Here is a 115,343-nt window from a genome sequence, read left to right as displayed (position 1 = left end):
GTTCCAGGCGCGGGCGCACGTCGTCAGGCAACGTCCCGAGTTTGAGACGGGCAGCGGCCAGCGCCACCTCGTCTTGATCGATGCCGATGAGCGTGCCCCCGCTCCCGATGAGCTTGGCCGCTTCGAAGGAATGCCCTGCACCGCCGAGTGTTGCGTCCACGAATGTATGCTGTGGTTTGAGGTTCGAGTATTCGAGGCACTCGGCGAGCAGAACGGGTGTATGCCGATATTCGCTTGTCATATCGCTCACGCCTTTCGATCAGTCGAACAACAGACCGAGATCGGTCTCGTCGTCCACCGCGTCGTAGCGCTTTGCGTCCCAGATCTCGAAGTAGCCCGTGTTGCCCACGACGACGACCTCCTTGTCGATTCCCACGGCTTCGCGCTGCTCGGCCGAGATCATGATGCGGCCGGCTGCGTCGATGGACACATCGGCTGCACGCGACTTCAGCTTGCGGCGCAGGCGAACATGGAGATCGTTGGTGCGGTCGAACTTCTCGAACTTGTCCTCGAACACGCCGGCCACCCATGCATTGAACGCATCGGGCTCGAACACGTAGAGGCACTCGTCCTTCGGGTTGCGGGTTACCACCAGATCCGTCGAGAGAACCTTGCGAAACGATGCGGGAAGCGACATGCGGCCTTTGGCGTCCACCTTATGGCGGTACGCGCTGTTGAGATCGACAACCTTGTTGCCCTCTTCCGCCATGCCTTCCTTTCCGCCGCCGTCCCACGGCTCTTTCGATGTATGGAATTCTATCCCACTTCGCCCCACTTCGCAACAAAATATGCGACTTGACCCCCTTTTTGCCCATCCTGAAACCCACCGGACTCTTTCCCGTTAACCGCTCCCCTGCCAACCGAAAAACGACACGACCACATGTAGAACGGACGCGCTTGGGCGGGCACAACATGTAGGCCGCCCGCCCCCGCGGTGGGACGAAGTGGGGAGTTATGCGGAATCTGTGGCAGGATGGATCTTCAACCTGAATTTCAGTTCGCCGCCCCCTCCCATCAGGCACAAAACAGCGAACGGATGTTTGAAATTGAGTCAGCAGGGGGCAAAGTGGGAGACGAAGAGCGCCTTCCTACTTCGCCCGGGGGTGGGCGCTCAGATACTCCTCGCGGATATGGGTGCGGTTCACGTGGGTGTAGATCTGGGTGGTGGAGATGTCCGAATGCCCCAGGATCTCTTGGATGACGCGCAGATCGGCGCCGCCGGCGAGCATGTGGGTGGCGAAGGAATGGCGCAGCGTGTGCGGATGAAGGTTCGCCACGCCGATGAAGCGGCCGGCCTCGGCGACGAGGGAGTGCACGCTCTGGCGCGTCAGCCGCCCGCCGCGCGCATTGAGGAACACGGCCGAGGTTGATTTCGCGTACGAGCGGACGAGCTCGGGGCGTCCGCGCTCGAGGTAGTCGCGCAGCGCGCGCAGCGCGGCGCCCGAGATGGGGGCGATGCGTTCCTTATTCCCCTTGCCCAGGATATGAAGATAACCTTCCTCCAAGATGGCGTCGCCCAAATCGAGCCCCGTGCACTCGCTCACGCGCAACCCGCAACCGTACAGGACCTCGAGGATGGCCTGGTTGCGAAGGGCCAGAGGGCCTTCGTCCAGCGGGCGCGACAGCATGGCGTCCACCTGCGCCACCGAAAGCACGTCGGGAAGACGGTCGGGCGCCTTGGGAAGCTGGATAGTGTCGGCCGGGTTGCGGCGCGCGTAGCCTTCTCGCACGAGGAAGCGGTGGAACCCCTTGAGCACGGACACATGGCGGTCCACCGTCGAGGCCGCATACCCGCGGCCGAACAGATCCGACTCGTAAGCTACGATGACCTCGCGATCGACGTCGTCCAGCGACTCGACCCCGCGTTTCTCGAGAAACTGCGCGTAGTCCTTGAGGTCGGCGGCGTACGCGGACACGGTCAACGGAGAGCTTCCTCGCTCGACGCGCAGATACGCCAGGTACTCTCGATACAGCTCGTCCATCCGCCACCTTCGTCGTCGCCGCGCCACCGCAAAACTTCGAACGGATGTTTCACGTGAAACATCCGCGCTCCGCCCGTCGAACCGCCTGCATGATATGGTTCACAGGATAGCACGCCTTCGCGGCGGCGAGGGGCGCTGCGCGTTTGCGGGATGCGCGCCGAGCGATTTCACCCGAAAAGGACCCCGCAAGCAGCGCAGGGGCCAGGCGCCGCGTATCAAAACGCGTGCCCGACCCCTGCGCCGGGGAGGGAGGGTGCGCCAATCCCGCAAAGGATAGCGCTATCGAATGATTCAAATTATCAGGCTAGTTGCTCACAATCCGGCTGCGGCATTCTCGCCGGCCACCTTTCCGTAGAACATAGCCATCGCATGGCTGTGGCCGCTTAGGCGGAAAGGATACTTGATAGCGAAGCGACTGCCCTGGATGTTGCCGGACGCATACAGGCCGGGGATCACCCGACGCTCGAGGTCGAGCACCTGGGCGTTCTGGTTGGATTCCAAACCGCCCATCATGACCAAGCACAGGCCCACGCCCATGCGCTGCGCGTAGAACGGGCCGTCGTCGGTCACGGGCATCAGGTATTTCGCCTGCTTGGCGTAGTCCTCGTCTACGCCCTTCTCGCATAGCTCGTTGTAGCGCTCGACCGTGGCCAATGCCGTTTCGACGTCCATGCCGTCGATGCTCTCGAACAGCTCGCGAAGAGTCTCGCCCTTGAAGATGGTGCCGTCGCCCACCCGCTCGTCCCATTCGGCAAGCGAGGCTGCGAACGTGTTCACGCATTTCGCGGCGTTCTCCTCGAAGTGGCCGTCGGTGATCATGAAGCACTTGTGCTTCGGCTGCAGCTCGATGGGGTACTCGGCGTCGGCGGCGCAGGTGTCCTCGTTCATGAACCGCTCGCCGTTGTAGTTGATGCGCAGAAGCGGCCCGGTGAAGCCCATGGAATCGTTCTGCGAATCGGTGTCGCCCGGGCCGCCCATAACGTGCATCTGCGAGCACTGGTACTGCTGGATGGAAGCACCCGCCCAGTACCCCAGCTTGTAGCCGTCGCCCGTATTGGTGCGATTGCCCTCCACGTCCATGTTCGGCCACGGATTGCCGTTGCCGTTCCAGATGATGTTCGGTGCGAAGTAGCGCACCATGTCCTCGTTGGACCGGCAGCAGCCCGATGCCAGGCACACGCCATTCTTGGCGTTGATCTTCTTGTACTTGCCGGTATCGGCGTTGCGCGCGTACACGCCCACCACGCGGCCATCGCCGTTTTGGATGAGCGCTTCGGCGAAGTGGCCGAAATACGCTTCGGAGCCTGTGCCGGCATCGAGTCCCTTCTGGAAATTGTTGTCGAGCACGGCCTGATGGTCGGTGAAGTTGACGCACTCAGGATAGGCGGCCTGCGGTTCGTTCTCCCAGTCGATCGTCGGATCGCTCATGCAGCTGACGCCATTGGGCACCTCCGCGTTGGGATCCATCGTCATCTCGAAGTGCTCGAGCACCTCGCAACCCGCACCTTCGATCCACCAATCCATCGCCTCGGCATCGCCCAAAACGAACTTACGGACGATGTTGTAATTCGTGATGCTGGCGCATTCTTGGAACTCTTCCTTAATGATGGCCTCGAGATCCAGATGAGGCAGGCCGAAGGTATCGGTGAGCTTGCCGTTCAAATAGCAGTACTGGCTTGATCGCTGCTGCGGCATGGAGCCCTTCTCGATGCCGACGACCTTGGCACCGCCCTCCGAAGCCGCGCGGAACGCCGCAACGCCCGAGACGCCAAGCCCCACGACCGCCACATCGCAGTCAAGCTCCTCCTCCACCATATCGTCAGTGATCTCGGGAGGGTTGGCAGGCCACGGATAGTAGTCTCCCCACGGCGACGGAGCAAGCCCTTCTCCGGAATCGGCCGCGTTCGCAGTCGTCACCGCATTGTCCGTTCCGCTCGCCGAAGACGCCTGCGGCGAGCATCCCGCCAACGCCGCCCCCGCTCCCAGCGCCGCCACGCCTCCCAGCGTGAGGAACCCACGACGCGTGAGGCCGTCGGCCGTTGACGTTTTCTTATCGTTGCTCATCTTCACTCCTTCAAAACGTTTCGAAACCTCAGTTGGCGTCGAGGTACTTTTTCACCGACTTGCCGCATTCCCGACCCAAGGTGATGGCCATGGAAAGCGAGACGCCCGGCGTCGGCGAGCAGTATTCGGCCCCGAAACGTCGACCGCAGTCGTTTCCGGACACGTACAGACCGGGAATAGGCTCGTAATCGTCGTTGAGGGCGTTCTGATCAGCATCGGTGATGACGCCGCCGCACGTGGCCATGACCTCGCCGAGGCCGGGATTGCCCGCAACCGCGTAGAACGGGGCCTTCTTCACCGGGAACAGGACCGCTTTGTTGCGACCGAACTCCTCATCGACCCCAGTCTCGCAATACCCGTTGTACCGTTCGATCTGCTCGATGAAGTTCGTCACGGCATCGCCCGTCAACCCGAGCTGGCCGGCAAGCCCTTCAAGCGTGTCGTCCGCAAGGTAGTCCGGTGCCTTGAAGATCGACGGCATGCCATCGTCCTCCTCGCCTTCGGGCTCGACCCACGTGCCCTTGAATTTCGCATAGGCTTTGTCCATGCTCTCGCGCAGCGATTGCAGGGCCGCGGGCGTAGGCTCCTGACCGCCGTGCTGCGGAACGTAGTACTCGCGATACGTCGTGAAGTCATCGTCGAACACGCAGTTGATGGGCTCGCGGGGCATGTACACGTTGACCACCCCGCGCTGCTCGACAACCGGATAGAACTCGTTCATGAAACGCTTGCCGTCGCCGCGAACCCATACGGCCTGGGGAAGGTTGGACATGCTCGCAGGAGCCTGGATATGACGCGCGTTCATACCCGGAACCACGGTTTCCAGATGAGCACCGCTCCACAAGGCCATCTTGACGCCGTCTCCTTGATAGGGCCACTGGGACGAGTCGCTTTGGAAGCGCGGGTTGCCGTAAGCGTCCTTCCATTCTTCCGTGCTCACCATGTTGTTGGCGATATCGGGCATGAGGTCGACGAGCATCTCCTTGTTGTAAGCGAAACCGCCGGTCGCCATGACCGCCGCGCGGCAGGAGAACTTGTGATGCGCGCCGTCGGAATCGGATGCCACGACGCCGGCGACGGCGCCGCTTTCCAGCACCAGCTGCTCGCCGCGCATCCCGAAATAGAAATCGGCTCCGGCCGCCTTGGCCTTCTCGCGATTGTAGCCTTGGACCTTCGTTTGGTTGCATTCCTCGGCGAAGCAGGAGAACGTTCCCGGATAGAACCTGATCGGCCCGATATTGGGAAGGAGGTGCTCCCACTCGTCGCCCGCATCAGGCCAACCGGTATGGGTCACATGGGCGAAATCCTCGTCGGTGAGCCCGTCGTAGTACCAATCGATGTTGTCCGCTTCGTTCTTGACGAAGCGCATGAGAAGCGCGGGGTTGACTTGGTTTCCCGTGATGGCCATCCAGTTCTCGAAGTACTCGTTCATATCCACATGGGGAATGGGATTGCCCTCGGTGGCGCGATCGAGGACCTTCGAGTTGATGGCCATGCTCTCGGAACCCATCGCCATGTACGTGTCTTCGGGCTGACGCTCCAAAAGCGCCACCCTCACGCCGCTTTCGGCCAGCTCGCGGCAAGCGCACACGCCAGCATAGCCATGCCCCACCACGACGACGTCGTAATCGTGCTCCTCGACGAACTCCTCCACCGGCTCCGGCGGCGTGCGCCAGCTTGAGGATGCGCCGTTTTCGCTCCCGACGGCGGTTGCGTCCGCCTCCTCGGTCGCACTCGAAGCCTGCCCGCTTGGCGAGCACGCCGCCAGGGCGCCTGCCCCTGCGGCACCTACAAGACCGATTCCCGCGCCCCTGAGAAACTGGCGCCTGTCGATGTTCTTCTTTTCGATTCGAGACATTGTTCCTCTCCTTACGTACTTGTCCGAGCCCTTACAAAGCGGCCATTATCTTGCCGGCCACGCGTCCATGGGTCATGGCCATGCCGATGGAATTGCCAGCGGAAGGAGTCGAATAACCCACGCCGTACCGTTGACCCAGGCAGTTGCCGGCCGCATAAAGGCCCTTGATTGTGCCGCTGCGATCAGCGCGCATGACATTCAGGTTCTCGTCGGTAAGCAACCCGGCCAGCGTCACGAGGCCTGCGTTGGCGATGCCGGTGTTCTCGGAAACCGATCCGTAGAAAGGTGCCTTTTCCACAGGGAACATCACGCTGGCATCCTTGCCGAAATCGGTGTCGGCGCCGGCATGGCACAGCTCGTTGTAGCGCTCGATCTCGGCCAGCGCCGTCTCGAGGGCCTCGCCCTCCATGCCCAGATAACCCAAAAGCTCTTCGATGGTGTTGGCGCACCACAGGTTCGGGCCGCCATCGCCCATAGGACCGACTCCCTCCATAGGACCCGTGCCCGCAGCCTCCGTCGCGCCGTCCGAAGGAGCCTCGCCGGTACTCGCGTCGGGATCGGACATGCCCGCCCCGCCTATGGCGGCCGTGCTCGCTCCCCCCGCCTTCTTCACGATGCCGCACTGCGGAATGACGGCACCTTCGGGACCGGGCTTCATGGCGGAAATGGCATCCACCATGGTCTGCACCGTCGAAGGAGAGCCCCAGTTCGGCGCACCGTGATCCAAAGTGGCGGACTGCACGGTCTTCAGATAGTCGGCATCGGCGATAGCATAGATGTTTCCAAGCGGTTGGCGCATGCAGTTGGCGTTCACCACCTGGGACATGGCCTCGTTCATGAAGCGCTTGCCCTTGGCGTTCAAGGTCAGCATCGGGCAGGTTCCCCAAGGCCCCGGCATGCCGCCCATGGTGTTCATCGACGGACGGGGATGCGGCTCGATGGCGCCGCCCGCCCAACACCCGAGCTTGTGCCCCGCTCCGTCGCGGCCCATGCCCGTCAAAGCCGAGCGATCAGCCCCGGCACGAGTGCTCCACTCGGCCACGTCGTCAAGCAGGTTGTACACCATGTCGGCGTTGGAACTGAAATCGCCCGAGGAAAGCAGCACGGCCTTCTTGGCGTTCAGCTTCAGATATTTTCCGTCAGGTCCTTTTGCGTACGCGCCCAGCACCGCATCGCCGTCCAGCTGGAGGGCGACGGCGGAATGCTGCCAATACCACACGGCCCCCAACCGCTGCGCTTCGCGCATGCAGTAGGTTTCAAGCTCGGTGATACGGCTCATCTCCTCGCGGCCTTCGATGAGCTGCGTGTTCGACACCGTGCCTTGAGTCTGGAACGTGGCAGGCCAGGTCTTGTACCCGGAAAGCTCCATCGGATAGGCGTCGTCCGAGGGATCGCCATAGGCAACCTGGATGATGCACTGATCGTCATCGAAGTCGAAGGCGTTGCTCGTATCGGGAGTGAGCGCAACCAGATTGTCCATCATCTCACCGGAGTTCTCTACGAACAGCCTGATGATGGAGGGGCTCACGCGCCCCACGCTTCGGCGGGTGTACTCGGACACGATGTCGCCGACATTGTAAGGGCTGAATCCGTGCTCGAGGAACATTTGAGAGTTGTAGCTGCAGATATCCTCGCCGAAATAAATATAGTTCTTCTCGTCCTGCACCTCGACGACGGCCACGCTCGCGCCGTTCTGCGCGGCGGAAAGCGCCGCTTGGGTCCCGGCGTGACCGCCTCCGAGCACGACGACGTCAACCTCTACCGTGTCGTACACGTCAGCTTCGTCTACAACCGGCATCTCGCCGAGCCAGTCTTCGGCGCATATGGCGCCTCCGACCAGGCCCACGGAAGCACCGCCCTTCGTCGATGCGTTCGCGGAAGCGGATGCGCCGTCGCCACCCGACGCTTGCGGGGAACACCCGGCAAGAGCAAGACCGGCGGCGGACAACGTGCCCGTGGCAAGAGCGCCTTTCAAGAAGTCGCGCCTATCGATGCCCTTCCCCCTCTTCTGCATGGTGCATTCTTTCTTGTTTCCGTTTCCCATACATTCCTTCCTTCGAAACCCGTTCGAGAGCGCCCGTGCGTCCCCGTTTCTCGCATGAAACCCTAAAGGGTGCCAAAGACCGACGGAATAACCGCAGTGCGTGAAGGGCCTCACCGCGTTGTGGTATTTTCCTCAGTGACCAGGCATTCCTCCATCATCGAGCCGGCTTTTCGCAACCATGGGGGCCACGCGCTCCATCGGTTGGGGTACAATGGGGGCGAAACATCGGAGGGGCCGAAGGGGGAAGGCTTCGTATGAAAAACGGCATGGATCTAGGCAGGCTCGCCGCCGAACCCGCCATTCGCTTTCGCCCGTCGTTGCTGCTGCTTGCGGCGTTCCTTTCCTCGGCACCCCTGTATCCCCCCAATTCGTACCTCATGCTGCGCTTCGCTTCGGAAACCTACCCCGCCGGCGAATTCCTTGTATCCATGCTGCTGACCTGCCTCGCCGCAGCCTTGGTCATCCTCCTTTATTCGACGCAGCATCCGCACTGGACAGGGCACGAGACACGCAAGGGGCGCACGGTGGCAGCAGCATCCGCCATCCTGTACGCCCTCGCCCTGACAACCCTGTGGGCCCTGCTCTTTCTCGGTCACCGCAGCACGCTTCTCTTCGCGATGCTGGGCATCGTCGCGGGGGCCTGCATAGTCCCCGTTATCATGCGCTGGGTGCGCTTGTTCCTGATGGACTTCCGTAACGTGATGTTCTACGGCGCCATCGCATGCGCCAGCTCGTCGGCAATCGCTTGGTTCGTATCGCTGTTGCCCGACCACCTGGCAGTCGCGTCCGAAGGCCTCCTCGCCGTCGCCGGCTCGGTGCTTCCGTTGCTCCTCTCGAACAACGAATCCGCCCGCGCTTGCAAGCAGGACGCCTCCCTCCCCCACAGAAGCGACGCGTCCGAACATCCGAACGGCGCAGGGGATCGCAGCGCGCCATCGGGGCTCGCTTCCTCGCTGAGAGCGTTCCTCTCCATCGTATGGGTGCCGCTTTTGGGCTTTCTCGTCTGTTCTTTCATGATGTCGACGTACTCGTTCGACATCAGCTCGGGCACGATCCGAAGCGAGTATTCGGGCGGCATCGTAGCGTCCACGATCGTCGTGGCCCTCTGCGCGATGCGCATGAAAAGCCCTCTTGTCATATTGGTCGATCGCCTGGCCATTCCGACCTGTATCGCGGCTTGCATCGTTTTGAACAGCTTCCCGACGGGCACTCCGCTGTTCATCGTCGGGGCGATGCTCGTGTACGCGCCGCTCACCCTGTTGTCGCTGTTCGCCCTCTCGTCGCTCGTGGCGATGGCGGCAGCAGAGGAACTCCCGTTGCCGTTCGTGTTCTCGGCGGCGTTCGCGCTTTGCTGCACGGCATCGCTTCTAGGCATGACGGTGCAGGTGAACGCATCGCCCGACGTGAACCTGGGATCCTTCCTGTGGATCGTGCTCTCGATATACTTCGGCGCCGTGGTCGCCCACCTAGGATACGTATCGTGGAAACAAGCCTGCTCGTTAGAGGATCCGGGCATCCCGAACGACACAGCCCGGAACGAAGACGAAGCCGATAGACTGCACGCCCTGCAACACGAGCGCGTCGCAGCCGTGGCTGACAAGCACGCTCTCACCAAGCGCGAGCACGAGATCCTGCAGTACCTGAGCTTGGGATACGGCTCGGTCTACATTTCCAAAACGCTGTTCATATCCGACAACACTGCGCGCACCCACATCCGAAACATCTACCGAAAACTGGACGTCAGCTCGCGCGAAGAGCTGCTTTCCCTGGTCAACAGCATGGGAACGCAAGCCTCGCCAGTCGAGGCTGCTCGCGGTCAAGCGATCCCAACACGCGCCACGCGACTCGATTAATTTCACACGCCGGAAACAACCTTCGCCTACGTAAGTAGGATATAATCGTGTCCAATGGCGCCCGCGGAACCGTAGCGGCAGACCGACATGGCATTTTCCAGGAAAGGGGCACTGTCTTCTCATGCGCATCGGATTCGACAACGACAAGTACATCGCGCTTCAAGCAGAGCACATCCGCAACCGCATCAACCAGTTCGGCGGCAAGCTCTATCTGGAATTCGGCGGAAAGCTGTTCGACGACTACCATGCCGCGCGCGTGCTGCCCGGGTTCGAGCCCGACTCCAAGATCCGCATGCTCAAAAGCCTTGCCGACGAGGTGGAGATCATCATCGCCATCAACGCCAACGACATCGAGAAGAGCAAGGTCCGCGGAGACTTGGGCATCACCTACGACGAGGACGTGCTGCGCCTCATGGACATCTTCCGCTCCATGGGCTTCGCCACCAGCGGCGTGGTGATCACCCACTACGCGAACCAACCCTCGGCCGGCGCGTTCCGCCGCCGCCTGGAAAGCCTGGGCATCAAAAGCTACCTGCACTACCCTATCGCCGGCTATCCGTACGACATCGACCGCATCGTCAGCGAAGAGGGCTACGGCAAGAACGAATACGTGGAAACGACGCGCCCCCTCGTGGTGGTGACGGCGCCCGGCCCCGGCTCGGGCAAGATGGCCACGTGCCTGTCGCAGCTGTACCACGAGCATGAGCGCGGCATCGCGGCCGGCTACGCCAAGTACGAGACGTTCCCCGTGTGGAACCTGCCGCTGAAGCACCCGGTGAACATCGCCTACGAGGCGGCCACGGTGGACCTCGACGACGCGAACACCATCGACCCCTTCCATCTGGAAGCCTACGGCACCACCACGGTCAACTACAACCGCGACGTGGAGATATTCCCCGTGCTGAAGGCTATGATGGAGCGCATCTCGGGCACCAGCCCGTATCAGTCGCCCACCGACATGGGCGTGAACATGGCCGGCAACGCCATCGTCGACGACGAGGCCGTGCGCGACGCAGCGAAGATGGAAATCGTGCGCCGCTACTTCCAAACCGCGGTCGAGGTGAAGCGCTCGGGTGTGGGCCAGGAGCGCATGGAACGCCTCGAGCTGCTGATGAACCAAGCGGGCGTGAACGCCAGCTTGTCGCCCGCCCGCTCGGCAGCACTGCTGAAGGAAGAGACGACCGGCGGCCCGGCTGGAGCGATGGTACTGCCCGACGGCTCGGTGGTGACGGGCAAGACGTCGTCGCTGCTGGGCGCGGCATCGTCGCTGCTGATGAACGCGCTCAAGGGCCTGGCCGGCGTGGACGACGACATCGACGTGATCAGCGACGAGGCCATCACGCCCATCTGCCGCCTGAAAACCGAGCAGCTGAACAGCCGCAACCCCCGCCTGCACTCCGATGAGACGCTCATCGCGCTGTCCATCAGCTCGGCCACCGATCCGCTGGCGAAGAAGCTGATCGACCACGTGAACGACCTATACGGCTGCGACGCGTTCTTCAGCGTGATCCTGTCGGCCACCGACGAGAAGCTGTACCGCACCCTCGGCATCAACGTCTGCTGCGAGCCGAAGTACGAGCAGCATAGGTACTATCACAAATAGTAATCACAAGTAAGGCGGTGCAAGATGAACGGTTGTTGTTGCGTCGAAGCGTCAACCCTCGTGCTCATGGCCGATGGCAGCCAGCGCCCCATTCGCGACCTGCGTATCGGCGATTTGGTAAGAACCGAAACAGGAACCGCGCATATACGCGACATCATCAAAGGGCGCGAGTCCGAGCTGATTCGCATCGGGCTCGCGCAAGGCGGCAACCTCGTCGCGACGGCGAACCACCCCCTGTTCACCGACAAGGGCGTCAAGCGATGCAGCGAGGTCGTCGTGGACGATCGGCTTCGCACGGAGGGCGGCTGCGTCGCCATCGAAAGCATCGAGCTCGCTCCGCACGAGCCCGCGACGAGCAATCTGACGCTCGGAAAAGCCATCGGGTGCGTTTCGCACGATTTCGAGGTATACAACCTGGTTCTGGATGGATCGAGCGTATTCTTCGCGAACGGGCTGCTTGTGGGCGACGACAACGAGCAAGGGCGCCTTATGCGCTCATCTGACGAGATTCGCAGCTCAGCCAGCGTTCCTGCCGAGCTGCTCGCCGAAGCGGAGCGCTTGCGCCGCGATTCGATGTAGCCCGAGACGATTGCCCCCGCAGCGGCTCATCTTCGCCCGAAAAACACGCTCCAACGTCTGAGGCGTGTTTTTCGGGCGAAGATGCTCCCGTCGTCGTTACGCGGCGGCGACGATCCAGATCATCGAGCCGTAGGCGAAGCTGTTGCCGTCCGCGTCGATCGCGGCGTTGAGCAGCGTCTTCATACCGTAGTCGGTGAACGTTCCGTGCCACACGAGCATTGTGTTCTCATCGCCTGCAGCTAGCAGCACCGGCCGGTCGAACGTCGCTTCAAGTCCCAGCGGTGTGAAGCGCGCGTCCTGCACGAATGTCGTGGAGCCGCTTTCGGTGGTGAGCGACCACGAGCCCCCCGGCAAGTCCTGGTCGGCGCGCTTGAGACGAACGCCCACGATGGCCACGTTGCGTTCCGAGCGGTTCGCCGCCGCAACGGGGATGAGAGCGGTGTTGTCGCCTTCGGCGTTCAGAACCATGGAAACCGACGAGGGGACGGTGATGTTGACCTGGACTTCCTCTAGGGGTGCGAGCGCAGGTTCGGATTCCGGCTCGGCAGGCGGTTCGGGGGCGGGCGCCTCTTCGGCGGGCGCGGTCGCGAGCTTGTCGGCAAGCTCGTCCGCCGGCTGCTCTGCAGATTCGTCCGCGGAAGCATCGAGGTCCTTCGAATCGTCGGTAACCTCGACGTCCTCGGAGTCTTCGGGCGTTTCAGACTCGACGGGATCCTTGGGCTCCGCGGAATCATCCGGCTCTTCAACCGTCGGCGGCTCCGGCGCATCGGGATTCACAAGCTCGCGCCCGTCGAGATTCCATGCGTACCCCAGCACGTTCTCGTCCGCGCCTCGATACACCGTGGCCAGCAGCGTTTCGGCCGGCTCCCCGAAGCCGAAGCATTCATCCGCGACCGCCTCGTCGGCGAATGCGAATTCGTCGGGAAGCTCGACGAGCTTCGGGCAATCGTAGAACGCGCGCGTCAGATCTTCGACGCTGGCGGGCACGTTCGCGATCTCGCTCAGGTTCGAGCATCCCTCGAACCAATGAGCCAAGCTCGTCGCTTCCACCTTGTCGGCGAAGATCACGCGCTTGATGTCGTCGGCCTCGCCCGCAGCCAGCCAAGGGACGTCCTCGACCTTATCGAACGCGACTGTCTTCCCCGCCCCGTCGACCACGAACGTCCCGTCGGGCCACAGCTCAGCCAACACCGCCGAGGCATCGTCCGCACCGATAGGCCATGCGCGCTCGTATTCGGGAACGATGGGAGCATCGGGGGCAATTGGCTCGGATTCGGGTTGCGACTGCGGCCCGCTCGGAGCAGGAGCATCCGAGGGCGCTTCAACCATGACGTTGCCGACGTCGCCAGCCGGCACCTCCGGAACCGCAGCCTCCGCGGCCGCTTCGGAGGCAGCCGCGTCCTTCTCAGCCGCAAACGAAACCGGCACCGGCCACAACAATCCGAGCACCAGCAGCGCGCAAAGCAAGCAGGCCGCACTAATCCTAGATGCGACCTGCCTCATACCTACGATACGCTCTCGCAGCTTTACCATACGAGAAACCGCGTCCTCTCAAGTAAGAGCTTGGAACTTTAAGCGATCGTCCAAACAACGTCCGCAAGCGATATCGCGTTAAGCGAGGAGAGTTTATTTACCTTTCCTCCAAAATGCACAGCCAGATCAGCACCGGGCTCGATCGTCCAATCAGTCAAAGAGAGGGGATCCGTTGTCGCCGTGGAAAGATCAATTGATCCCGCATCTACAAAACTCGATCCACCTTTGGAAACCTTCAAAACGGCAGCATCTTCAGCGGCACTCGAAATAGCAGCTTCGGCCACAAGCGAACCACCGGTAGTAGTAACCTGCACGCTAGATACCTTAACGGAAACCAGAGTTCCCGTATTGGTGATTTTCGCGTCCGTCGGTGCAACAAAATTCTTATCAGAGCCAACAACCAACTTGATCGTAGAAGGAACAGTGGCGGAAATCTGATCATTTTGACTTTGAATGCTGACCTGCGTCGTTCCCTTTCCACCAGAGAGAGTGCCTCCATTGGCCGCGCTAGCTGCATTCTCTGCGAACGCAGGAACCGCGCACAGTCCCGTTAGCATTGTGGCTGCGCAAACGCCGACGACGCCCTTTTTCAAATTCGTAAGCTTGCTCATAATAACTCCCTTTCTAACGTGCCCTTACGTTGCCAGATGTGCTCTACGCATCTTCTTTGCAGAAGGCCCCTTAGCCTTCGACGTTCAAAACAATTTCAGCGGCCGCCTGGCCGGTCTGCTTGTGCGTCTCGCGATCGTAGCCGGTGAACGTGGCCACGGCGGCGTACTGTCCGGGATCAAGATCCTTCGTCAGCTTGATCGTTTGAATATGCTGGTCGGGCGCTATGGCAGCCGACTCGTACACCGTCTCGCCCGAATCTTTCAGCGTGATGACCACTTTCTGGTCCATCGGGTTCGCCGCGATGTTCTCGATGCGCGCCTCCCCCTCGGATGCGCCGTCGGGGAACGTGATGGAGGCCGCGATGGAGATGTTCATCATGCCCTTCGCCACTTCCTCGTTAAGCGCCGCCTGGATCTCTTCCTTCGACTTGCCCTCGAACTGGCCTTGCGCGGCGTTCGAGTCGTACCAGTCTTCCAGCGCAGGCTGCTGCGTCAGCACGACGCCAACCCCTACGGCAGCGCCCACGGCGACAACGGCCACCAGCGCGGCGAATACATGCTTGGACATGCCGAGGATCTTGCCGGTATTCTTGGCGGCGTCGGCAGCTATGTTGGAAATGGGATGCGAAGCGTTTGAAGCCCCGGCATCGGAAGCGTTGTCGACAGATGCCGGATCAGAAGTCGCGCCGAAACCATTGCCCTGCGCGACATCGCCGGCAGCGTTGTCGCCGCCCGTCTGGCGTTGAGTGGCATTTGGTTTGGCATCATCTACTGGAAGGCTCTGCGTGCTCGTCGTGTCTTGCTCGCTCATACGTACTGTACCCCTTATTCGACAGTCCCCCTGTCGTAAACACGAAAACTTAGTTAGCTAAGATACGCCACGGGCGATGGCAAGTCAATGGCGTTTGAAGGAATATTTGGAGCCACTAAAAAATTATTCAAACGATGACAATTTTGCCTATACGATCAGGCGATATGAATTATTCTGCAATGAGGTGCCGAGAGCGAGAAAGCCCTAAACAAGGCCCTTTCCCCCTATCGCCTGAACGAGCTCGTCCTTTCCCGTTACGCCCGTTTTGCGGTACAGATTGCGGATGTGGGTCTTCACCGTATCGCCCGACACGAACAGCTCTCGCGCGATCTCGGAGCGGGTGCAGCCTTTGAGCAGCAGCGCCAGAACCTCCTCCTCGCGCCGCGTCAGATCGAACGTCCGCGCCGCATGCGCGCACCGCGACTCGATCGAGCCCTCCTCCGTGCGGTAGCGATCGACGAGCCCCCGCAAATCCTCAACGCGCCGCCGCTCCAGCTCATCGGCCTGGGCCCACGTTTTCCGCAGAAGCGCGCCTACCGCTGCCGAGCATCCGCACAGAAGGGCTGCGAAAACGGCGGACGCGACGTTTCCGTACGCGTCGGTGAACGCGAGGCACCCGACCACCGCACCGGCGAACACGACAACGCAGTAGAACGCGAGAAGCAAATCCGCTCGCGCACGCCGATCGAAGTACGCGAAACGTGCGATGGCATAGCACGTGGCGCAAAACGTCGCGCCGACGCAGACAAGGATCACCGTCGTTGCTATCATGTCCGTCATACCGATTTCCTTCTCGAAACCATGCGCGTTCCGCCGCCCCCAACCTGGATCCTACAATAGCATGCGACCCAGATCAAAGCAGGGGTGAATTAAATCACCGTTGCAGCTTCGCCTTGCGCAATGGTAGGTTCGGCTCGAATCGAATCGGGAACCGACCCGATCGCCACCGACCGGAGGAGGCCGTCATGAAGAACACGCGAACCGTCCGCATAGCCGCAGGAACCGTCTGCTTGATCGTCGTAGCCCTCGCGATGGGATGGTTCGTAGGACGCTACATCCCAGGGGATCCCCGCGAGCCCGAGCCCCGCATCGGCGACGGGCTTGCGCCGAGAAGCGGGCTCGCCATCGAGAAGGTGATCGACGCCGATCCCGGCACGACGCTGAAGCTCAGCAACATCACGCAAGGTATCAAGTACATGCACACGGAAAGCGATCGGGAGCCGCTTTCCGCTGCAGCAGTCGAAAACTGGAAGGAATCAGGCAATTGGGAATACGATTGCCCCGACATCAACGTCTCCGTCCTCGAGACGAAAACCACGGGCACCGCAAGCTTTGCCGATTGGTATCCGAACTACAAGGCATCGAATTGGGAAGTGTACAACAACAGCAAGATCGTTGCCGTCACCCTGTCTATCACAAACGCATCGGAGGAAGATCTCGTATATTGGCAGGACATCCCTGAGTTCACCCTTTGGAGCCCGAACATCGCCAACCTCGACGGTTCTCTGGGTTCGGGCGCAATGCTCGACCAAGCCGCCTTCTGGGATACCAACCCGCCCCTTCGGTCATTCGACGAGAGCAGCACCGATCCCGACAGGGGACGCTATATCGATCTAAAACCAGGCGAATCTCAGACGCTCGTTTTCCCATTCAAGATCAACAAGAACAACCTCATCGACCAAAGCGCCTTCGACGAGCTCGATCCCTCCGACTTCTGCATCCAGACGGCTGATTACGATTCCGGCACCGCCTACCGCCTTTGGCTGTAAGCGCCCTCCTCCTTCCCGGGCCGCAACGCATCATCGCCCGAAAAACACGCCTCAGCCGCTGGAGCGTATTTTTCGGGCGATGATGTATCTTGCACGCATCCGTTTCGCGCGCTTCCATCGCTTGTCGGCACATGAGACAATAGAAACTGTAAAGAACGATCACGCGGAAGGGAGGCGCGTATGGGGAAGACTAACGACGCCGAAATGATGCGCCTCTTCTCCGAAGCCGAGCAACGGAAAACCTGCCTCGTTCCCCCAAGCCCACGCGTGCGCGAAACCCTGCGACGCCACGTTAAACAGGGGAAGGCCGTGCATCCCGCGCGAGGCATGTACGCACGCGCCTCCTACTGGCGTTCGCTCTCGAAGCCCCAGCAGGCACTCTGGATCTTGCGCGCAATGCAAACCTTGCATCCGACCTGGACGTTTTGCCATGAATCGGCCGCCCTCGCGTTTGGGCTGTCGGTTTCGCACGAGAAGCTGAACGAAGTCCACGTGGTCACCTCCCCCTCAAGTCGAAACGCATCTTCGGAAAGCGTCCATTGGCATATCGTGCAGAACGACGAACCCGTAATCGTGCAGGGGCTTCGCGTGACCTCGCTTGCCCGAACCGCTTTCGACTGCATGCGCACCGCAGACTTCAAACGGGCGCTTGCCATCGCCGACAGCACGCTGCGCCTCAGCGGAAGATCGGGCAGCTCGTTCGCATCCAGTTTCAAGCGTATGCGCGGCAGCTGCGCCGGAACGGTTCATGCCGCAAGGACAATGTACTATGCCGACGCCCTCAGCGAGAGCGGCGGCGAGTCGATGGCACGGGCCGCCATGATCGAGCTAGGGTTCGCGCTCCCGCAGCTCCAGGTTTCTTTTCCAAGGCCCTTGGATCGCAATCGCTCGTTTCGCGTCGACTTCCTTTGGACGAGGCTCGACGGCAGCAAGGTCATCGGCGAGTTCGATGGAAAGCAGAAGTACGAAGACGAAGCTATGCGCAACGGCCGTACGCCCCTGCGTGTGTTGGCCGACGAACAGCATCGGGAGTCCCAGCTCACTTTGCTCGGCATGCCGATCGTGCGATTTTCGTACGGAGACATCCTCAACGCAAACCGTTTCGCGAGCCTTCTGAAGCTCTACGATATCCCGCACAGCGATGAAATAGCCCGAACCGAGCGTCGCCTGGCACGCTCGAAATTGCTCACAGCGCAGATATTCACCGTCGAATCCCTGGAAACGTGACGAATCAGTCGCCCGGGAGGGTGCATCATCGCCCGAAAAACACGCCTCAGCGGCTGGAGCGTGTTTTTCGGGCGATGATGGGTTTCGACTGCCGCAGGGGCATTGCCAACCTCTTAGAAGAACACCTTGGCGGCGTGCTCGTAGAATCCGTCATGCCGGTAGCGCAGCAGCGTGGTGGGAACGGCTCCGCGGCTGACGTAGACGCGCTTCACCGGCGCGTCGAACGAGAGCAGCTCGCCGTCTGCGAACAGCGCGGCCTCGCGGGGATCGCGGTTGAGCGACAGGTCCATCTCCACCACGTCGTTGGCCGCCGTCACGATAGCGCGCGAATGCAGGGTGTGCGGCGCCAGCGGCACGGCCACCAGGCCGTTGAAGCCGGGAGCCACCAGCGGCCCGCCCGCCGACAGCGCGTAAGCCGTCGACCCGGTGGCCGTTGCCACCACCAGCCCGTCGCCGCGCATGTCGGCGATGTGCGCGCCCGAGATGCCCAGCGAGAAGTCGATGATGCGCCCGTTGGCGCCGCGCGTCACGGCCAGCTCGTTGAGCGCGAAGAACGTGCGCGCCGGATCGTCCACGTCGTGCGCCGCCGCCTCATCGTCGTCGCCCCACGGGTCGGGCTCGCCCTCGCACACCACGTCGATGCGCAGGTTCGTGCGCTGCTCGGCCACCACGTCGCCCGCCAGCGCCGACGCAACCACGGCGATCACGCCCTCATCGCCCGTGTTCGCCAGAAAGCCCAACCGTCCGAAATTGATGCCGAGAATGGGCACGCCCGAGGTCCCGATCTGGCGAGCCGTGCGCAGGATGGTGCCGTCGCCTCCCAGCACAACCGCCATCTCGACGCCCGACGCCAGCGCTCCGTTCAGCTCCTCATGGTCGCAGCGGCACGACAGATCGGACGAATCGACCAGCGTGTAGTCCAGGCCCTGCGTGGCCAAATACGTTGCGAGCAGCAGCGATGCGTCCACGGCTTGCGAGTTGGAATTATTGCGTACGATGAGGATGTGCATGAGGGTCTTCTTTCCGGGTTTGCTATGATGGGGTCATTATATCCGAAGCATGAGGAAGCGTTCGTCCATGTCCGACAAGCTCGCACGAGCTCAACACACGCGCGTTGCCGAACCGGCACTCGAGCAGCCCGCCGAAGCGCCTCGACGCCCCCAGCGCACGCACGTGCGCGCTGCCGACCCCGGTTCGACGTCGGAGATCAGGGTGGGCGGCCGCCACGCCGGGCTCGACCGCACCGTCATCGCGGCGGCCGTGGCCCAGCAGGTCGTTCCCAAGCCGCAGCCTCGCCTCGATCCGACGAGCGCGAAAGCGCGTCTGCGCGCGGCCGCTCCCGGAGAAACCTCGGAGATCCGCATCGGCGGCCGCCACGCCGGCCACGACCGCACTACGCCGCCTCGAGACCCCTTCGAGCCCTCGACCCCCGATCCGCGCGAAGCCGCCCGCTCGGCGCCCAGCTCGCGCGCCGAGCGGGCGGCGTTTCCCGGATCGACCTCGGAGCTTCCCATCATCAGCAAGCACGCGGGCGCCGATCGCACGCTGGCCCGCGCCCCGCAGCCAGAGCACGAGCCGGAAGACACCGCCGCCGCTGTCGGGTCGTCGGCAGCGCTCATCAGCGTGTGCGTGATGATCTCGCGCATCACCGGCTTCGCTCGCACGTGGATCATGGCGTTCGCGCTGGGATCGACGCTGCTGTCCAGCTCGTACCAGGTGGCGAACGGGCTGCCGAACATGCTGTACGAGATGGTGGTGGGCGGCATCCTCGTGACGGCGTTTCTGCCCGTGTACCTGTCGGTGAAGAAGAAGCTGGGGCAGCAGGCCGGCAACCAGTACGCGTCGAACCTGCTCACGCTCGTGGTGCTGTTCCTCGGCATCATCTCCGCGCTGTGCATCGCGTTCCCGTCGGTGGCCATCTACACGCAAAGCTTCTACTCCGATCAAACCGAGATGGCCCAGTCGGTGTTCTTCTTCCAGTTCTTCGCCATTCAGATCGTGTTCTATGGAGCGTGCGCTATCGTGTCGGGCCTGCTCAACGCGAATCGCGACTATCTGTGGTCGTCCATCGCGCCCGTGGCGAACAACGTCATCGTCATCGCCACGTTCATCCTGTACGCCGTCGTGGCGCCGCAGAACCAGGAGATGGCGCTGTACATCATCGCCATCGGCAACCCGCTGGGCGTGTTCGTGCAGCTGGCCATCCAGCTGCCGGCGCTCAAGAAGAACGGCATCCGCATACGTCCCCGCGTTGATTTCCGAGACCCCGCGCTACGCGAGACGCTGGGGCTGGGCATCCCCGCGCTGTTCGTCATGCTGTGCTCCACCATCGTGGTTTCGGTGCAGACGGCGGCGGCTTACGGGTTCTCCGACAATGGCCCGTCCATCCTGCTGTACGCGCGCCAATGGTTCACGCTCCCCTACGCGTTTCTCGCAGTACCCATCACCACCGCCATGTTCACCGAGCTTGCCGACATGCAGGCCGAAGGCGACGCCGAGGGCGTGAAGCGCGGCATCATCGGCGGCACGAACCAGATCCTGTTCTTCATGATCCCCTTCGCGCTGTACCTCATGGTGTTCGCGCTGCCACTGGTCACCCTGTACCATGCGGGCGCGTTCACCATGGACAACGTCAACTCCATCGCCACGTACATGACCGTGCTGGCCTTCGCCCTTCCTGTGTACGGCGTGAACACGTACTTGCAGAAGATCTTCTCCAGCTTGCGGAAGATGGGCGTGTTCGCGGCGTTCAATTTCGTGGCCGGCGCGGCGCAGATCGCGCTCACGATGTTCGGCGCGGCCAACGTCGAGCGCTTCCCCATCGAGATCATCGCGGCGGCCGAGGTGCTGTTCTACGTGGTTGCCGACGTGTGCCTGTTCGCCTACCTGCGCCGCCGCCTCGGGCCGTTCGGCCTGCGGTCGGTGGCGAAAGCGTGCGCGCGCGGCATTCTGTTCGGCGGCCTGGGCGCCGCGGCGGGCGGCGGCGTGCTGTTCGCGCTGCAGATGTTTGTCGCGCCGCTGTCCGGTTCCATCCCGCAGGCCCTCGCCTACGTGCTGGCCGGTGGCATCGTGGCGCTTGTGGTGACGTTCGGCCTGTCCATCAAGCTGCGCGTGCCCGAAGCCGCCTTCGTCGGCTCCATCGTGGGCAAGGTGAAGGGCAAGCTGGGACGCGGATAGCGCCTGCGCGGGCGCAAGCGAGCACAGGGGAGGTGCTGCGTGGAGCTTCATCAGTTGAGATACCTGTCGGCCGTGGCGCATTGCGGAAGCGCGGCGAAGGCCGCCGAGGAGTTGTACATCTCCAAGCAGGCCGTCTCCAAGGCCATCCGCTCGCTCGAGCACGAGACGGGGTTCGAGCTGTTCGACCGCGACGACGGGATGCGCCTCACCGAAAACGGCCGCGAGATTCTCGTTCACGCCGAAGCGGTGCTGCGCGAGCTGGACGAGATCGACCTGTACGTGCAAGCGCAGGGCGCGGGCGCGCGGCAGAAGGAATCGCTGGCCATCGCATTCAAATCGTTCCCGCTCGATTACCTGTTCTTCAACGAGGGCCACGAAGCAGCGGCGCTCATCGACGAGTTCGTCTCCCGCACGCCCGGATGCCGCGCATCCACGTTCAAGATGTCCGACACCGCCATCTTGAACGCCCTGGAGGAAGAGGCCGTCGACCTCGGCTTCGTGCACGGAGCCTACAAGCGCCCCGGCATCAAGCTCGTGCCGCTCTGCCCCGTGGAAACGCGCGTGATCACGCTGAGATCCAACCCTTTCGGCAGGAGGGCGTCCGTCCGCATCGCCGACCTCGAAAGGGTTCCCATCAGAAGTCCTTTCGACTTCGACCTGTTCACCAACGCCTTCATCGCCGCCTGCCACGAGCACGGCTTCGACCCGAGCTTTCGCAAAGTGCCGTTGAACGACGAGGCCATCGACGCGTTCTGCAGCGGCGGCGGGGTGCATCTGCAACCCTACGACCCCTGCATGGAGGAGGCCTACCCGCAGTCGGTCTTCATGCCGTTTTGCCCGAACGACCGGATCGACCTCCCCCTGTGCCTCGCCTACCGCGAGACGCTCGCGAAGCCGTTGGCGCTCAAGCTGGTCAGCTTCATCCGCAACGGCGCGCGGCGCTGAGGCCGGGCGCGCGGCGCGAGGACGCGGGCGCGCCCGGCGCATCGGGCGCTAGGCGTCCAGCAGCGATTTCGCCGCGATCCACCCGGTGATCCAGCTCGTGCCTACGCCGCCGAACACCGTCGAGTTCCAGAAGCAGCCGTAGTTCGCCTCGCCGGACAGCCCGCCGGCCGTGGTCGCGTTCGCGTACAGACCGTCGATGAGCGTGCCGTCTTCGCGCATGACCTGCAGACGTTCGTCGGTGCGCAGGCCGCACATGGTCTTCGCCATCTGGCTGCCCACGATGGCGCCGTAGAACGGCGGATCCTGCACGGGATGCAGCCACGTCGGATCGTACGGCGTGGACATCTCCTCGTCGACGCCCTTCGCGCACAGCTCGTTGTACTCCTTCACGGCGCGCACCAGCACGTCGCGGTCGAGCAACAGCATATCGGCCAGCTCCTCGATGGTGTCGGCTTTCTTCACGGCGCCGCGCTCCACCGCCTCGTCCACCTCGGCCAGCCAATCCGCCGACACGAGGCCCTTCGTGTCGATGAGCGTGCTGGCGTCGGTGATGGGGATGCGGTTACGGTCGGTGCCCTCGTCGGTGAGCACGTTCTTCTCGAACACGGTGGTCGGGAAGTTCGAGTCGCAGATGGAGTACACGTGGTGCCCTACGGCCGACATCCACGCGGCGCAGTTGCTGAGGTCGCCCATCTGCCCGCCCGGGTTCGCAAACAGCTCCTGCGTGGCTGCGAAGTACGGCTGGCGGTTGCCGCGCTTGTCGATGATGAGCCACGGGTTGTGGAACAGCTGGCGCTCGCCGTGCCAGAAGTAGTGCCAGAACTGACCGTCGCCGCCCGCCGTCTCCTCGTCGATGGCTCCTTCCCAGCAGCTCCAGGAGTCGAAGCCGGAGAAATCGGCGCCCATGCCCAGACCCATGCGGAACGCCTCGCCCGTGTGCGACGGCATAGGGCCGCCCTGCACGGTGCCTTCGTAGGCGCTCGGCAGGTAGGCGCGGATGAGGTCGCGGTTCATGCCGAAGCCGCCCGCGCATAGGATGACGCCTTTCGATGCCTTGACGTAGCGCTCTTCGCCGTCCGTCCCCTTCGCGACGACGCCAACCACGCGGTCGCCGTCGGCGACGAGCTTCTCGCACTTCGTCGACAGGCGAATGTCGGCGCCCGTCGCCAGCGCGACGGCCTCCATGGCGTTCGTGGGGTTGTTCATGCCCAGCACGACGCTCTGCTTGCCGCTATGGACGTCGGCATCGTGCCAGATGGGGCCGAAGCACTCCATGTTCATGCCGTCCTGCTCCATGATCCAGTCGCACGCCGCGCCCGACATGAGCAGCTGGTTCATGAGGAACTTCTCGTCGATGGAGTACGCGTTCTGTTCCTCGTACATGCGGGTGAACTCCTTGGCATCGGGCGGGAACGCGGGCACGCCGAACTCAAGCGCGTTCTGGTCCTTCGAGCCGCCGAACACGTTGGCGAAGGTGCAGGCGTGACGGCTCGCACCGCCCACCTGGCCCTCCTTCTCGATACCGATGACCTTGAGCCCCTGCTGCGCGAGAAACGCCGTGGCCACGATTCCGCCTCCGCCCACGCCGACGATGACCACGTCGGCCTCGTCGTCCCAGGACGCCGGCGGCTCGACCGGCAGGATGGGCGCCGCGTCGGGCAGGTTGGCGTCGTGCACGCGCTCGACAAGCCGCGCGGTCACCTCGTCGGCAGACGCGGCAGCGTCGGCCGCCTGCGCCTTCTTGGACGATGCCGGCGCGGCCGCGCATCCCGAGAGCGCCATCCCGCCCAGCGCGGCGACGCTGGCGGCCAGGCCGCCCTTGACGAACGTCCTGCGCGAGAAGCCGCCGTTCGCGTTCGCGTTGTTCGATTCCCCATGATTCGTTGATGTAGACGTATCCACGTGATCCCTCCAGTCACTCGAATGTATGCGATGCCCGAGCCGCACAAGGCCCGGCATCGTCGCTTGATGCCCCTCGAGGTGATGCTTCGTTCAACACGTGTTTCAGCGCTGTCAGCGTACCACGCCCCGCACGCAGCCCCCGTCATGCATGCATTGACGAGGGGGCAACTTCTCGTTGTCGGAGGGAGGTCGTGCTATGATTGCCCCGACCGCATACCTCGTCTCTAGAAACGGTGCTATGAACTTCAAGGCTTTGAGCGGCTCCTCCTCGTGGCTCGCCATCGTCGGCGCAAGCTTCTTCTGGTCGTGGATGGACCGCGCCATGTTCGGCGACTCCCTGTACTTCGCGCTGGCGCCCTCCGACGGAAGCCTTGGCCCTGCGCTCGAACTGGCCCAGACCTCGTTCATCGTCATGCTGGCTGCGAGCGTGGCCGTGTTCGCAGCGTGCGCGGCACGCGCCCGAAGCGGAGGCTCGTCGGTGTGGAGCGTGAAGCTCACCGCGACGGCCGCGGCGCTCGGCTTCGCCGGCAACGTCGCCGTCTTCGTCGCTTCGAGCCTCGGCGCGACGGTGCCCACCGTGGCCGGCGCGTTCGCTTCGGGCTGCGCCATGGCCGTCTTCAACGTGTCGTGGGGACGCGTTTGCGTGGCGCAGGGACCCGCGAAGGCTATGACGCACATCTCGGGCGCCTGGGCGCTCGGACTCGTCGTCAACGTCCTGACGGAGGGGCTCGTCCCCTTCGCCGAGGGAGTCTTCGTCGCCATCCTGCCGCTGCTCTCCTGCGCGCTCTACATGGCCGATGCGCGGCTGCAGAGCCGTGAGCCGTACCGCATCGACGTAGCCGAGGGGAAGCTCGAGCCCGCACGTCCCGCCAAGGTGCAGCTGCTCGGCATCGACGTGCGCTTCCCTCTGTGCATACTCGCCTTCTGCATCGCGTTCGGCCTCATGTGCAGCTTCGAGATATTCTCCCCCGCCGAAGCCGCCCCGAGCTCCGTGTTCGACATCGTGGGGCTGCGGGGCATCGTGGCGCTGCTGTTCTTCGTAGCCAGCCTGACCGCGCTCGCGCGCCACATGGAGCTGCTGTTCAACGCATGCCTCTCGTTCATGGTGTTCGGCCTGCTGGCCATGACCGTCGGGCTGTACACGAACGACGTGCAGGGGCTCGCGCGCCTGTTCATCCCCATCGGCTACGCCGGCTTCGACATCCTCGTGTGGACGCTCATCGCCTTCTACGGCAAAACGACCCCCGCCTCGCTCGTGCGCATCGTGGCGGTGGCCATGGGCGCCGAGCAGGCGGGCATCCTGATAGGGCAGCTCATCGGCATCGGGTTGGGCGGCGCGGCGAACGCGGCGAACAACGTGGTGCTCATGGTACTGAGCTACCTCTTGCTGCTCGCCGTGATGGGCCTCGCGCGCCTATGCACGGTGCTGTGGCGCCGCCAGCGCGCCGACGGTCGCGAAGCGGCGGACAGCGCCGTCCGCGATGGCGAAGCGGCCGACGACCACCTCGACCGCTTCGCCGACGCCTACGGCCTCACCAGCCGCGAGCGCGACATCTTCGCGCTGTTCGCCGAGGGCCGCAGCGCCCCCTACATCGCCGAGATGCTCGTGCTTTCCGAGAACACGGTGAAAACCCACCTGCGCCACATCTACACGAAGTGCAACCTGCACAACCGCCAGGACCTGCTCGACGCCATCGAAGCCTTCAAGGGCTGACCTTCCCCGAAACGCACGAGGGCCCGGCACAGCGGCCGGGCCCGTCGCACGGGGAGGGAGCGAAATCGATGCGAGGAGCTACGCCTTCAACAGCTCGTGCGCCTGGTTGGCGGCGGCGCGCCCGCCGTTCAGGCACTCGGCGCTGGCCGAGCCGGGCACGTCCATCGGGTACACGTCGCGATACAGCATGATGCCGTCGAGGCCGATGACGAACACGTTCTCCATCACGCCGCCCTGTTCGAGCACGGGACGGAAGTGCCGGTCGGTCTTCACGCCGCCGAGCGGGCCTTCCATGCACTCGTGGATGCGGCCGATGTAGAACGGGGGCGTCTCGATGGGCAGCAGGTACGCGGCCTCCTTGCCGAAGATGTCGTCGACGCCGGCGGCGCACTTGGCGTTGTAGTCGTCCACGGCGGCCTTGAGGGCGGCAGGATCGAGGCCCGTCTGCTTCGCCGCCTCCTCCAGCGTATCGGCGCGGTAGCCGTCATCGCCCTCGGCGATGATCTTCTCCCATTGCGCCGCCACGTCGACGCCCCACTCGTCGGCGTTCGCCTTGTCGTCGGCGATCTGCTTCTCGAAGATGGCCTGGTCGAACACCGTGTAGGCGATACCGTTCTGCTCGTGTATGGGCGCCGACTGCGTGATCTGGTTCTCCACGCGGAACACGAGGCTCTCGTCCACGAACCGGTCGCAATCCTGGTTGACCCAGAGGAACGGGCCTCCGAAGCAGAACTCCGTCCACAGCGGGCCGAACACCTCCACCTGATGGCTGATGCGGTTGTATTTCAGGTAGCACACGCCGGTGAACTCGGCTGCGCCCGCCGCCAGCACCATGTTCACGCCATCGCCGAAGTGGCCGGGCGTGCCGATGCGCTCGAGCGTCTCCAGGTTGAAGCCGTGCTTCTGCAGGCGCTTGTCGTCGTTGGCGAATCCGCCCGTGGCCAGCACCACGAACTTGGCCTCGTACTGCACCAGATCGCCGAACGCGTCGATGGCGTACACGCCGTTCACCTTGCCCGACTCGTCGTAGCTGAACTCGAGCGCGCGGTTATTCAGGCGGATGTCGGCGCCTGCGTCGCGCAGCTGCTGCTGCAAGGGCAGCACGTAGCCCACGTAGGCCGCGCCGTCCTTCCACCAGTGGAACGAGTCCACCTTGCCCGACGTCGCACCGCACGGGTAGTTGTCGATGAGCCCGTCGAGCTGGCAGCCGCACTCGTCCACAAGCCACTCTATGTTGTCGGCCGACGCGTCGATTAGGTCCTTGTACAAGAGCCCGTTCGGGCACCACTGCGCCTTACCCAGCTCCTCCTGCATGATCACCGAACGATCGCAGGTGACGCCCTGCTCCTTCTGGAAGCGGGAGTCAACGGCGAACGTGCCCTCCACGCCCTGGCCGTTGCCGCCGAGCGTGGCCTGGCCTTCCAGCAGGATGAAGTCGTCGCCGTTCTTGGCTGCCTGCACGGCGCAGGCCAGGCCCGAGAACCCGCCGCCCACGATGACGATGTCGGTGGGAATGACCTCCATCACCTCGTCGGGGTTCACCTCGATGCCCGAGCAGTTGATGGTCTCCTGTTTCGCGGATGCGCCGCCTGCGCCGGCTTCCGTCGTTTTCTGCGGCGCGCAGCCCGCCAGACCGCACACGGCCGCACCCGCCGCGCCCAGGGCTCCCAGGGTGACGAAGTTCCTCCGAGACATATCCTTCATGATCGTGCTCCTTCACGTGTGAGAATGGTCGCTTAGTTCTTGGAAAAACCCTTGTCGGCGCTGTAGGACACCGGCACGCCGTTCACGTTCATGCTCGCTTCGGTAACGGCGTAGCGATAGTTCACCTGCGTGCTGTCCTCGCGCGCCGTGCTCGCCTGCACGGCCTGGATGGACACGGTGATGCTCACGTCCTGCACGTCCAAATCGGCGACCTTCTTGTACTGGAGCAGCTTGTCGAAGAACTCGGCGTAGGCCGGATCGTCCTGCGAGATGGTTGCAGGGCTGTCGGCGTCGGTCAGGCCCATGTCCATCATCGTGAACAGATCGCCCGCCGCCATGATCACCTGCTTGGCGTTCGTGCGATCTTCGCCCGACACTTCGGCGGCCGCGCCGCCTCCGCCGCCGCATGCCGCCAGGCCCAACATGGCCGCCAGCGCGAGCGAGACGAGCGCGATCAGTCCCGTCCTCGCCGTCTTCTTACCTGCAATCGTGGTTCCTTCCATGGTTCCCCTTCCTTTGTTCGGAATCCTCCCGCACCATGCGGTGCACCTCGCATGATGGCGGACGCAAGCAGCGCCCGCGACACACGAAAGGAACGAATCCCGAAGCAAGACGAAGTTCACCAGAAAAGGATTACATCGAAGAAAAGCGCTGATGGGGAGCGCTTCGACCCGAAAGAGCGGGTGCGACGCCAGGCGACGGCGGCGGGCGATCGCCGCATTGCGAGGATCGTGCGCCGTCGCTGCGCGAACCCTCGCCGAGAGTCGTTTGGCAGATTTTGGGAGTTTTTCGTCGTTTCACGGCCGCGCGGCGGCGCTTCGCGGCTTCGCCTTTTCACGACTGCAGCAACGAGCCTGGTCAGCAGATCGCCGTTTTTCCGTCCTCCCGAAGAGCACGCGAATTGCGACGAATTTCTCCAAGTTTCTGCCATCAAGCCGTCAAGCCGGTTGCCAACCGCCGGCGACTGCGCGATACAAAAAAAGCGGCGAGGGAATCGCCCCCGCCGCTTTCGCTTACGCCACCTTCGTCTTCGGCTTCAGCTGCTCGCTCGACTTCCCGAAGAACACTTCGTACCAGCACAGGAAGCAGTAGATGTTCCAGATGCGCATCATCTTGAGCTTGCCGCGGCCCTCCACCGTGGAGAAGTCGGCCGACTTGTGGTCGTCGAGCATCTGCACGAGGTAGTCCACGTTGAAGAACTCGTGCGCGGCCTCGCTCGTGAACGCCTCCTTGATGCGGTCGTAGTAGAGGTCGGTCTGCAGCCACACGGTCAAAGGCGTGATGAACGGCTGCTTGGGCATGTTCGCCACCTTCTTCTGGAAGCCCAGCTTGCTCGCAGCCACGCGCAGCGCGTACTTCGCGTGGTCGTCGTCCACGCGGCAGGCCGTGGGCAGCTGCAGCGCCACGTCGAGCACCTTCTTGTCGAGGAACGGCACGCGCAGCTCGAGCGACTGAGACATGGACATCTTGTCGGCCTTGAGGCAGATGTCGAACGGCATGTAGCTGACCATGTCCACGTACTGCGTCTGCGTGATGATGTCGAGGTCTTGCTTTGCCGCCTCGTCGAAGTGCGGCTTGCACCACTCCCACGGCTTGCAGGGACCGTCGTAGTCCTTCAGCACGTTGGGAATCTCGTCCCACATGTAGTTCATGCTCGCACGCTGATAGCTCTTCTCGGGGCCGCCCGAGCCGCGCATCGCGAAGCGGCGCCCGTGGAAGGAGGGGAGCTTCTCGGCCACGGCGCCCGCGGCGGCGCGCAGAGGACGCGGCACCTTGAAGTACTTGTCGAACTCGAACTGGTCGTGGTAGATCCAATAGCCGCCGAACAGCTCGTCGGCGCCCTCGCCCGACTGCACCACCTTCACCTGCTCGCGCGCCAGCTTGCTGACGAAGAACAGCGGGATGGCGCTCGGCGCGCCGAGCGGCTCGTCCATGTGATACTGCTCGGTGGGCACGATGTCGAGGAACTCCTGCGCGTCGACCTTCACCTGCCAGTTCGGCAGCTGCGCCCATTCGGCGAACGCCGTGGCGTCGTCCAGCTCGTTCAGCTTGATGTCAAAGTCGGGCAGCGCGTCGATCTCGGCCAGCTTGTCCTCGCAGCCGATGTCGTAGCCCACCGAGAACGTCTTGATGTCGGGAGCGTGCTGCCCCATGCAGTACGCGGCCAGCGAGCTGTCGATGCCGCCCGACAGGAAGCTGCCGATCTCCACGTCGGCGATCTCATGCGCCGCCACCGATTCGTCGAACACGCGGTTGATCTCGTCGGCCCACTCGTCGAGCCCCTTGGACTCGTCGATCTTGTACGTGATGCGGTAGAAGCACTCGACGTTCAGCTCGCCGTTCTCGAACACCATGAAATGGCCGGGCAGCAGCTTGTGGACGTCCTTGAACATGGTCTGCGAGTCGTTCATGTACTCGAAGCACAGGTACTGCGGCAGCATCTCGCGGTTGAGCTCTTTGCGGAACGCCGGATGCGCCAGAAACGCCTTGATCTCGCTGCCGTAGATGAGGCGGTTGCCGTCGTGCTGGTAGTAGAACGGCTTGATGCCGAACAGGTCGCGCGCGCACACGAGGCGCTTCTTCGGCGCGTCCCAGATGGCGATGGCGAACATGCCGCGCAGCTTCTCGAACACGTCCGTGCCCCACGCCTCGTAGCCGTGGACGATGGTCTCGGTGTCGCCGTTCGTGACGAAGGCGTAGCCGAGCGCCTCGAGCTCGGCGCGCAGCTCCTGGAAGTTGTATATCTCGCCGTTGAACGTGACGGTTACGGTGCCGTCGGCGTTCTGCATGGGCTGGCGCGAGCCCTCCAGGTCGATGATGCTCAAGCGGCGGAAGCCCATGGCGATGTCGTCGTCCACGAAGAAGCCCTCGTCGTCGGGCCCGCGATGGGCGATGCGATCGGCCATGTCCTTGACGACGGCCTTGTTGGTATCGGTATCGTAATCGACCGCGGTGAATCCCACGAATCCGCACATATGATCGGCTCCTCCTGCGTGCGCGCCTGCGCTTCTCGCGCGGCGGGTGCGTTCATATCCTTCGATATGATACGCCACCGTCGCGCAATCCCCAAGGGCGGCGATGGAAACCCCATATCCAGACGCAGCCCCCAGCCCGCAGCCAACGGATCGCCGCCCCGCGTTTCTCGGCTCTTCACGGAGATTCGCTTCCCGCGCCACGCCGAAAGCGAGCTATGGGATAATGCTGCGGTATACCGTACATAAGGAGAACCCGACATGCCCGCTTCACCCCGCATCGCATCTACCGCCGACGTCGCGCACCGCTTGCAGCCCGTCGTCGTGGGCGGCGACATCCTGGCCTACAGCTACGTGCGCGAGCTGCACCGCGCCTACGGCGTCGAGCGCACCATCGTGCTGGCCACGCAGGACATCAAGATGCTGTCGTCGAGCCGCTTCACCGACTACCGCCTGGAGCCGCTCATCCACGAGCCGGAAGGCCTCTACGACGCGCTCGAGCGCGTGGCCGCCCAAGTGCGCGCCGAGGACCCCGACCGCGTGCTGCTGGTGCTGGGCTGCGACGACTGCCACGCGCGCATGCTGTCATCGGGAAAGCCGCGCTTGGAAGCGGCCGGCTACACGGTTCCCTACATCGACTTCGACCTGCTGGACGACATCACGCAGAAGCGCCGCTTCTACGAGCTGTGCGACGAACTGGACATCCCCTACCCCCGCACCTGGTACTTCGATTGCAGCGAGAACGGCCCGGCCGAGCTGCCGGTGCAGGACTTCCCCTACCCGCTGATCGCGAAACCGTCGAACTCGGCTCAGTTCCAAGATGCCGACATACCCCGCAAGCGCAAGATCTACGAGATCGAAAGCGCCGAGGAGCTGGCTCAGGTGTGGCGCGACATCCGCACCTCCGATTACGGCAACGAGCTGGTGCTGCAGGACTTCATCCCCGGCGGCGACGACGCCATCCGCACGCTCACCACGTTCTCGGACGCCTCGGGCGAGGTGCGCGTGGTGTCGGGCGGTGTCGTATGCCTGCAGGACCACGACCCCACAGCACTCGGCAACCCGCTGTGCATCATGGGCGAGCGCGAGCCCGAGATCATCGCGTGCGCCAAGCGCTTCCTCATACGCACGGGCTACCGCGGCTTCGCGAACTTCGACATCAAGCTGGACGAGCGCGACGGCTCGTTCCGCTTCTTCGAGGTGAACACGCGCTGCGGCCGCAACACGTACTACATGAGCCTGGGCGGCCAGAACTTCGTCGAGCTCATCGTGCGCGAGTTCCTGCTGGGCGAGACCATCGACTACCGCGAGGCGTACGATCCGTTCGTCTACAGCTGCGTGCCGCGCTACGTGCTGGATCGCAGCATGGAGAACCGCGCGCGCCTGCAGCAGGCCCTCGAGACGCTGCGCCGCACCCCCGAGCCCTACCCGTTGCACTACGCGCCCGACTCGTTCATGCACAACGTCTGGGCGAAGGTGATGCACGTGAACCAGATCCCCAAGTTCAAGCGCTTCTACTGGGACACCGACGGCAAGCAGCTGAAGTAGCGAAATCCCATAAGGGGACGGTCCTCATTTGGAACATTTGCGTGAAGAAGGAGCAAGGATGAAACGTTCGGGATTGATCGCGATGATCGCGCTCACGCTGCTCCCGTTCGTCATGACCGGGCTCGCCGTTCTGTTCGTGCTGCCCGACACCATCCCGCTTCACGCAGGCGCAGGCGGCGTCGATCGCGTGGGCTCGAAGGTCGGCGCGTTTGAGCCGACCTTCATCATCGTGGGGTGCGGAGCGCTGTTCACGATTCTGTACGCGTTCATGGACAAGCTGACCGCGCGACACGGCTCCTATGCGCACGGCGGACGCATCGCCCTCATGTTCGCCCTCGTCTGGTTCAACGTCTTGCAACTCGTCTTCATCCTCTGGATGGCAACCGGTGTGTAAATGCCCAAAAGGCACCTGTTCCCAATGGGGACATTTTTCTACACCGGTCGCCTATGCCCCTCTTCGGTGGTCAGGATCACGGGGCCGTCCTCGGTGATGGCCACCGTCTTCTCGAAGTGCGCCGACGGCAGGCCGTCGCGCGTGCACACCAGCCATCCGTCGGGCATCTGGCGCGTCTTGTACGTGCCCAGGTTGATCATCGGCTCGATGGCCAGCACCATGCCCGCCTCCAGCTTCACGCCGGTGTGCTTGCGGCCGAAGTTCGGCACGTTGGGGTCTTCGTGCATGTCGCGCCCGATGCCGTGCCCCACGTACTCGCGCACCACGCCGTAGCCCGCTTCCTCGGCCACGCTCTGCACGGCGTGGCCGATGTCGCCCAGCCGGTTGCCCGGTCGCGCGGCGTCAAGCCCGGCCCACATGCACCGCTCGGTCACGTCCAGCAGGCGCTTCTTCTCCGGCGAGATCTTCCCCACCGCGTACGTCCACGCGTTGTCGCCCACCCAGCCGTCCACGATGGCGCCCGTGTCGATGGAGATGATGTCGCCCTCTTTGAGCACCACGCTGCGCGAAGGGATGCCGTGCACGATCTGCTCGTTCACCGATGCGCAGATGGAGCCGGGGAACCCGCCGTAGCCCTTGAACGCGGGCACGCCGCCTTCCGCTCGGATGAGCGCCTCGGCCAGCTCGTCCAGCTCGAGCGTGGACACGCCGGGCCGCACCTGCGCGCCCACCTCGCGCAGCACCTTGGCCGACACGCGGCCCGCTTCCTTCATGGCCTCGATCTCGGCCGGGGACTTCCTGATGATCATACGCGTTCGCACCTTGCCTTGTACGCCGTTGTTTGCCGTCGCCCAGTATAGCACTGCCGCCCCGGCTTCCGAGGCCGTTACATCCCTCCCACGACCCCGAAACGCCTCCGCGGCGGGCGGCAACGCGCGCGAGCGCCGCCTCTAGCATGGCAAGGGCAACCGTCAGCAAACGAACAGGAGGCTCTATGAACCCGTTTGACCAGAAACCGACGAAATCCCTTGAGGACATGATGCTGGACTGGAAGGATCTTTCGCCCCGCCCTTACAAGAAGCTGGAAACCGATCCGTACACCAAGGCGCGCATCATCCTCATGAACGGTATCGAGGTGGAAGCCGTGATGTTCGGCCACAACTTCAACCGCAACTGCGAGGACAACGACCTGCGCCGCGACCTCGCGCTCATGCGCCGCATCGAGGCCGGCCAGCAGAAGCACGTGAACTGGCTGTCGCCCTCCGACGAGACGCCGCTTGAGACCACCATCGGCTACGAGCAGCTGGCCGTCGACCTCACGGCCTGGCTCGCCATGCACGAGCCCGACGCGTACGCGAAATCCTGCATGGACTTCGCCCTGCTCGAGGACTTCGACCACCTGTACCGCTACGCGAACCTGCTCAAGGTCGACGAGGACCTGCCCGCCCACGAGCTCGTGCTCGACACCATCGAGATCACGCCGGGCCGTCCCACCGTCGCGCACCATCGCCATCCGTTCGACTCGGTCCGCGCCCCGCGCAACGCCAAGACCGCCGACATCCGCACGATCCTCGGCGCGCTCATCCTGACGGCCGGCGAGCAGCAGACCATGAACTTCTACATGAACCTGGGCAACACGCAGCCCGAAGGCGTCGCGCGCGACCTCTACCTGGAAATCGGCATGGTCGAGGAAGAGCACGTCACGCACTACGGCGCGCTGCTCGACCCTTCGGCCACCTGGCTGCAGAACCTGCTTCTGCGCGAGTACATGGAGACGTACCTGTACTATTCGTTCTACGAGACCGAGGTCGACCCGTACGTGAAGAAGATCTGGGAGCAGCACTTCGAGCAGGAAGTCGGGCACCTGCACAAGGCCGCCGACCTGCTGTACAAGCACGAGAACATGGAATGGCAGTCGCTCATCCCCGACGGCGAGTTCCCCGAGCTTCTGGACTTCCACCCCACGAAGGACTACGTGCGCGAGGTGCTGGACGAGCAGGCGACCCTCACCGCGAAGGAAGAGGAGTTCGTCGAGCTGGACGAGCTGCCCGGCGACTACCGCTTCTTCGGCTGGAACGACCAGGTGAACGGCCGCATTCAGAACGTGCCCAGCCACCGCGTCATCCGCGAGGCGCAGAAGAAGGACGGCGAGGACTACCGCATCGAGGACCAGCCCAGCCCGGTGCGCGCGCTGCGCAACCGCAAGGAGGACAACACGAAGCTCGGCCGCGTGCAGGGCTCCGAGCACGACTCCTCCCGCGCTCCGGCGCGCGAGAAGCTGGAAGAGGTCGTCGAGCGCGAAGAGGTGCTGGCGTAACCGCCCTCCCCTTTCCTGCCCGAACGAACGGAAGCGCCCGCGGAATCACTCCGCGGCCGCTTCTTCGTCTCCCGTGCGTCCCGGATGCCCGGGCTGCCGGCCGCCTTCGTCCTTGAGGCGCCCCGCGTCCTTGAGCGCCCGGCGCAGGATGAACTCCACCTGGGCGTTCACGCTGCGCAAATCGTCGGCGGCCCACCGTTCGATGCCGGCCCACACCTCCGAATCGATGCGCAGGGGATACTGTTTTCGCTTCGCCATAGCTTGCCACCGAAGCTGCGGCACGGCGCGTGGCGCCGCGCCGCAGCGTTCCTTCCTACTGGTACAGCGTTCCCGTGTTCAGCACGGGCTGCGCGTCGGACTCGCCGCAGAGCACCACCATGAGGTTCGACACCATGGCGGCCTTGCGCTCGTCGTCCAAGTCTACCACGTTCTTCGCCGACAGCTCGGCCAGCGCCATGTCCACCATGCTCACCGCGCCCTGCACGATCTTCTCGCGGGCGGCGATGACGGCTTCGGCCTGCTGGCGGCGCAGCATCGCCTGGGCGATCTCCGGCGCGTACGCCAGGTGCGTGAGGCGCGCGTCGTCGATGACCACGCCGGCCTTCTCCAGGCGCACCGCCAACTCTTCCTTGAGCGCCTCGGACACCTCCTCGATGTTGCTGCGCAGCGTGATCTCGCCTTCGGGCTCGCCGGGCATCTGGTCGTAGGCGTACGTGGTGGCCACATGACGCAGCGCCGTCTCGCTTTGCGTATGCACGTAGGTGTTGTAGTCGTCCACATCGAACAGCGCCTTCGCCGTGTTCTCGACGCGCCATACGATGACGTCGGCGATCTCGATGGGGTTGCCGCACTTGTCGTTCACCTTGAGGTGCTCGCCGTTGTACGTGCGGGCGCGCAGCGAGACCTTCGTGGACTTCGCGATGGGCTTGCCCGTGGCCACGTCGACCGTGGAGCCAGCGTTGCGGGAGTAGAACGGGTTGGCCCAGTGGAAACCTTCGTCGCGCACGGTGCCCTTGTAGTCGCCGAACAGGATGAGCACGCGCGCCTGGTTCGGCTGGATGGTGAAGAAGCCCATCAGCAGCAGGACGGGCGCCACGCATACGGCGACGATGCCCGCCACCAGCAGCGCAATGCCGAGCGTTTGCGTCGCGGTCGTGATAGGCGCATCATCGGGCGGAGCCATGGTCGCCCCCGTCACGATCAACGCGACGCACAGCGCGACGACGGCGAGCAGAAGCGCCAGCATCGGCCAGCCGCTCCTTGCATGAACGGTCTTCTCGACGGACATGATGATCCCTTTCTCTCTCAGGCTCCGCGCCCCATGCGCTCGCCCGCCACCTCAGCGAGGTGATACGAATATGATATCACATTGAAATCGTTATAGGAAGCGTGGGGGCGAGGGGCTCCGCATCGCCTTCCTCCCCGTCGAGCATAGGCGTCTCAGAGTGTTTCACGTGAAACATTTGTTCGTTCATGATGCAAAAGAAAAGGAGCCTCTCGGCTCCTTTTCATAGTTCGCGCTCGTGCGCTTATTCAGCGGCGGGCTCCGTGTAGTTGCGGTTCACGGACGGATCGACCTTCACGCCGGGGCTCATCGTGGAGGACACCGTGATGGACTTCACGTACTTGCCCTTCGCGGCGGCCGGCTTCATGCGGAGGATCTCGTCGTACACGGCGCCGTAGTTCTCGGCCAGCTGCTCGGCGGTGAAGCTCACCTTGCCGAGGATGACGTGCGCGATGCCGTAACGGTCGGCGCGGTACTCCACGCGGCCGCCCTTGAGCTCGTTGATGGCCTTCGCCACGTCGTTGGTGACGGTGCCCAGCTTCGGGTTCGGCATGAGGCCGCGGGGACCGAGGATCTTGCCCAGGCGACCGACCTTGCCCATCTGATCGGGCGTGGCCACGGCGGCGTCGAAGTTGAACTCGCCGGCCTGGATCTGCTGCGTCAGCTCGTCGGTGCCCACGATGTCGGCACCGGCCTCTTCGGCGGCACGGGCGGCTTCGCCCTCGGCGAACACGGCCACGCGGACGGTCTTGCCCGAGCCGTTCGGCAGGCTCACGGTGCCGCGGAGCTGCTGATCGGCCTGACGGGTGTCGATGCCCAGGCGGAAGTCCGCCTCCACCGTCTCGTCAAACTTCGCGAACGAGACCTCCTTCACGAGGGCCATGGCCTCGAGGGGGGCGCGGGTCTCCTCGCCGACCTTCTCGAGAGCGGCGCGATAGTTCTTGGAAAGCTTCGTCATGGTTCTTCCTTTCGTGGTGAGTAGCGAGCGCCCTCGGCGCCCTTCCACTGCGTTCTATCGAACAACGGCCGCCTTTCCGGCGGCCGGTCATTCCCTACGTCGGGCAGCTGGAGGCTAGTCTTCCAGCGTCTTGCCCTGAAGCATGGCCGCGACCTTCTTGGAGGGCACGTACTTGATCTTCATCTCGCGACCCTCGATGCGCACGCCCATGCTGCGAGCCGTGCCGGCGATGATCTCCATGGCGGCCTCGATGGTGTTGGCGTTGAGGTCGGGCATCTTGATCTCGGCGATCTCGCGGAGCTGATCCTCCGTGAGCGTGCCGACGGGCTGCACGTGCGGCAGGCCGGAACCGCTGTTGATGTTCAGCTTCTCCTTGATGAGGACGGCCGCCGGCGGGGTCTTGCACACGAAGGTGAACGACTTGTCCTCGTACACCGTGATCTCGACCGGGATGATGGTGCCGGACTGGTCCTGCGTCTGGGCGTTGAACGCCTGGCAGAACTGCATGATGTTGACGCCCTGGGCGCCGAGGGCCGGGCCGACCGGAGGAGCCGGGTTGGCGGCACCCGCGGGGATTTGCAGCTTGATAAAGCCGGTTTGCTTCTTTTCAGCCATGAGAGCTTCCTTTCAGCTGAGTAAAATCATCTAGACAAATCTATCAACAAAGCGGCATGGGTCGAATGAGAAGCCCCGGTCCACGCGGGCACGCGACGCCGCTTGTGTTCGCACCTTTAAATCTTGGCCACCTGATCGAACGAAAGCTCGACCGGAGTCTCGCGGCCGAAGATGGAGACCATGACCTTCACCTTGCCGGCATCGGGCGACACCTCGGACACCACGCCGTCGAACTCGGCGAGCGGACCCGAGACCACCTTCACCGACTGCCCCACTTCCAGGCTCGACGAAGTCTTCTTCGGAGCCTCGCGGCTCGTGCGCTTCATGATCTTGTTGTACTCGTCGCGCGTGAGCGGCGCAGGGTTGCCGTCGGCACCCACGAAGCCGGTCACGCCCGGGGTGTTGCGAACCGCAGCCCAGCTGCGATCGTCCAGCTCCATGCGAACCAGCACGTAGCCCGGGAACACCTTCTTCTCGCTCTCGACGCGACGGCCGCCCTCTTTGATCTCGGTGACCATCTCAGTCGGGATCTCGATGCCGAAGACGTTGTTCTCGAGACCCATCGTTTCGATGCGCGTCTCGAGGTTCTTCTTGACCTTGTTCTCGTATCCTGAATACGTGTGCAGGACGTACCACTTCTTCGCCATGCGCTTAGACCCCCAAACCGGAAATTGCAATCAGCAGCGGCGTGATGACGACGTTGTCGAGCACGGCAACGTACACGCCGAAGAACACGAGCGCGACTACCACGACGACGCTCCAGCGCAGGACGTCCTGCTTGGTCGGCCACGTGACGCGCTTGAGCTCCGAGCGAACGTCCTTGAGAAACCCGAAACGACGCTTCTTTGCAGGCTTCTTCTCAGGAGCCTTCTCGACCTTCTTCTCGACGGCTTTCGCAGAGGCCTTCGCCTGCTTGCCGCCGTCCACGGCCGCGTCGCTTTTCTCGGCCTTCTTGAAGAACCGCTTCTTAGGCGCCTCGGTCGCAGCAGCATCGGCCTCGGCGTTCTTGTTCGCCTTGGCAGCGGCCTCTTCCTTCAGCGCCTGCTCCTTGCGGGCTGCGCGTGCGGCAGATGCCTTCGCTCGCTGTGTCTTTGATTTCTTCGCCATCTGATTCCTTAACCGGGGATTCGTATCCGTGTAAACGCCAAACAAGCAGCCTGATCACAAGCTGCTCATCCAAGCAACCTGATGCAAGCTGCTCATATACTCGAGCTGGCAGGCCAGGAGGGACTCGAACCCCCAACATGCGGTTTTGGAGACCGCCGCTCTACCAATTGGAGCTACTGGCCTATGCTCGTGCAAACCTCTGACGCGCTATCGGGTTTCTTTATGCACCGTGTGGCACTTGCACCACTTGCAGTACTTCTTCAACTCGATACGATCAGGATTGTTCTGCTTGTTCTTCTTGGTCGTGTAGTTACGGCGCTTGCACTCCGTGCACGCCAAAGTGACCAACGTACGCATGAATTCTCCTTTATGCCTCAACTGAAACGAGCTTGGATCTCATACACATGAATTTTCATGAGCGGGGCCCGCTTGGAGCGGGCCCCGTCGGATCACGCTAAAACGGTGTTACTTGATGATCTTCGTAACGCGACCGGAGCCGACCGTGCGGCCGCCCTCGCGGATAGCGAAGCGCAGGCCCTCTTCCATGGCGATCGGGTGAATGAGCTCGCCCTTGATCTCCACGTTGTCGCCCGGCATGACCATCTCGGTGCCCTCGGGAAGGTGGGCAACACCCGTCACGTCCGTCGTGCGGAAGTAGAACTGCGGACGGTAGCCGTCGAAGAACGGCGTGTGGCGGCCGCCCTCTTCCTTCGTCAGGATGTAGACCTGACCCTCGAACTCGGTGTGCGGGGTCACGCTACCGGGCTTGCAGAGAACCTGGCCGCGAACGATCTCCTCGCGCTTGACACCGCGGAGCAGGCAGCCGATGTTGTCGCCGGCCTGAGCCTCGTCGAGCAGCTTGCGGAACATCTCGATACCGGTGCAGACCGTGTTCTGGGTCTCCTTGATACCGACGATCTCCAGCGGGTCGTTGACATGCAGCGTACCACGCTCCACACGACCGGTGGCAACGGTGCCGCGGCCGGTGATGGTCATCGTGTCCTCGACGGCCATCAGGAACGGCTTGTCGACCATGCGCTCCGGCGTCGGGATGTAGGAGTCGACGGCGTCCATGAGCTCCCAGACCTTCTCCTGCCACTCTTTGTCGCCCTCGAGGGCCTTCAGAGCGGAGCCGCGGATGATCGGGGTGTCGTCGCCCGGGAACTCGTAAGAGTCGAGCAGCTCGCGAACTTCCATCTCGACGAGCTCGAGGAGCTCCTCGTCGTCGACCATGTCGCACTTGTTCAGGAAGACCACGATGTAGGGCACGCCGACCTGACGGGCGAGCAGGATGTGCTCGCGGGTCTGGGCCATCGGGCCGTCGGTGGCGGCGATAACGAGGATGGCGCCGTCCATCTGAGCAGCACCCGTGATCATGTTCTTGACGTAGTCAGCGTGACCGGGGCAGTCGACGTGAGCGTAGTGGCGGGAATCCGTCTCGTACTCGATGTGAGCGATGGAGATCGTGATACCGCGCTCGCGCTCCTCGGGAGCCTTGTCGATGTTCTCGAACGCCGTGAAGTCGGCACGAGCGGAGCCGTGCGAGCCGTCGTTCTCGGACAGCGTCTTGGAAATGGCGGCCGTCAGGGTCGTCTTACCGTGGTCGACGTGGCCGATGGTACCGATGTTAACATGCGGCTTGGAACGCTCGAACTTCTCCTTAGCCATGTTTCATCCTCCTTATAGGATATTTTCGCGAAACGAAAACAAAATAACGACGCGTCCGACAAAGCGGACGCGAAATAATACAATGGTAGCGGTGACTGGATTTGAACCAGTGACGCCACGGGTATGAACCGTGTGCTCTAACCAACTGAGCTACACCGCCAGGTAGCAAAAAATGGAGCCTGCGATCGGACTTGAACCGACGACCTCTTCCTTACCAAGGAAGTGCTCTACCGACTGAGCTACACAGGCGAAAAATGGTGGGCGCGCTAGGATTCGAACCTAGGTAGGCATAGCCAACGGGTTTACAGCCCGTCCCCTTTAGCCACTCGGGCACACGCCCATAATTCGCTGCTTAATTCATGTGTATTTATCAAGCTGCCTGCCGCGCTTTTCGGTGAACCCGAACGCGCGAGCAGGAGAATAATACGCTAGGAACATCGGCGTGTCAACTGTCTACACGCCCCCGGGCGTGTCTCCACGATTCCTCCTTTTCTCGACCTCTCCGCCCAGCGAATCGAGCGACGACCTCGCAGAAGCTCATCGCCCGCCGCCGTCCCGGCGTTCCAAAGTTTCGCGAATCGGCAAATACGCTTTCACAAGATCGTCGAGGCGCATGCGCGCGTTCGCAGGACTGGTGGAAGGAAGTCCCGTGTGCGCAAGGCCGGGAAGTTGCGGCGCGCCGAAGCGGCGATAGAGCGCCGTCGCCTTCGAGCCCGTGGTGAACACGGCTTCGAGCGGCGCCGCCTCGGCAATGCGCGAAAGATCGTTCGCAACGGGGTCGACGATGCTCGCATCCGAAGCTCCGACGATGGTGCAGGACGACAGAACGTCCCAAAGAGCGATGCCGTGCGCATCGAGAAACGCCGCGCGTCCCTCGATGCCGAGCGGCTCGGGCTCGTCGAACAGCGCGCCCATCACCTTCCAGAACCGGTTTTGCGGATGCCCGTAGTAGAATCCGATCTCGCGCGATTTCGGAGAAGGCATGGTTCCCAGCACGAGCACGCGCGAATCGACTGCATATATAGGTTCGAGCGGATGCTCGATGCGAACGGCTTCCACGAGCCCTCCCCTATGCGCGGCTGGGCAGCTCGAGCGAAGCCTCGTCCAACACATGCCCGCGAACGGCGCGCCTGAACTCGTTGAGGAAGTAGCCCTCGGACAAACCGAGCTCGCAATCGAGCGCGTACACGGTCAGCGTGTAGTCGTGCGTCTTGTCAGGCGGGTACGGGCCCGCGTAACGATGGATGATCCGCGGGTCGGTATGGCTGCCTGCCAGAGGCGACCAATCGCTGTTCGAGCCCTGTACGCAAGCCAGCTCGCCCGAGGCGCTGGCGTTCTCGGGAACGAGCGTCGTGTCCGGCGCGATGTCGCACGCAAGCCAATGGATCCAGCAGAAGCCGCCCACGGGGACGGCGTCGTAGTCGAGAAACGTGAGCGCAAGCGTGCGCGCGCCTTCGGGCACGTCGGCGATTTCTATGGGAAACGAGCGGACGGGATGCCCGTCCAGCTGGTACGCTTCGGGGGCGTGCTTGCCGAAGCGATCGGGCAGCAGCCCGTTGTCGAGCCCGACGAATATGCGCATGGTCGATCTCCTTTCGCGCGGAACCAACGGTTGGCACCGTGGTATAGAAGAAGGGAGGGCCGAAGCCCTCCCTTAGTGATCGTATGAAGCCTTAGAACTGCAGCGCGTTCGTGAACTGCGCCCACGACAGCGGATCGGTGTCGCGCACGTACGCGTTGAAGGTGGGAGCGTGCACGTAGTGCGAGCCGCCTGCACTCACCGCGATACCGACGTGACCGTAGCGCCACAGCACGTCGCCCGGACGCGCCTCGGAAACCGATACGACGCGCGCGGCTGCCGCGTACTGCGCCTCGCTCTGGTGCGGCAGGTACATGCCCACCTGGCGGTACGCCCACGTGACCAAGCCGGAGCAGTCAAAGGAGTCGGGGCCTTCGGCACCCCAGATGTAGGGGCAGCCGATACGGCTCATAGCGTAGCCCACGACCGAGTCGTAGGAACCGACCGGACGGGACGGATACACTACAGAACCGCCACCACCGCCGCCGCCGGACGAACCGCTTCCGCCGCCGGAGCCGGAACCTGAACCGCCGCTAGCGCCGCCACCGCCGCCGCCGGGATTCACCGCCTGCTCCGCCTGGCGCTGACGCTCGGCCTCGGCCGCAGCCTCCGCCGCCGCAGCGGCCGCCGCCGCAGCCTGCTCCTGCTGAAGGAGCTCCTGCGCTTCGGCATCGAGGGAGCTGACCAGCTCGGTAGCCTGGTCGACCTTGGCCTGGACATCGCTTTGGATCTGTTTGGCTTCCGCAGCCTTGGCCGAGGCGATTTGCTCTTGGCGAGCGAATTCGTCCTTGGCAGCCTGCAGCTCTTCGCGCAAGGTCTTCGTCTGGTCGACCATATCGGCGTCGTTCTCGTTCATCTTGTTGAGAAGATCCCAATTCTGGGTGAACTCTTCGAACGAGGCGGCACCCAGGACGAAATCGACGAAGCTCGTGGATCCGTTGCGGTACATGTTGCGGGCACGCGTGCCCAGCTTGTCCTGCAGATCGCTGATCTGGCTGTTAGCGTCGTCGATTTTGGCCTGCTGATCCTCCATCGCCTTCTGCGCGGCATCGCGCTCGTCGAGGGCGGAGTAATAGCTGATTTCGGCAGCCTCGAGATCGGCCTGCAAGCCGATCAGCTGGTTGCGCACCGCATCGGCCTCGGCCTGCTTCTCAGCAGCCGTCTCTGCGAACGCGGTCGTCGGAGCCAGAACGGAAAGGGCGCCGAGCGCGGCCGCGCCGGTCAGGAATGTTCGCCTGCTCAGTCCGATTGTATGCTCGCTCATGTATGAAATCCTCCTAGATTGAGCACGTAGTATGTATGGGCAAAAGCTGAACGCATGATACCACGTTCGCGCCGATGGTCAAAAAAGGTTGTGAACGCGTTTCATAAGCCCAGTTCAAAGCCGCCACATGGGGCGATGTCGAAGTGCCGCAGCCGTATCCTTCACGTCACGAAACCACAAACAAGCCCTCCATCAGGCATGACGGGAAAAAGAGGAGGCCACCAAGTGTTGTGGTGGCCTCCTCTAGATGTTGTGCAACCGTGAACGATCCGACTACTGCACGACCTTTTCGACGGCGGCTCCCCCTTCGTCCATGTAATGGTCGAACTCGTTCGCGACCGCCTCCGACGGGGCGGGCGTGAGCAGCGACACGATGATGATGGCGGCGAACGACAGGACGAACGCGGGGAGCAGCTCGTAGATGCCGAACACGCCGCCGAGAGGCTTGATGAAGTTGTGCCAGACGAGCACCGTGACCGTACCAGTGATCATGCCGGCCAGCGCACCCTGCATGTTGGCGCGGCGCCAATACAAGGCGCACAGGGTGAGCGGGCCGAACGAGGCGCCGAGGCCCGCCCAAGCGTAGGACACCACCCCGAAGATAGAAGAGTTCTCGTCGTACGCCACGATGATGCCGAACATGAACACCGCGATGAGCGTGAGGCGCGCCACGATCATGACCTGGCGGTCGGTGGCGTCTTTCTTGACGACCCCGCGGAAGATGTTCTCAGCCACCGAGGAGCCGGCGATCAGCAGGTACGAGGACGAGGAGCTCATCGACGCCGCGAAGATGCCCGACACCACTACGCCGCACATGAACGGCGGCAAGATCATCTGGGACAGCACGATGAACACGTTTTCGGCCTGAGCCTGCGTGGCGAAGTCGACGGGAATGATGACGCGGCCCACCAAGCCGATGCAGATGCCGCAGGCCAGCGACACGACGCACCATACGACCGCGATCACGCGCGACTTCTTCACCTCGTCAGCCGAGCGGATGCCCATGAATCGCACGAGCACCTGCGGCATACCGAAGTAGCCGAGGCCCCACGCCAGCATCGAGGCGATGGTGATGAGCGGGTACTCGGCCGCGTCGCCGAACAGGGGCGTCCCGTTCTCCACGAGCTGCCGGCCCGCGTCGTCCACGAGGGGCACCGCTATCTGGGTGCCGCTGAGGAAGCCGGGGATGTTCTGCAGGAACGCGACGGTGTTGTCGACGCCGCCCGCCCAGGCGACCGAGCCCACGAACACGGTGGCCAGCGCGAAGAACATGAGCACGCCCTGCACGAAGTCGGTGGTGACCACCGAAAGGTAGCCGCCGACCAGCGTGTACAAAAACACGATGATGGCGCCGAGCACCATCATCGTGGCGTAGTCGAGGCCGAACAGCGTGGCGAACAGCTTTCCGCACGTGACGAAACAGCTGCCCACGTACACGCAGAAGAACACCATGATGATGAGCGCGGCCACCGTGGACACGATGTTCTTACGGTCATGGAAGCGCTTGCTGTAGAATTCCGGCAGCGTGATGGAATCGCCCGCCACCACGGAATACTTCCGCAAACGCTTCGCCACGAACTTCCAGTTGAGATACGTGCCGATGGCAAGGCCGATGGCGGTCCACATGGCGTCGGACGCACCGGTGAAGTAGGCCACGCCCGGCAGGCCCATGAGCAACCAGCCCGACATGTCGGACGCCTCCGCCGACAGCGCCGTGAGCCACGGCCCCACCCCGCGGCCGCCGAGGAAGTACTCGGCCGTCGACGAGTTCGAGCGCTTCGCGTACACGAACCCGATGGTGAGCACCGCGACGAAATACAGGAGCATCGCGAATACGACCCAAAAATCGTTGGAAACCACAGGTGTCTCCTCCCCTCTTCTCTATGCGAAATGAGGGAATTATACGACAACGGCGCGGGTCGAAGCGCGACTAATTGCGGCGGAGGCAGGTCATCGCCCCCGCCGCCCCGCCTCATGCAGGATGAAGGGACTTGGAACGAAGCCTACTTTTCGGCTTTCTCGGGGTGGCCGTGGTCCTTCTGCCAGCGATCCCAAGTGGAGTAGCAGATGGCGGCGCGCTGGTCTTGATCGGGGAACTTGTCCTTCTCGTAGCGGGTGATGTGCTCCATGCAGCGCGAGATGTAGGTTTCCTTCTTCTCGTTGGCGCGCGGGTCGGGTATGGGCATGAGGGCCTCCTTTCGTCGGATGCCCGCATCGTAGCGCGCGGAGCTTCCGGCGCAGCGGAGGGCGGCGGAGCCGTTGCACGCGGGACACCGGACCGTCGTTCGGCGAAAACGCTATCGACGGCCTTTCCCCTTAACCTTATACTGGGGATCGTACGCACGACTCACAATGGAAGGAAGCACGATGCCCACGTACGCGGAGATGGATAACGTTCAGCTGGCAGCGCTCAAGGAGGAGCTGGAGCGCGAGTACGGCGAGATCAAGGCGCGCGGTCTGGCGCTGAACATGGCGCGCGGCAAGCCCGCCAAGGCGCAGCTCGACCTCAGCATGCCGCTGCTGGAAACCGTGACCACGATGGAGGACTGCGTGGCCGCCGACGGCACCGACTGCCGCAACTACGGCGTGGGATTCGGCCTTCCCGAGGCCAAGGAGTTCATGGCCTGCATGCTGGACGACGAGCCGGACAACGTCATCGTGTTCGGCAACGCCAGCCTCAACATCATGTACGACACCGTGGCGCGCTGCTGGATGTTCGGCACGCTGGGCTCTGAGCCGTGGGGCAAGCTGGACACGGTGAAGTGGATCTGCCCCGCTCCCGGCTACGACCGCCACTTCGGCGTGACCGAGGAGTTCGGCATCGAGATGATCCCCGTGCCGATGACCGACGAAGGGCCCGACATGGACGAGGTCGAGCGCATCGCCGCCTCCGACGCCTCCGTGAAGGGCATCTGGTGCGTGCCGAAGTACTCGAACCCCGGCGGCACGACGTATTCCGACGAGACGGTGCGCCGCCTGGCCGCCATGGAGTGCGCCGCCGACGACTTCCGCATCTTCTGGGACAACGCGTACTGCGTGCACCATCTGTTCGACGACGCGGCCGAGCAGGATCAGCTGCTCGACATCGCCGCCGCCTGTCGCGAAGCGGGAACCGAGGACCGCTGCTTCAAGTTCGCCTCCACCTCGAAGGTGACGTTCCCCGGCGCGGGCATCTCCGCCTTGGCGGCGAGCCCGGCCAACATCGCCGAGATCAAGAAACGCGTGGGCGTGCAGACCATCGGCCACGACAAGCTGAACCAGCTGCGCCACGTGCGCTTCCTGCGCGACGCCGAAGGCCTGGCGGCGCACATGGCCAAGCACGCCGCCATCCTGCGCCCGAAGTTCGAGCTGGTGAACGCCAAGCTGCAGGAGGGACTCGACGAGGTGGGCGGCTGCTCGTGGTCGAACCCGCGCGGCGGCTACTTCGTGTCGTTCGACGCACCGCAAGGCTGTGCCAAGCGCGTCGTGACCCTGGCGAAGGAAGCAGGCGTCACGATGACGGGCGCAGGCGCCACGTACCCGTACAAGCAGGATCCGAACGACAGCAATATCCGCATCGCCCCCACCCTGCCGCCGCTGGAGGAGTTGGACGAGGCTATGGACGTGTTCACCGTCTGCGTGAAGCTGGCCTACGTGGAGAAGCTGCTGGGCTAGACTGCACGCCCGGCTTGCGATCGTTCGGAAGGAGCCGCCCTCGGGCGGCTCCTTTTCTTGTTCGGGGCATGTAAGGCGCACAGGTTGGCGCAGTCCGTAGGCCGCCGGAGCCGTCGGAACCGTCAGAACGGCGAGACGTAGAGGCGCATGCCGTCGGGAAGGCGCACCAACCCCGCATCTTGCAGGACTTCGGCAAGCGGGGAATCCAGGATCGATCGGCCGTTGAGCGTTTCCACGACCACCTTCTTGCGGGCGCCTTCGGCTCCCGCGCGCCTGAGGGAGCGCTTCTCGTGCGCCACGAGGGCCCGCGCCGCCCGGGCGAGCGCGTCGCCGTCGTCCGTGAACGACAGCAGCGAGCGCAACCCCGCCGCAGCGTAGAGCGCCGGCACGCCGCCCAGCACGACGACGAGGCTGCCCGCGCGACGCGTCGGACGGGCTTCATGCTCTTCGGCGCCCTCGGCATCGGCGCGCGCGACCGGCGGCCAAGGCAGGCCGGCGCCGTACAGGCACGCGGGATCGTCGGCGGCGAGCACGACGGGCTCGCGTGGATCGGCCTCGCCGTCGCCCGCCTCGTAGGTGCGCAGCACGTCGATGGTCTCGCGCGCGGCGAACTGCGCGGGGCCGAGGCCCTGCACGAACGCGCCGCGCAGCACATCCCCCACGTCCTCCATCTGCCGCAGCACGGGAAGCAACGCGCCCAGCCCACCGGGCACGCCCGACAGCTGCACCACGTCGCGAGACAGCACGCCGTAGCGATCGAGGATCGATTCCACCAGCGCGATGGCGCGCACCGTGTCGTTCTCCGGCGACGGCATGATGAGCGACCACCGCCCCGTCAGAGCCGCGCCCACCGCGGCCTGCGCGGACGCTATGCCCCGCATCGTCGGAGAATCGACGGTGCGCATGGCGGACCGGCGGCTGCTCACGCGTCGACGCGGCGCGCTGCGCGGCTTGCCCGCAGCAGCGCCCGCGCCTTCGAGCGAGGCGCGCACCGGCGCGTACGTGTCGTTCGTCGCGCGCCCGTCCCACATGAGCTCGCGCATGGTGGAGGCTACGACCGCCTCGTCGACGAACTCGGGCGCAAGCCGTCGGCGCACCGCATCGACGATCTGGCGGAAGAATAAGCCGCCCCCGAACCCGAGCGCCTCCACCACGGCCGCCTCGACTGACGGCGCCGCCGAGCCTTCCAGCTTCGGCCCGTCGGACGGCGCATCGGCCAGATCGGGCCGTACGGGCGCGAACGGCGAATCGGTGGGATAGAACGCGACGAGGCCTGCGGCTTCGCGCTCGCGGGAGCTGCCAGGTCGCAACGCTCGCTCACGTCCATCGCCCTCGTCGCCTTCGCGGCGAGCGCCCGCCCACACCACGTCGCCCGAAGCCAGCAGCTCGTCGAGCATGCCGGGACGATAGTCGCGCACGCGGCTGGGGAACACGTGCGCCTCCCAGGCCGAAGCCGGCAGGAACACGCCTTCGAACTGGGCGATCACCTGGGCGAGTCCGTCGATGCCCTCGAATCGCTCCTCGCCCAGCGGCCCTGCTCCTTGCAGGTCGATCAGGAAGCGTGCGAACGCGCTCGGGCTCACCGCCTGCACGGCGCGGCGCGCTTCCGCCAACGACAGCGAGCGCAGACGCCGGAACACACCCGTCTCGACCCAGGCGCGCGCCCGCCCGTCCCCGTCTTCCCCGAAGCGGCCCTGCATGAGGCGCCCTGCCGAGGCGAGGCGGGCGAGGCCGTCCCGGGCGACGGCGACCCCGATGCCGAAGCGCGCCGCCGCGGCCTCGACGGAGAAGGGGCCGTGCGTGCGCGCGTAGCGTGCGAGCAGTTCGTCCAGGGGATGGAGCGCGCCCTCCCCCTCTTGGAGCCTCGCGTCCACCCCCGCACTCGCCCATGGCGGGATCGTCGATCCCAGCCCGTCGCGGAGGCGCTGGGCATCGTCCGTCGCCGCCCAGAGCTCGACGCCGCCGATGGCGACCGGGAACGCGCGATGCGCCGCATAAAGCTCCTCGAGCGCCGCGCGCGCATCCTCTTCGTCCGCAGTCGCGCCCCCCGCCTCGGCGTCAAGCGTCGGCTCGAGCCGCCGCGCCGCCTCCTCGACGGACAGCGGCCCCAGCACGCGCAGCAAGTCGGCCGCGCCCTCGATGCCGCGCATGCGCCGATCGGGAGCAAGACGCTGCAAGCCGGCCTCCACGCCGGCGATCACGTCCGCGTCCAGAACGTCGCCCAAGTCGGTCGAGCCCAGCAGCTCGCCCAACAGCGTGGGGTCGAGCGACAGCAGCGACGCGCGCTGCTCGGCGTGCGGCAGATCGCCCGCGTAGAGGTGCTCGCCCACGTACCCGAACAGAAGCGGCGCCGCGAACGGCGACGGCACCGACGTCTGCGCCTCCACCAAGCGCACCGATCCCGCCTGCACCTGCTCCATCAGCTCGTGCAGCGCCCTCATGTCGTACACGTCCTGCAAGCACTCGCGCGCCGTTTCCACCAGGATGGGGAACTCGCGCTCGCGCCGCGCAGCTTCCAGCAGCTGGCCGGCCTTGAGGCGCTGCTGCCACAGCGGGGCGCGCTTGCCCGGCGCGATGGGCGACATCAGCAGGGCGCGCGCGGCGCATTCGCGGAACCGCGCCGAGAACAGCGACGTGGAGCCCACGCGATCGCGCACGATGCGGTCGAGCTCGTCGGGGTCGAACGCGAACAGCTCGACGCCGGGGAGGCGTGCCTCGGTCATGGGGATGCGCAGGACGATGCCGTCGTCGGCCGCCATAGCCTGCGCATCGTAGCCGTAGATCGCCATGATGCGGTCGGACACCGCCATCGCCCAGGGCTCGTGCACGCGGCGGCCGTACGGCGAATGCAGCAGCACGCGCCAGTCGCCCTGCTCGTCCTCGCAGCGTTCCACCACGAGCGTCTTGTCGTCGGGGATCGTCCCCGTAGCCGCGCGCTGCGCGCGGACGAGCTCCACGAGGTTGCGCTGCGCATCGTCGTCGAGGCCGTCCGCGGCCAAGCGCTCGCGCACGGCGACGGCGACGCCGAAGGCGCCGTCGTCCGTCTCCGCGTCGTTTCCTTCGATGCCGCCGGCGATCGCGCGCAGGAACGCGCCGCGCATGCGCCCCGTCTCGGCGGGCCGCCCTGCCCCTTCGCCATGCCAGAACGGCAGCCGGGCGGATCTCCCGGGCGCAGGCTCCACGATCACGCGGTCGCGCGTGATCTCATGTATGCGCCATGAGCTGGTGCCGAGCGTGATGATGTCGCCCACGCGCGATTCGTACACCATCTCCTCGTCGAGCTCGCCCACGCGCCGCCGGCCCTCGTTGCCCCCACCTTCGGGAAGCACCACCGAGAACATGCCGCGGTCGGGGATGGTGCCCGCCGACATGACGGCCTGGCGCTGCGAGCCGGGACGCGCCTTCAACCGGCCGTTCTCGCGATCCCATACGATGCGCGGCGAGAATTCTGCCAGGTCGGACGTGGCGAACCGGCCCGCCAGCATGTCCAGCACCGCATCGAACGCACGGCGCGGCAGCTCGGCGTAGGGCGCCGCGCGGCGCACGGTGTTGTACCAGTCGTCCGCCGCGAGCTCGTCCATGGCAACGGCGGCCACCGTCTGCTGCGCCAGCACGTCGAGCGCGTTCTCCACGAGCGCCGTCTGCTCGATGCGGCCCTCGTACATGCCTTCGGCCGCCACGGCCGCGTCGATGATCTCGGTGCGGGTGCGCGGGAAGATGGACCCCGTCGAGCGGCCGCCCACCTGGTGGTTCGCGCGCCCGATGCGCTGCAGGGCGCTGGCCACCGACGGCGGGGCCGCCACCTGCAGCACGAGGTCGATGGATCCCATGTCGATGCCCAGCTCCAGCGACGAGGTGGCCACCACGCACGGCAGCTCGCCCGCTTTCAGCTCGCGCTCCACCTGCAGGCGCTTCTCCTTCGACACCGATCCGTGATGCGCCTTCGCGATGATGGCGGGCGCGCCCGTGGACAACTCCGTCGTGGAGCCGAGATCCGAGCGGATGGGCGCGGCTGGCGCGTCCATATCGACGCCGCGCGCGATGCCCATCCGCTTCGCGTACAGGTCGTTCAGCCGCGCCGTGAGCTTCTCGCACAGGCCGCGCGAGTTGACGAACACGATGGTGGTGCGGTGCGCCAGCACCTCGTCGAGGATGGAGGCTTCGATGTAGGGCCAGATGGAAGACGAGCCGAGACGGCTGTCGGGACTCGTCGTGCTCGCCGGGAGCGAGGACTTCGCCATGGCGGCGTGCAGGGCGCGATCGGACTTCCACGCTTCCTCCGCAGGCGCACGGCGCGGCCCTCCCCCGCGCTTTCCCGCGCCGCCCCCCGTCAGATCGCTTCCCCCGAACGTCGGCACGGCGGTCATGTCGCGCACGGGCACGCGCACGCGCACGTCCATGTCGGGCCGCCCCTCGGAGGCGACGACGCGCACGGGATGAGGCCCGCCCAGGAAGCGCGCGATCTCGTCGCGCGGACGCACGGTGGCCGACAGCCCGATGCGCTGCGCCGGCTCGTCCAGCAGGTCGTCGAGGCGCTCGAGGCTCAAAGCCAGGTGCGCGCCGCGCTTGCTTCCCGCCAACGCGTGCACTTCGTCGACGATGACGGTTTCCACGGTGCGCAGCGTCTCGCGCGCCTGCGACGTGAGCATGAGGTACAGCGACTCGGGCGTGGTGATGAGGATGTCGGGCGGGTTGCGCTGCAGGCTACGGCGCTGATCGGGCGTGGTGTCGCCCGTGCGCATGCCCGTGCGCACTTCGGGCATCGCGCCGCCTGCGGCCGCCATGCGAGCCGCGATGCCGGCGAGCGGCGCCTGCAAGTTGCGCTCCACGTCCGCCCCGAGCGCCTTCAGCGGCGAGATGTACAGCACGCGCACGCCCTTGCCGGGACGCTCCTTCTTCGGCAAATCCGCCGTCGCCGCCTTCTCGCGCATAAGCTCGTCGATGGCGAACAGGAACGCCGCGAGCGTCTTGCCCGAGCCGGTGGGTGCGATGACCAGCGCGTTCTCGCCGCCCTCGATAACGTCCCAGGCACGCTCCTGCAACGGCGTGGGTCCGGGAAAGGCATCGAGGAACCAGCCGCGCACCTCGTCGGAGAATCGCGTCAGGGCATGAGGGGTGGGCTCGCGTGCTTCATCCATGGCGTGCGTCGGCTCCTTCTGAAATCGGGTGCCCCCATGGTAGCGCATGAGCACCCGCCCGTCTTGCGCAATGGGCGGCTGAAACCCGCCCGTTCGCATGACGGCCCGAAGCTCTGCGCATCGCGGTGCGGATAGACGCACTGGGCACGAATCGCAATTGGCTTCACCCCGAAGGGGAAACCGACCACGTTTCACTCATATGCGTCCGATCACGCATCTCGCTAGATGACCACCTCTTCGTAGTCCAATCCGAAGTCCTTGCGCATCCAGACGAAGAATTCGTCGCAGTCCACCACTTTGATCACCGACGACTCGAAATCTTTCTGATTGCGCGTGACGATGGCATCGGCGCGCATCTCCAATGCCGATTCAAAGATAAGCGAATCTTCCGGATCCTTCCACGAGGCTGCCAGCATCCGATCGACCTCCCGATCGCTGACGGCATGCACGTTCACGAACGTCCGCATCCCTCGCAGCTGCTCAAGCACATGCGACAACAGCGAGCGCTTCCCGCCCTCCGATAGGATGTAGATAAGATCGGTCACCTGCGACGAGGTGATCCAGAGACTGAATTCCCCCACACGGCCCGCCGTCATGAGCAAGCGAACCTTATCGTAATAAGGCTCGCGCTCATGCAGAAAATCGATAACGACATTAGTGTCCAGCAAGAGCTTCATGCGAGCCATATCACATCATGCCCCTCGAACGAAGGCGCTCCACCCTCACCTCTGCTTTGGTCATGTCGTCGAAACGAGAAGCACGCTTCGAGGATAGAGAATCGACGAAACGAGAAGCAGCGGCCCACTTCGCCTCATCGCCGATACGGCTCGAATCGGCTCGAAGGAAACCCGCCTCCCCCTCCTCGATCATTTTGTCGTACATGAGGTTGATCGCTTGAGAAGCGCTGAGACCCTCTCGCGCAAGGATGCGAGCGCCTTTGCGCTTCTTTTCATCCAGCATGCGTGCCGTAACCATAGAATCGTCCATGCCGACTCCTTTCGTGTGCTCAATTGTACAACCATTTTCGTACAACATCAACGAAGAACAACTCTCGGACGCAAAAAGCCCCCGACGCTCGTTCGCGTCGGGGGCTTTCGTTCATCGTGTTCCTTGAAAACGGCTTACGCTTCGGCGTAGACGTCCTTGAGCTTGAGCAGGTGCTCGTAGCGGTCCATGGCCGCCTTCTCGTTGCGCTCGAACAGCTCGCTGGCGCGCTCAGGGAACTCGCGGGTCAGACGGCTATAACGCGCTTCGTTCATGAGGAACTCCTGGTAGCCGCCTGCGGGCTCCTTGGAGTCCAGCGTGAACTTCTTGCCGGGCTCGGCGGCCGGGTTGAAGCGGAACAGGTTCCAGTAGCCGCAATCGACGGCCTTCTTCATCTCGTCCTGGCAGTTCGCCATGCCGCCCTTGATGGAGTGCATCTCGCACGGCGAGTAGCCGATGATCAGCGACGGTCCGGGATAGGCCTCGGCCTCGGCGATGGCCTTGATGGTCTGGGCCGGCTTGGCGCCCATGGCAACCTGCGCCACGTACACGTAGCCGTACGCCATCGCGATCTCGGTGAGGCTCTTCTTCTTGACGTCCTTGCCCGCGGCCGCGAACTGGGCGACCTGGCCGATGTTGGTTGCCTTCGAAGCCTGACCGCCGGTGTTGGAGTACACCTCGGTGTCGAACACGAACACGTTCACGTCCTCGCCGGATGCCAGCACGTGGTCGAGGCCGCCGTAACCGATGTCGTAGGCCCAGCCGTCGCCGCCGAAGATCCAGACGGACTTCTTGTTCAGGTACTCTTTGTTCTGCAGGATCTCGGGCGCCTCCGGGCAACCGTTCTCGGCAGCAGCCTCGAGCGCGGGAACGAGCGCCTCGACGGCCTTGGCGTTCGCCTCGCCATCGGCCATGGTGTCGAGGTACGCCGCGATAAGATCCTTGGTCTCAGCCGGCGTCTTGTCGTTAGCTGCCATGGCTTCCAACTTGCCGACCAGGCGGTCACGCACCGCCTCGTGACCCAGCAACATGCCCAGGCCGTGCTCGGCATTGTCCTCGAACAGGGAGTTCGACCACGCAGGCCCGCGACCCTCGGCGTTCACCGTATACGGCGACGTAGCGGCCGGACCGCCCCAGATGGACGAGCAACCCGTGGCGTTCGCGACGTACATGCGATCGCCGAACAGCTGGGTGACCAGCTTGGCGTACGCCGTCTCGGCGCAACCGGCGCAGGCGCCGGAGAACTCCAGCAGCGGCTGCTTGAACTGGCTGCCCTTGACCGTGGCATCCTCGAGCGCGGGCTTGTCGGACACGTTGTCCACGCAGTAGTCGAACACGTCCTGCTGCGCCAGCTGGCTTTCCGTGGACACCATTGCCAGCGAGTCGGACGGGCACACGTTCACGCACACGCCGCAGCCCATGCAGTCGAGCGGCGAGATGGCCAGCGTGTACTGCAGGCCGGCAGCGGCCTTGCCCTTCGCGGGCACCATGACGGTAGCGGCAGGAGCCGCAGCAGCCTCTTCCTCGGTGAGGGCGAACGGGCGGATGGTGGCATGCGGGCACGCGAAAGCGCACTGGTTGCACTGGATGCACGTGGCGGCATCCCACGCGGGCACGCTCACAGCCACGCCGCGCTTCTCGTAGGCGGCCGCGCCCTGCTCGAACTGGCCGTCGGCGTGGTCGACGAACGCCGACACCGGCAGACGGTCGCCGTCCATACGGCCGACCGGCTCCATGATCTCGCGCACCATCTTCACCACTTCGGCACGACCCTCGAGCGTCGGAGCCTCGTTCTCGTCCACAGCGTTCGCCCAGCTTGCAGGCACCTCCACCTGCACGAACGCCGTGGCGCCCGCATCGATGGCGCGATGGTTCATGTCGACGACGTCCTGACCCTTCTTCATATAGGACTTCGTGGCGGCGTCCTTCATGTACTGCAGCGCCTCGTCCTGCGGGATTACGTTGGCCAGCGTGAAGAACGCCGACTGCAGGATGGTGTTCGTACGCTTGCCCATGCCGATCTCGGCGGCGAGGTCGATGGCGTTGATGGTGTACAGCTTGATGTCGTTGTTGGCGATGTAGCGCTTCGCCTCGGCGTTCAGGTGGTGCTCAAGCTCCTCGGGCGTCCACTGGCAGTTGATCATGAACGCACCGCCCGGCTTCACGTCGTTCACCATGCGGAAGCCCTTGGTGACGTAGGAGGGGTTGTGGCAAGCCACGAAGTCGGCCTTGTTCACATAGTAGGTGCTGCGGATAGGCGAGTCGCCGAAGCGCAGGTGGCTGATGGTCACGCCGCCGGTCTTCTTCGAGTCGTATTGGAAGTATGCCTGCACGTACTTGTCGGTGTGGTCGCCGATGATCTTGATGGAGTTCTTGTTCGCGCCCACCGTGCCGTCGCCACCGAGGCCCCAGAACTTGCACTCGATGGTGCCCTCGGCCGCGGTGTTCGGGCTGTTCGGATCCTCGGGAAGCGACAGGTTCGTCACGTCGTCGACGATGCCCACGGTGAACTCGCGCGCCGGCGCGTCCTTCTCCAGCTCCTGGTAGATGGCGAACACCGAAGACGGCGGGGTGTCCTTCGACGCCAGGCCGTAGCGGCCGCCTACCACCGTGAGATCGGCGCGGCCCTCGTGCGCGAGCGCGTTGATGACGTCCATATACAAGGGCTCGCCGAGCGCACCCGGCTCCTTCGTGCGGTCCATGACCGCGATCTTCTGCACCGTCGCGGGCAGCGCGGCCATGAACTTCTCGCTCACGAACGGGCGATACAGGCGCACCTTCACGAGGCCCACCTTCTGGCCCTGGGCGTTCAGATAGTCCACGACCTCCTCGACCACGTCGCAGAACGAGCCCATGGCCACGATCACGCGGTCGGCGTCGGGCGCGCCGTAGTAGTTGAACAGCTCGTAGTTCGTACCCAGCTTGGCGTTCACCTGGTGCATGTAGTCCTCGACGATGGCGGGCAGCGCATCGTACACGCCGTTGCACGCCTCGCGATGCTGGAAGAAGATGTCGCCGTTCTCATGGCTGCCGCGCATGGCCGGACGCTCGGGGTTCAGCGCATGCTCGCGGAATTCGCTCACGGCCTCCATGTCGCACATGTCGGCGAGGTCCTCGTAGTCCCACACGGCGATCTTCTGCACTTCGTGGGAGGTGCGGAATCCGTCGAAGAAATTGATGAAGGGGATGCGGCCCTTGATGGCGGACAGGTGCGCCACGGCCGACAGGTCCATGACCTCCTGGACGTTGGTCTCGGCCAGCATGGCGAAGCCCGTCTGGCGGCACGCCATGACGTCGGAGTGGTCGCCGAAGATGGACAGCGCCTGGGTGGCCAGCGTGCGCGCGCTCACGTGGAACACGCACGGCAGCTGCTCGGCGGCCATCTTGTACATGTTGGGGATCATGAGGAGCAGACCCTGGGAAGCCGTGTAGGTGGTGGTCAGCGCGCCTGCGGCCAGCGAGCCGTGCACCGCGCCGGCGGCGCCGCCCTCGGACTGCATCTCGCACACCTTCACCGTGGTGCCGAAGATGTTCTTCTTGCCGGCAGCGGACCACTGGTCCACCAGGTCGGCCATGGGGCTCGACGGAGTGATCGGGTAAATGCCCGCCACCTCGGTAAACGCATAGGAGACGTACGCGGCGGCGTTGTTGCCGTCCATAGATTTGAATTCTCTCGTCATATTCCTCTCCTTCGAAGGGGATGCTCACCCGACAAAGGCGCATCGGGGCCCCGACCTTCTGCTCTTGCTCAGCTTGCTTCGCCTGACAGAATACACGGCATTCATGATACCAGCCCGAAATCGCGTTGCGGCGCGACGAATACGATGGGCGGCACGCCGCGGTCGCCCCCGTCGGTAGGCGGCGGAAGGCTTGCGCGCGGCGGTCTGGGCGCGGTTCCGCACGAGCCGAACGACCCAGCGAGCTGTTTGCGCGAGCAGGACCGTTCGAGCGCCAGACCACCGTGCGCCAGCCTTCTCGCTAGATGCCCTTGAGTTCTTTTCCTAGCTCCTCGGCGAGAGCGGGGAGCAGCGCGGCGAACGTGTCGTCGATCGTCTTCTTCTTGAGCTGGCATTCCCAGATCACGTGGACGGTCCAGCCTAGCTCCTCCAACGCGGCGCGGCTGCGCTCGTCGCGCTCGACGTTACGCTCGAACTTCACCACCCAGTACTCCACGTTGCTCTTCGGCATGCTGGGCTTGCAGTGCGGGCACCTGTGCCAGAAGCACCCGTTGACGAACAGCGCCACCTTCTTGCCCGGCCACGCTACGTCCGGGTGCCCCGGCACCTTCCACTGCAGCCGATACCCCGTCAGGCCAGCCGCGCGCAGGCGCTCGCGCACCAGAAGCTCGGGCTTCGTGTTGCTGCGCTTGTTACCCTTCATGGACTTGCGCACGGCCTCGTTCGAAGCGGGCGGCGCCAGCAACTTGGCGGGCGCGGGCAACGCTGGACGCGAGAGACGGACAACCAGTGCGGGAAACGGTCGGTTTTCGCGGCTGAGGAACGCCGTTAGCCAACTGTTACTTTTATCGCTCTTTCGTATCATGCGGCGCATGATACCACGTATTTCCCCTGGTGAATTATTCTCGTATTTGAACAAATATAAGAACATTGATCTTACAAGTTCTTTATTTTCTGGGGGTTTTCCCGGATAATGGGCACTGCTGTTGTGCGCGTGCGCAAGCACGCACGTACGTTCGGGGCCTCCTGCCCCGATACCGAAATGGAGGGAAACCAATGGAACAGCCTTTGAAAGCAACTTTGTCTCGCCGCACGTTCTTGGCGGGCAGCGCCGTCGCGGCGGCTGCAGCAGGCCTGACTCTGGCCGGCTGCGGTGGCGGCGGCGAAACGACGGACACCCCGTCGACCGATGCCGGCACCGACGCCGGCGCAGCGGCCCAGGGCGGCACGCTGACCGGCGCCATGGCCTACACGAGCACGAACGTCAACCCGATCGGCAACAGCTCCGCGCTGATGCTGGCCGCCACGTGGCATGTGTTCGAGGGCCTGTACGACCTCGATCTGCACACCTACAAGACCTATAACGCGCTTGCCGCCGGCGAGCCCACGAAGGTCTCCGACACCGAGTACGAGGTTGCCCTGCGCGACGGTGCCAAGTTCTCCGACGGCACGGACGTCACCACCGCCGACGTGGTGAACGCGTTCGAGAAGAACATGGCCGACGCCACCTACGGCGCCTTCCTCGAATTCATCGACACGGTGTCTGCGAAGGACGACAAGACCGTCTCCTTCACGCTGAAGTACCCCTTCGACAGCCTGCTGAAGGGCCGTCTGAGCGTGGTCAAGGTGTTCCCCGCCTCGCTGACCGAGGATGATCTGAAGACGAAGCCGATCGGTTCCGGCCCGTGGGTGTACGACACCATCAACGGCGACGACGGCGGCTCCATCGAGTTCGTGCCGAACACGAACTACAACGGCAAGTACGCCGCTACGGCCGACAAGATGCACTGGGACATCCTGCTCGACGACACCTCCCGCACCACCGCGCTGCAGGAGGCCACGGTCCAGGTCATGGAGAACGTGCCCGACGCCAACGCCGAACAGCTCATGGCCGCCGGCGCGTCCGTCGACTACATCCAGGGCTTCAACCAGCCGTTCTTCATGTTCAACACGCTCAAGAAGCCGTTCGACGATAAGCGCGTCCGCCAGGCGTTCTACTATGCCGTGGACGTGGACAAGCTGATCTCCAACGCCATGGCCGGCCATGCCGCGAAGGTGACGAGCTTCCTGCCCGAGAGCCACGAGAACTACCACAAGGCTTCCACGGTGTACACCTACGACCCCGAGAAGGCCAAGAGCTTGCTTTCCGAGGCCGGCGTCACCGACCTGAGCTTCGAGCTGATGACGAACAACAACTGGGTGAAGAACCTGGCCGCCGGCATCAAGAACGACCTCGATGCCATCGGCGTGAACTGCACCATCAACGAGACGAAGATCGACTGGGCGTCTCTGGCCGAGTCGGCCGACGTGCTGCCCTACGACGTCATGCTGACCCCGGGCGACCCGACCTGCTTCGGCAACGACCCCGACCTGCTGATGTCCTGGTGGTACGGCGACAACGTGTGGACCCAGGGCCGCAGCTGCTGGAAGAAGGCCGGCGACGGCAAGTTCGACGAGCTGCAGACCCTCATGCAGCAGGCTCGCGAGGCCACCGGCAACGAGCAGCAGGAGCTGTGGAACAAGTGCTTCGACCTTCTGGCCGAGGAAGTTCCGCTGTACCCGCTGTTCCACCGCGAGCTGGCCACGGGCTACCAGGAGACGCAGATCACCGGCTTCGAGCCCATCGCCACGACGGGCCTCGTGTTCCTCGGTGCGAGCGTGAAGGCGTAAGCGCGCGCTGTGAACCCGTAGAGCAAGGCAACCCCCAGGGCTCGCTCCGCAAGGAGCGGGCCCTTGCTTTTGAGAAAGAGGCCCTATGAGATCCTTTTCCATTCTCGGCGATTCCATCAGCACGTTCGATGGATGCAACCCCGACGGATTCGCCGTGTACTACCAGGGCGAACGCTGCGAGCAGACCAGCGTGACGTCGAGCGCCGACACCTGGTGGTCCCAAGTTATCGAACGCCTCGGCGGACGGCTGCTGGCGAACAGCTCGTTCTCCGGAAGCCTCGTGGAAGGCGCCGGCTTCCCTGCCGGAAACAGCCAAGAACGCATCGACGCACTGGCCGAAGACGGCGTGCAGCCCGATGTCGTCATCGTGCTCATGGGCATCAACGATTACGGCTGGGGCGGCGCGACGGCGCAAGCCGCCGGCCGCGGCAACGCCGTGCCCGTCGCGCTCGATCTTGACGCCATCGAACCGCACGCCCCGGCAGCCGCCGCGCCCGGCGCGATCGACCGCTTCCGCGCCGCCTACGGGCTGCTGCTGGAGCGGATGCGCGCAGCCTACCCGCAAGCCGAGGTATGGTGCTGCACGCTCTGCCCCGGACGCGTGGCCGGATGCCCGAGCCCCACGTTCGCATGGAACCTGCGCGGCGCACCGTTCAAGAGCTACAACGACGCCATTCGCGCTGCTGCGCGAGAGCACGGCTGCAACGTGGCCGACCTCGAGGCATTCGGCATAGACTACGAGGCCGTCGACGGCACCCACCCCACCGCACGGGGAATGCGCCAGCTGTCCGCTTTGATCGCGTCGTGCATCGAAGGTGCCGAACCCGATGAACGACTGCTGCCCGCCGACCTGTTCGACGAAACGTTTCGCTCCGGGGAGCTATGTCCCGGCGAGGCATGCGTCGGATGCGAGCATGCCCGCGGAACCGGGAGCAGCTGGTTTCTCGTATGCGAACGGAATCCGTCCTAACTCGAGCGGCGAGGTCGTACCGACGGCGTCGGACACGAAGCAAGATCGTTCTTATTTCTCCGCATAATCAGTGCGAATCATATAAAATACCATTGGTTGTCTACGCCTTACCGCGCCTGCGCGCGCGATGCAGGCAGCAGTTTGTCAGTGCAAGCGGGCTTTCGAGCCCACGAAGCGAAAGGGGGATACGGTGAGCAACCTGCTACGATTAATCGGACGACGCCTCATAGCGTTGCCGATCATGATCTTCGGTGTCACCATCCTCGTCTTCTTCATCATGGCACTCTCTCCTATCGACCAAGCGTATTCGGTCCTTGGCGAGAACGCCACTGAAGCCCAAGCCGAGCAGTATCGCGAGGAGCACGGATTGAACGATCCCATCCTCGTGCAATACGGTAACTTCATCGTCGGCCTCGTACAAGGCGACCTCGGCACCTACGGCGCGAACAACGCCTCGGTGGCCGATCGCATCGGCGAAGCTCTGCCCGTCACGTTGCAGTTGACGTTCTTCGGCCTCATCATCGGCGTGGTCATCGCAGTGATTCTCGGCGTGATCTCGGCCTTGTATCGGGATCGATGGCCCGACCAGATCATCCGCGTGTTCTCCATCGCCTGCATCGCCACGCCGTCGTTCTGGCTGGCGGTGCTCATGATTTTGCTGTTCTCCTCGATGCTGCACGTGCTGCCCGCCTCCGGCCCGCTGCCCTCGCTGACGGCCGATCCGGGCGGTTGGCTGGCCCGCATGGCCATGCCTGCCATCGCGCTGGGCGTTCCCGTGGCCGGCCAGCTGACGCGCGTCATCCGCACGTCCATGGTGGAAGAGTTGGACAAGGACTACGTGCGCACCGCGCTGGGCGCCGGCATCCCGAAGCGCGTCGTGGTGGCCCGCAACGTGCTGCGCAACGCGCTGATCACGCCCGTGACGGTGCTCGGCCTGCGCATCGGCTACCTCATCGGCGGCGCCGTGGTCATCGAGGTCATCTTCAACCTCCCGGGCATGGGCATGGCCATCCTCTCGGGCATCCAGTCCAGCTACACGATGCTCGTGCAGGGCGTCGTGCTGTGCGTGGCCATCACCTTCATCATCATCAACATCATCGTGGATATGCTTTATATCCTGATCGATCCGCGAATCAGGACGGTGTAGCAACATGGTCAAACTTCGAGGAAACCTCACTGATAAGATGGAAGCCAATCCCGGCAAGGTGCATTTCCGCCGGTGGAAGGCCATGAGCATCGGATCACGCATCTCGCTCGTCGTGCTCATCCTGATCGTCATGATCGCCGTGTTCGCCAACATCCTGGCGCCGCACAACCCGCTTGAGATCTTCACGGCACGCCAAGCCCCCGATGCCCAGTTCCTGTTCGGCACCGACGACAAGGGCCGCGACGTGCTGTCGCGTATGATGTACGGCGCGCGCTACTCGCTGATCATCGGCCTGGGCGCCACCGCCTTCGCCCTCGTGTGCGGCTCCATCATCGGCGCCGTCGCCGCCGTGGCGCGCAAATGGGTGTCCGAGGTCATCATGCGCATCCTGGACGTCATCATGTCCTTCCCCGGTATCGCGCTGGCCGCCACGTTCGTGCTCGTGTTCGGCAACTCGGTGCCCTCGCTCATCTTCGCGATCGGCTTTTTGTACATCCCGCAGATCGCCCGCATCGTGCGCGCCAACGTGGTGAGCGAGTACAATCAGGATTACGTGCGCGCCGTCGTCGTTTCCGGCGCCCGCGCCCCCTGGATCCTCGTGAAGCACGTCATCCGCAACTGCATCGCCCCGGTCATGGTGTTCACCATCGTGCTGGTTGCCGACGCCATCGTATTCGAGGCGTCGCTGTCGTTCATCTCGGCCGGCATTCCCGAGCCCACACCCACGTGGGGCAACATCCTGTCCGACGCCCGCGGCGGCGTGCTTGCCGGTCGTTGGTGGCAGGCGCTATTCCCGGGTCTGGCCATCATGATCACCGTGCTGTGCCTGAACATCCTGTCCGAGGGCATCACCGATGCCATGGCCGCCGCGCCCAAGGCCCCGGTCAAGGCCGATGACGCCGCCGTCCGCGCGAACCGCGAGGCCGACAAGCTCGTGGCCGACCCCACGCTGGCATACGCCGCCCAGGCGGAGATGCTCGAACAGCGCCTCAGCGAGCTTCAGGCGATTGAGAAGACGCGCACCGACCGCTTCGAGGCGCGCACCGACGTGCCGCCTATTCTGGAAGTGAAGGATCTGTGCATCAAGTTCCCGCGCCACGGCGACGTGAACGTGGTCGACCACGTGAGCTTCGTGGTGCGCCCGCGCCAGACCATGGGTCTTGTGGGCGAGTCCGGCTGCGGCAAGTCCATCACCTCCCTTACCATCATGGGGCTGCTGGATCCGAAGGCGAAGGTGTCCGGAGAGATCCTCTACGACGGCCAGAACCTGCTGAACATGGATCAGAAGCAGATGAACGCCTTGCGCGGTCGCGAAATCGCCATGATCTACCAGGACGCGCTCTCTTCGTTGAACCCGTCCATGCTGATCAAAGCCCAAATGAAGCAGCTCACGAAGCGCGGAGGAACCCGCACGGCCGAGGAGCTGCTGGAGCTGGTAGGACTCGATCCGAAGCGCACGCTTGACTCCTACCCCCACGAACTGTCCGGCGGCCAGCGCCAGCGCGTGCTCATCGCCATGGCGCTGACGCGCGACCCGAAGCTCATCATCGCCGACGAACCCACTACGGCTCTCGACGTGACCGTGCAGAAGCAGGTCATCGACCTGTTGAACAAGCTGCAGAAGGAGCTGGGCTTCGCGATGGTGTTCGTGAGCCACGACCTGGCGCTCGTCGCCGAGGTGGCCAACTCCATCACGGTCATGTACGCCGGCCAGGTGGTCGAACAGGGCCCGGTGTCCGACATCCTGTGCCATCCCGTGCACGAATACACCCGCGGTCTCTTGGGTTCGGTGCTGTCCATCGAAGCCGGCGGAACGCGCCTGCACCAGGTGCCCGGCAGCGTCCCCAGCCCGAAGGACTTCCCCGAGGGCGACCGCTTCACGCCGCGCTCCAGCCATCCTGACAAGGTGTCCCAGCTGCGCCCCGTGCTCAAGCGCGTGTCCGACTCCGACCACTACTACGCCGAGCTGCCCGACAGCGAGCTCAAGCGCCTCGGCATCAAACCGTACGTCCCAGGAGGTGCCATCATATGAGCGAGCAGGAACGCGTGAACGCGGGCGTCCAGCCCGCAACGGGAGCGGGAGAACCCACCCCCATCATCTTCCTCGACGACATCCGCGTGACGTTCAAAACGCGCACGGGCTCCATCCTGCATCCGAACAAAGTGCAGGCCGTGCGCGGCCTCACCCTCAAGCTCATGCCCGGCGAAACCTTGGGCATCGTGGGCGAATCCGGCTGCGGCAAGTCCACCACGGCCAACGTGATGTGCGGTTTGCAACAGCCCACGTCGGGCAAGGTGTTCTTCAAGGGCGAGGACGTGACGAAGCGCTCGGCTGCGCAGCGCCGTCTCATCGGCCGCGTGATCTCGGTGGTGTTCCAGGATCCGGCCACGGCGCTGAACGCGCGCATGAGCGTGCACGACCAGCTGATGGATCCGCTCGTGGTGCACAAGGTGGGCGACAAGACGTCCCGCGAGCGCCGCGTGCTCGACCTCATCGAGATGGTGGGCCTGCCGAACTCCGTGCTGGATGCCCTGCCGGGCCAGCTGTCCGGCGGCCAGCGCCAGCGCGTGGCCATCGCGCGCGCCCTGTCGCTTGAGCCCGACGCCATCATTGCCGACGAGCCCACCAGCGCCCTCGACGTGTCGGTGCGCGCGCAGATTTTGAACCTGCTGATGGATCTCAAGCGCGACTTGGGCCTGTCCATGGTGTTCATCAGCCACGACATCCAGACGGTGCGCTACATTTCCGACCAGATCATCGTGATGAACGCCGGAGAGGCCGTGGAGCGCGGCGCGGCGAAGGACGTGTTCGAGCACCCGAAAGACGCCTACACCAAGCTGCTTCTGGGAGCGGCTCCGTCGCTTCTGCATCCCGAATTGGGCAAGTAAGCTTACGACGTTTCCCCTGCGCCCTCGGTTGAACCGGGGGCGCTTTTTATGTGGCGACCTGCCCTCTTGCGTTGACGCTTACGCTGAGGGAGTTTACCCTTTTACCGTTTACCGACGAACAGAGAGAGGCTTGCTCCTATGACTGATTCACCGTTTCGCGGCGTCATTCCCCCCGTCGTCATTCCGCTGACCGAGAAGCGCCAGCTCGACCTCGAGGCGCTCGAGCGCTCCATCAACCGCATGATCGACGCGGGCGTCGACGGTCTGTTCTTCCTGGGATCCTCGGGCGAGGTTGCCTTCCTCACCGACGCGCAGCGCTACCACGTTCTGCAAGAGGCCATCGCCATGGTGCACGGCCGCGTACCGGTGCTCACGGGCATCATCGACATGGAAACCATGCGCGTGGTCGACCAGGCCAAGCGCGCGACGGGCTACGGCGTGGACGCCCTCGTGGCAACCGCCCCCTTCTACGCCCTCGGCGGTCCCAAAGAGGTGGAACGCCACTTCCGCGCCATCCGCGAGCACACCGACCTGCCGCTGTTCGCCTACGACCTGCCCGCTTGCGTGCACACGAAGCTCGATCCCACGATGCTCGTGCGCCTCGGCGAGGACGGCGTGCTGCAGGGCGTGAAGGACTCTTCGGGCGACGACGTGTCGTTCCGCTGGCTGTGCCTGCAGAACGAGGACGCCGGCCACCCGCTGCAAGTGCTGACCGGCCACGAGGTGGTCGTGGACGGCGCCTACCTGGGCGGTGCCGACGGCTCGGTTCCGGGTCTGGCGAACATCGATCCGGCAAGCTACGTGGAGCAGTGGCGCGCCGCGCAAGCCGGCGACTGGGAGCGCGTGCGCGAGATCCAGAATCACCTCGCACGCCTCATGTACGTCACGCGCGAGGTGAAGGCCACCGTGGGCTTCGGCGCGGGCGTGGGCGCGTTCAAGACGGCGCTGTGGCAGATGGGCGTGTTCAACACGAACCAGATGCGCGAGCCCGTGTGCGCGCTCGAAGGCGAGGACGTGGAGCAGATCGTCGCCGTGCTGAAGCGCGCGGGACTCATGGACGCCGACGCGCCGATCCGCCAGGCGCACTGGGATGCGTGCCCCGTCTCGCCCGGCGCTCCGGCTTGCAAGTAGCGTGAGCGCCGCATGAGCGTCGAACATCCATGCACGATTGCCGCCTTCGACGTGGGCGGCACGAAGATGGCGGGTGCGCTCGTGCGCTATTCCGCCGCCGATGCGGCGCCGACGGTGGACGCCCTGCGCAGCGTTCCCACGGAAGCCCAGCGCGGCGGCAGCGCCGTGCTGGACACCCTGGCCTCGCTCGTGGCCGACGTGGTAGCCGATGCCGAAGACGACGTTGTCGGCATCGGCGTGGGGACGGCCGGGCTCGTGGACGTGCGCACGGGCGGCATCGCGTTCGCCAACGAGCTCATGCCCGGCTGGACCGGTCAGCCCGTAGCCGAGCGTCTGAGCGCGTCGCTCGGCCTTCCCGTGGCCGTGCTCAACGACGTGAAGGCTCATGCGCTCGGCGAAGCTCGTTGGGGCGCTGCCCGCGGCGCTCAAACCTGCTTCGTTATCGCAGCGGGCACCGGGCTCGGCGGCGGCATCGTGGCGAACGGCCGCGTGCTGCTAGGCGCGCACGGGTTCGCAGGCGAGCTGGGGCGAACGCCCTGCCCCGATGCGCTGGGCACGCCGCGCGCCTGCGGCACCGCCAGCGAGCTTGAATCCATCGCGGCCGGCAGCGGAATCGAAGCCCGTTACGTCGCAGCAGGAGGCGAACGCCTTGCGGGAGACGAGATAGCCAGGCGCGCCGCAGACGGCGAGGAGCTGGCACGCCGCATCATTCTGGAGGCGGGCGCGGTGCTCGGCGAAGCCATCGCAACCTGGACGGATCTGCTGGATCCGGAACTTGTCGTGCTCTCAGGCTCGGTATGCAACGCCGGAAAAGCCTGGCGAGCCGCCCTGCAAGAAGGCTTCGAGCGACAGGCGCCTTCCGTGATGCACGGCCTGCCCATCGTCGATGCCGCGCTCGGCAGCCGAGCCCCGCTCATCGGAGCCGCCGAATACCTGCTCGATACCCTGAAAGGACGATCATGACCGATCCCCTGATTTCCTCCCTGCAAGGCAAGCTCATCGTCAGCTGCCAGGCCTACGTGGGCGAGCCGATGCGCCACCCCGAAACCATGGCGCAGGTTGCCCTGTCCGCCGAACGCGGCGGCGCAGCCGCTATCCGCTGCCAAGGCCTTGCCGACATCGCCGCCATCAAAGGCCAGGTGGAAATCCCCGTCATCGGCCTTTGGAAAGAGGGGCACGACGGCGTCTACATCACGCCGACGCTGCGCCACGCGCGCGCCTGCATCGCCGCCGGCTCCGACGTGGTGGCCATCGATGCCACGGCACGCCCCCGCCTCGACGGTCGCACCTTCGAGGAGACCGTGGAGGCTTTGCGCGGTGAAACGCTGATCATGGCCGACTGCTCCTGCATGGACGACGTGCAGCGGGCGCTCGAAGCCGGTGCGGACATCGTGTCCACCACCCTGGCGGGCTACGTGCCCGGCGGCCGCGAGAAAACCGCCGGCCCCGACCTCGAGTTCCTGCGCGAGGCCGTCGCCGCGGCGGGCGACGTGCCCGTGTTCTGCGAGGGTCGCATCCACACGCTCGCCGATGCGCAGGCGGCCATGGAGGCGGGAGCCTTCGCCATCGTGGTGGGGACGGCCATCACCCACCCGCAGTCCATCACTTCCTGGTTCGCCGACGCCATCGGCTAGGACGCGCCGAATCCGATGCGCGAAGCCCTGGAGGGGATCATCCCCCTCCAGGGCTTTTTTCATGCCCGTCAGCTCACGTGCGCCTCGGCGGTGACACGCGCCTCCGGATCGTCCAGAACCGAGCGGTCGAGGCCGCCCGCAACATGCGAGGCTGTAATGCCCGCCACCATGGAGTCGCTGACGTTGAGGGCGGTGCGACCCATGTCGATGAGCGGCTCCACGGATGCGAGGACGGCCACCACCTCGATAGGAAGCCCCATCGTCCCCAACACGATGAGCGAGGCGAACGTCGCTCCCCCGCCCACTCCTGCCACACCGAACGAGCTGATGGCCACCACGGCGATGAGCGGCACGAAGAACGTAGGAGACAGCACGTCGATGCCTACGGTAGGCGCCACGATGGTGGCCAGCATCGCCGGGTACACGCCCGCGCACCCGTTCTGCCCGATAGACATGCCGAAGCTTGCCGCGAGGTTCGCCGACGCGCTGTCCACGCCCAGGGCTTTATGCTGCGTCTCGATGTTGAGCGGCAGCGCGCCCGCGCTCGAACGCGATACGAACGCGAAGCTGAGCACGGGAAACGCCTTCTTGAAGTAGGTCGCCGGATTCACACGGTTCGCCAGCAAGATGAGACAATGCACGCACAGCACCGCCAGCAACGCGCCGTAAGACACGAGCACGAACTTTCCCAGTCCGAGGATGGCGCGGTAATCGCTCGCGGCCATCACCTTCGCGATGAGCGCGAGGATACCGTACGGGGTGAGCCCTAGCACCATGGCCACTATCCGCATGACGATGCCGTACAGGCTGTCGATGAGGCTCTTGAAGAAGTCTGCCTGGTCAACGTCTTTATCGCGCAACCCGATATATGCGACGCCGAGGATGGCCGAGAAGATGACGACCGCGATGGTGGAGGTGGATCGGGCGCCAGCGAGGTCGGCGAAGGGGTTCGTCGGGATGAACGAGAGGATTTCCTGCGGCAGCGTAAGGCTGGCAGCCTCGCTCTGCTGGGAGGCGAGCGACGAAAGCTCGGCGGCATCGGTGGTCGCGGCATCGAGGAAGCCCGCATGCGCAAGCCCGGTCAGAACCGTCGCACCCCAGCCTAGCACGGCCGCAACGGTCACCGTGCCCAGCAGCACGGCCAACACCGCGAAGGCGATGCGCCCGAAGTGCTCGGTGACCTCCGCGCGCGTGAACGCCCCGACGATGGCCACGAACACGAGCGGCATGACGAGCATCTTCAACAAGCCGATATAACCCTGCCCCACGATGGATATCCAGTCGAGCGCCGTCGTGGCAGCATCCCCGTCGCGGCCGAGCAACAGCTGGATTCCCAAACCTAGCAGGACGCCCAGCCCGAGCGCGGTGAACACCCTCGCCGTGAAGCTTAGGCCCTTCGATCGCATGATCTTGAGCACGACGAGCATGGCAGCGAACACCGCCAAGATACCTGCGACGGGCACCAGCACCTCCATCGACATAGGCAACGCCCTTCCTCGTTTATCCGACGAAAAAAGTAGAGTATAGGACGAGCATGCCAAGAAGAAACCGGAAAGCCGTCAAAGAGAATGAAGCGTCACCGAACGGTAGCGCCGCCGGCTGCCGCCTCCCCCGAAAAACGGCAAAGGGCGAAGGGCTCTGCACAGAGCGGCCGAGAGCGTCGGTCGCCTCCGCACGGAACCCTTCGCCCCGCTGCCGAGCCCTCGCCCGGCGCGATGAACGCAGAAAGCTACCCCAGCAGCTCGCCTCGCAGGATCACGTGGCGCACGCGGAGGTTCTCATCGAGCACCACGGCGTCGGCGATCTTGCCGACCTCGATGCTGCCGCGCTCCCCTTCCAGCCCCAACGCGCGGGCAGGATTGGCGCTGGCGGCCCGAACAGCTGCATCCAGCGGGATGCCCATGTCGCGTACGGCGACGCGCACACACGCCATGAGGTCGGTGGCCGAGCCCGCGATAGTGCCGCTGCGCAGCGTGGCGACGTTGCCCCGCACGGTGACATCCTGGCCGCCCAGCGAGTACTCGCCGTCGTCGAGGCCCGTCGCCATCATCGAGTCGCTGATAAGGATGACCCTATCGGCTCCGAAAGCGGCGAACAGGAGACGCACCATGGACGGATGGATATGCACCCCGTCGGCGATAAGCTCGGGCATCACCTCCGAATGGTCGAACGCCGCGCCGATGGGGCCGGGCTTGCGGTGGTGCAGCGGCGGCATGGCGTTGCACAGGTGCGTCATCTGCCGAGCGCCGGCTTCGATGGCCGCGCACGCGGTATCGTAGTCGGCCTGCGTATGCGCGATGGACACGCGCACGTCGGACGACACCGAGCGGATGAAATCGAGCGCGCCGTCCACCTCGGGCGCCACGTCGACCAATTTGATGAGATTGCCCGAACGTTCCTGCAAGCGACGGAACATCGCCTCGTCGGGCAGATGGAGGTAGGCAGGGTTCTGCGCGCCGATGTTGCCGGGCGAGATGTAGGGACCCTCCATGTTGATGCCCACGAGCGCCGCCCCGTCGCGCTTCGCCTCGTAGGAGGCCGCGGCATCCATGATGGGAGCCAGCACGTCTTCGGGATAGGTCATCGTGGCCGGGCAGATGGCCGTCACGCCGCACGAGGCCTCGTGCCGCGCGATGGCGTCGATGGCCTCTTCGGTGCCGTCGCAGAAGTCGTGCCCCACGCATCCATGGAAATGCAGGTCGATGAGGCCCGGAACGACGTAGCATCCCGACGCGTCGAGCACCTGACCGTCAGCCGCCGTCGCCGCAGTGCCCTGCGGGTCGACAACCGCGAAGCGCTCGCCTTCGATGACGATGTCGGCGGACGCGAATCCCGCGCCCGTCAGAACCGAGCCGCCCCTTACTTGCACAGCGCACCCGCTGCCGGATCGACGATGACGGTGGCATCGGGATGGAACTGCAGGATGGACGCCGGCACTTCGGGCGTGACCGGGCCGAAGAACGCCTTCTTCACGATCTCGGCCTTGTGGGAACCCTCCACCACCACGAGCACGCTGCGCGCGGCCATGATGGTGCCGATGCCCATGGTGTACGCCTGGCGCGGCACGTCTTCAACGCGGTCGAACAGGCGGCTGTTCGCCTGGATGGTGCTCTCGGTGAGATCCACGCAGTGCGTGGCCTTCGGGAACGTGTCCTCGGGCTCGTTGAAGCCGATGTGCCCGTTCGGGCCGAGGCCGAGCAGCTGCAAATCGATGCCGCCCGCCTCTTCGATGGCCTGTTCGTAGACTGCGCACACGGCCTCGGCATCGGGGTTCGAGCCCTCGGGCACATGCGTGCGTGCCTGATCGATGTCCACATGATCGAACAGGTGCTTCTTCATGAAGTAGCGGTAGCTCTGATCGTGCTCGGGATCGAGGCCGCGATACTCGTCCAGGTTGAACGTGGTCACGTCGGCGAAGCTGATCTTGCCCTGCGCGCAATCGTCAACGAGGCACGCGTACAAGCCGATGGGCGTCGTGCCCGTGGCCAGCCCCAGCACGCACGACGGGTCGGCCTCGACGAACGACGCGATGCGGTCGGCGGCGCGACGGCTCATATCCTCGGTGCTCTCGGCGATGATGAATTCCATGGAACCTCTCTTCTCTCGGATCGAACGGATGCGGATACGGATACGGATACGGATCTATGTCCAGAACTGCGCGGTTTCGATGATGTCGCGGTACGCCCACGGATACACGTCGGAGTACCAGCCCGTCTCGGGCACGAAGCACAGAAGCGCGCTGTACAGCACCGACACGGCCACCAGCACGAGCAGCACCTTCATGAGCAGGTTCTGCACGGTCGAACCGGGCTGCAGGTTCTCGTTCACGATAAACACGAGCAGCACCACCGCGGCCAAGAACATGAAGCTGAAGTCGGCGAAGTATCGTTGCAGGATGCCGGCCATCTCCGCATCGGCCAGCGCCACGATGACGCCGCCCAGCAGCAGCACGACGATGACGCCCGCGATGGTGCGCGTGGAGCGCTGGCTCATGCGCAGCTGCAGGACGCGCTTCGCGAACGGCAGCACCCACAGCACCGGCAGGCACGCGAAGATGCCGCCGAAGGTGACTTCCTTGATGGTCTGCCCCATGTACGTGGTATCGAACGGCGCCGGCTGCAAATACGGGAACACGCCCGTTGCGCTGGGCGGTTGCAGGAAGTAAGCGAACAGCGCCGGGGCCAAACGCCCGATGTTCCACCCGCGCTTCGTCATGTCGTTCACCGTGAGGTTGTAGTTCGCCCCGAAGTCCGTGAACGAGCCGAAGCGCGCATGGTTGTACGCCATCAGGCCGGCCGCCACCACGAGGTAGGGCGCGATGAGGCAGGCGAACTCGCGTGCGCCACGCGGGGTGAGCAGCCGGCGCTTGGTGATGTACGCGCGCCAGAACAACGGAAACGCCACCAACGACAGCACCAGCAGCTGCGGGCGGCATCCCGCGACCAGCGCCATGCACAGCGATCCCGCAAGGTACCACTTCTCGGGTCCCGCCGAAGCGCGCCCCTTCATCCAGAAGTACAGGCCCCACACCGAGAACGCCAGGCCCAGTGCGATGGGCAGCGAGTAGAACGTCGGGAACTTCAGCAGGTACAGCACGCCGCAGCACATGACCAGCGGTATCTGCAGCAACAGGTACAACCCCAAGCTCACCCGTTTGAAGTGGTAGCGCGCGAACCGGTCCAACAGCGCCGAGCATCCCAACACGAACGCCACGACGGCGATCAGCACGCCGATGGCCGTGGGGAAATTCGCGCCCGTCAGCAAGTAGAACGGCAGGTAGAACAATATGACCGGCACCACGCCGAAGTACACGTAGTAGTGCCCGTTATAATACGCCACGTCGAAAAGATAGGGCTCTCCCGTCTCCTTCTGCATCTCGTCGCGCGCGCCCTTGTCGTAGGGGTCGTTGGAGTCTTGCAGCCACTGCGGCGGCTCCTCCTCCAGGTACAGCTGGCCGCGAGCCATGGCCTTCGCCAATTCCGCGTACTGCTGCGCGTTGTCACCGCCCACCTCGAATACGTTGACCAGGCTCTTGCCGTCCCACGAGCCGCTGTTGTAGCTTTGCGTGGCCACGCCCACGAGATTCGATCCCAGGAACAGGAACGAGCCCAGCAGACACACCTCGATAGCCACCGTTGCGACGATGGCGGCCTTCGACTTGCGCGGCTCGCTGACGATGCCGATGCGGTAGATGGCCGAGCCCGGACGGAACGCGAACGCCAACGCCAGCAGGCCCATGCAGACGAAGAAGCGCGTCGTGTTGAAGTCGAACGGGTGATGCGCGTTGAGGACGATGTCGCTCAGCTTGATGGGATAGCTCACGTCGTCGCCCGCGATCTCGATACGCAGGTTCTTCACGAGGCCCGTCGTGTTGAGGTTGATGTACTCGCTCTGATCGCTGAACGTGGACACCCCCACCGGTGGCACGCCTACCGTGTACTCCGTGGAGTCGAAGTACGTATGGTGCGCGTCGTCAGTGAACTGGATCTTCACCGTCAGATCCTGCGCAGGCTGCCGGTAGTCGAAGTTCAGCCAGATGTTGTGCACCTCGGTGTTGAGGTTCGAGAACTCCAGCACGTGGTTCACCGCGGTCACCTTGTACTGGTCGTCAACGGTCTCCTGCAAGGTGAGCTTGTCGTTCAGCGAGATGGTGTTGTAGTTCGCCGACGTGAAGTAGTTGATGTTGAACAGGAACGTCTCGAGCAGAAGCGAGATCAGTACGATGGCAAGCGCGCTCTTGATCAGGTGAACCGCCGCCAAGCGGTGCCTGCTCATGAAGCCGTTGTAGGCATAGGCTATGTTCTGGCGTACGGTCGGCATATTGGTATGGAATTATAGATGAAAAAAGGCGGGCGAGGCAGCTCAAGCCCCGTCCGCCTTCAAGATTGCGTGCAAAAAGCGCGCGGACGCGCTTTACAGACCAAGCGCCTGCTTCACGTCGGCGTACACCACGTTCGGATCGCGATCGCCGTCGATGGAGACGAGCAGGTCGCAGCCGCGATAGTAGTCGATCAGCGGAGCCGTGGACTTCTCGTACACGTCGAGGCGGTTGCGCACCGTGGCCTCGTTGTCGTCGTCGCGCTGGTACATCTCGCCACCGCACTTGGGGCAGGTCTCGTCGGCGGCGGTGCCGATGTAGTTGCAGTCGCGGCACATGCGACGCGAGGTGAGGCGCTTGACGATGACCTCGGGATCCACGTCCACGAGCAGCGCCGCGTCCAGCGGGCGTCCCAGCTTGGACAGCTCGGCGTCGAGCGCGACCGCCTGGGCGGACGTGCGCGGGAAGCCGTCGAGGATGAAGCCCTTCTCGGTGTCCGGATCCTGCAGGCGCTCGGTGACCAAGCCGATGATGACATCGTCGGGCACGAGGTCGCCCGCGTCCATGAAAGACTTCGCCTTCTGCCCCAGCGGCGTGCCGGCCTTTACGGCAGCGCGCAGCATGTCGCCCGTGGAGATGTGCGGCGTGCCGAACTCTTCAACCAGCTTGGCCGCCTGCGTACCCTTACCAGCACCCGGCGCCCCTAACAACACGATATTCATGATGGTTCAATCCTTTCGACATACAATCGATGCGCCGTATTGTATCAAAGCCCTACGCCGTACGCGCGCATTTCAACAGAAAGACAGGCAGAGCGAACGAATGCGCCCCGAAGGGCGCATAATAAACTCGCAGGTCGTTCGTAAAGACAGCGAGAAGCCCCGAGGTGCCTTGTTCCGTTGGCCGCAAGGCCAGTGGATCCGATTTGTACAAATATTGTACAAATCGGCGGTCCTGGCGCATAAAAAAAGCCCTGACCAGTTATCTGATCAGGGCTTTTACATTTACCGCTTCCCTATTTGAAGAAACCTTCGTAGTTATGCATCTTCAGCTGGCTTTCCACCTTGTTCATGGTGTCGAGGGCCACGCCGATCATGATGAGGATCGAAGTGCCGCCGAACGCCTGGATGAGCGTATTGCCGGTGAAGTAGAAGATGATCGTCGGCACCACCGCGATGGCGGCGATGAAGATGCCGCCAGGCAGCGTGACGCGATGCAGCACGTTCTTGATATAGGTCACCGTCGCCGTGCCCGGACGCACACCGGGGATGAAGCCGCCCTGCTTGCGCAGGTTGTCGGCCGTCTCCTCCGGATTGAACACCATGGAGGTGTAGAAGTACGCGAAGAACACGATGAGCAGCACGGTGAGGATCCAGTTGACCCAGCCGGTGGAGATGGCGTCGGCCACCGCCGTCAGCCAGCCCACGTTGAACAGGGCCGCCAGCTGCGCCGGGAAGTAGATCAGGCAGCTCGCGAAGATGATCGGGATGACGCCCGCCGCATTCACCTTGAGGGGAATGTAGGTGGACTGGCCGCCCATCATCTTGCGACCCTGCACGCGCTTGGCATAGTTCACCGGGATGCGACGCTGCGCACGCTCCACGAAGATGATCGCGGGAATGCAGGCAAGCACCACAAGCAGGGTGACCACCGTAATCGCGACGCCCATAGTGGTATCGGCCGTGAGGTTCATCGACGAGAAGATGGCGCTCGGCACGCGCGACACGATGCTCACGAAGATGATGAGCGACATGCCGTTGCCGATGCCGCGCTGCGTGATAAGCTCGCCCATCCACATGATGAACGCAGTGCCCGCCACGAGCGTGAACACGACGAGGATGTCGGTGAGGATCTCCGGCACCTCCGTGGAGAACACCACGCCGTACTGCGGCGACTTGAACAGCAGCAGGTAGCCGATGGCATTGATCAGACCCAGACCCAACGTCAGGTAACGCGTGATCTGCGTGATCTTGCGACGACCCGTCTCGCCTTCCTTAGCCCAGCGCCCGATGGCGGGGATGACGCCCTGCATCAGCTGCATGATGATCGATGCCGTGATGTAGGGCATGATGCCCAGCGAGAACACCGAGAAGTTCGACAACGCACCGCCCGTGAACAGGTCGAGCATGGTCATGGACACGCCCGAGTCCTGGAACGAGTTCGCGAACTCGTTGAACGGGATGCCGGGCACCGGCACGTACGCGCCGAAACGATACAGCGCGAGGATAGCCAGAGTGAACAAGATCTTCTTGCGCAGCTCCGGTACCTTGAATGCATCGATGATCGAGCTTAGCAAGGCTCTTCGACCTTTCCTCCGGCTGCTTCGATCTTCGCCTTGGCGGAAGCAGACACCTTATCCACCTGCACGGTGAGAGCCTTGGTGATCTCGCCGTCGCCCAGCACCTTCACGAGCGCGTCGGCGTGCTTGATGATGCCCTTGGCCTTGAGGCTTTCGCCGTTCACCACGTCGCCGGCCTCGAAGGTCTCCTCGAGACGCTTCACGTTGACGGGCAGGTACTCCACGTGGTTGATGTTCTTGAAGCCCGGGAGCTTCGGCAGACGACGGGCGAGCGGCGTCTGACCGCCCTCGAAGCCTGCACCCTTGCCGCCGCCAGCACGCGACTTCTGGCCGTTCATACCGCGACCGGACGTCTTGCCCGTGCCCGACGCGGGACCGCGACCCACGCGCTTGCGGGGCTTGCGCGAACCTTCAGCCGGCTTGAGATCCTTGAGTTCCATGTTAGTTTCTCCTTCTTTCGCTGTCCGGGACCCTTCCCGGCGCTGGCAGCTCGCCGCCAGCAAACTTCCGTAAATCGACCATCGGCGTGCCGTTGCGGCACGCCGACGAATCATTATATCCTACCTGCCAAGCACCACGAAGATTAGATCTCTTCGACCTTGACCAAGTGCTTCACCTTGAAGATCATGCCGCGGACGGACTCGTTGTCCACCTGCTCCACGGAGCGGTTGATCTTGCCGAGGCCAAGCGCGCGCAGGGTCTTGCCCTGGTCGTCCTTGTAGCCGATGGAGCTTTTCACCTGGGTGATGCGCAGGGTCTTCTTTGCGTCAGCCATTAGTTCTTCTCCTTCCAGCCGTAGATCTTGGAGACGGACATGCCGCGACGCTCGGAAACCTGCTCGGGGCTCTCCATGTTCTTGAGACCCTCGGCGGTGGCCTTGACCACGTTCATCACGTTGTCGGTGCCGAGCGACTTGGCGAAGCAGTCGGTGACGCCCGCCAGCTCCATGACCGCACGAGCCGCGCCGCCGGCGATAACGCCGGTACCGGGCGTAGCCGGCTTGATGAGCACGCGACCGGCACCGTACTCGCCGATGATCTCGTGCGGCAGCGTCTTCTCGGCCGTCAGCGGTACGCTGAACATGTTCTTCTTCGCGTCCTCGACGCCCTTCTTGATGGCGATGGGCACTTCCTGGGACTTGCCCATGCCCACGCCGACGCGACCGTTGCCGTCGCCGACCACCACGAGCGCGGTGAGCGCGAAGCGGCGGCCGCCCTTGACAACCTTCGACACGCGGTTGATGTAGACGACGCGCTCCTGAAGCTCGGGGACCGCGGCGTTGTCTTGTTTGTTACGAGCCATAGACCTTAACCCCTTCTAGAATTTCAAGCCTGCTTCGCGAGCGGCATCGGCCAAAGCCTTGATGCGCCCGTGATACAGGTTGCCGCCACGGTCGAACACGACTTCCGTGACACCGGATTCCTGCGCCTTCTTGCCCACGATCGCGCCCAGGGCGGCAGCGCCCTCGACGGTCGCGCCGCTCTTGCCCGTAGCCTTGAAATCGGGGCCGAGCGTGGAAACGCCGCAGATCGTCTTGCCGGCGACGTCGTCGATCACCTGCACGTACATGTTGGAGTTGCTGCGCGTGACGCACACGCGGGGACGAGCCGCCGTACCGGCGATCTTTCCGCGAACGCGACGATGGCGACGAGCCAGCGCAGCCTGCTTTTTCTGAAGCTTGTTCATGATAATCCCTTCGATCTCAGTCGTTCGCGGCTCGCGCCTAGTCCTTGCCGGCCTTGCCGACCTTGCGGCGGACATGCTCGCCCTCATAGCGAATGCCCTTGCCCTTGTAGGGCTCCGGCTTGCGCCACTTGCGGATGTTCGCGGCAACCTGGCCGACCTGCTCCTTGGAAGGACCGCTCACGATGATCTCGGTCTGGCTGGGCACCTCGAACGTGATGTTCTCGGGAGCCTCCACCAGCACGGGATGGGAGAAGCCGAGCTGCATCTCAAGATCCTTGCCCTTGAGCGCGGCACGGTAGCCGACGCCCACGAGCTGCAGCTTCTTGGAGAAGCCGGCAGACACGCCCTCCACCATGTTGGCGATGAGCGTGCGCACGAGGCCGTGGTAGGCCTTCGCTTCGCGGGAGTCGTTCGGACGCTCGACGATGATGTCGTCGCCCTCCCGCTTGATGGTCATGATCTCGGGGAAGGTGCGGGTCAGTTCGCCCTTCGCCCCTTTCGCCGTCACCGTCGTGCCGTCGATGGTCACATCGACTCCGGCAGGAACGGTCACGGGCAGCTTGCCAATACGAGACATATCTATCCCTCCCTTTCCTACCAGATGTAGGCGATGACTTCGCCGCCAACGCCCTTTTTACGGGCATCGCGATCGGTCATAACGCCGTTGCTCGTCGAAACGATAGCCGTGCCGAGGCCACCGAGCACGCGGGGCAGCTCGTCCTTGCCCGCGTAGATGCGCAGGCCGGGCTTCGAGATGCGCTTGATGCCGCGGATCGTCTTGGCCTTCTTGTCACCGTACTTCAACGTGATCTCGAGCGTAGCGCGCGGCTCGCCCTCGATGACGTCGTAGCCCTGAACATAGCCCTCTTCCTGCATGATGCGGGCTATCTCGACAAGTTTCTTGCTGGACGGCATGGACACCGTCGGCTTGCCGGCAGAGTTAGCGTTACGCACGCGCGTAAGCATATCTGCAATGGGGTCGGTCATGGTCATAGTGATTTTCTCCTTTGGTCCGTGATGAGCCTGTCGATTCGGTTCGTCGGCGCCCGTAACGCCTCCGCCTGAACCGTGGCACACCCGAGCGTAATCGTCGTGTGGCTTACCACGAAGCTTTGGTCACGCCGGGCAGTTCGCCTTTGTTGGCCAACTCGCGCAAGCAGACGCGGCACAGGCCGAACTTGCGGTAGTAGGCGCGGGGACGTCCGCAGCGCGTGCAGCGGTTGTGCTGACGCGTCGAGAACTTCGGCTCGCGCTTGGCCTTGGCGACCATCGATTTCTTAGCCATGCAAATCCTTCTTTCTTATATCCAGCCCGTCCGATCGTCCGGACGGGCTCGAGTGCACGTTTCAGCGCAGGTTGCCTTGGGGCAGCCTTGGGTGGGACAACGCGGGTTATTCCTTGTCCTTGAACGGGAAGCCCAGCGCGTCGAGCAGCGCGAAGGCGCTGTCGTCGTCCGGAGCCGTCGTCACGAACGTGATGTCCATGCCGCGCGTGCGATCGATCTTGTCGTAATCGATCTCCGAGAAGATAAGCTGCTCGGTGACGCCCATGGTGTAGTTGCCGCGGCCGTCGAAGCTGGTCGGCGAAATGCCGCGGAAGTCGCGCACGCGGGGAAGCGCCGTGGCCAGCAGGCGGTCGAGGAACTCCCACATGCGGTCGCCGCGCAGCGTGACCTTGCAGCCGATGGGCTGGCCTTCGCGCACGTGGAAACCGGCGATGGACTTCTTGGCGCGCGTCACGCAGGGCTGCTGGCCCGTGATGATGCGCAGGTCGCCCATGGCGGCGTCCAGCAGCTTGTGGTCGGCAGCGGCGGCGCCCACGCCCATGTTCACGACGATCTTCTCAAGGCGCGGAACCTTGTTCACGTTGTCGAGGGCGAGATCCTTCTCGAGCTTGGCCACGATCTCGTTGGTGTACTTTTCCTTCAAGCGAGGAGCAGTCATGTTTTCCTGTATCCTTTCGATGAATTAAACGCAGGATTTCCGACCCTGCGTCCCCAACCGGCCTGGCCGGAGGGGGTCATTGCTCAAAGGGGCGCGCCGCCGAAGCGCCGCGCCGCCTTCATGTGCTAGTCGATGTCCTTGCCGCACTTCTTGCAGACGCGGACCTTCTTGCCGTTCTCGTCGCGCTTGTTGCTGACGCGCGTGGGCTGCTTGCAGCTCGGGCACACCAGCATCACGTTCGACACGTGGATGGGAGCCTCCACCGAAGAGATACCGCCCTGCGGGTTCTGCTGCGTGGGGCGAAGAGCCTTCTTGACGATGTTGACCTTCTCCACGACGACGCGCTGCTTCTGCGGCAGCGAATGCAGGATCGTGCCCTCTTTGCCCTTGTCCTTGCCGGCCAGGACCTTCACCTTATCGCCCTTTTTGATGTTCATGCTGTTCATTTGCGCACACCTCCTTAGAGCGTTTCAGGTGCCAGGGACACGATCTTCATGTACTTCTTGTCGCGCAGCTCGCGGGCGACGGGCCCGAAGATGCGCGTGCCGCGCGGGGCGCCGTTCGTGTCGATCAGAACGGCTGCGTTCTGATCGAACTTGATGTAGCTGCCGTCGGCACGACGAACTTCCTTCTTCACGCGAACGACCACGCAGCGGACGACGTCGCCCTTCTTCACGTTGGTGTTCGGCGCGGCTTCTTTAACGCTGCAGATGATGACATCGCCCAGTCCCGCATAACGGCGCTTGGAGCCGCCCAGGACCTTGATGCACTGCACCTTGCGAGCGCCGGAGTTATCGGCCACTGCGAGCATGGTTTGCATCTGAATCATTGCTTCAACCTAACTTTCATCTCGATAGTCTTTCGCGACGAGCGCGCAAGACTACTGGGCCTTCTCGACGATCTTCACGAGGCGCCAGCGCTTCATCTTCGACAGCGGACGCGTTTCCATGATCTGAACGGTGTCGCCGAGGCCGGCTTCATTGTTCTCGTCATGGGCATGGAACTTCTTCGTCGTCGTCATCATCTTGCCGTACACGGGGTGCGGCTTGCGCTCCTTGACTTGCACGACGCAGGTCTTGTCGTTGACGGCGCTTACCACGACGCCCTGACGGACCTTGCGGGAGTTACGTTCTTCGCTCATGTGTATCCAACCTTCCTAGCCGACGGGCTATGCGCTCAGCTCGCGGGCGCGCATCTCGGTCTGAATACGCGCGATGTCCTTTTTGACCTGCTTCACGCGGGCGGTGTTGTCAAGCTGGCTCGTAGCCATCTGGAAGCGCAGGTTGAAAAGCTCCGCGCGCGCTTCCTTGAGTTTCGCCTGCAAATCGTCGGCAGACAGCTCACGGATCTCTGCTGCTTTCATTTATTCCTGCCCTTCCGTTTCACGAGAAACAATCTTGCACTTGATGGGCAACTTGTTGATGGCGAGGCGGAGCGCTTCTTTGGCGACGGCCTCGTCGACGCCACCGATCTCGAACATGATGCGGCCGGGCTTGACGACCGCGACCCATGCCTCGGGGTTGCCCTTACCGGAACCCATGCGAGTCTCGGCAGGCTTCTTCGTGATGGGCTTGTCCGGGAAGATCGTGATCCACACCTTGCCGCCACGCTTCATGTAGCGGGTCATGGCGATACGGGCTGCCTCGATCTGGCGGTTGGTGATCCAAGCGGCTTCGAGCGCCTGGATGCCGTATTCGCCGTGGTTCAACCGGGTGCCGCCTTTGGCCTTGCCCTTCATGGAACCACGCTGCACCTTGCGGTGCTTCACGCGCTTAGGTACGAGCATTACTTTGCCCTCCTATCGTTACGATCGTTGCGACGGGGACGGCTGGGGCGAGAGCTGCCCTCGAGCGCCGGCTGGGGAGCCTTCTGGCCGGGGAGCACTTCGCCGTGGTACACCCACACCTGCACGCCGATGGAGCCCATCGTCGTAGCAGCCGTGGCGAAACCGTAGTCGATCTTGGCACGCAGCGTGTGCAGCGGCACGCGACCTTCGCGATACCACTCGCGACGGCTCATCTCGGCACCGCCGAGACGGCCGGAGCACTGGATGCGGATGCCCTTGGCGCCGCTCTTGCGGGCGGACTGGACGGCCTTGCGCATCGCACGGCGGAACGCAACGCGTCCCTCGAGCTGCTCGGCAACGGACTGCGCGATGAGCGCAGCATCGAGCTCGGGGCGCTTGACCTCGACGACCTCGATGGACACCGGACCGTTGGCGACCTTCTCGAGCTTCTTGCGCAGCGAGTCGATCTCAGCGCCCTTCTTGCCGATGACGACGCCCGGACGGGCGGTGGTCACGATGATCTTGATCTTGTCGCCGGCGCGCTCGATCTCGATCTTGGAGACGGCGGCACGGGCGAGCTGCTTGTCCAAAAACTTCCTGATGGCCAAGTCGTTTGCCAGGTTCTTGGCGTAATCCTTGTCGGCGTACCAGCGGCTACGCCATTCCTCGGTGATGCCGAGACGGAACCCGGTGGGGCTTACTTTCTGACCCATGCGGCTTATGCCTCCTCTCGCGGTGCAACGATGATGGTGATGTGGCTCGTGCGCTTGCGGATGCGCGAAGCGGAGCCCTTGGCGCGCGGACGGATGCGCTTGAGCGTGGGGCCTTCGTCGGCGAAGGCGGCCTTCACGATGAGCGTTTCCGGGCGCACGTGGTGCTGGTTCTCGGCGTTGGCCACAGCGGAGTTCAGCGTCTTGGCGACAACCTCGGCGATGGCGCGGTCGGAGAACTGCAGGATCTCGCGAGCGGCGGGCACGGACTTGCCACGAATCAGATCGATGACGATACGCGCCTTACGGGGCGAAACGCGGACATAGCGTGCAATTGCTTTAGCTTCCATTGTTTTCACCCCTTCTTATCTCTTCTTGCCCTTGTCGGCGGAATGACCCTTAAAGGTGCGGGTCGGGGCGAATTCGCCCAGCTTGTGGCCGACCATGGATTCCGTAACGTATACCGGCACGTGCTTGCGGCCATCGTGCACGGCGATGGTGTGACCCACCATTTCCGGGAAGATGGTGCTCGAGCGCGACCAGGTCTTCACGACGTTCTTCTCGCCCGCCGCATTCATCTTCTCGATACGATCAAGAAGGCGCGGTTCAACGAAAGGACCCTTCTTCAAACTTCTACTCACTATTACTCCTTAACGCTTTGCGCTACTTCTTGCGACGGCGGATGATCAAGCGGCTCGAAGCCTTCTTGGGATTGCGGGTGCGATGGCCCTTCGTGGGAACGCCCCACGGGGTGACCGGGTGACGACCAGCGGACTTGTTCTTGCCCTCGCCGCCGCCGTGCGGGTGGTCGACCGGGTTCATGACGGTACCGCGAACGCTGGGACGGATGCCCTTCCAACGGTTGCGACCGGCCTTGCCGATCTTGATGTTGGAGTGCTCAGCGTTACCGACCTCGCCCACCGTCGCGCGGCACGTGATGAGCACGCGGCGCATTTCGGAGGAAGGCATGCGCAGGATGGCGTAGTCGCCCTCCTTGCCCATGAGCTGGATGCTGGTGCCGGCGGAACGGGCGATAGCGGCGCCCTTGCCCGGCTGCAGCTCCACGGCGTGGATGAGCGTACCGACGGGGATGTTGGCCAACGGCAGGGCGTTGCCCGGCTTGATGTCGGCCTCGACACCGCTCATGACGGTATCGCCCACGCGGAGGCCCTTCGGATGAAGGATGTAGCGCTTCTCGCCGTCGACGTAGTGCAACAGGGCGATGCGGGCGCTGCGGTTCGGGTCGTACTCGATGGTCGCGACCTTCGCGGGGACGCCGTCCTTGTTGCGCTTGAAGTCGATGATGCGGTAACGGCGCTTGTTACCGCCGCCCTGATGGCGGGTGGTGATGCGGCCGTTGTTGTTGCGTCCTGCCTTGTTGGACAGCGGCGCAAGCAGCGACTTCTCCGGCGTCGACGTCGTGATCTCGGCGAAGTCCGAGACCGTTTGGAAGCGTCGGCCGGGGCTGGTCGGCTTGTACTGTTTGACTCCCATTGCTTTCCTTTCTGCGGATTCTCGCTCGCACGCCTCTCCGTACACCGAGAATCCTTCGTCTCTTCGTGGCTCCGATTGCCGCCGATGTGCCGCAGGGAGGCTGGGCACGTGCGACTCCGGTTGCCACGCGTCCGGGTGTATCCATCTAAGTCCAGACGCAACCGAGAATTATACGCAGAAAACGCTTTGTATTCAAGAATCGATTTTTTAGACACAACCTGCGCACAATCCGCAGAGCATTCCAGACCGCTGAGAGAGCGACGAAAAACGCGAGCGACAAGGACAAAGCCTTGTCGCTCGCAAACGATTACGAAGGATGGCCAACAGGGGCAGTTTCCTGCAGCATGAAGCCGACCGGAACGGATTACTGCTGCTCCGCCGGCTGCTCCACGTTCACGATGGCATGATCGAGCAGCCACTGGTTCGCCTTCATGCGCTCGGCGGCCTCGCGCAGAGCGAAGCCGCGGCCGTTCTCCTGCATCTCGCGCTTCACGGCGTCCGGGTTCTGCGGGTTCATCGAACGGCAGGCGGCGTCGATGTCCTCGTCGGTGAGGGTCATCTTCTCGTGACGGAACAGCGCATCCAGCGCGTAGCCCTGCACGAGCATCTCGCGGGTCTGCATCATCATGATCATGCCGAACTGCTGCTCGCCGCCCTGGCTTTGCACGAACTGCTCGAAGGGGATGCCCTGCTGCTGCAGCTGGCCGCGCAGGTTGGACACGAGCGTCTGCTGCATGGCCTCGTACACCTCGTCCTGAATGCGGCCCTCGAAACGCTTGGCCAGCTCGGATGCCGCAACCTGCAGCTTGTACGCCTCGTACTGGGCGCGACGGTCGGCCGTCAGGCGATCGGTTATGCCGCCGCGCAGAGCGGCCGCATCGCGGTACATGGGCAGGTTCTTGGCCACCCATTCGTCATCGATGGCGGGGACGACCTTTTTCTGCATCTCCTTGACGGTGACGGTGCAGTCGACGGTGTCGCCCTTGTCGTCGGCGTTCATGCCGGGCAGGTCGAAGGAGAACGACTTCGTTTCGCCCACGTTCATGCCGATGAGATGCTTCTCGAAGTCCTCGGGCATGAGGCCCATGCCGGTGAGGTACGTGCGGCCTTCGGTGGACAGGTTGTCCATCTTCTCGCCGTTCTGGAAGGCTTCGAGCGCCAGCAGGAAGCCGTCGCCTTTCGCCACCGGGTGCGGCTCGTCCGACACGAACTCCGCGTAGCTCTCGGCGATCTGCGCGATCTGCTCCTCGACCTCGGCCTGCTCGATCTCGAAAGGCGGCACGGTGATGGACACGGGCTCGTAGGACTTCAGCTCGTAGTCGGGCTTCGGCGTGACGCGAACCTCGAACGAGAAGGTCTGGCCGCGTTTGAGCGGACCGGCGGCCTTCGGAAGAGCTGGGAACGCCGGCGTGATGTTGCGCTTGTCGATGGCGAACGGCACGAGGTACTCCACGGCCTGCTGCTGCACGATGGCGTCGAGGTCCTTGATGCCCAGCTGCTTCTCGACGGCCTGCTCCACGGACATGCCCGGCGTGGGCTGCACGCCCATCTGCTGGGCGAACCTGTACTGAGCCGCCGTGAGGGCATGGCTGACCTCGGCGGTGGAGGCTACGGCCTCCAGCAGGATGCGTCCGTCGTCGAGCTTCTTTTCGGTTACCTTCATGAAGAGTCCCCTTCTGTTTCGATCGTCAAACGCTCATTGTAGCGCATTACTCGTTCGACTTGAGGCTTTCCACCATGTCGATGCGGCGCAACTTGCCGCGCATGGCCAGCATCACGAGCACGGTGAACAGCATGGTCAGCAGAAACGCCAGCAGGAAGCTGGTCGGGTGTATGGCACGGCCGAACATGATCTGGTCCACCTCGGCCGTGACCACGACGAAGCCTTCCATCCACACGCCCAGCACGAGACCGACCGCGCAGCCGATGGCCGCCAAGAGGAATATCTCGCGGAAGATGTAAGCGTTCATCTCGCGCGGCGTGAAGCCGAGCACCTTGAGGGTGGCGATCTCGCGCATGCGCTCGGTGATGTTGATGTTCGTGAGGTTGTACAGCACGATGAACGCGAGCGCCGCCGCCGCGGTGACCAGCACCACGACGATCATGTTCACGCTCGACATCATGTCGCGGTACGCGTCGATGGTCTCGTCGTTGTACGCCACGGTCTTCACGCCTCCTGCGGCCAGAAGGTCGTTCGAGAACTGCACGCGCAAGTCGGAGTCGGACGTGGTGACGGCCAGCACGGTGCGGTAGTCGGGAGCCTTACCCATAAGCTGCTCGTAGAGGGCAGGACCCATATAGGCGTAATGGTACACGTAGTTCTCGACGATGCCCGTGACCGTGGCCTCGTAGGACGTGCCGGTCGCGTTGCCGATGGCATCCTGCTCGGTCAGCGTGACGGCATCGCCTGCGCGCACGCCCAACTCCGCCGCCAGCTTCTCGGTGAGCACGAGGCCGTCGTCGTCCAGCTTCACCGGATGATGGCCGACGCGGGTGTTCAAGGCCACGAAGCGGTCGAACGATGCCGGATCCTCGGGCACGACCAGCTCCATGCGCTTGTCTTGCTCGTCCGGCCCGCCGGCCAGCATGTTCTGCCGCATGACCAGCGTATGCGCGGTGGCGAGCGAGCCGTCGTCGAGCAGGTCGTCGATACGCCGCTGCTCTTCGCTTGACAGGTCGTCCGCCAGCGTAACGACGGCGTTGTACTTCGTGATCTCGCCGAACTGCTTGTCGATTATATCGTTGATGGCGTTGGACAACCCGAGACCCGTCAGCAAGAGCGCCGTGCAGCCCGCGATGCCGATGACCGTCATGACGAAGCGCTTCTTGTAGCGGAACAGGTTGCGGAACGTCACTTTCCACGAGAACGAGAGATGCCGCCACAGCGGACCGATGCGTTCGAGTACTATGCGCTTGCCCGCCTTCGGAGCGCGCGGCAGCATGAGCTGCGCCGGGCGCTCGCGCAAGGTGGCGGCGACGGCGGCCCAGGTGGCGAACAGCGTGACGCCGACGCCGAGCCCGGCTGCAAGCCCGGCGAACCCAGGATCGACGGGCAGCGGCAGCGGCAGCTCGGGCACGAAGTATATGATGCCGTAGGCCTTCATGATGACGGCGGGCAGCACTTGGGACAGCGCGAGGATGCCCAGAATGCTGCCGATCCCACTGGCCGCGGCTGCGTATGCGAGGTATTTGGAGGCGATGCGCGTGCGACGGTAGCCAAGCGCCTTGAACGTGCCGATGAGGGCACGCTCCTCCTCCACCATGCGCGTCATGGTGGTGAGGGCCACGAGAGCCGCCACGAGGAAGAAGATGAACGGGAACACCGCGGCGATGCTGTCCACGCGGTCGGCGTCCGCCTCGAAGCTGGCTGCACCGTAGTTCGCCGTGCGGTCCATGACCAGCCATTCGGGGCGCTCCAGATCGTCGATCTGCTTCTGGGCGTCGTCGAGGCGACGCTCGGCGTCCGCCAGCTGCGCATCGGCGTCCGATTTCTTCTGCTCGTATTCGGCGAGGCCGCTGTCGTAGTCGGCGCGACCTTGTTCGAGCTGGGCGCGGCCGTCCTGCAGCCGAGCGGCGGCGTCGTCGAGCTGCTGCTGAGCCGCGGCGATCTGCGCGTCGGCTTGCGAGCGCGATGAGGCGAGATCGGCGCGCGCCTGATCAAGCTTCCGGGCGCTCGCGTCGAACTGAGCCCTCCCCCCTTCATAGGCGGCCTGCTGCTGTTCGAGCTCGACCTTGGAAGAGTCCAGGGCGTCCTGCTTGCCCTGGAGCTCGGCGCGCGCTGCCTCCAGCTTGGGCTTCTGCACGTTGACGAGATCGTCGAGGGTGGCCTGGACGAGAGCCATCTGCGCCCGGAGATCCTGCTGTTGCGCTTTGAGGGCGTCTTGCTCGGCGCGCAGTTCGGCGATCTTCTGCGCGTCCTTGTCGGGATCGAGCTGCTTGATCTGCTCCTCCAGCGCGTCGATGCCCTTCTGGATCCGGTCGACGCCGGCCGCTGCGTCGGCGACGCCGGCCTGCGCCCGAGTTATGCCCGCGTCAAGCTCGTCGGATTGCCGCTGCCAATCGCCCCACGCCGCCGCGAGGGCGTCGGCGCCCTGTTGCCACTGAACCCGGGCCGCTTGGAGCTGCCCTGCGGCATCGTCCAACTGCGGGCGCTGCGCGTCGAGCTGCGCCTGCCCTTCGGCTATCTGCCGTTCGGCATCGGCCAGCTGCTGCTCGGCGCTCGCGCGCCGGCTCGCCAGCTCGGACGCGCCGCTGTCGTAGGCCGCCTGGCCGTCGGCCAGCTCCTGCTCGCTTGCGGCGATCGTCGCGGCGGCATCGTCGAGCTGGCGCTTCGCATCGTCCAGTTGCGACTGCGCGTCGGCCCTCTCGCGCTCGTAGTCGGCACGCTTCTCGTCGAGCTCCTTCTGCGCATCGGACTTCAGCTGGTCGACACGCGCCTGCTCGCGCTCGGGCGCAAGCGCCTTGATGCGATCCGCCACTTCGTCTACGAGCCGCTGGTAGGCGTCGCTCGACGCGCGTTCGTTCGCCGCCCCGCGCACCGTGAGGTACGCCTCGGTATAGGGAAGATCGGCCGAGAAGTCGCTCTCGGGCACGTACATATACTGTTGGATGGAGCCCGAACCCAGCGTGGTCTCGCCCATGCTCGAAGACGTTGCGTAGTACGGAGCGTTCACAAAGCCCGTCACCGTGTACGTGCGCGTGACGAGGGTCTGGTCCACGTCCTGCACGCCCTCGGTGATGGTCAGCGTGTCGCCGACGGCGATGGCGTCGTTCTCCACGAGGTTGGCCGACAGCACGCACTCCCCCGTCTTCTGCGGCCACGAACCCCGGACGAGGAGGGGACGGTTCAGATAGTCGGGGTCGTCGGAACGCGCATGCACGCCGTCGGAGGTGTCGCTCGTGCGCGCCGCATCGGGCAGCGAATGCACGCGCGTGGCGTACTGTTCGCCGTCGATGGAGGCCATGACGTCAGTCTCGCGCGCGGGCATCACGGCCTCGACGCCCTCGACATGGCGCAGCGCCGCGATGTCGTCGTCGGTGAGGCCGAGGGTCGAAAGCACGCGGATGTCCATGAGCGACGTGCCGTCGAAGTACTCGTCGGCCGCCAGCTTCATATCGGGCGCGGTCATGCGCAGACCGGCGTAGAAGCCCGTGCCCAGCGCGACGATGGCCGCGATGGCCAGGAAGCGCCCGAGCGAGTGGGTGATCGAACGCAGGGTCTCAGTGTTGAACGCGCTTTTCACGACGCGCCGGCTACCACTCGATCGCCTCGGCGGAAACAGGCGCCTCGTTCACTTCGACGCCCGCAACGCGTCCTTCGCGGATGTGGATCACCCGGTCGGCGATGGCGGTGAACGCGGAGTTGTGCGTGATGAGCACCACCGTCTTGCCCGTGTCGAAGCACGTGTCCTGCAACAGCTTCAGGATGGCCTTGCCCGTGCGGTAATCGAGCGCGCCGGTGGGCTCGTCGCACAGCAGGAGCTTAGGGTTCTTCGCCAGCGCACGGGCGATGGCCACGCGCTGCTGCTCGCCGCCGGAAAGCTGCGCCGGGAAGTTGTCCAGGCGATGGCCCAGGCCCACCTGCTTGAGCACGGTTCCCGCATCGAGCGGATCCTTGCAGATCTGGCTGGCAAGCTCCACGTTCTCAAGCGCCGTGAGGTTCTGCACGAGATTGTAGAACTGGAAGACGAACCCGATATCGTAGCGACGGTAGTACGTGAGCTCCTTCTCGGAGAATGCGCTGATCTCGCGACCGTCGAGCATGATGGTTCCCGACGAGCAGGCGTCCATCCCGCCCAACATGTTCAAAAGCGTCGTCTTGCCCGCGCCCGAGGGGCCCACGACCACGACGAGCTCGCCGCGCTCGATGTCGAAGGTCATGCCGTCGACGGCAGCCACCTCCACCTCGCCCATGCGGTACACCTTGCGCACGTCGCGAAACTCCACGAACGCCATGTCGCCCTTCTTCCGTCAGCCCGAATACCGGTTTCCCTCACCATACACGAACCCACATCCCAACGCCAGCGACAACACGCCTGCCCTGCGAACAAATTCCACGGATCCAATCAACGGCTCGCAGCTTGCCGGATGCAATGCGCAGGTTATGGCAAAAGTGCGAGATTTCTTGTTCTTTCAATCCCCCTATGACCTCAAGGCCGCCAGTCATGGTATTTCTTTGCTCGAACGTTATCTTGATGGGCTGCGTCCTGGCAATACGAATCCAAGCCGCTCCCCCTCCCTGCAAGAGCAAAGCGTGATCTCGCTACTCTTTTGAAAGGCTCGTCATGAATGAGACGGTTCTCATAGTCGAAGACGATTCGGATATTATCGAAATCCTGAGCCTCTATCTATGCGGTAGCGACTACCAAGTCGAAACCGCTGCGAACGGAAAGCTGGGACTCGAGCTGCTTGAGCGCAAGTCCCCTTCCGTCATACTCGTGGATTTGATGATGCCCGAAATGAACGGGTTTGACTTCATCAAGGAAGCTCGCTTAGTTTCGAACGCGCCCATCATCATCATTTCGGCGCGCAGTCAGCCCACCGACAAGATGCTCGGCTTGGATCTGGGTGCCGACGGGTACATCACGAAGCCGTTCGACCCGATCGAAGTGCTGGCCTACATTCGCGCGGTTCTCAGACGCTGCAACGCATTGTCCGCAAGCGGCCCAAGCAACATTTCACCAGACGGTTCGGTCGTGCGCATGGGCGCCATAGAATTCGACAAAGAGTCCTTGATCGTTCGGAAGAACAGCAACGTGGTTTCCTTTACGGCCTCGGAATTGAAGATATTCAGCAAACTGTTCTCCTCGCCCGGCCGCGTGTACACGAAGGCGCAATTGTATGAACTGATCAGCGCTTCCTCGCATGGCGGAGGCGAGGACAGCATCATGGTTCACATATCCAACATCCGCTCTAAGATAGAAGACGATCCCAACAATCCGGCGCATATCGTTACGGTTCGTGGATTGGGATATCGTTTTGAGGGCTGATACGACATCGGTGAAGCTGGGGGTGGAGTCGCTGCTTTCCAGCTTGGCGTTTCGGTGCATGTCGATCGTGCTTGTTTATGCGGTCTTGATCATGGGCCTGTTTTCGGCTGTCGGCTACCTCGCGGACTCGCGCCTCAACAGCGCGTTTCCTTCCATCGACGATCTGGAGGAAAACAGGGTCGCGCTGGAAAACGACTCTTTCAACGAATTGAGAAACTCGATACCGCCATCTGCTCAGATGGTGATATTCGATCAGAACGGAAACCGCCTCTATGCCAGCGATGACGATGTCGCCAAATCGATCGACGCCAACGACCTGGAAATCATCAACGGAACCGAAGAAGATCAGGTGTTCTACGAGGTTTTGCAGCGCTTCGATGCCCGCTACGGCACCGTGTATGAAATAAACTTATGCGGAATGAGCGGGATCGGGAGTTCGAAGATAGTCTTGTCCTCATGCGTTTGCAAGCTTGATGGAACGATCGTCGAAGGCGACCTGTTCGCCGGTCGCGAATCGCTGAGCAAGCGGGAGCTTTCCCTGATAAACGGGGAATTCAGCGCAAACAAATCTATCCAGAAGCTCGAATACGTTACCGTCGACAATCAGCCCCGCACCCTTGTTTTTATCTCCTCGAATGTGAGCGAAGCAACATACGATGAGCTGATCAGCCAAAACGGGATGATTTGGCTTTCTTCTATCCCTGTCGCGGTTGCCTTCACGGCAATTGCCGCCGTGGTGCTCGTGAGAATGATACGCAGGGCGGCAAAGCCGCTCGACGCTGCCATTACCGCATGCAAGGAAGGCGGCGAAAGCCCCGACGGCATGCATCGCGTTCCAGCTGAGCTGGTGCCGACATACGATAATTTTCTCGAGCTGATGGAGGAGCTTAAGGCCGCGCAAAACGACAAGCAGCGCATCGTTTCGGATATTTCGCATGATCTGAAAACGCCGTTGACGGTGATAAGGGGGTATGCGCAGGCATTCGAGGACGGATGCGTGCCGCCCGAAAAAGCCGGAGAGTATCTGAGGGCAATGAAGGAAAAAACGGACGAAGCCTCCCAGCTCATCGATTCGCTGTTTCTTTACGCCAAAACGAACCACCCCTCGTACAGCCCTCAGCTTGTGCGGATGGACGTTTGCGAAGCGGTTCGTCGCATTGCGGTGGAAATGCTTCCGACTATCGAACAGCGCGCCTGCCGCCTTGACGCGGCAATCCCCGACGATCCCATTTGGGTGCGCGCCGACGGCTCGTTGCTGGCGCGCGTGCTTGGCAACCTGATCAACAATGCATGCGTGCATAATCCTGGCGGCGTTACCGTTCGATTGACCTGCAAACGCACTGAAAGCGAGGCGGTGATCGCCGTAGCGGATGACGGCGCGGGAATTCCCGAATCCATACGCGACCATGTGTTCGAGCCGTTTGTGACCAGCAATGACGCACGCGAATCGGGCAAGGGCACCGGCTTGGGGCTTTCCATTGCCAAACGTTTCATAGACTTGCAGGGTGGAACGATTGCCGTTTCAGCTCGGCCCGAAGAAGACTTCGAAACCGAGATCGTCGTGACTCTTCCGCTGGCATAGCCCCTTTCGTTAAGAAACCTTAAGGCTGTCTTCAGCCTAAGCAAAGGATGGCTTTTCATAGTGAAAAGCGTATGTCCTTTGCTTGAAGGAGAGCTATGAAGAATCCTCTGATACGCTGCGTCGCGCTGCTTGCGCTGCTGCTTGGCCACATCGGACTGGCGGGATGCGCCGCAACCCAGGAAAAGCATGCTGAAAACGATTCCATCGACAACGAATTGGCGGACGCGAGATACGATGAGCCCGAAGAGCGCGTTTTGGTCTCAGACGATCGGAGCAACGGAAAAGCGTCGAAGGAGATAGCTTGCTGGGGCGACAGCATGACCGAAGGAGCCGGTCGCGATCCAGCCGTGATCGCGACCGGCGACGGCGTCTTCGATGCCAGCTATCTGTCGTATCCTGACGTACTTCAAAAACTGACGGGTATGACCACCTGCAATTTCGGCGTGTCGGGCGCGACATCCGAAGAGATCGGCATTATGCAAGGAGCCATCGAGGCCGATGACGAGGACGAGCGCCTCTTCATCGATGAGGAAGTGACCGAGCTGGCAAAACAGCATACGGGAACGATACTGGTGCTGGAAATGGGAAGCAACGGCGGCTGGGACGGCGATTACGCAACGCTCATAGAGCAGTACCATGCGATCATCGAAAACTCCGGATGCGAGAACTTCATCATCATCGGCGACACTGACGACCCCGGAACTTCGTTCGGCGATCCAAGTCAAGAGGCTTTCGAGCCGGGCGAGACCGGCCGTCAAACCGAGTGGGAGGCCGCGCTGACCGCAGAATTCGGCGACCGCTTTATCAACATGCGCCAGTTTCTCATCGATGACGGGTTGGCGATCGCAGGGCTTACGCCCACCCGAGAAGATGCAGAAGATGCTGCCGTAGGCTGCATATCCCTGCAGCTACGCTCAGACTGGACCCATTTGAATTCTTACGGATACTACGCAAAGGCGCAGGCAGTGTACCAGAGAGGCGTTCAATTGGACTATTGGTAAACCCAAAGAAACCTTTAGAAAGCGTTTAGGAAACGAAAAGGTTGCTCTCTTACTGTGGAACACGAGGCAAATACGTAAGAGAGGTTTCCCATGAAATCCAAGAGCAATGTGCTGGAGTATCTGGCCGAGGCCGCGAAGCGGCGGCCCGGCGATACGGCCGTTGTCGACGAGTTCGGCAGCTATACCTACAAGCAGTTGCAGGACGATAGCGCAGCGTACGGCGCAGCGCTATCCGAATACGACGTGGCAAATCGGGGCGTGGTCATCATGGTGGAAAAATGCTATGACACGCTTGCCATCATGCTGGGCACGCTGTTCGCATCCGGATATTACGTGCCGGTCGATCCATCGGTTCCCCCCGTGCGACTTGCGCACATCGTCGCGACATTGGGAAGCCCGCTCTTGGTGGCCGACGAGGAAGCCCTGCGGGGCCTTCAACTCGAAGACGCGTGCAAGATCGTTTCCTTGGAGGAGCTGCATAGCCAGCGCGCCGGGATACAGCAGCGCGACGCGGTCGAGCCGGCGTCGCTTTCGACCGACCCGGCATACGTCCTGTTCACCTCCGGGTCGACGGGCGCCCCCAAAGGCGTGGCCGTCAGCCACGGGGCCATCATCAGCTTCATCGACGAATTCGTGTCGGAATTCGGATTCGAACGCAGCGACCGGTTCGCAAACCAAGCGCCATTCGACTTCGACGTGTCCGTCAAAGATATTTTCGGAAGCTTGGCGGTGGGAGCGACGCTCGTCATCGTGCCGCGCCGCTTGTTCATGCAGCCGAAAGCCTTGGTTGAGTTTCTGGACGAGCAGCGCGTGACCGTGATGGTTTGGGCGGTCGCGGCTTTGTGCATGGTGAACACATTTCGCGCAATTACAAGCGATTCGCTTACCACGGTTCGAAAAGTGCTGTTCAGCGGCGAGGTAATGCCACTTGCCCACTTGAAATCCCTGCTTGCGTCTTTGCCGGACGCCGAGTTCGTCAACCTGTACGGCCCAACCGAGATCACCTGCAACTGCCTGTACCATCGCGTCGACCGCGCAAAAGACGGCGCCGCCGAGCTTCCCCTGGGAAAAGCATTCGGGCACTGCGAAGTCCTAGCGATCGACGAGGAGGGACGGCGCATCGTCGAGCCGGGCCAGAAAGGCGAGATCATCGTGCGAGGACCCTCGTTGGCGTTGGGATATATCGGCAATCGAGAAGCGACGGAAAAGGCGTTTGCGCCCAATCCCCTCAATTCCCTTTACGGCGAGCGCGTGTACCGCACGGGAGACAGCGCGATGCTGACGGACGAGGGCGATCTGGTCTTTTGCGGTCGCAAAGACAATCAGATCAAGTACCGAGGGCACCGAATCGAACTGGAAGAGATCGACAAGGCGTTCGAAGGGTTCTCCGACGTCGACAGGTGCCGATGCGCCTTCGATTCCAAAAAGAACCGGCTATGCGCGTTCTACGAAGGAACGGCTTGCGAGAAAGAGCTTCCCGGTCGGGCGGCATCATTGCTTCCCGCTTTCATGAGGCCGACGCGCATCGCGAAAGTGCCGAGCATGCCGCTGAACAAGAACGGGAAGGTGGACCGTGCGATGCTCCTGGAATCGCACGGCGAACCGGCGAAGCGCGAGAGGGCTGATCGATGATGATAGACGACGCAACGCTGCAAAACGCGCTGGATGCATGCCCGACGCCTTTGTACCTTTTCGACCAGCAGGTTCTTAACGACCGAATCACCCGGTTACGGGCATCGCTCCCCTCTCGCATCAAGCTCTGCTATGCGATGAAGGCGAACCCCTTCATCGTGCGGGAGGCGTCGGCTCTGGCGGATTGCGTAGAAGCATGCTCGCCGGGCGAGGTGCTCATCTGCGCGAACGCAGGCGTGCCGTTCGAGAAGATCGTGCTTTCGGGCGTGTGGAAGGACCGTCGCTGCTTGGACGATCTGTTCCAAGCGGATCGCATCCCCCATAGATTCACCATCGAGTCTTCCCAACAGTTGAAAGACCTGGTCGAACTCGCTAACGCGTATCGCAGGCGGGTGAACGTTCTTTTCAGGCTGAGCAGCGAAAACCAATTCGGCGTAGACTCCGCCACGCTGAAAGAGCTGATTGCCGGCTGCAAAGACGACCCGTTCATCAGCATCCAGGGTATCCAGTACTACTCGGGCACGCAGAAAACGTCGCTCAAGAAGCTTGATAGAGAGTTGAGCAAGCTGCACCGCATCGTGGCCGAAGTGGAAGCCGCTTGCTCGGTGAAGCTGAACGAGATCGAATACGGCCCCGGGCTTCCCGTCGAGTACTTCGACGAGAACGAGGAACGGGCTCGCAGCGCGCAGGACGAACCCGTTGCCGAGCTTGCAACGCTGCTGGACGGTTTCCCTTTCGAGGGGGACATCGTCCTCGAGCTGGGACGCAGCATCGCAGCGGATTGTGGAGCGTATCTGACCAGCGTCGTCGACGTCAAAACGACGAGCGGGCAAAACTACGCGATCGTCGACGGCGGCATGCATCAGATTTCGTACTACGGGCATTCGATGGCCATGAAGTCCCCCGTTTTCAGGAAGGTCGGCGCAACGGCCGGCGCTGCGCAGCCTTGGAACATCTGCGGAGCGCTTTGCACGGTCAACGACATCATGGCCAAGCAAGCGTCGATCGTCGATTTGTCCGTGGGGGACGTGCTTGCGTTCTCTCGGGCAGGCGCCTACTGCGCAACGGAGGGTCGGGCGCTGTTTTTAAGCCGGGATCTTCCGTCGGTGGTCGTGCGCGACGTTTCGGGAAACATGCGCATTGCTCGGCATCGGCTGGAAACGGCCTCGTTCAATTCATCGAACGGGTCGCAGGATAGATCGACGGAACAGGACGAAAAGGAGAACGGACTATGAAAAATCAGGTTATCGATATTCTCGAAGACATCAACCCGGGCGTGGATCACGAGGCACGCGTCGACCTCGTCGATTCGCGCTGCATCGATTCGCTGACGATGATCGCCTTCGTGGCCGAGCTCGAAGATGCATTCGACGTCGAGATACCCCCCGTCGAAATTGTACCCGACAATTTTAACTCGGTTGAGGCCGTATGCTCCCTGATGGCGCGCCTGCAAGCAGAGCAGGCTTAGCCTGCGCGAATCGCTCGAGTAGGGGATCATTTTAATGACGTCGTACTATTCCGCCCTTTTCTTCACGGCCTTTTTGCCGATTACGGTCATGTTGTACGGCATGGCGCCAAGGCGCTTTAGGTGGGCGGTGCTCCTGCTGGCCAGCTACGGCTTCTTCTTCGCGCTCAGCGGCGCGCTTATCGCGTTCGTCGCCCTGTCGACGGCAGTCGTGTACGCGTGCGCCCGCATGATGGGCGCCAACCTTGCAGAGAAGAACCGGCAACTGGCGCAAGCCAGCTCGGGCAAACGCGAGATACGCGAGGCCTGCAAGCGGAAGAACCGCCGTATCGTCTTCGCGGCCGTCGTCGCCAATATCGGCATTCTGGCCGTCCTGAAATACTCGGGGTTCTTCGGGCTGTCGCTGGCTTCCGCGCTGGCGGCGTTCGGCATTTCGATCGACCTTTCCATCCCCAGCTTCGCATTGCCCATCGGGATATCGTTTTACACGTTGATGGCCGTTTCATACGTTGTGGATGTGTATCGCGAACGCACGAAGGCCGACAAGAACCTTGGGCACGTGGCGCTGTTCCTGGCGTTTTTCCCAGGAATCATGGAAGGACCGCTCAGCAGATACAACGACGTTGCGCCCAGCCTTATCGCGGGCGAACCGCTTAATCGAAAGAACCTGTACGCAGGAACCTTGCGCATTATGTGGGGCATGGCGAAGAAGATCATCGTCGCGGACCGGCTGAACGCGTTCGTGAAGCCGGTGTTCGACAATTACGGTTCGTACGACGGAGGCGTCATAGCCTTAGCTGCGATCCTGTACACCATTCAGCTGTACTGCGATTTCTCAGGAACGATGGACGTCGCCCTGGGCATGGGCCGCGTGTTCAACGTAACGCTGCCCGAAAACTTCAGGCAGCCGTTCTTCTCCCGCACCGCCTCCGAATTCTGGCAACGTTGGCATATCACGCTGGGCCTGTGGTTCAAAGACTACGTGTACTACCCTATCTCGTTGTCCAAGCCATGCAAGATGCTGACGACCAAGGCGCGCAAGCGTTTCGGAAACAGATACGGTCCGCTTCTGGCAAGCTCCGTTGCGCTGTTCTGCGTGTGGATCGGCAACGGCTTGTGGCATGGCGCCGGCAGCCAGTACCTCTTCTTCGGTTTGTACTACTTCGTCCTGATCATGGCGGGCGGCTTGATCGAGCCTCCATGCGCGCGTGCGGCGCAGCACTTCGGCATCGACCGCAATAGCTGGCCTTATCGAACGTTCCAGACCGTCCGGACGCTGGCGATCATCTTCGTCGGCGAGCTGTTCTTTCGCTCCAACTCGCTTGAGGCGGGGCTTGCCATGATGGGACGGATTGCGGGCGATTTCACTATCGAAGCCTTTACGACGGGATCGGCGTTGCAAATCGGATTCGGCGTTGGCGACGGCCTCATCGTAACCTTGTTCATGATGCTGGTTCTCGCAGTAGGCGTAGCGAAGGAGCGGGGCTGCAATTTGTGGGAGTGGGCGACTGCGCAAAGCGCGCTCCTGAGATGGAGCCTCGTGATTCTTCTGTTCGTGGGAACCGTGACGTTCGGAGCTTACGGCCTTGGCTACACGCCGGTCGACCCGATGTATGCGCAGTTTTAGGAGCATGCATGAGAGCAGTGAAACTACGCAGCGCCTTCAAGGTGCTTGCGACCGCGGTTTTCGTGGCGGCTGCAACGCTCGGCCTTCTTTGGGCGGTATCGAGCGTCGTCCAGCCGAAAAACAACCAGAAGGAATTCGGCCAGGTTTCAGAAGCCGCCAACGGGATCTTCGGCGAGCCGGGCCGCTCCCTCGATGCGATATTCATCGGCGACAGCGAGGCGTACAGCTCGTTCTCCCCGTTGCAGATGTGGGAAGAGCATGGCTTCACCTCGTACGTGAGCGCTACGTCGGGTCAGCGATTGACGTACGGGTACCGATTGCTGGAAAAAGCGCTTCGTTCCCAAAAGCCCAAGGTCGTCGTATTCGAAACGAACTCCATCTACTCGCCGATCAAGCCGGATGACGCAGTTCTGAGCCTTTTCCAGAACAAGCTGCCCGTCTTCGAATACCACGATCGATGGAAGAGCCTGGATGCGCAAGACTTCTTAGGGAAGCCTTCGGCCACATGGAGCGACCCGCTGAAGGGGTTCGTCGTCAACCGCGGGGTGAATCCGGCCGACGCCGTCAATCACATGACGCCGAGCAGCGAGGCGCTGCCGGTAGACGTTGCGAACCGCCAGTACATAACCGCCATGGTCGAAGCTTGCAGAGCGAACGGCGCTACTCCCGTGTTCGTCAGCACGCCGAGCACGGTCAATTGGAACACGGCCAAACACAACGGCATGAGCGAGCTGGCCCGGGAACTCGGCGTCGACTATTACGACCTGAACGAGGGGCCCGACAAGGTTCCGATCGACTGGAGCACCGATACGCACGACAAAGGAGACCATCTGAACTTCGACGGAGCAACCAAAGTTTCGGCTTATATGGGAAAGCTCTTATCGGAAAAGTACGGACTTCCCGACCATCGTTCGGACAGCGCCTTTGACCGATGGAACGCATCGCTTGAAAGATACAAGCAGCAGATTGCCTCCTAGGCAAACCATCTTCAAGGAGGCCAGCCCCCTTTGCGCCCCTCGCGAACAGCTCGACCGCGGATCCGCGCATCTTCCCGTCATGCTCCGGCGACGTAAAGGAGCCTCCCGCCTCTCGAACTTTGCTTCCTTGTCCAAGAAACGGGAGGCGGTTCATAGCGATGCCCTCGTATCATATTGCGCGAAGCCCTATCGTGGAGCGCACGTTTTCTCAGAAGGGCACGAGCACGTTCAGCGCGGCGGGCTCCACGGCGATGTCGAACGAGGTGCCCTCGATGAGCTCGCCGTCCATCTGGGCGGGAGGGGCCTCGTCGAACTCGAGGTGCAGCGTACGGCATCGGCGCAGCTCGATCTGCTTGAAACGAACGTGCTTGCCGCCTTTGGCACGCAGGAAGATGTAGAGGGCGCGCGCTGCGCCGACGGGCGGATGGGCGACGCACACGTCCAAGAGGCCGTCGTCGATGCGCGCGTCGGGGCAGATCTTGAACCCACCGCCGTAATAGGGCCCGATCTGCACGGCGAACGTGACGGATTCCGCCTCCACCGTCTCGCCCCCGTCGAACGACACACGGTAGCGCCGCAAGTCGAGATGATGCAGCAGCTGATCGATGCCGCTCTCCATGTACAGCACGGTTCCCGTGCGGCCCGTGCGCACGCGCCGCTCCATCGTGTCGAGCGCGATGGCGGCGTCCAGACCGAACGAGAGCGTCTCCACGAACCAATGGCCGTTCACGCGCCCTACGTCCGCAAGACGCGCCTCGGCCCCCAACAGCTGGGCGCACGCTTCGTCCACTTTGGTCGAAACGCCGAGCGTGCGCGCGTAGTCGTTGCCCGATCCTACGGGTATCACGCCGAGCGCCGGCCGCCGCGCAGCCGGGCGCCTCATGAGCCCGCCCGCCACCTCGTGGATGACGCCGTCGCCGCCCAGCGCGATCACCGTCGAGCAGCCTTCGGCGCGCTCGGCGATCTCGGAGGCGTGCCGCGGCCCCGCCGTGCGAGCGAGCACGACCGCGTCCTCCCCCAGCTGGGCACGCAGCAACCCGACGGCGCGCTGCGCCGCAGCCGCCCCGTTGCCGTTCTGAGCGGCAGGGTTCGCGATGAGCAGGATGGATCCCTCGGATGACAGCATGGGCGCCCTTTCGTCGTTGAAGCGACGAAGCGCGCCGGGCGCTTCGCGACGCGTCTATTATAGGCGAAGGAAACCGGCTGAAAAACCTCCGGCAACGCCTGACGACCGCCCGGAGGCGAACGAGGCCGCTGCGGCTACGATGCGGTCGAAGCAACCGATCCGAAAGGAGCACTTCGATGTCGGAACTCGTAGCATTGGAAACCCAAGCCCCGAAAGCGGGCTATGCCATGGATGACACGCGCGCGAACGTCGATCCCAAGCCGCAGTTGGAAAGCGACCTCTACCGGGCAGCAGGCAAGCTGGACGGCAAGGCGGCCCTCGTCACCGGCGGCGACAGCGGCATCGGCGCGGCCGTGGCCATCGCGTTCGCCAAAGAGGGCGCCGACGTGGCGATCGCCTACTACTCGTCCGACGACGACGCGCAGGCGGTGGCCGAGCGCATCCGCGAACTGGGACGGCGCGCGCTCGTGTTCAAGGGCGACGTAGGCGACGAGGCGTTCTGCCGCGATATGGTCGAGGGGATCGCGGCCGAATGGGGTCGCCTCGACGTGCTCGTGAACAACGCCGGAGAGCAGACACCGGCCGAGAGCATCCTCGACTTGACCCAAGAGCAGCTGGTCCGCACGTTCCAGACCAACATCTTCAGCATGTTCTACCTGGTGAAAGCCGCACTCCCCCACCTGCCCGAGGGAGGCGCCATCGTGAACACCACGTCGGTGACCGCCTATCAGGGCTCGCCGAACCTGCTGGACTACTCGGCCACGAAGGGGGCCATCACCGCGTTCACCCGCTCGCTCTCCGAGAACGAAGACCTCGTGAGCCGCCGCATCCGCGTGAACGGCGTGGCGCCCGGGCCTATCTGGACGCCGCTGAACCCCGCCTCGTACGGGCTCGACAGCGACAAGGTGAAGCACTTCGGCGAGTCGACGCCCATGGGGCGCCCCGGCCAGCCCTACGAGCTGGCGCCCGCCTACGTCTTTCTGGCCAGCGACGATTCCAGCTACGTCTCCGGCCAGGTGATCCACGTGAACGGCGGCACCGTGGTGAACGGGTAGACCTTTTTCAGCGCGGCGGGGCGCGTGGTTCGCGCGGTTCGCCGCGCCTCGAAGGCTTCGCGAAATTCTTACCAGATCCTTTCCCTCGCACGACGTGCTTCTTGCGCGGGTCTTACGTGGCTCGCCTACGATTGAGCGCGTCATACCGTCGATCGAAAGGAAACCATGGATCCCCAACAGCTCGCGTCAGCCTACGACCGCGGCACATTCGGCGTGTCGCGACGCGCGTTCCTCAAGTTGGCCGCCGTCGCCGGCGTGTCAGCCGCCGCAGGGATGCTCGTCTTTCCGGAGCAGCAGGCCGCAGCCGCGTTCACGCAGCCCGCAGCCCCGAACTGGCCGCCTTTGTCCGGCGACAAGATCCGCTTCACCGTGCACAGCGACACCCATGTCGGCGCAAGCCCGAACAACAACTACCGCGACAAGATCCCTGAAGCGTTCTCGGCCATCTACGCCATGGCACCCGACGTGGACGCGCATTTCTTCGTGGGCGACTCGGCCGACACTGGCCACCCGGACCAGTACGTCGAGCTCGCGCAACTGCTGAACGCTAACGCGCGCAAGCCGGTCGGCATCGTCATGGGCAACCACGAGTACTACAACTGGAGCGGCAGCAAGCAGAACGCCCAGGACGCGTTCAAGACGTTCCTCGCCTCGGAGCTGAACGTGCCCGGTTCGTTCCAAATGCCAGGCGGTGCGAACGAAGGCCAGGTGGATGCCGACTTCGCCGTAGGAGGCTACCACGTGCTGGCGGTCGCGCCCGAACCGGGCGGCTACGACAACAGCTGGTACGGAGCGAAGCGCGATTGGATCCTCGAACGCTGCGCGGCCGCGGCGGCGGAGGATCCGGCCAAGCCCATATTCCTGCTCACGCATCACCCTTTCCCGAACACCGTATGGTACTCGGGTTCGAACAGCTGGGACGGCCAGTTCGACGAGAATGCCAACACGGCGCAGTCCGGCGCGTTCTACCAGGAGCTGTGTGAGAAGTATCCGCAGATCATCCACTTCTCCGGCCACACCCACATCCCTATGGCGGACCCGCGCTCCATCTATCAGGACGACGGGTTCACGCTCATCCAAACCGCCACGTTCGCCAATAACTTCTGGATGGAAAACGACGGGCACGACGAAACCGGCAGCGCAGGCGGCCACCCGAACGCCGGCTGGGACGCGAATCAATGCGAACTCGTGGAAATCGACCCGGCGACCAACTCCGTGTCCGTATACCGACTCGACTTCCGCAGCGGATGCGCCCTCGGCGCACCGTGGGTCATCGAGCCGTCGAAGGGAACGACCGCCTTTCGCTACACGCACGCAGGCATGGCCGCGCGCAGCAAGCCGCCCCTCGTGCTGGACGGCGCCGAAGTAGCGGTGATCGAGGAGTCCGTCACGGCGAACGGTGCCTCGTTCAGCGTAAAGGCCGCCCGGGTGGCGCCCGACGCAAGCGGGCTCGAAGACGACATCGTCATTTCGTATCGCGCGGTAGTCGCCTTGGCCGAAGCGCCTGACGCGGCGGTGTACGATGCGCGCTTCATGTCCGACTACTACAAGGCCGAGGTGAACCGCGCCGAGGTGTTCGAGCGTCCGCTGTTCGGCGCGGGGCTTGCCGAGGACACGTCGCACGTGCTGCGCGTGTTCGCCGCGAACCCGTTCGGGAAGGAAACGCTCGTCGGGGAGGCGGCGTTCCGCACGGCGGCCCGGGTAACGCCGGCTCTGGGCAACCCGCTGCTGTCCGTGGACTTCTCCACAGGAAGCCACGCAGATGCCGCGTTGGCGCCGCACAACGCCGTGCCCACCGGCACGCTGACCTACGAGAGCGATTCGTTCGGCGTGCCCGTAGCCGTATTCGACGGCTCATCTGCCGTAGGATACGATTTCACCGCCGACGATTACGCGGCCATCGCGCAAGCCGAAACGATCGAAGTGCTGTTCCAATTCACGGCGAACCCGACGAGCGGCTACTTCGACTTGTTCTCCAGCGCGCAAGGCGCCGGCCAGGACCTCAGCTACTATGCGCCCCAGCTGCAGCACTACGTCAACACGGGATCGGGCTACCGCTGCACCGAAGCCACTGTGCCGCTGAACGCCTGGACGCACGTGCTAGCCACCTACGACGGCGTCACCATGAGCTACTACCTGAACGGGGAGCTCGTATCGACGCTGGACAATCCGGGATCGATCCCTGCGCCCACCGCTTCGGCGACCCGTTGGTTCGTAGGAGCCGACGTCAATTCGAACGGCGAGATGGAGAAGCCCATGACGGGCAAGGTGGCGTTCGCGAAGCTGACGCCCGGCGTGGCGACGGCAGCGCAGGCAGCCGAACTCTACGTGGCGGCTGCGCCCGTTGCGGCGGCGGTCGCGCCCCCGAGCGCCGACGCCATCGGGACGGCGACCGCAGGCGAGGTCTACGCCATCCCCCCGCTGCCGTTCGCCGACGCGAACGGACGGGAGCTGCAGGGCATCCCGTCGGTCGTCGGTCCCGACGGGTCGGCGGTGGACGTCGTCAGGACGGAGGCCGAGGGGGTCGCCGCCTACCGCTTCACGCCCGCCGTCGAAGGCGCGCACACGGTGACGTACGCCGCCGGCTACGCGCAGCGGCCCGCGTTCGAGCTGGCCGTGGCCGCCGCCGCGAAGCCCGATCCCGACCCGGAACCCGATCCCTCGCCCGACCCGGAGCCGACGCCCGACCCGGAGCCGGAACCCGATCCCGAACCCGAGCCGACGCCCGATCCTGCGCCGGAGCCCTCCCCCGCTCCCGACGCCTTCGCGCCCGAAGTCGTCACGTCTACGCCAACGCCGCAAGCGAAGAAGCTGGCCCGGACGGGCGACCCCGTCGCCATCGGTGGCATCGTCGTCGGCGTCGCCGCCACCGCCGGAGCCGCCATCTGCGTGGCCCGCAGCCTCATCAAAGGCGAGTTGAGCGAGGAAGAGTAGCCCCCCCCCCCATGGTGCGGCGACAGCGCACGGGCTCGCAGGCACGCAGACATCGCAGGCTCGTGCGCCTCTCGCCGCACCGATCATATGCAGCGCGTTTTGCGATTCGGCGCGAGTCCGGCTTGCGCTTCGTCCGGCCCCGCGAGTCGACTCGTCAAACGCGCAGCATTCCACGAGGTAGGGAGTACACACGAGCCCGTGACGCAGAAAACCGCCCCGCATGGCAGAAACGAAGCGGTTTGGTAATCCCATAGGCTCCGATCCCGTCCGGTCGGAGCCATGGTTCGCCCTTCTCAGGTAAAAACGACCCGAAAACGCCTGGTCGGCGAAAACCTGCAAACTTGCTCACATGAATCATGTTTACCAAACCGCCCCGTTTCTGCCACGGGTACCGGCCTTCGTCGTCACGGGCGAGAGAGGGAAGCCGCGCGTCCCAGCCGATGCTGGGCACGCGGCGCCAGAGAGAATCAGAAAGCGCGTTCCCAGAGGCCGGACTTGCCGCCTTCTTTCTTGAGCAGGCGCACGTCCATGATCTCCATGCCGCGGTCGACGGCCTTGCACATGTCGTAGACGGTGAGGCACGCCACGCTGGCGGCGGTGAGTGCCTCCATCTCGATGCCGGTCTTGCCGGTGACGCCGCAGGTGGTGGTCACATGGATGCCCACGAGGCCGTCGGGGCGCTCGCCTTCGGCCACGGGCGCGCACTCCACCTTCGCCTTCGTGATGTTGAGCGGGTGGCACATGGGAATGAGCGTGCTCGTCTGCTTGGCGGCCATGACGCCGGCCACGCGGGCGCACGCCAGCACGTCGCCCTTCGACGCCTTGCCCTCCACGATGAGCGCGAGCGTTTCGGGATGCATGGCGATGAAGCCCTCGGCCACGGCGACGCGCTCGGTGTCGGCCTTCTGCGACACGTCCACCATGCGCACGTCGCCCTGCTCGTCGATATGGGTCAGCTGTTGCTCGGTCATGGGTGTCTCCTTGGTTCGGTATCTTGCAGGTTGGAAGGTCGCAGGTTGGCGTAGTAAGCCAGCGAGAAGGGACGAGGTGCGTCGAATTCGGGGGATCGCAAGGGCGAAGCGTACTTCGGTACGCGAGCCCTTGGGATCGCGCGAAGGCGGCACGCCTCGTCCCTTCGCCCCCCTTCGGGGACTTGCTCCTCGGCGCAGCGTCGGCAGGTTCCGCTTGCCGTAGGCAAGCGGAACCTCTTAGCCGCCGATTTGCGACATGCCGCGTTCGGTGCCTACTTTGTCGTGGTGCTCGTCGGGCTTCGCACCCAAAGCCTCGGCGAACACGGCGCGCACCGCCTGGTCGTCTCCGGCGCGCAACGCAGTGCGCACGTCGTACTCGTCGTCCGAGAACAGGCACGGGCGCAGCTTGCCGTCGGCCGTCAGCCGCAGGCGGTTGCATTCGCTGCAGAAGTGACGCGACAGCGGGCTGATGAAGCCCACCGTGCCCTGCGCGTTCGGGAACTCGAAGTAGCGCGCGGGCCCCCACCCGAGCGGGCGGTCGTTGCCGGCCGGCACCAGCTCGTCCATCCCTGCGGCGCGGGCGCGCTCGTTGATGATCTCGAACAGCTCCTCGCTGGGCACGACGTCGTCCTTGCCCCAGCCGCAGCCATGGCTGCCGGAGCTCTCGCCCACGGGCATGTACTCGATGAACCGCACGTGCAGCGGGCGATCGATGGACAGCTTCGCGAACGCGAGGTAGTCCTGGTCGAGGCTGCGCACGGCCACCGCGTTGATCTTCACGGGGTTGAACCCGGCCGCAAGCGCCGCATCGATGCCGTCGAGCGTCTGCTGCAGCTCGCCGCGGCGCGTGATCTGCCTGAACTGCGCGGGATCGAGCGTGTCGAGCGAGATGTTCACGCGCGACAAGCCCGCTTCCTTGAGGTCGGCCGCCATCTTCGGCAACAGCACGCCGTTCGTGGTCATCGACACGTTCTCGATGCCGGGCGTATGCGCGATAGCGCGCACGAGATCCACCACGCCGAGGCGCACGAGAGGCTCGCCGCCCGTCAGGCGGATGCTGCGGATGCCCATGCCCGCCGCCACGCGCACCGCCTCCTCGATCTCCTCGATGCGCAGGATATCCTCGTGCGCGAGCGATTGCACGCCTTCCTCGGGCATGCAGTAGATGCAGCGGAAATTGCAGCGGTCGGTGAGCGATATGCGTAAATAGTCGATGGTACGACCATGGCTGTCTTTCACAGGACGCACTCCCTTCTCGTCTGAGGATACAGTATAGGGCATCCTCGGATCACCGCATGGCGCAATATCGCGAAAGGATCGGCGCGCGCTGAATACACGGGCGAAGCGCGTTAGAGCGTGGGTCACCGAGCCGCTCCTCGCCACCGTTACCTGCGCGCGAGGGCGTCTCTAGCGCGATACCAGGTACACCTTGTCGGGAGGAATGCGGATCCACAGCTCCTCGCCCTCGTGCGGCAGCTCGTCGACGGGCACGGCCAGCTTGTCGACGCGCCAGAACAGGTGCTGGTGCAGATACTTCATCTCGTCGTCCGTGCGCGACACCGTGGGAGCCTCGCTCTCGTCGCGGTCGAGAAAGCCCAGCAGCACCGTGCGCTCGAAGCGCGAGTCGCTGACGCGGTCCACGCGCACGCGGTAGCAGTTCTCGCCGGGGCCGTCGACGCGTTGCAGGAAGAACGCGCGCACGCCGAGCGCCTTCACGTCCTCGGGCACCGCCGCGCTCGTCGCGGCCTCGATGCCCCACTTCGGCAAACGCACGCTACGCTCGCCCGCGCGAACAGCCGCCGTGGCGTTCTTGCAGCCCGACAGCTTCACGCCCGCCAGCGACTGCGGACGGTTCACCAGGTCGTCGCCCGTGCCCGTCTCGGTGATACGCCCCGCCTCCACCACCGCGATGCGGTCGCAGAAGCGCAGCGCCTCGTCGATGTCGTGGCTGACGTACAGCACCGTGCCGTGGAACGCGTCGAACAGGCTGACGAGGTTCTGCTCCAGCACGCTCTTCAAGTGCGCGTCGAGAGCCGAGAACGGCTCGTCCAGCATGAGGATGCCCGGACGCGCCGCCAGCATGCGGGCCAGCGCCACACGCTGCTGCTGGCCGCCCGACAGCTGAGCCGGATAGCGCCGGTCGAACCCTTCCAGCCCGAAACGCTTGAGCTCTGCGGCCACCAGCGCGTCGCGGTCGGCCTTCGACGCCTCGCGCCCGATGCCCGCGGCCACGTTCTCGGCCACCGTCAGATTCGGGAACAGCATGTAGCTCTGGAACAGCAGCGCCGTCTTGCGCTGCTGCGGCGTGAGGTTGATCTTCCGCTCGGAATCGAAGAACACCCGATCGTTCACCACGATGCGTCCCTCGTCAGGCGTCTCGATGCCGGCGATGCATCGCATGGTAAGGCTCTTCCCGCATCCCGATGCGCCCAAAAACCCCAGCGTCTCGTCCCCTGCCTCGAACGCCACGTCCAACGTGAACGACGAGAACGACTTGCGTATGTTGACTTCGAGACTCATTTCGGCAATTCCTTCCCAAAGACACTCGGCTTGCGCCGCGCGGGATCCCTCGACTCCGCGCTGCGCGCTGCGCTCAGGATGACAAGGGGGTTCGCGCTGCGCGCTGCGCTCAGGATGACAGGGCCCATTACGCTTCCATCCCCCTGCGATAGCTCGTGGTGCGCCTGCTCCACAGATTGATGAACAGGATGACCACGAAGCTGAACGCCATGATGACAACCGTCCAGAAAATGGCCACGTCGGTGTTGCCGTTCATCCACTCGAAGTAGATGGCGATGGGGATGGTACGCGTGATTCCCAGGTAGTTGCCGGCTAGAAACAGCGTCGCACCGAACTCGCCGAGGGCGCGCGCGAACGACAACACGGTGCCCGCCGCGATGGACGACCACGACAGCGGCAGCATCAGCTTGAAGAATATCTTCGCGTTGCTCCAGCCCAACGTGCGGGCCGCGTCCAGCATATTCGGATCGAGGTTCTCGAACGCGCCGCGCGCGCTGCGGTACATCAGCGGGAACGCCACCACCACGGCCGCCAGCACGGTGGCCTGCCAGCTGAATATCAGCGGGAAGCCGATGTCGATGAACCACTGCCCCACCGCGGTGTTCTTGCCGAACGCCAGCAGCAGCAGAAAGCCGCACACCGTGGGCGGCAGTACCATGGGGATGGTGAAGATGGAATCGGCGATATCCTGCGCCCGCGCGGGGATGCGCAGACTGAAGTACGCGGCCAAAAGCCCCAGGACGAAGATGAACACGATAGCCGTGAGCGTCGTCTTCAGCGTCACCCACAAGGGACTGTAGTCGATGCCCTTCAAGAACGACGCCAACGCCTCGAAGCCCTCGGGAGCCCCGACCACGCTCACCTGGTCGGCAGACGCGAGCGTGGCGAAGTCGGCATGGGTGAGCCGCACATAGGAGGGATTCGACGCTTGCGTCACGTCGGAGCCGTCTGCACCGACGACGCAGACGTAGAACTCGCCGGGCTTGAGCTCCTGGTCGAACTTGTAGACCACGCCGTCCCGCTCGAACTCAGGCTCTCCGGTGAACGCCCACTCTCCCTCGGCGGACAGCGTCGCGCCGCCCTTCGAATTCTGCGCGTCGAGAGCCACGAGCAACTGCTTGAGGAAACCTCGGCTCTCGGACGATTCGGCGTCGAATCCCACGGCCTGCGCAGTCTCGGACGGCACGTGGACCACGGTGAGCTCGTCGGTGGCGACAACCGCGAGACTACCCGACTCGTCCGAGACGAAATAGCGGTAACCTGCATAGACGCCGTTCACGTCGCTGTTGCTGCCCACCTGGGAACGCGAGAAATCCTCGAGCGCGAAGGGGCTGCCTTCGACCGAAGCCGATTTCCCATCGGCGGCGATGTTCACGGCATCGTCGATCGCCGTGTCCTCCTGCGCCGATTGCGCCGATGTGCCACCCGCTGCCGCATTCGGCGCGTCGAGATCGCCTTCGTCATCGGCGCCAGCAAGGGCGGTGCCGGGGATGAAAGCGATCGCCATTGCCAAAGCGCATGAGACGATCGGCATCGCAGCGCGAGAGAAGACGCCAACGATGCGGTCGATTAGAGTGTTGTCCATAAGATCGTCCTTGTCGCACGGAAAGGATGGGCGTGTACGATCCCATCCTTTCCTTGTCACTATACCGTATGTGCGCCTAGTCTAGGAAACCAGCTCGAAGCCCCACTCCTGCCAAAGCTTCTTGGCATCGGCGTTGGTGGTAGCCCACTCGATGAACTCGTTTGCAGCCTCGGCCTGCGTGGAGTCCTTGCAGATGGCAGCCGGGTAGATGATGTTCTTGTGCGTGTCGTCCGGGACGACGCCGATAACCTTCACGCCGCCGAAGCGGTACACGTCGGAGCTGTACACGAACGCCACGTCCACGGCTCCGGACTGCGCCTGCTTGCACACGTTGCCCACGGAACTCTGCAAGTTCACCTTGCCCTCGAGCGGCGTTCCATCGTAGGAGCCGTCGGTGCCGGCGCTGTCCTTGCCGGTCTTGCCGTCGGCGTCGATGAAGCAACCGACGGTGGAAAGCGCCTGATTGGTGTAGTTGCCGGCCGGCACAGAGGCATCGCCCACAGCCACTGTGTAATCGCCGGTGGCAAGGTCGTCCAGCGTGAAGCTCTGATCAGCGTACTTGGCGGCAAGCTCGGAATCCTCACCGGCAACCATCACGAGGTCGTTCTTGAACATGTCGAAGCGAGTCGCCTCGTCGACATAGCCCTTCTCCACGGCATCGTCCATCTTGCCCTTGGAGGCGGAGATCAGCACGTCGGCGTACGCGCCGCCGGCAAGCTGCTCGTTCAGCTCGCCCGAAGACAGATACTGCGTGTCCTTGAACGTCACCCAGGTATGATCCTGCGTGTACAGCTCCTGTACAGCGTCCATGGCCTTCGACAGCGAGTTCGCGGCGAACAGCTGCAGCTCCACGGCCTCATGGCTCTCCGACTTGGCCTGCTCTTCGGCGGGCTTCTGCGTCTCGCCGGCTTGTTGCTCGGTATTCGACGAGCAGCCGATCAGGGCGAACGCCCCTACCATGGCAAACGCGCACACGGACGCGAGCATGATGCGAATGTGCTTCTTCATTGAGTACCTTCCCTCGTTCTCTCGATCTTCGACGTTCGAACCCATGACGAGACGCACAGCCCCCTCGTATCCGAACTGCACCCATACTATTCTTTTCAACGATTATAGTCAAACTCGAATATATCTCGGCAAGCATGTTTTCGGATAGAAATAACCTTTTATCCGAACAGAACGTTAGCGAGCCACCAAATCCACCACGCGGGTGGCGATGCGCTCGGTGAGCGCGTGCGAATGGGACACGAACACGAGGCCGATGCCGCGAGCCTGCGTTTCCGCCACGAGAAAACGCCAGATCTGCGCCTGAGTGACAGCGTCCAGCATGGTGGACACCTCGTCAGCCACAAGGTAGCGCGGGTTCGCCGCCAGCGCGCGGGCGATGCAGAAGCGCTGCAGCTCGCCGCCCGACAGCTCGTGCGGGAAACGCGCGAGCCACCGTTTCTGGATGCCCAGGTCGTCCAGCAAGCGCTGAGGCACCTCTCCTGCTTCGGCCAGCGTCTGGCTCATGCGCATGCGCGGGTCGACGGCGGTTTCGGGATGCTGCAGGATCAGCTGCACGGGACACATGCCGCGCTTCGGCAGCGGGGCGCCGTCCACGAGGATCTCGCCTTTCTGCGGACGATCGTATCCGGCCAGCATACGGCACAGCGTGGTCTTGCCGAAGCCGGACGGCGCGCTGATGGCGACGCGCTCGTCAGGGCCGACGGCCAAGTCGAAGTCGCGGTACAGCGGCGTGCGCGCGCCGGGGTACGCATAGGTTACGCCGCGCGCCTCAAGCATGGGAGCCCCCTTCCGTCGACCCGCCCGGCGCCTCGAAGCCGTGCTCGGGAAGCGCATGCCACAACTCGCGGCTGAACGGGTGCTGCAGCAGGTCGGGAGACGCGAAGTTCGCAACCGCCGTCTCCTCCACCACCGTGCCGTCGCGGAACACCGCCACGCGATCGGCCACGCGCAGGGCCAGCTCGATGTCGTGCGTGATGAGCATCACGCCGCCGCCCGCGTCGGCGAAAGCGCGGAAGTCGTCGAGCGCGCGCACGGCCAGATCCAGGTCGAGGCCGGGCGTGGGCTCGTCGGCCACGATGACGCGCGGGTCGTCCATGAGCGCGCAGCACAAAAGAACGCGGCGCGCCATGCCGCCCGACAGCTCGTGCGGATACTTCCCCGCCGTGTCCTCGGGCAGTCCGTAGCGCTCGAACAGTTGCGCGCGCCGACGACGACGCTCGGCGCGCGACTCGTGCGCGTGCGCGAAGCCCTCCACCTGGCGGCCCACCTTCATGAGCGGGTCGAGGTTGTTCACGCTCTGCGGCACCAGCGAGATGCCGTGGCCGCGCAGCGCGGAAAGCGACGCCGCATCCTGCTGCGCGCCGTCGAACCAGACGCGGCCGCGCACCGTGGCGTTCGGCTCGAACAGCCCCAACACGGCATCGGCCAAAAGCGTCTTGCCGGAACCCGACGCGCCTACCACGGCCACGATCTCGCCTGCATGCACGGAGATGCTTAAAGAATGGATGACCTCGACCTCGCGCTGCTTCGCGCGAAAGAAGGGGGCGTCCTCGTCGTACATGCGGAACCCCACGCTGAGGTCCTCCACCTGCAGCAGGTGGTGGCCGTGCTCGTGGCGGGAAACGGGCGCGTGCGTATGATGGTGGTGCACCTGCGCGTCTTTGTGCGAAAGAGCCTCGTGCGGCACGACGTCGGGCGCGAGGCCGTCGATCGGATCCTCGGACGCTATCGCGCAGTCGCGGCCGGCGCCTTCCGCACCGAACAGCTGGTCGGTCAGGCGCTCCAGCTCGGCAGCGGCCTCGTACAGCGCCCGCTCGCGAGCGGCCAGATGCTCCGGCAGCGGGTTCCTGCCGTCCGTTTCAAGCGGGTTCTTGCGGTTCGCTTCGTCCATGACGGCCTCCTATTCCTGCGCGCTGTGCGGGTCGACGAGCTTGCGCAGGCTGGATCCCGCCAGGTCGAACAGCAGCACGGTCGCGATGAGCGCGAGACCCGGGAACACGGCGAGCCACCACATGCCGGCCGACAGGTACGCCATCGACTCGCTGAGGATCACGCCGATGGCGGGTTGCTCGGGCGGCAGACCGAAGCCGAGGAACGTCACGGCGGCCTCGTGCAGGATGGCGTGCGGGAACAGCAGAATCAACCCCACGATGAACTGGGGCAGCACGTAAGGAACCATGTGCTTCGCCGCGATGCGCAGAGGAGTCTGCCCCAGCCGCCGCGCCGCAGCCACGAACGTCGACTGCTTGCACTGCAGGATCTCGGCGCGCACGACGCGCGCGAGGCTGGGCCAGTGCGTCACGGCCACGCCGATGGTGACGCCCCAGAAGCCCTTCCCCAACGCGAACGAGATGAGGATGAGCAGCACGATATGGGGGATGCCCAGCATGAGGTCGATGAGCCAGGTGACCGCGGCATCGGCCTTCTTCCCGCCCAGCGCCGCCACCGCGCCCATGACCAGCGCGATGATGGACGACACGCCCGCGGCCAGAAGACCCACCAGCACGCTGGTGGACAGCCCCGCCAGCGTGCGCAGCAGCATGTCGCGCCCCATCCAGTCGGTGCCGAAAGGATGGGCGAAGCTGGGAGCGAGGTTCTTCATCGAGAAGTCGGTTGCCGTAGCCGCATCCGCGACGACGAGCCCCGCGACCACCACAGCCGCCAGCGCCGCCAAAGCACCCAAAAACGCCGCCAGCGTCAACCTCCTATTCCCCACCCGAGCCGCGCGAGGAGCATGCAGAAGGGGCGGCGCGGCATCCTTGGAGCCGTTGGGCTCGGCAGTTCCCACCAAGCGAGTTTCCCCTTCGGGGACTTGCTGCGCTTCGCTCCGCGGCGCCGCACCCATCGAGCCGAAACGCCCTGTGGGCGTTTCGTGCGAGCCAGGACTGCCGAGCGACTGGGAACTGCCGAACCCGACGGCGGACTCGCAGGTTAAGCAGGTTTCAACGCGCTCGTCAGCCATGAGCAGCCCCCTTGCGCATGCGGGGATCCACCACGCCGTACAGCGTGCTGGCTATCAGGTTGCCGGTGAACACGAAGGCGGCGGAGAATAGCGCGATGCCCACCAACAGCGCCGCGTCGCCGCCGAGGCCGGCCGTGACGGCCGCCTGCCCCAGACCCGGATACGAGAATACCTGCTCCACCAGCACCGATCCGCCGAATATCTCGGATATGGACGCGAATTGCAACGTGAGCGCGGGCAGCGCGAGGTTGCGCAGGCCGTGGTGGCGCAGGGCGCCCCAGGTGCTCAACCCGCGCGCACGGGCGAACCGCACGTAATCGCTTTCCAGCACGTCGATAGTCTTCTCGCGCGTGTGCAGCGCGATGTTCGCCACGCCGATCACCGACAGCGTGAGCGCTGGCAGCGCCAGATGATGCAGCGCGTCGGCAAAGGTCACATCGGCCGCCGACACCCCGATGGGCACCGAGAAGCCGAACGGGAACCACCCCAGCTGCACCGAGAACACGATGAGAAACAGCAGCCCCAGCCAGAACGTGGGCACCGAAGCCAACAGGAAGCAGTACCCCTTCACGATGCGGTCGATCAGACGGCCGCGGTTCGCGCCCGCGAGGATGCCCAACGCGAAGCCCAGCACGCCGCTGACCGCCCAAGCCGTGGCCATGAGCGCCAGCGAGTTCACCGCCCGCGTGGCGATGACGTCGATCACCGGCGCATTGAAGCGCAGCGATGTCCCCAGATCGCCGTGCAGAAGGTCGACGAACCAGTTGGCGTAGCGCTCCCACAAAGGCGTGTTCACACCCCAATATTCGGCCAGTTGCGCCCGCTTCGCCTCGCTCATGTTGATATAGGCCGTCTGCCCCACGTTCGCCTGCACCGGATCGATAGGAGAAACGCTGACCAGCACAAACGTAACCAAACTCACCGCAAGCATGAGCAGCAGAAATTTCAAGATATTCCGAACAACAAATCGCGGCATGCGCCTACTATACCCTCACTAGTAAAAAAACCTCACAACAATCCCCTCAACAAGCGCAAACGGCGCCCAGTCCCCCAACGCGCAAGCTCGTTACGGTCAGCGGGAGGGGCGCCGCGGTGCCCACCAAGCGAGTTTCCCCTTCGGGGACTTGCTCCGCTTCGCTCCGCGGCGCCGCACCCATCGAGCCGAAACGCCCAGTGGGCGTTTCGCGCGAGCAGGACTGCCGAGCGACTGGATGTTGCCCGCCCCTCGCGCGTCGAGCACAGAAGCCTTACGCCCAAGACCACTGGTCGACGTTATTCACCAGCGACCAGCCGTGTCCGTGCGGATGAGGCTTCTGCTTCGCGATCTTGAGGTTGTCCTTCGCAAAGTACAAGTGGTCGATGTTCGCGAACCACACCCACGGCGCGTCCCCCTGCGGCGCGATGCCGGACTGGCCGTCCCACTGGGCCTTCTTCCACAGATCGAACGACTCTTCCACGGTAGGCTGGGCCAGCGCCTCGTCGAGGTACTTGTCGGTGGTTTCGCTCGTGTAGCAGGCGTAGTTGCCCGTGCCCTTGGAGTAGAACAGGTTGTAAATCTCGGTGGGCGCGTTCGTGCCCCAGCCCCACACCACCGGATCGGTGAACTGATGCGGGTACAGATCGTCCCAGCTGGCGCCCTTGATGGATACTTCGATGCCCAGCTCTTTCATCTGGTTGGTGAACTCCTCGGCGATGCCTTGGCGCACGGTGTCGCCGGCCGAATAGTACAGGTTGAACGAAGCGCGCGTGCCGTCCTTCTCGCGGATGCCGTCCGCACCGGCCGTCCAGCCGCCGTCGTCGAGCAGCTTCTTCGCCTTCTCGACATCGGTGGAGCACTTCATATCAGGCGAGGACCACGGCATGCCGTCGCCCACGCTGTAGGCCACGGTGCCGTAGCCGTTCAGCACGTTGTCGATCATCTTGTCGCGGTCGACGCCGTAGTTGATGGCTTGACGAATGGCCAGGTCGCACGTGACGTTGTTGCCGGCCGCCGCTTCGCCCTTCTCGTCGGTTTTCGTAGCGCCCGCCGGAATCACCGGCAGCGAGATGCCGCGAGAGTCGACCGACGCGCAGTTCAGCAAGTCGTAGCCGCTCGGCTGCTGAGCCGCGAACGTCGCCGAGGTGTATGCGACGTCGACCTGTCCGGACTTCGCCGCCGCAAGCGAGGCGTCCTCTTCCATGAACACCACCACGACGCGCTGGATGTTCGGCGCCTCGCCGTAGTAGTCGGGGTTCGCCTTGAGGATGACCTGCTGGCCTTTGTCCCACTGCTCCAGCATGTAGCGCCCCGAGCCGATGGGGTTGTCGCCGTACGTGTCGCCGTAGGCGTGCTCGGGCACGATGCCCACCACGGCCAGCGTGTACAGCAGCGCGTTGAACGGCTTCTCCATGTGCACGACGACGGTGGCGTCGTCGGTGGCCACGGCCTCTTTCACCATGGACATGTCGCACTCGGATGCTTCCGAGTTCAAGATGCCGTTGATGGTGAAGGCCACGTCGCGCGCCGTGAGCGGGGTGCCGTCGGTGAACTTCACGTCGTCGCGGACGGCGAACGTCCAGGTCATGCCGTCTTCGGACGCTTCGTAGGACGTGGCGAGGTCGTTCTTGAAGTTGAGGTCCGCATCGGTAGTGATCAGCGTTGACTGGATCAACGGCTCGTGAACGTGCTCGCCGCAGCCCCACGACACCATCGGGTCGAAGCCGGCGGCCGGCTCGGATCCGGTGGTCATCGAGACGATAACCTGCGAAGAGGCCTTGTCGGCCGCACCTTCCGTCGCGCCTTCGGCCGGCTTCTCGGCCTCGCCGCTCGCGCAGCTTGCCAGCAGCCCGCCCAACGACAGCGTCGCCGCCGTCGCACCCGTCAGTTTCGCGAAATCGCGTCGCGTGAGTGTTGCCATGCTTCCGTTCCCTTCCCTCAACGCCTCGGCGCCTTGAATCCGCCATAGGTGTTACGTATTCGAATTGCGTAACACACTATACCAGAGAGGGCTCCTTTCGAATGTTACGAATTTCATTTCCGTAACTCCCCCGGGCGAACGGCAGACGAAGAAGGGCGAACGCAAGCCAAACGTACGAATGCTTCACGTGAAACATCGACGGATTCCTTCTGCCGACATCCGACAAGGGAGCCAATGGCAAGAAAGCATCGAATTCGGAAGACGGGGCGCAGCCCGCTATCGCGACGTGGAACGCTTTT

At 63.8% G+C, this 115,343-nt stretch carries 102 protein-coding genes and 4 tRNA genes (1 of these 106 cut by a window edge); 31 read left to right on the top strand and 75 right to left on the bottom strand.

All coding sequences use genetic code 11. From position 1 onward, the window contains the following. The 6 genes from rsmH to GT590_RS03285 form a co-directional block, all read right to left on the bottom strand. On the bottom strand, positions 1–241 hold the 5' end (the start) of the coding sequence (gene rsmH / locus GT590_RS03310; RefSeq protein WP_009306259.1) for a 16S rRNA (cytosine(1402)-N(4))-methyltransferase RsmH. Its footprint begins 716 nt before the window's first position; only the first 241 of its 957 coding nucleotides appear in the window; its start codon is at positions 239–241; the stop codon falls past the left edge of the window. 18 nt (positions 242–259) lie between these two features. Next, positions 260–709: a division/cell wall cluster transcriptional repressor MraZ gene (locus GT590_RS03305; RefSeq protein WP_009306260.1), complete on the bottom strand. Its 450-nt coding sequence runs from the start codon at positions 707–709 to the stop codon at positions 260–262. Between the two features lie 379 nt (positions 710–1,088). After that, positions 1,089–1,982 (bottom strand): site-specific tyrosine recombinase, encoded by an 894-nt coding sequence (locus tag GT590_RS03300; RefSeq protein WP_009306261.1) that lies wholly within the window; start codon positions 1,980–1,982, stop codon positions 1,089–1,091. Positions 1,983–2,294: 312 nt separating this feature from the next. Beyond that, positions 2,295–4,046 carry an FAD-binding protein gene (locus GT590_RS03295; protein ID WP_114551728.1) on the bottom strand — a complete coding sequence of 584 codons (1,752 nt, stop codon included), beginning with the start codon at positions 4,044–4,046 and terminating at the stop codon, positions 2,295–2,297. Positions 4,047–4,074: 28 nt separating this feature from the next. Next, entirely contained in the window at positions 4,075–5,904 is a 1,830-nt protein-coding gene (locus GT590_RS03290) for an FAD-dependent oxidoreductase (RefSeq protein WP_114551729.1), read from the bottom strand. 31 nt (positions 5,905–5,935) lie between these two features. After that, positions 5,936–7,948 carry an FAD-binding protein gene (locus GT590_RS03285; protein ID WP_161170893.1) on the bottom strand — a complete coding sequence of 671 codons (2,013 nt, stop codon included), beginning with the start codon at positions 7,946–7,948 and terminating at the stop codon, positions 5,936–5,938. A gap of 254 nt (positions 7,949–8,202) precedes the next feature. On the opposite strand from GT590_RS03285, the gene GT590_RS03280 reads away from it, so the two are divergent. The 3 genes from GT590_RS03280 (at position 8,203) to GT590_RS03270 (ending at position 11,983) form a co-directional block, all read left to right on the top strand. Beyond that, positions 8,203–9,801 carry a response regulator transcription factor gene (locus GT590_RS03280; RefSeq protein ID WP_114551731.1) on the top strand — a complete coding sequence of 533 codons (1,599 nt, stop codon included), beginning with the start codon at positions 8,203–8,205 and terminating at the stop codon, positions 9,799–9,801. 121 nt (positions 9,802–9,922) lie between these two features. Beyond that, on the top strand, positions 9,923–11,404 hold the full coding sequence (locus GT590_RS03275; protein WP_114551732.1) for a DUF1846 domain-containing protein: 1,482 nt from the start codon (positions 9,923–9,925) through the stop codon (positions 11,402–11,404). A gap of 24 nt (positions 11,405–11,428) precedes the next feature. After that, a complete protein-coding gene (locus GT590_RS03270) occupies positions 11,429–11,983 on the top strand; it encodes a Hint domain-containing protein (protein WP_114533643.1) in 555 nt (184 codons plus the stop codon). Positions 11,984–12,079: 96 nt separating this feature from the next. Here the strand turns inward: GT590_RS03270 and GT590_RS03265 are convergent, their stop codons facing one another. The 4 genes from GT590_RS03265 to GT590_RS14455 form a co-directional block, all read right to left on the bottom strand. Next, on the bottom strand, positions 12,080–13,516 hold the full coding sequence (locus tag GT590_RS03265; protein WP_229061646.1) for a hypothetical protein: 1,437 nt from the start codon (positions 13,514–13,516) through the stop codon (positions 12,080–12,082). A gap of 38 nt (positions 13,517–13,554) precedes the next feature. Beyond that, positions 13,555–14,127, bottom strand: a complete 573-nt coding sequence (locus GT590_RS03260) for a hypothetical protein (protein WP_139912355.1) — start codon at positions 14,125–14,127, stop codon at positions 13,555–13,557. A gap of 70 nt (positions 14,128–14,197) precedes the next feature. Continuing rightward, positions 14,198–14,938, bottom strand: coding sequence for a hypothetical protein (locus GT590_RS03255; RefSeq protein ID WP_035585945.1), 741 nt, complete (start codon positions 14,936–14,938; stop codon positions 14,198–14,200). A 204-nt stretch (positions 14,939–15,142) separates the two neighbouring features. After that, the gene (locus tag GT590_RS14455) at positions 15,143–15,718 is read right to left on the bottom strand and encodes a helix-turn-helix transcriptional regulator (RefSeq protein ID WP_114533644.1); all 576 of its coding nucleotides are present in this window, start codon (positions 15,716–15,718) and stop codon (positions 15,143–15,145) included. 185 nt (positions 15,719–15,903) lie between these two features. Between GT590_RS14455 and GT590_RS03245 the strand changes: the two genes are divergently transcribed. After that, positions 15,904–16,707, top strand: coding sequence for a hypothetical protein (locus GT590_RS03245; RefSeq protein WP_114533645.1), 804 nt, complete (start codon positions 15,904–15,906; stop codon positions 16,705–16,707). Positions 16,708–16,887: 180 nt separating this feature from the next. Then, on the top strand, positions 16,888–17,934 hold the full coding sequence (locus GT590_RS03240) for a hypothetical protein (RefSeq protein WP_114533646.1): 1,047 nt from the start codon (positions 16,888–16,890) through the stop codon (positions 17,932–17,934). 113 nt (positions 17,935–18,047) lie between these two features. Here the strand turns inward: GT590_RS03240 and GT590_RS03235 are convergent, their stop codons facing one another. After that, positions 18,048–18,944: an NAD(+)/NADH kinase gene (locus tag GT590_RS03235; protein ID WP_114516329.1), complete on the bottom strand. Its 897-nt coding sequence runs from the start codon at positions 18,942–18,944 to the stop codon at positions 18,048–18,050. Between the two features lie 67 nt (positions 18,945–19,011). Between GT590_RS03235 and GT590_RS03230 the strand changes: the two genes are divergently transcribed. Both GT590_RS03230 and GT590_RS03225 read left to right on the top strand, forming a co-directional pair. Beyond that, complete coding sequence (locus GT590_RS03230) at positions 19,012–21,111, top strand: murein biosynthesis integral membrane protein MurJ (protein ID WP_114552185.1); 2,100 nt, start codon at positions 19,012–19,014, stop codon at positions 21,109–21,111. A gap of 39 nt (positions 21,112–21,150) precedes the next feature. Next, positions 21,151–22,056, top strand: a complete 906-nt coding sequence (locus GT590_RS03225) for a LysR family transcriptional regulator (RefSeq protein WP_161170892.1) — start codon at positions 21,151–21,153, stop codon at positions 22,054–22,056. A gap of 48 nt (positions 22,057–22,104) precedes the next feature. Here the strand turns inward: GT590_RS03225 and GT590_RS03220 are convergent, their stop codons facing one another. Continuing rightward, complete coding sequence (locus GT590_RS03220) at positions 22,105–23,958, bottom strand: FAD-binding protein (protein ID WP_114513381.1); 1,854 nt, start codon at positions 23,956–23,958, stop codon at positions 22,105–22,107. 196 nt (positions 23,959–24,154) lie between these two features. Between GT590_RS03220 and GT590_RS03215 the strand changes: the two genes are divergently transcribed. Next, positions 24,155–25,672, top strand: coding sequence for a helix-turn-helix transcriptional regulator (locus GT590_RS03215; RefSeq protein WP_147271538.1), 1,518 nt, complete (start codon positions 24,155–24,157; stop codon positions 25,670–25,672). 78 nt (positions 25,673–25,750) lie between these two features. Here GT590_RS03215 and GT590_RS03210 read toward each other — a convergent pair whose 3' ends face one another. The 3 genes from GT590_RS03210 to asnB form a co-directional block, all read right to left on the bottom strand. Then, positions 25,751–27,376 (bottom strand): FAD-dependent oxidoreductase, encoded by a 1,626-nt coding sequence (locus tag GT590_RS03210; protein WP_161170891.1) that lies wholly within the window; start codon positions 27,374–27,376, stop codon positions 25,751–25,753. Between the two features lie 32 nt (positions 27,377–27,408). Beyond that, a complete protein-coding gene (locus tag GT590_RS03205) occupies positions 27,409–27,879 on the bottom strand; it encodes a hypothetical protein (protein ID WP_021409520.1) in 471 nt (156 codons plus the stop codon). A 510-nt stretch (positions 27,880–28,389) separates the two neighbouring features. Further along, positions 28,390–30,351, bottom strand: a complete 1,962-nt coding sequence (asnB, locus tag GT590_RS03200) for an asparagine synthase (glutamine-hydrolyzing) (RefSeq protein WP_161170890.1) — start codon at positions 30,349–30,351, stop codon at positions 28,390–28,392. Between the two features lie 258 nt (positions 30,352–30,609). Here asnB and GT590_RS03195 point away from each other — a divergent pair, with 258 nt between their 5' ends. Together GT590_RS03195 and GT590_RS03190 are read left to right on the top strand one after the other, a co-directional pair. Continuing rightward, positions 30,610–31,896 (top strand): carboxylate--amine ligase, encoded by a 1,287-nt coding sequence (locus GT590_RS03195; protein ID WP_114516332.1) that lies wholly within the window; start codon positions 30,610–30,612, stop codon positions 31,894–31,896. A gap of 58 nt (positions 31,897–31,954) precedes the next feature. Beyond that, positions 31,955–32,290 (top strand): DUF1648 domain-containing protein, encoded by a 336-nt coding sequence (locus GT590_RS03190; RefSeq protein WP_114516333.1) that lies wholly within the window; start codon positions 31,955–31,957, stop codon positions 32,288–32,290. A 38-nt stretch (positions 32,291–32,328) separates the two neighbouring features. Here GT590_RS03190 and map read toward each other — a convergent pair whose 3' ends face one another. Beyond that, a complete protein-coding gene (map, locus tag GT590_RS03185) occupies positions 32,329–33,099 on the bottom strand; it encodes a type I methionyl aminopeptidase (RefSeq protein WP_009306278.1) in 771 nt (256 codons plus the stop codon). 185 nt (positions 33,100–33,284) lie between these two features. On the opposite strand from map, the gene GT590_RS03180 reads away from it, so the two are divergent. Continuing rightward, positions 33,285–34,607 (top strand): hypothetical protein, encoded by a 1,323-nt coding sequence (locus GT590_RS03180; protein WP_086414438.1) that lies wholly within the window; start codon positions 33,285–33,287, stop codon positions 34,605–34,607. A gap of 45 nt (positions 34,608–34,652) precedes the next feature. Here GT590_RS03180 and GT590_RS03175 read toward each other — a convergent pair whose 3' ends face one another. The 17 genes from GT590_RS03175 to GT590_RS03095 form a co-directional block, all read right to left on the bottom strand. Then, the gene (locus GT590_RS03175; protein ID WP_161170889.1) at positions 34,653–34,865 is read right to left on the bottom strand and encodes a hypothetical protein; all 213 of its coding nucleotides are present in this window, start codon (positions 34,863–34,865) and stop codon (positions 34,653–34,655) included. A 55-nt stretch (positions 34,866–34,920) separates the two neighbouring features. Next, entirely contained in the window at positions 34,921–35,895 is a 975-nt protein-coding gene (locus GT590_RS03170) for an SPFH domain-containing protein (RefSeq protein ID WP_181816795.1), read from the bottom strand. Between the two features lie 241 nt (positions 35,896–36,136). Beyond that, positions 36,137–36,850, bottom strand: coding sequence for a 50S ribosomal protein L1 (rplA, locus tag GT590_RS03165; protein ID WP_009306286.1), 714 nt, complete (start codon positions 36,848–36,850; stop codon positions 36,137–36,139). Positions 36,851–36,964: 114 nt separating this feature from the next. After that, positions 36,965–37,465 carry a 50S ribosomal protein L11 gene (gene rplK, locus GT590_RS03160; RefSeq protein WP_009306288.1) on the bottom strand — a complete coding sequence of 167 codons (501 nt, stop codon included), beginning with the start codon at positions 37,463–37,465 and terminating at the stop codon, positions 36,965–36,967. Positions 37,466–37,581: 116 nt separating this feature from the next. Beyond that, a complete protein-coding gene (nusG, locus tag GT590_RS03155; protein WP_009306289.1) occupies positions 37,582–38,112 on the bottom strand; it encodes a transcription termination/antitermination protein NusG in 531 nt (176 codons plus the stop codon). 4 nt (positions 38,113–38,116) lie between these two features. Beyond that, the gene (secE, locus tag GT590_RS03150; RefSeq protein ID WP_009306292.1) at positions 38,117–38,572 is read right to left on the bottom strand and encodes a preprotein translocase subunit SecE; all 456 of its coding nucleotides are present in this window, start codon (positions 38,570–38,572) and stop codon (positions 38,117–38,119) included. Positions 38,573–38,678: 106 nt separating this feature from the next. Then, a tRNA-Trp gene (locus GT590_RS03145) sits at positions 38,679–38,755 on the bottom strand. A gap of 24 nt (positions 38,756–38,779) precedes the next feature. Beyond that, positions 38,780–38,929 carry a 50S ribosomal protein L33 gene (gene rpmG, locus GT590_RS03140; RefSeq protein WP_009306293.1) on the bottom strand — a complete coding sequence of 50 codons (150 nt, stop codon included), beginning with the start codon at positions 38,927–38,929 and terminating at the stop codon, positions 38,780–38,782. A 108-nt stretch (positions 38,930–39,037) separates the two neighbouring features. Further along, entirely contained in the window at positions 39,038–40,240 is a 1,203-nt protein-coding gene (tuf, locus tag GT590_RS03135) for an elongation factor Tu (protein ID WP_009306296.1), read from the bottom strand. Positions 40,241–40,323: 83 nt separating this feature from the next. After that, positions 40,324–40,400: transfer RNA gene (locus GT590_RS03130), tRNA-Met, on the bottom strand. Positions 40,401–40,413: 13 nt separating this feature from the next. Then, positions 40,414–40,489: transfer RNA gene (locus GT590_RS03125), tRNA-Thr, on the bottom strand. Positions 40,490–40,495: 6 nt separating this feature from the next. Next, positions 40,496–40,580, bottom strand: a tRNA-Tyr gene (locus tag GT590_RS03120). Between the two features lie 197 nt (positions 40,581–40,777). Then, positions 40,778–41,299 carry a DNA-deoxyinosine glycosylase gene (locus tag GT590_RS03115; RefSeq protein WP_086414436.1) on the bottom strand — a complete coding sequence of 174 codons (522 nt, stop codon included), beginning with the start codon at positions 41,297–41,299 and terminating at the stop codon, positions 40,778–40,780. Between the two features lie 10 nt (positions 41,300–41,309). Further along, the gene (locus GT590_RS03110) at positions 41,310–41,822 is read right to left on the bottom strand and encodes a YbhB/YbcL family Raf kinase inhibitor-like protein (RefSeq protein WP_086414435.1); all 513 of its coding nucleotides are present in this window, start codon (positions 41,820–41,822) and stop codon (positions 41,310–41,312) included. A 91-nt stretch (positions 41,823–41,913) separates the two neighbouring features. Then, entirely contained in the window at positions 41,914–43,083 is a 1,170-nt protein-coding gene (locus GT590_RS03105) for a C40 family peptidase (protein WP_009607879.1), read from the bottom strand. Positions 43,084–43,356: 273 nt separating this feature from the next. Continuing rightward, positions 43,357–44,943, bottom strand: coding sequence for a sodium/proline symporter (locus GT590_RS03100; protein WP_009306305.1), 1,587 nt, complete (start codon positions 44,941–44,943; stop codon positions 43,357–43,359). Positions 44,944–45,086: 143 nt separating this feature from the next. Beyond that, a complete protein-coding gene (locus GT590_RS03095; RefSeq protein ID WP_009306308.1) occupies positions 45,087–45,269 on the bottom strand; it encodes a hypothetical protein in 183 nt (60 codons plus the stop codon). Between the two features lie 181 nt (positions 45,270–45,450). Between GT590_RS03095 and GT590_RS03090 the strand changes: the two genes are divergently transcribed. Next, positions 45,451–46,737, top strand: coding sequence for an aminotransferase (locus tag GT590_RS03090; protein WP_009306310.1), 1,287 nt, complete (start codon positions 45,451–45,453; stop codon positions 46,735–46,737). A gap of 122 nt (positions 46,738–46,859) precedes the next feature. Here GT590_RS03090 and GT590_RS03085 read toward each other — a convergent pair whose 3' ends face one another. The 5 genes from GT590_RS03085 to GT590_RS03065 all read right to left on the bottom strand — a co-directional run bounded on the left by GT590_RS03085 (position 46,860) and on the right by GT590_RS03065 (position 57,251). After that, positions 46,860–51,875 (bottom strand): DEAD/DEAH box helicase, encoded by a 5,016-nt coding sequence (locus GT590_RS03085; RefSeq protein WP_161170888.1) that lies wholly within the window; start codon positions 51,873–51,875, stop codon positions 46,860–46,862. Between the two features lie 221 nt (positions 51,876–52,096). Then, positions 52,097–52,561, bottom strand: a complete 465-nt coding sequence (locus GT590_RS03080; RefSeq protein ID WP_114513388.1) for a PIN domain-containing protein — start codon at positions 52,559–52,561, stop codon at positions 52,097–52,099. Position 52,562: 1 nt separating this feature from the next. After that, positions 52,563–52,910 (bottom strand): type II toxin-antitoxin system RelB/DinJ family antitoxin, encoded by a 348-nt coding sequence (locus GT590_RS03075; RefSeq protein ID WP_238989767.1) that lies wholly within the window; start codon positions 52,908–52,910, stop codon positions 52,563–52,565. Positions 52,911–52,996: 86 nt separating this feature from the next. After that, complete coding sequence (gene nifJ, locus GT590_RS03070; protein WP_009306321.1) at positions 52,997–56,539, bottom strand: pyruvate:ferredoxin (flavodoxin) oxidoreductase; 3,543 nt, start codon at positions 56,537–56,539, stop codon at positions 52,997–52,999. A 298-nt stretch (positions 56,540–56,837) separates the two neighbouring features. Beyond that, positions 56,838–57,251 (bottom strand): very short patch repair endonuclease, encoded by a 414-nt coding sequence (locus GT590_RS03065; protein ID WP_233671044.1) that lies wholly within the window; start codon positions 57,249–57,251, stop codon positions 56,838–56,840. A gap of 341 nt (positions 57,252–57,592) precedes the next feature. On the opposite strand from GT590_RS03065, the gene GT590_RS03060 reads away from it, so the two are divergent. The 8 genes from GT590_RS03060 to GT590_RS03025 all read left to right on the top strand — a co-directional run bounded on the left by GT590_RS03060 (position 57,593) and on the right by GT590_RS03025 (position 66,977). Next, entirely contained in the window at positions 57,593–59,206 is a 1,614-nt protein-coding gene (locus GT590_RS03060; RefSeq protein ID WP_009607829.1) for an ABC transporter substrate-binding protein, read from the top strand. An 85-nt stretch (positions 59,207–59,291) separates the two neighbouring features. Then, complete coding sequence (locus GT590_RS03055) at positions 59,292–60,176, top strand: SGNH/GDSL hydrolase family protein (protein WP_009607781.1); 885 nt, start codon at positions 59,292–59,294, stop codon at positions 60,174–60,176. A gap of 190 nt (positions 60,177–60,366) precedes the next feature. After that, positions 60,367–61,323 carry an ABC transporter permease gene (locus tag GT590_RS03050; protein WP_009306325.1) on the top strand — a complete coding sequence of 319 codons (957 nt, stop codon included), beginning with the start codon at positions 60,367–60,369 and terminating at the stop codon, positions 61,321–61,323. Positions 61,324–61,327: 4 nt separating this feature from the next. After that, a complete protein-coding gene (locus tag GT590_RS03045) occupies positions 61,328–63,355 on the top strand; it encodes a dipeptide/oligopeptide/nickel ABC transporter permease/ATP-binding protein (RefSeq protein WP_015760981.1) in 2,028 nt (675 codons plus the stop codon). Beyond that, positions 63,352–64,212: an ABC transporter ATP-binding protein gene (locus tag GT590_RS03040; protein ID WP_009607794.1), complete on the top strand. Its 861-nt coding sequence runs from the start codon at positions 63,352–63,354 to the stop codon at positions 64,210–64,212. The genes GT590_RS03045 and GT590_RS03040 overlap by 4 nt, the downstream gene beginning before the upstream one ends. A gap of 138 nt (positions 64,213–64,350) precedes the next feature. Next, positions 64,351–65,343 (top strand): dihydrodipicolinate synthase family protein, encoded by a 993-nt coding sequence (locus tag GT590_RS03035; protein ID WP_009306328.1) that lies wholly within the window; start codon positions 64,351–64,353, stop codon positions 65,341–65,343. Positions 65,344–65,355: 12 nt separating this feature from the next. Further along, complete coding sequence (locus tag GT590_RS03030) at positions 65,356–66,306, top strand: ROK family protein (RefSeq protein WP_009306329.1); 951 nt, start codon at positions 65,356–65,358, stop codon at positions 66,304–66,306. Next, the gene (locus GT590_RS03025) at positions 66,303–66,977 is read left to right on the top strand and encodes an N-acetylmannosamine-6-phosphate 2-epimerase (RefSeq protein ID WP_015760982.1); all 675 of its coding nucleotides are present in this window, start codon (positions 66,303–66,305) and stop codon (positions 66,975–66,977) included. The genes GT590_RS03030 and GT590_RS03025 overlap by 4 nt, the downstream gene beginning before the upstream one ends. Positions 66,978–67,045: 68 nt before the next feature. Here GT590_RS03025 and GT590_RS03020 read toward each other — a convergent pair whose 3' ends face one another. The 26 genes from GT590_RS03020 to GT590_RS02895 form a co-directional block, all read right to left on the bottom strand. Continuing rightward, positions 67,046–68,458, bottom strand: coding sequence for an L-cystine transporter (locus tag GT590_RS03020; protein WP_015760983.1), 1,413 nt, complete (start codon positions 68,456–68,458; stop codon positions 67,046–67,048). A 248-nt stretch (positions 68,459–68,706) separates the two neighbouring features. Next, complete coding sequence (gene nagA / locus GT590_RS03015; RefSeq protein WP_114538261.1) at positions 68,707–69,846, bottom strand: N-acetylglucosamine-6-phosphate deacetylase; 1,140 nt, start codon at positions 69,844–69,846, stop codon at positions 68,707–68,709. Next, a complete protein-coding gene (nagB, locus tag GT590_RS03010; RefSeq protein ID WP_009306333.1) occupies positions 69,837–70,565 on the bottom strand; it encodes a glucosamine-6-phosphate deaminase in 729 nt (242 codons plus the stop codon). The genes nagA and nagB overlap by 10 nt, the downstream gene beginning before the upstream one ends. Positions 70,566–70,619: 54 nt before the next feature. Continuing rightward, complete coding sequence (locus tag GT590_RS03005) at positions 70,620–72,797, bottom strand: hypothetical protein (RefSeq protein ID WP_009306334.1); 2,178 nt, start codon at positions 72,795–72,797, stop codon at positions 70,620–70,622. Between the two features lie 93 nt (positions 72,798–72,890). Further along, positions 72,891–73,517, bottom strand: a complete 627-nt coding sequence (locus GT590_RS03000) for an adenylate kinase (protein ID WP_009306335.1) — start codon at positions 73,515–73,517, stop codon at positions 72,891–72,893. A gap of 293 nt (positions 73,518–73,810) precedes the next feature. Next, positions 73,811–75,091 carry a preprotein translocase subunit SecY gene (secY, locus tag GT590_RS02995; RefSeq protein ID WP_009607815.1) on the bottom strand — a complete coding sequence of 427 codons (1,281 nt, stop codon included), beginning with the start codon at positions 75,089–75,091 and terminating at the stop codon, positions 73,811–73,813. Further along, complete coding sequence (gene rplO, locus GT590_RS02990; RefSeq protein WP_009306337.1) at positions 75,085–75,534, bottom strand: 50S ribosomal protein L15; 450 nt, start codon at positions 75,532–75,534, stop codon at positions 75,085–75,087. The genes secY and rplO overlap by 7 nt, the downstream gene beginning before the upstream one ends. Positions 75,535–75,677: 143 nt before the next feature. Next, positions 75,678–75,869 carry a 50S ribosomal protein L30 gene (rpmD, locus tag GT590_RS02985; RefSeq protein ID WP_114538263.1) on the bottom strand — a complete coding sequence of 64 codons (192 nt, stop codon included), beginning with the start codon at positions 75,867–75,869 and terminating at the stop codon, positions 75,678–75,680. Further along, on the bottom strand, positions 75,869–76,396 hold the full coding sequence (rpsE, locus tag GT590_RS02980) for a 30S ribosomal protein S5 (protein WP_009306339.1): 528 nt from the start codon (positions 76,394–76,396) through the stop codon (positions 75,869–75,871). Before rpsE ends, rpmD begins: the two co-directional genes overlap by 1 nt. Positions 76,397–76,411: 15 nt before the next feature. After that, entirely contained in the window at positions 76,412–76,780 is a 369-nt protein-coding gene (rplR, locus tag GT590_RS02975) for a 50S ribosomal protein L18 (RefSeq protein ID WP_009306340.1), read from the bottom strand. Positions 76,781–76,817: 37 nt separating this feature from the next. Then, entirely contained in the window at positions 76,818–77,357 is a 540-nt protein-coding gene (gene rplF, locus GT590_RS02970; protein ID WP_009306341.1) for a 50S ribosomal protein L6, read from the bottom strand. A gap of 17 nt (positions 77,358–77,374) precedes the next feature. Beyond that, entirely contained in the window at positions 77,375–77,773 is a 399-nt protein-coding gene (gene rpsH, locus GT590_RS02965) for a 30S ribosomal protein S8 (protein ID WP_009306342.1), read from the bottom strand. 106 nt (positions 77,774–77,879) lie between these two features. Further along, the gene (locus GT590_RS02960) at positions 77,880–78,065 is read right to left on the bottom strand and encodes a type Z 30S ribosomal protein S14 (RefSeq protein ID WP_009306343.1); all 186 of its coding nucleotides are present in this window, start codon (positions 78,063–78,065) and stop codon (positions 77,880–77,882) included. A 106-nt stretch (positions 78,066–78,171) separates the two neighbouring features. Next, positions 78,172–78,723, bottom strand: coding sequence for a 50S ribosomal protein L5 (rplE, locus tag GT590_RS02955; protein WP_009306344.1), 552 nt, complete (start codon positions 78,721–78,723; stop codon positions 78,172–78,174). A 125-nt stretch (positions 78,724–78,848) separates the two neighbouring features. Further along, positions 78,849–79,160, bottom strand: a complete 312-nt coding sequence (gene rplX / locus GT590_RS02950) for a 50S ribosomal protein L24 (RefSeq protein ID WP_175282507.1) — start codon at positions 79,158–79,160, stop codon at positions 78,849–78,851. Positions 79,161–79,183: 23 nt separating this feature from the next. After that, on the bottom strand, positions 79,184–79,552 hold the full coding sequence (rplN, locus tag GT590_RS02945) for a 50S ribosomal protein L14 (RefSeq protein ID WP_009306346.1): 369 nt from the start codon (positions 79,550–79,552) through the stop codon (positions 79,184–79,186). Between the two features lie 51 nt (positions 79,553–79,603). Continuing rightward, positions 79,604–79,864 (bottom strand): 30S ribosomal protein S17, encoded by a 261-nt coding sequence (rpsQ, locus tag GT590_RS02940; protein WP_009306347.1) that lies wholly within the window; start codon positions 79,862–79,864, stop codon positions 79,604–79,606. Positions 79,865–79,891: 27 nt separating this feature from the next. Further along, positions 79,892–80,086 (bottom strand): 50S ribosomal protein L29, encoded by a 195-nt coding sequence (gene rpmC, locus GT590_RS02935; RefSeq protein WP_009306348.1) that lies wholly within the window; start codon positions 80,084–80,086, stop codon positions 79,892–79,894. Further along, positions 80,087–80,509, bottom strand: a complete 423-nt coding sequence (rplP, locus tag GT590_RS02930) for a 50S ribosomal protein L16 (RefSeq protein WP_009306349.1) — start codon at positions 80,507–80,509, stop codon at positions 80,087–80,089. After that, on the bottom strand, positions 80,509–81,222 hold the full coding sequence (gene rpsC, locus GT590_RS02925; RefSeq protein ID WP_009306350.1) for a 30S ribosomal protein S3: 714 nt from the start codon (positions 81,220–81,222) through the stop codon (positions 80,509–80,511). The genes rplP and rpsC overlap by 1 nt, the downstream gene beginning before the upstream one ends. Before the next feature lie 5 nt (positions 81,223–81,227). Then, positions 81,228–81,569, bottom strand: a complete 342-nt coding sequence (gene rplV, locus GT590_RS02920; RefSeq protein ID WP_009306351.1) for a 50S ribosomal protein L22 — start codon at positions 81,567–81,569, stop codon at positions 81,228–81,230. Between the two features lie 15 nt (positions 81,570–81,584). Beyond that, positions 81,585–81,860 carry a 30S ribosomal protein S19 gene (rpsS, locus tag GT590_RS02915; protein WP_009306352.1) on the bottom strand — a complete coding sequence of 92 codons (276 nt, stop codon included), beginning with the start codon at positions 81,858–81,860 and terminating at the stop codon, positions 81,585–81,587. A 22-nt stretch (positions 81,861–81,882) separates the two neighbouring features. After that, positions 81,883–82,713, bottom strand: coding sequence for a 50S ribosomal protein L2 (rplB, locus tag GT590_RS02910; RefSeq protein WP_009306353.1), 831 nt, complete (start codon positions 82,711–82,713; stop codon positions 81,883–81,885). A 364-nt stretch (positions 82,714–83,077) separates the two neighbouring features. Beyond that, on the bottom strand, positions 83,078–84,376 hold the full coding sequence (locus GT590_RS02905) for a trigger factor (protein ID WP_009607874.1): 1,299 nt from the start codon (positions 84,374–84,376) through the stop codon (positions 83,078–83,080). A 46-nt stretch (positions 84,377–84,422) separates the two neighbouring features. After that, positions 84,423–87,956 (bottom strand): FtsX-like permease family protein, encoded by a 3,534-nt coding sequence (locus tag GT590_RS02900; protein ID WP_009607823.1) that lies wholly within the window; start codon positions 87,954–87,956, stop codon positions 84,423–84,425. A gap of 10 nt (positions 87,957–87,966) precedes the next feature. Then, positions 87,967–88,668, bottom strand: a complete 702-nt coding sequence (locus GT590_RS02895) for an ABC transporter ATP-binding protein (protein ID WP_009607900.1) — start codon at positions 88,666–88,668, stop codon at positions 87,967–87,969. Here GT590_RS02895 and GT590_RS02890 point away from each other — a divergent pair. From GT590_RS02890 to GT590_RS02850, 9 genes are all read left to right on the top strand, one after another. Beyond that, positions 88,667–88,987 (top strand): Ldh family oxidoreductase, encoded by a 321-nt coding sequence (locus GT590_RS02890; RefSeq protein ID WP_139019509.1) that lies wholly within the window; start codon positions 88,667–88,669, stop codon positions 88,985–88,987. The two genes, GT590_RS02895 and GT590_RS02890, sit on opposite strands and share 2 nt — an antisense overlap. 10 nt (positions 88,988–88,997) lie before the next feature. Next, positions 88,998–89,702 (top strand): response regulator transcription factor, encoded by a 705-nt coding sequence (locus GT590_RS02885; RefSeq protein WP_009306364.1) that lies wholly within the window; start codon positions 88,998–89,000, stop codon positions 89,700–89,702. Next, entirely contained in the window at positions 89,674–91,284 is a 1,611-nt protein-coding gene (locus tag GT590_RS02880; RefSeq protein WP_009306365.1) for a sensor histidine kinase KdpD, read from the top strand. Before GT590_RS02885 ends, GT590_RS02880 begins: the two co-directional genes overlap by 29 nt. Before the next feature lie 95 nt (positions 91,285–91,379). Then, positions 91,380–92,285, top strand: a complete 906-nt coding sequence (locus GT590_RS02875; RefSeq protein ID WP_009306366.1) for a GDSL-type esterase/lipase family protein — start codon at positions 91,380–91,382, stop codon at positions 92,283–92,285. A gap of 90 nt (positions 92,286–92,375) precedes the next feature. After that, on the top strand, positions 92,376–93,917 hold the full coding sequence (locus GT590_RS02870) for an amino acid adenylation domain-containing protein (protein ID WP_009306367.1): 1,542 nt from the start codon (positions 92,376–92,378) through the stop codon (positions 93,915–93,917). Continuing rightward, positions 93,914–95,152: an alanine racemase gene (locus GT590_RS02865; protein WP_009607889.1), complete on the top strand. Its 1,239-nt coding sequence runs from the start codon at positions 93,914–93,916 to the stop codon at positions 95,150–95,152. Before GT590_RS02870 ends, GT590_RS02865 begins: the two co-directional genes overlap by 4 nt. Then, a complete protein-coding gene (locus GT590_RS02860) occupies positions 95,149–95,385 on the top strand; it encodes an acyl carrier protein (protein WP_009306369.1) in 237 nt (78 codons plus the stop codon). Before GT590_RS02865 ends, GT590_RS02860 begins: the two co-directional genes overlap by 4 nt. A gap of 34 nt (positions 95,386–95,419) precedes the next feature. After that, positions 95,420–97,009, top strand: coding sequence for an MBOAT family protein (locus GT590_RS02855; RefSeq protein WP_161170887.1), 1,590 nt, complete (start codon positions 95,420–95,422; stop codon positions 97,007–97,009). Between the two features lie 8 nt (positions 97,010–97,017). After that, positions 97,018–97,986 (top strand): DUF362 domain-containing protein, encoded by a 969-nt coding sequence (locus tag GT590_RS02850; protein ID WP_009306371.1) that lies wholly within the window; start codon positions 97,018–97,020, stop codon positions 97,984–97,986. A 208-nt stretch (positions 97,987–98,194) separates the two neighbouring features. Here GT590_RS02850 and GT590_RS02845 read toward each other — a convergent pair whose 3' ends face one another. Then, positions 98,195–99,112 carry a diacylglycerol kinase family protein gene (locus GT590_RS02845; RefSeq protein ID WP_009306372.1) on the bottom strand — a complete coding sequence of 306 codons (918 nt, stop codon included), beginning with the start codon at positions 99,110–99,112 and terminating at the stop codon, positions 98,195–98,197. A 176-nt stretch (positions 99,113–99,288) separates the two neighbouring features. On the opposite strand from GT590_RS02845, the gene GT590_RS02840 reads away from it, so the two are divergent. Together GT590_RS02840 and GT590_RS02835 are read left to right on the top strand one after the other, a co-directional pair. Further along, positions 99,289–100,167 (top strand): glucose 1-dehydrogenase, encoded by an 879-nt coding sequence (locus tag GT590_RS02840; RefSeq protein ID WP_009306373.1) that lies wholly within the window; start codon positions 99,289–99,291, stop codon positions 100,165–100,167. 165 nt (positions 100,168–100,332) lie between these two features. Beyond that, complete coding sequence (locus tag GT590_RS02835) at positions 100,333–103,101, top strand: metallophosphoesterase (protein WP_161170886.1); 2,769 nt, start codon at positions 100,333–100,335, stop codon at positions 103,099–103,101. A gap of 467 nt (positions 103,102–103,568) precedes the next feature. On the opposite strand, the gene moaC is transcribed toward GT590_RS02835, so the two are convergent. The 10 genes from moaC to GT590_RS02780 form a co-directional block, all read right to left on the bottom strand. Then, entirely contained in the window at positions 103,569–104,072 is a 504-nt protein-coding gene (gene moaC, locus GT590_RS02830; protein WP_009607850.1) for a cyclic pyranopterin monophosphate synthase MoaC, read from the bottom strand. Positions 104,073–104,309: 237 nt separating this feature from the next. Further along, the gene (gene moaA / locus GT590_RS02825; protein WP_021409352.1) at positions 104,310–105,311 is read right to left on the bottom strand and encodes a GTP 3',8-cyclase MoaA; all 1,002 of its coding nucleotides are present in this window, start codon (positions 105,309–105,311) and stop codon (positions 104,310–104,312) included. Positions 105,312–105,479: 168 nt separating this feature from the next. After that, positions 105,480–106,592 (bottom strand): sulfate/molybdate ABC transporter ATP-binding protein, encoded by a 1,113-nt coding sequence (locus GT590_RS02820; protein WP_009607891.1) that lies wholly within the window; start codon positions 106,590–106,592, stop codon positions 105,480–105,482. A 127-nt stretch (positions 106,593–106,719) separates the two neighbouring features. Continuing rightward, positions 106,720–108,177: a molybdate ABC transporter permease subunit gene (modB, locus tag GT590_RS02815; RefSeq protein WP_009306378.1), complete on the bottom strand. Its 1,458-nt coding sequence runs from the start codon at positions 108,175–108,177 to the stop codon at positions 106,720–106,722. A gap of 81 nt (positions 108,178–108,258) precedes the next feature. Continuing rightward, entirely contained in the window at positions 108,259–109,185 is a 927-nt protein-coding gene (locus tag GT590_RS02810; RefSeq protein WP_009306379.1) for an extracellular solute-binding protein, read from the bottom strand. A gap of 174 nt (positions 109,186–109,359) precedes the next feature. After that, entirely contained in the window at positions 109,360–109,962 is a 603-nt protein-coding gene (locus tag GT590_RS02805) for an ABC transporter ATP-binding protein (protein WP_009306380.1), read from the bottom strand. After that, positions 109,955–111,076, bottom strand: a complete 1,122-nt coding sequence (locus tag GT590_RS02800) for an ATP-binding cassette domain-containing protein (RefSeq protein WP_009306381.1) — start codon at positions 111,074–111,076, stop codon at positions 109,955–109,957. Before GT590_RS02800 ends, GT590_RS02805 begins: the two co-directional genes overlap by 8 nt. 9 nt (positions 111,077–111,085) lie before the next feature. Further along, on the bottom strand, positions 111,086–111,973 hold the full coding sequence (locus tag GT590_RS02795) for an ABC transporter permease (RefSeq protein WP_226844453.1): 888 nt from the start codon (positions 111,971–111,973) through the stop codon (positions 111,086–111,088). A gap of 166 nt (positions 111,974–112,139) precedes the next feature. Beyond that, a complete protein-coding gene (locus tag GT590_RS02790; RefSeq protein WP_009306383.1) occupies positions 112,140–113,123 on the bottom strand; it encodes an ABC transporter permease in 984 nt (327 codons plus the stop codon). A 271-nt stretch (positions 113,124–113,394) separates the two neighbouring features. Beyond that, positions 113,395–115,044: an ABC transporter substrate-binding protein gene (locus GT590_RS02780; protein WP_009306384.1), complete on the bottom strand. Its 1,650-nt coding sequence runs from the start codon at positions 115,042–115,044 to the stop codon at positions 113,395–113,397. Positions 115,045–115,343: the final 299 nt, after the last annotated feature.

The sequence above is a fragment of the Eggerthella sp. BIOML-A1 genome, assembly GCF_009875595.1.
Classification (GTDB): Bacteria; Actinomycetota; Coriobacteriia; order Coriobacteriales; family Eggerthellaceae; genus Eggerthella; species Eggerthella lenta.
This window is presented reverse-complemented; position numbering and strand designations above follow the sequence as displayed.

Excerpts from the sequence above, each read along its gene's own strand:
- GT590_RS03020 (WP_015760983.1), bottom strand. The coding sequence starts at position 68,458 with ATGTCGATGGAGGTGCTGGTGCCCGTCGCAGGTATCTTGGCGGTGTTC.
- GT590_RS03190 (WP_114516333.1), top strand. The coding sequence starts at position 31,955 with ATGAAACGTTCGGGATTGATCGCGATGATCGCGCTCACGCTGCTCCCG.
- rplX (WP_175282507.1), bottom strand. The coding sequence starts at position 79,160 with ATGAACATCAAAAAGGGCGATAAGGTGAAGGTCCTGGCCGGCAAGGAC.
- GT590_RS03025 (WP_015760982.1), top strand. The coding sequence starts at position 66,303 with ATGACCGATCCCCTGATTTCCTCCCTGCAAGGCAAGCTCATCGTCAGC.
- GT590_RS03110 (WP_086414435.1), bottom strand. The coding sequence starts at position 41,822 with ATGCGCATATTCGTCGGGCTCGACAACGGGCTGCTGCCCGATCGCTTC.
- GT590_RS02865 (WP_009607889.1), top strand. The coding sequence starts at position 93,914 with ATGATGATAGACGACGCAACGCTGCAAAACGCGCTGGATGCATGCCCG.
- rplP (WP_009306349.1), bottom strand. The coding sequence starts at position 80,509 with ATGCTCGTACCTAAGCGCGTGAAGCACCGCAAGGTGCAGCGTGGTTCC.
- GT590_RS02850 (WP_009306371.1), top strand. The coding sequence starts at position 97,018 with ATGAGAGCAGTGAAACTACGCAGCGCCTTCAAGGTGCTTGCGACCGCG.
- nifJ (WP_009306321.1), bottom strand. The coding sequence starts at position 56,539 with ATGACGAGAGAATTCAAATCTATGGACGGCAACAACGCCGCCGCGTAC.
- GT590_RS03290 (WP_114551729.1), bottom strand. The coding sequence starts at position 5,904 with ATGTCTCGAATCGAAAAGAAGAACATCGACAGGCGCCAGTTTCTCAGG.
- GT590_RS03280 (WP_114551731.1), top strand. The coding sequence starts at position 8,203 with ATGAAAAACGGCATGGATCTAGGCAGGCTCGCCGCCGAACCCGCCATT.
- GT590_RS03005 (WP_009306334.1), bottom strand. The coding sequence starts at position 72,797 with ATGCCGACCGTACGCCAGAACATAGCCTATGCCTACAACGGCTTCATG.
- GT590_RS03180 (WP_086414438.1), top strand. The coding sequence starts at position 33,285 with ATGAACCCGTTTGACCAGAAACCGACGAAATCCCTTGAGGACATGATG.
- GT590_RS03030 (WP_009306329.1), top strand. The coding sequence starts at position 65,356 with ATGAGCGTCGAACATCCATGCACGATTGCCGCCTTCGACGTGGGCGGC.
- GT590_RS03305 (WP_009306260.1), bottom strand. The coding sequence starts at position 709 with ATGGCGGAAGAGGGCAACAAGGTTGTCGATCTCAACAGCGCGTACCGC.
- GT590_RS02840 (WP_009306373.1), top strand. The coding sequence starts at position 99,289 with ATGTCGGAACTCGTAGCATTGGAAACCCAAGCCCCGAAAGCGGGCTAT.
- GT590_RS03040 (WP_009607794.1), top strand. The coding sequence starts at position 63,352 with ATGAGCGAGCAGGAACGCGTGAACGCGGGCGTCCAGCCCGCAACGGGA.
- GT590_RS02960 (WP_009306343.1), bottom strand. The coding sequence starts at position 78,065 with ATGGCTAAGAAATCGATGGTCGCCAAGGCCAAGCGCGAGCCGAAGTTC.
- GT590_RS02905 (WP_009607874.1), bottom strand. The coding sequence starts at position 84,376 with ATGAAGGTAACCGAAAAGAAGCTCGACGACGGACGCATCCTGCTGGAG.
- GT590_RS03215 (WP_147271538.1), top strand. The coding sequence starts at position 24,155 with ATGATTGCCCCGACCGCATACCTCGTCTCTAGAAACGGTGCTATGAAC.
- moaC (WP_009607850.1), bottom strand. The coding sequence starts at position 104,072 with ATGACCGAGCAACAGCTGACCCATATCGACGAGCAGGGCGACGTGCGC.
- rplB (WP_009306353.1), bottom strand. The coding sequence starts at position 82,713 with ATGGGAGTCAAACAGTACAAGCCGACCAGCCCCGGCCGACGCTTCCAA.
- GT590_RS03105 (WP_009607879.1), bottom strand. The coding sequence starts at position 43,083 with ATGAGCGAGCATACAATCGGACTGAGCAGGCGAACATTCCTGACCGGC.
- asnB (WP_161170890.1), bottom strand. The coding sequence starts at position 30,351 with ATGTGCGGATTCGTGGGATTCACCGCGGTCGATTACGATACCGATACC.
- GT590_RS03300 (WP_009306261.1), bottom strand. The coding sequence starts at position 1,982 with ATGGACGAGCTGTATCGAGAGTACCTGGCGTATCTGCGCGTCGAGCGA.
- rpsQ (WP_009306347.1), bottom strand. The coding sequence starts at position 79,864 with ATGAGCGAAGAACGTAACTCCCGCAAGGTCCGTCAGGGCGTCGTGGTA.
- GT590_RS03255 (WP_035585945.1), bottom strand. The coding sequence starts at position 14,938 with ATGAGCGAGCAAGACACGACGAGCACGCAGAGCCTTCCAGTAGATGAT.
- GT590_RS02845 (WP_009306372.1), bottom strand. The coding sequence starts at position 99,112 with ATGCTGTCATCCGAGGGATCCATCCTGCTCATCGCGAACCCTGCCGCT.
- rplO (WP_009306337.1), bottom strand. The coding sequence starts at position 75,534 with ATGGAACTCAAGGATCTCAAGCCGGCTGAAGGTTCGCGCAAGCCCCGC.
- GT590_RS03245 (WP_114533645.1), top strand. The coding sequence starts at position 15,904 with ATGAAGAACACGCGAACCGTCCGCATAGCCGCAGGAACCGTCTGCTTG.
- tuf (WP_009306296.1), bottom strand. The coding sequence starts at position 40,240 with ATGGCTAAGGAGAAGTTCGAGCGTTCCAAGCCGCATGTTAACATCGGT.
- rpsH (WP_009306342.1), bottom strand. The coding sequence starts at position 77,773 with ATGACCATGACCGACCCCATTGCAGATATGCTTACGCGCGTGCGTAAC.
- GT590_RS03000 (WP_009306335.1), bottom strand. The coding sequence starts at position 73,517 with ATGAATATCGTGTTGTTAGGGGCGCCGGGTGCTGGTAAGGGTACGCAG.
- GT590_RS03265 (WP_229061646.1), bottom strand. The coding sequence starts at position 13,516 with ATGGTAAAGCTGCGAGAGCGTATCGTAGGTATGAGGCAGGTCGCATCT.
- rpsC (WP_009306350.1), bottom strand. The coding sequence starts at position 81,222 with ATGGGTCAGAAAGTAAGCCCCACCGGGTTCCGTCTCGGCATCACCGAG.
- GT590_RS03055 (WP_009607781.1), top strand. The coding sequence starts at position 59,292 with ATGAGATCCTTTTCCATTCTCGGCGATTCCATCAGCACGTTCGATGGA.
- GT590_RS02810 (WP_009306379.1), bottom strand. The coding sequence starts at position 109,185 with ATGAAGAAGCACATTCGCATCATGCTCGCGTCCGTGTGCGCGTTTGCC.
- GT590_RS03060 (WP_009607829.1), top strand. The coding sequence starts at position 57,593 with ATGGAACAGCCTTTGAAAGCAACTTTGTCTCGCCGCACGTTCTTGGCG.
- rpmD (WP_114538263.1), bottom strand. The coding sequence starts at position 75,869 with ATGGCTGACGCAAAGAAGACCCTGCGCATCACCCAGGTGAAAAGCTCC.
- GT590_RS02875 (WP_009306366.1), top strand. The coding sequence starts at position 91,380 with ATGAAGAATCCTCTGATACGCTGCGTCGCGCTGCTTGCGCTGCTGCTT.
- GT590_RS02790 (WP_009306383.1), bottom strand. The coding sequence starts at position 113,123 with ATGCCGCGATTTGTTGTTCGGAATATCTTGAAATTTCTGCTGCTCATG.
- rplV (WP_009306351.1), bottom strand. The coding sequence starts at position 81,569 with ATGGAAGCTAAAGCAATTGCACGCTATGTCCGCGTTTCGCCCCGTAAG.
- rpmG (WP_009306293.1), bottom strand. The coding sequence starts at position 38,929 with ATGCGTACGTTGGTCACTTTGGCGTGCACGGAGTGCAAGCGCCGTAAC.
- GT590_RS02820 (WP_009607891.1), bottom strand. The coding sequence starts at position 106,592 with ATGAGTCTCGAAGTCAACATACGCAAGTCGTTCTCGTCGTTCACGTTG.
- GT590_RS03085 (WP_161170888.1), bottom strand. The coding sequence starts at position 51,875 with ATGGATGAAGCACGCGAGCCCACCCCTCATGCCCTGACGCGATTCTCC.
- nagB (WP_009306333.1), bottom strand. The coding sequence starts at position 70,565 with ATGGAATTCATCATCGCCGAGAGCACCGAGGATATGAGCCGTCGCGCC.
- GT590_RS02780 (WP_009306384.1), bottom strand. The coding sequence starts at position 115,044 with ATGGCAACACTCACGCGACGCGATTTCGCGAAACTGACGGGTGCGACG.
- GT590_RS02890 (WP_139019509.1), top strand. The coding sequence starts at position 88,667 with ATGTCGCCCTTCTTCCGTCAGCCCGAATACCGGTTTCCCTCACCATAC.
- GT590_RS14455 (WP_114533644.1), bottom strand. The coding sequence starts at position 15,718 with ATGACGGACATGATAGCAACGACGGTGATCCTTGTCTGCGTCGGCGCG.
- nusG (WP_009306289.1), bottom strand. The coding sequence starts at position 38,112 with ATGGCGAAGAAGTGGTACGTCCTGCACACGTATTCAGGATACGAGAAC.
- GT590_RS03210 (WP_161170891.1), bottom strand. The coding sequence starts at position 27,376 with ATGAAGGATATGTCTCGGAGGAACTTCGTCACCCTGGGAGCCCTGGGC.
- GT590_RS03285 (WP_161170893.1), bottom strand. The coding sequence starts at position 7,948 with ATGGGAAACGGAAACAAGAAAGAATGCACCATGCAGAAGAGGGGGAAG.
- GT590_RS02860 (WP_009306369.1), top strand. The coding sequence starts at position 95,149 with ATGAAAAATCAGGTTATCGATATTCTCGAAGACATCAACCCGGGCGTG.
- GT590_RS03270 (WP_114533643.1), top strand. The coding sequence starts at position 11,429 with ATGAACGGTTGTTGTTGCGTCGAAGCGTCAACCCTCGTGCTCATGGCC.
- modB (WP_009306378.1), bottom strand. The coding sequence starts at position 108,177 with ATGGACAACACTCTAATCGACCGCATCGTTGGCGTCTTCTCTCGCGCT.
- rplK (WP_009306288.1), bottom strand. The coding sequence starts at position 37,465 with ATGGCTGAAAAGAAGCAAACCGGCTTTATCAAGCTGCAAATCCCCGCG.
- GT590_RS02835 (WP_161170886.1), top strand. The coding sequence starts at position 100,333 with ATGGATCCCCAACAGCTCGCGTCAGCCTACGACCGCGGCACATTCGGC.
- map (WP_009306278.1), bottom strand. The coding sequence starts at position 33,099 with ATGATCATCAGGAAGTCCCCGGCCGAGATCGAGGCCATGAAGGAAGCG.
- GT590_RS03275 (WP_114551732.1), top strand. The coding sequence starts at position 9,923 with ATGCGCATCGGATTCGACAACGACAAGTACATCGCGCTTCAAGCAGAG.
- GT590_RS03045 (WP_015760981.1), top strand. The coding sequence starts at position 61,328 with ATGGTCAAACTTCGAGGAAACCTCACTGATAAGATGGAAGCCAATCCC.
- GT590_RS03235 (WP_114516329.1), bottom strand. The coding sequence starts at position 18,944 with ATGCACATCCTCATCGTACGCAATAATTCCAACTCGCAAGCCGTGGAC.
- rplE (WP_009306344.1), bottom strand. The coding sequence starts at position 78,723 with ATGACTGCTCCTCGCTTGAAGGAAAAGTACACCAACGAGATCGTGGCC.
- GT590_RS02870 (WP_009306367.1), top strand. The coding sequence starts at position 92,376 with ATGAAATCCAAGAGCAATGTGCTGGAGTATCTGGCCGAGGCCGCGAAG.
- GT590_RS03075 (WP_238989767.1), bottom strand. The coding sequence starts at position 52,910 with ATGTTGTACGAAAATGGTTGTACAATTGAGCACACGAAAGGAGTCGGC.
- GT590_RS02855 (WP_161170887.1), top strand. The coding sequence starts at position 95,420 with ATGACGTCGTACTATTCCGCCCTTTTCTTCACGGCCTTTTTGCCGATT.
- GT590_RS03035 (WP_009306328.1), top strand. The coding sequence starts at position 64,351 with ATGACTGATTCACCGTTTCGCGGCGTCATTCCCCCCGTCGTCATTCCG.
- GT590_RS02800 (WP_009306381.1), bottom strand. The coding sequence starts at position 111,076 with ATGGACGAAGCGAACCGCAAGAACCCGCTTGAAACGGACGGCAGGAAC.
- GT590_RS02805 (WP_009306380.1), bottom strand. The coding sequence starts at position 109,962 with ATGCTTGAGGCGCGCGGCGTAACCTATGCGTACCCCGGCGCGCGCACG.
- GT590_RS03090 (WP_009306310.1), top strand. The coding sequence starts at position 45,451 with ATGCCCACGTACGCGGAGATGGATAACGTTCAGCTGGCAGCGCTCAAG.
- GT590_RS03240 (WP_114533646.1), top strand. The coding sequence starts at position 16,888 with ATGGGGAAGACTAACGACGCCGAAATGATGCGCCTCTTCTCCGAAGCC.
- rplR (WP_009306340.1), bottom strand. The coding sequence starts at position 76,780 with ATGAACAAGCTTCAGAAAAAGCAGGCTGCGCTGGCTCGTCGCCATCGT.
- GT590_RS03230 (WP_114552185.1), top strand. The coding sequence starts at position 19,012 with ATGTCCGACAAGCTCGCACGAGCTCAACACACGCGCGTTGCCGAACCG.
- GT590_RS03080 (WP_114513388.1), bottom strand. The coding sequence starts at position 52,561 with ATGGCTCGCATGAAGCTCTTGCTGGACACTAATGTCGTTATCGATTTT.
- GT590_RS03205 (WP_021409520.1), bottom strand. The coding sequence starts at position 27,879 with ATGGAAGGAACCACGATTGCAGGTAAGAAGACGGCGAGGACGGGACTG.
- GT590_RS03095 (WP_009306308.1), bottom strand. The coding sequence starts at position 45,269 with ATGCCCATACCCGACCCGCGCGCCAACGAGAAGAAGGAAACCTACATC.
- rpsE (WP_009306339.1), bottom strand. The coding sequence starts at position 76,396 with ATGGCTCGTAACAAACAAGACAACGCCGCGGTCCCCGAGCTTCAGGAG.
- secE (WP_009306292.1), bottom strand. The coding sequence starts at position 38,572 with ATGGCGAAGAAATCAAAGACACAGCGAGCGAAGGCATCTGCCGCACGC.
- GT590_RS03170 (WP_181816795.1), bottom strand. The coding sequence starts at position 35,895 with ATGTCCGTCGAGAAGACCGTTCATGCAAGGAGCGGCTGGCCGATGCTG.
- rplF (WP_009306341.1), bottom strand. The coding sequence starts at position 77,357 with ATGTCTCGTATTGGCAAGCTGCCCGTGACCGTTCCTGCCGGAGTCGAT.
- GT590_RS02895 (WP_009607900.1), bottom strand. The coding sequence starts at position 88,668 with ATGGCGTTCGTGGAGTTTCGCGACGTGCGCAAGGTGTACCGCATGGGC.
- rplN (WP_009306346.1), bottom strand. The coding sequence starts at position 79,552 with ATGATTCAGATGCAAACCATGCTCGCAGTGGCCGATAACTCCGGCGCT.
- GT590_RS03295 (WP_114551728.1), bottom strand. The coding sequence starts at position 4,046 with ATGAGCAACGATAAGAAAACGTCAACGGCCGACGGCCTCACGCGTCGT.
- GT590_RS03175 (WP_161170889.1), bottom strand. The coding sequence starts at position 34,865 with ATGGCGAAGCGAAAACAGTATCCCCTGCGCATCGATTCGGAGGTGTGG.
- rplA (WP_009306286.1), bottom strand. The coding sequence starts at position 36,850 with ATGACGAAGCTTTCCAAGAACTATCGCGCCGCTCTCGAGAAGGTCGGC.
- rpmC (WP_009306348.1), bottom strand. The coding sequence starts at position 80,086 with ATGAAAGCAGCAGAGATCCGTGAGCTGTCTGCCGACGATTTGCAGGCG.
- GT590_RS03195 (WP_114516332.1), top strand. The coding sequence starts at position 30,610 with ATGCCCGCTTCACCCCGCATCGCATCTACCGCCGACGTCGCGCACCGC.
- GT590_RS02885 (WP_009306364.1), top strand. The coding sequence starts at position 88,998 with ATGAATGAGACGGTTCTCATAGTCGAAGACGATTCGGATATTATCGAA.
- GT590_RS03260 (WP_139912355.1), bottom strand. The coding sequence starts at position 14,127 with ATGAGCAAGCTTACGAATTTGAAAAAGGGCGTCGTCGGCGTTTGCGCA.